104 protein-coding genes (2 of these 104 cut by a window edge) are annotated in these 114,652 nt (G+C 64.4%); 46 read left to right on the top strand and 58 right to left on the bottom strand.

What is annotated here, in order from left to right:
• Positions 1-153, top strand: partial view of a hypothetical protein gene (locus tag ABE093_RS10970; RefSeq protein ID WP_430760933.1) — the 3' portion only. Its footprint begins 477 nt before the window's first position; the window shows 153 of its 630 coding nt (coding positions 478-630); the start codon falls outside the window, past its left edge; it ends in the stop codon at positions 151-153.
• 116 nt (positions 154-269) lie between these two features.
• Positions 270-887 (top strand): hypothetical protein, encoded by a 618-nt coding sequence (locus ABE093_RS10965; protein WP_430760932.1) that lies wholly within the window; start codon positions 270-272, stop codon positions 885-887.
• Between the two features lie 49 nt (positions 888-936).
• Here the strand turns inward: ABE093_RS10965 and ABE093_RS10960 are convergent, their stop codons facing one another.
• The 11 genes from ABE093_RS10960 to ABE093_RS10910 all read right to left on the bottom strand — a co-directional run bounded on the left by ABE093_RS10960 (position 937) and on the right by ABE093_RS10910 (position 12,538).
• Positions 937-1,584, bottom strand: a complete 648-nt coding sequence (locus ABE093_RS10960; RefSeq protein ID WP_430760931.1) for an NADAR family protein — start codon at positions 1,582-1,584, stop codon at positions 937-939.
• Entirely contained in the window at positions 1,571-2,545 is a 975-nt protein-coding gene (locus ABE093_RS10955) for a phosphoribosyltransferase-like protein (protein WP_430760930.1), read from the bottom strand. The genes ABE093_RS10960 and ABE093_RS10955 overlap by 14 nt, the downstream gene beginning before the upstream one ends.
• A gap of 168 nt (positions 2,546-2,713) precedes the next feature.
• A complete protein-coding gene (locus ABE093_RS10950; RefSeq protein WP_430760929.1) occupies positions 2,714-3,655 on the bottom strand; it encodes a hypothetical protein in 942 nt (313 codons plus the stop codon).
• 24 nt (positions 3,656-3,679) lie between these two features.
• Positions 3,680-4,588, bottom strand: coding sequence for a hypothetical protein (locus ABE093_RS10945; RefSeq protein ID WP_430760928.1), 909 nt, complete (start codon positions 4,586-4,588; stop codon positions 3,680-3,682).
• 244 nt (positions 4,589-4,832) lie between these two features.
• Entirely contained in the window at positions 4,833-5,882 is a 1,050-nt protein-coding gene (locus ABE093_RS10940; RefSeq protein WP_430760927.1) for a DUF4062 domain-containing protein, read from the bottom strand.
• Positions 5,883-5,956: 74 nt separating this feature from the next.
• On the bottom strand, positions 5,957-6,469 hold the full coding sequence (locus tag ABE093_RS10935; RefSeq protein WP_430760926.1) for a hypothetical protein: 513 nt from the start codon (positions 6,467-6,469) through the stop codon (positions 5,957-5,959).
• Positions 6,454-6,801: a hypothetical protein gene (locus ABE093_RS10930; RefSeq protein WP_430760925.1), complete on the bottom strand. Its 348-nt coding sequence runs from the start codon at positions 6,799-6,801 to the stop codon at positions 6,454-6,456. The genes ABE093_RS10935 and ABE093_RS10930 overlap by 16 nt, the downstream gene beginning before the upstream one ends.
• Positions 6,802-7,100: 299 nt before the next feature.
• Positions 7,101-7,991 carry a hypothetical protein gene (locus ABE093_RS10925; RefSeq protein ID WP_430760924.1) on the bottom strand — a complete coding sequence of 297 codons (891 nt, stop codon included), beginning with the start codon at positions 7,989-7,991 and terminating at the stop codon, positions 7,101-7,103.
• A complete protein-coding gene (locus ABE093_RS10920) occupies positions 7,973-8,794 on the bottom strand; it encodes a hypothetical protein (RefSeq protein ID WP_430760923.1) in 822 nt (273 codons plus the stop codon). Before ABE093_RS10920 ends, ABE093_RS10925 begins: the two co-directional genes overlap by 19 nt.
• A 113-nt stretch (positions 8,795-8,907) precedes the next feature.
• Positions 8,908-12,273 (bottom strand): ankyrin repeat domain-containing protein, encoded by a 3,366-nt coding sequence (locus tag ABE093_RS10915; RefSeq protein ID WP_430760922.1) that lies wholly within the window; start codon positions 12,271-12,273, stop codon positions 8,908-8,910.
• Positions 12,266-12,538, bottom strand: a complete 273-nt coding sequence (locus ABE093_RS10910) for a YcgL domain-containing protein (RefSeq protein ID WP_430760921.1) — start codon at positions 12,536-12,538, stop codon at positions 12,266-12,268. Before ABE093_RS10910 ends, ABE093_RS10915 begins: the two co-directional genes overlap by 8 nt.
• 115 nt (positions 12,539-12,653) lie before the next feature.
• On the opposite strand from ABE093_RS10910, the gene ABE093_RS10905 reads away from it, so the two are divergent.
• Genes ABE093_RS10905 through hemF form a run of 3 tightly spaced genes read left to right on the top strand, consistent with a single transcriptional unit; the run spans position 12,654 to position 16,807 of the window.
• On the top strand, positions 12,654-14,273 hold the full coding sequence (locus ABE093_RS10905) for a phosphoethanolamine transferase (protein WP_430760920.1): 1,620 nt from the start codon (positions 12,654-12,656) through the stop codon (positions 14,271-14,273).
• A gap of 58 nt (positions 14,274-14,331) precedes the next feature.
• The gene (locus ABE093_RS10900) at positions 14,332-15,858 is read left to right on the top strand and encodes a hypothetical protein (RefSeq protein WP_430760919.1); all 1,527 of its coding nucleotides are present in this window, start codon (positions 14,332-14,334) and stop codon (positions 15,856-15,858) included.
• A 7-nt stretch (positions 15,859-15,865) separates the two neighbouring features.
• Complete coding sequence (gene hemF / locus ABE093_RS10895; protein WP_430760918.1) at positions 15,866-16,807, top strand: oxygen-dependent coproporphyrinogen oxidase; 942 nt, start codon at positions 15,866-15,868, stop codon at positions 16,805-16,807.
• Positions 16,808-16,811: 4 nt separating this feature from the next.
• Here the strand turns inward: hemF and ABE093_RS10890 are convergent, their stop codons facing one another.
• The 3 genes from ABE093_RS10890 to uvrD all read right to left on the bottom strand — a co-directional run bounded on the left by ABE093_RS10890 (position 16,812) and on the right by uvrD (position 22,968).
• On the bottom strand, positions 16,812-17,381 hold the full coding sequence (locus tag ABE093_RS10890; protein WP_430760917.1) for a DUF421 domain-containing protein: 570 nt from the start codon (positions 17,379-17,381) through the stop codon (positions 16,812-16,814).
• 341 nt (positions 17,382-17,722) lie between these two features.
• On the bottom strand, positions 17,723-20,482 hold the full coding sequence (gene polA, locus ABE093_RS10885; RefSeq protein ID WP_430760916.1) for a DNA polymerase I: 2,760 nt from the start codon (positions 20,480-20,482) through the stop codon (positions 17,723-17,725).
• A 311-nt stretch (positions 20,483-20,793) separates the two neighbouring features.
• On the bottom strand, positions 20,794-22,968 hold the full coding sequence (gene uvrD, locus ABE093_RS10880; protein WP_430760915.1) for a DNA helicase II: 2,175 nt from the start codon (positions 22,966-22,968) through the stop codon (positions 20,794-20,796).
• A 65-nt stretch (positions 22,969-23,033) separates the two neighbouring features.
• Here uvrD and ABE093_RS10875 point away from each other — a divergent pair, with 65 nt between their 5' ends.
• The gene (locus ABE093_RS10875) at positions 23,034-23,723 is read left to right on the top strand and encodes a glutathione binding-like protein (RefSeq protein WP_430760914.1); all 690 of its coding nucleotides are present in this window, start codon (positions 23,034-23,036) and stop codon (positions 23,721-23,723) included.
• A 45-nt stretch (positions 23,724-23,768) separates the two neighbouring features.
• Here the strand turns inward: ABE093_RS10875 and ABE093_RS10870 are convergent, their stop codons facing one another.
• Together ABE093_RS10870 and ABE093_RS10865 are read right to left on the bottom strand one after the other, a co-directional pair.
• Positions 23,769-26,096, bottom strand: a complete 2,328-nt coding sequence (locus ABE093_RS10870; RefSeq protein ID WP_430760913.1) for a DPP IV N-terminal domain-containing protein — start codon at positions 26,094-26,096, stop codon at positions 23,769-23,771.
• Between the two features lie 145 nt (positions 26,097-26,241).
• Positions 26,242-26,658: a hypothetical protein gene (locus ABE093_RS10865; RefSeq protein ID WP_430760912.1), complete on the bottom strand. Its 417-nt coding sequence runs from the start codon at positions 26,656-26,658 to the stop codon at positions 26,242-26,244.
• Between the two features lie 220 nt (positions 26,659-26,878).
• Between ABE093_RS10865 and ABE093_RS10860 the strand changes: the two genes are divergently transcribed.
• The 4 genes from ABE093_RS10860 to ABE093_RS10845 are packed head-to-tail and all read left to right on the top strand — an operon-like array spanning position 26,879 to position 31,233.
• Positions 26,879-28,060 carry a beta-ketoacyl-[acyl-carrier-protein] synthase family protein gene (locus ABE093_RS10860; protein ID WP_430760992.1) on the top strand — a complete coding sequence of 394 codons (1,182 nt, stop codon included), beginning with the start codon at positions 26,879-26,881 and terminating at the stop codon, positions 28,058-28,060.
• Entirely contained in the window at positions 28,057-28,842 is a 786-nt protein-coding gene (locus ABE093_RS10855; protein WP_430760911.1) for a beta-ketoacyl synthase chain length factor, read from the top strand. The genes ABE093_RS10860 and ABE093_RS10855 overlap by 4 nt, the downstream gene beginning before the upstream one ends.
• Positions 28,835-29,623 (top strand): glycosyltransferase family 2 protein, encoded by a 789-nt coding sequence (locus ABE093_RS10850; protein ID WP_430760910.1) that lies wholly within the window; start codon positions 28,835-28,837, stop codon positions 29,621-29,623. Before ABE093_RS10855 ends, ABE093_RS10850 begins: the two co-directional genes overlap by 8 nt.
• Positions 29,620-31,233: an NAD(P)/FAD-dependent oxidoreductase gene (locus ABE093_RS10845; protein WP_430760909.1), complete on the top strand. Its 1,614-nt coding sequence runs from the start codon at positions 29,620-29,622 to the stop codon at positions 31,231-31,233. The genes ABE093_RS10850 and ABE093_RS10845 overlap by 4 nt, the downstream gene beginning before the upstream one ends.
• 4 nt (positions 31,234-31,237) lie before the next feature.
• Here the strand turns inward: ABE093_RS10845 and ABE093_RS10840 are convergent, their stop codons facing one another.
• The 10 genes from ABE093_RS10840 to ABE093_RS10795 form a co-directional block, all read right to left on the bottom strand.
• The gene (locus tag ABE093_RS10840; RefSeq protein WP_430760908.1) at positions 31,238-31,858 is read right to left on the bottom strand and encodes a hypothetical protein; all 621 of its coding nucleotides are present in this window, start codon (positions 31,856-31,858) and stop codon (positions 31,238-31,240) included.
• 66 nt (positions 31,859-31,924) lie between these two features.
• Positions 31,925-32,659 (bottom strand): 3-oxoacyl-ACP reductase FabG, encoded by a 735-nt coding sequence (fabG, locus tag ABE093_RS10835; protein ID WP_430760907.1) that lies wholly within the window; start codon positions 32,657-32,659, stop codon positions 31,925-31,927.
• The gene (locus tag ABE093_RS10830; RefSeq protein ID WP_430760906.1) at positions 32,656-33,099 is read right to left on the bottom strand and encodes a phosphotransferase; all 444 of its coding nucleotides are present in this window, start codon (positions 33,097-33,099) and stop codon (positions 32,656-32,658) included. The genes fabG and ABE093_RS10830 overlap by 4 nt, the downstream gene beginning before the upstream one ends.
• On the bottom strand, positions 33,096-35,438 hold the full coding sequence (locus ABE093_RS10825; protein ID WP_430760905.1) for an MMPL family transporter: 2,343 nt from the start codon (positions 35,436-35,438) through the stop codon (positions 33,096-33,098). Before ABE093_RS10825 ends, ABE093_RS10830 begins: the two co-directional genes overlap by 4 nt.
• A gap of 12 nt (positions 35,439-35,450) precedes the next feature.
• Positions 35,451-36,098, bottom strand: a complete 648-nt coding sequence (locus ABE093_RS10820) for a LolA-related protein (RefSeq protein ID WP_430760904.1) — start codon at positions 36,096-36,098, stop codon at positions 35,451-35,453.
• Positions 36,031-37,014, bottom strand: coding sequence for an acyltransferase (locus tag ABE093_RS10815; protein WP_430760903.1), 984 nt, complete (start codon positions 37,012-37,014; stop codon positions 36,031-36,033). Before ABE093_RS10815 ends, ABE093_RS10820 begins: the two co-directional genes overlap by 68 nt.
• A gap of 13 nt (positions 37,015-37,027) precedes the next feature.
• Positions 37,028-37,309 (bottom strand): hypothetical protein, encoded by a 282-nt coding sequence (locus ABE093_RS10810; protein ID WP_430760902.1) that lies wholly within the window; start codon positions 37,307-37,309, stop codon positions 37,028-37,030.
• The gene (locus ABE093_RS10805) at positions 37,306-38,076 is read right to left on the bottom strand and encodes a lysophospholipid acyltransferase family protein (RefSeq protein ID WP_430760901.1); all 771 of its coding nucleotides are present in this window, start codon (positions 38,074-38,076) and stop codon (positions 37,306-37,308) included. Before ABE093_RS10805 ends, ABE093_RS10810 begins: the two co-directional genes overlap by 4 nt.
• A 78-nt stretch (positions 38,077-38,154) precedes the next feature.
• Positions 38,155-38,838, bottom strand: coding sequence for a hypothetical protein (locus tag ABE093_RS10800; RefSeq protein ID WP_430760900.1), 684 nt, complete (start codon positions 38,836-38,838; stop codon positions 38,155-38,157).
• Positions 38,839-38,848: 10 nt separating this feature from the next.
• Positions 38,849-39,121, bottom strand: a complete 273-nt coding sequence (locus ABE093_RS10795) for a phosphopantetheine-binding protein (protein ID WP_430760899.1) — start codon at positions 39,119-39,121, stop codon at positions 38,849-38,851.
• Between the two features lie 78 nt (positions 39,122-39,199).
• Between ABE093_RS10795 and ABE093_RS10790 the strand changes: the two genes are divergently transcribed.
• The 4 genes from ABE093_RS10790 to aroE are packed head-to-tail and all read left to right on the top strand — an operon-like array spanning position 39,200 to position 43,443.
• Positions 39,200-40,558: an NAD(P)/FAD-dependent oxidoreductase gene (locus ABE093_RS10790; RefSeq protein WP_430760898.1), complete on the top strand. Its 1,359-nt coding sequence runs from the start codon at positions 39,200-39,202 to the stop codon at positions 40,556-40,558.
• Positions 40,555-41,553 (top strand): pteridine-dependent deoxygenase, encoded by a 999-nt coding sequence (locus tag ABE093_RS10785; protein ID WP_430760897.1) that lies wholly within the window; start codon positions 40,555-40,557, stop codon positions 41,551-41,553. The genes ABE093_RS10790 and ABE093_RS10785 overlap by 4 nt, the downstream gene beginning before the upstream one ends.
• A gap of 55 nt (positions 41,554-41,608) precedes the next feature.
• Positions 41,609-42,601, top strand: a complete 993-nt coding sequence (gene hemB, locus ABE093_RS10780) for a porphobilinogen synthase (protein WP_430760896.1) — start codon at positions 41,609-41,611, stop codon at positions 42,599-42,601.
• Positions 42,602-42,606: 5 nt separating this feature from the next.
• Positions 42,607-43,443 (top strand): shikimate dehydrogenase, encoded by an 837-nt coding sequence (gene aroE, locus ABE093_RS10775; protein WP_430760895.1) that lies wholly within the window; start codon positions 42,607-42,609, stop codon positions 43,441-43,443.
• Here the strand turns inward: aroE and ABE093_RS10770 are convergent.
• From ABE093_RS10770 to ABE093_RS10725, 10 genes are all read right to left on the bottom strand, one after another.
• The gene (locus tag ABE093_RS10770; RefSeq protein WP_430760894.1) at positions 43,440-44,525 is read right to left on the bottom strand and encodes an alpha/beta fold hydrolase; all 1,086 of its coding nucleotides are present in this window, start codon (positions 44,523-44,525) and stop codon (positions 43,440-43,442) included. The genes aroE and ABE093_RS10770 overlap by 4 nt on opposite strands.
• A gap of 112 nt (positions 44,526-44,637) precedes the next feature.
• Entirely contained in the window at positions 44,638-46,002 is a 1,365-nt protein-coding gene (locus ABE093_RS10765) for a DUF58 domain-containing protein (protein WP_430760893.1), read from the bottom strand.
• On the bottom strand, positions 45,999-46,988 hold the full coding sequence (locus ABE093_RS10760; RefSeq protein WP_430760892.1) for an AAA family ATPase: 990 nt from the start codon (positions 46,986-46,988) through the stop codon (positions 45,999-46,001). The genes ABE093_RS10765 and ABE093_RS10760 overlap by 4 nt, the downstream gene beginning before the upstream one ends.
• Positions 46,985-48,133, bottom strand: a complete 1,149-nt coding sequence (locus tag ABE093_RS10755) for a DUF4350 domain-containing protein (protein ID WP_430760891.1) — start codon at positions 48,131-48,133, stop codon at positions 46,985-46,987. The genes ABE093_RS10760 and ABE093_RS10755 overlap by 4 nt, the downstream gene beginning before the upstream one ends.
• Positions 48,130-49,722, bottom strand: a complete 1,593-nt coding sequence (locus ABE093_RS10750) for a DUF4129 domain-containing protein (protein ID WP_430760890.1) — start codon at positions 49,720-49,722, stop codon at positions 48,130-48,132. The genes ABE093_RS10755 and ABE093_RS10750 overlap by 4 nt, the downstream gene beginning before the upstream one ends.
• Complete coding sequence (locus tag ABE093_RS10745; protein ID WP_430760991.1) at positions 49,712-50,713, bottom strand: stage II sporulation protein M; 1,002 nt, start codon at positions 50,711-50,713, stop codon at positions 49,712-49,714. The genes ABE093_RS10750 and ABE093_RS10745 overlap by 11 nt, the downstream gene beginning before the upstream one ends.
• Positions 50,714-50,739: 26 nt before the next feature.
• Positions 50,740-51,429 (bottom strand): RDD family protein, encoded by a 690-nt coding sequence (locus tag ABE093_RS10740; RefSeq protein ID WP_430760889.1) that lies wholly within the window; start codon positions 51,427-51,429, stop codon positions 50,740-50,742.
• Positions 51,430-51,478: 49 nt separating this feature from the next.
• On the bottom strand, positions 51,479-52,030 hold the full coding sequence (locus ABE093_RS10735; protein ID WP_430760888.1) for a gamma carbonic anhydrase family protein: 552 nt from the start codon (positions 52,028-52,030) through the stop codon (positions 51,479-51,481).
• Entirely contained in the window at positions 52,027-53,046 is a 1,020-nt protein-coding gene (gene ltaE, locus ABE093_RS10730) for a low-specificity L-threonine aldolase (RefSeq protein ID WP_430760887.1), read from the bottom strand. The genes ABE093_RS10735 and ltaE overlap by 4 nt, the downstream gene beginning before the upstream one ends.
• Before the next feature lie 50 nt (positions 53,047-53,096).
• Positions 53,097-53,834 (bottom strand): DNA-formamidopyrimidine glycosylase family protein, encoded by a 738-nt coding sequence (locus ABE093_RS10725; protein ID WP_430760886.1) that lies wholly within the window; start codon positions 53,832-53,834, stop codon positions 53,097-53,099.
• 87 nt (positions 53,835-53,921) lie between these two features.
• Here ABE093_RS10725 and xth point away from each other — a divergent pair, with 87 nt between their 5' ends.
• A complete protein-coding gene (xth, locus tag ABE093_RS10720; RefSeq protein WP_430760885.1) occupies positions 53,922-54,695 on the top strand; it encodes an exodeoxyribonuclease III in 774 nt (257 codons plus the stop codon).
• Here the strand turns inward: xth and ABE093_RS10715 are convergent, their stop codons facing one another.
• Positions 54,696-54,971: a GlsB/YeaQ/YmgE family stress response membrane protein gene (locus tag ABE093_RS10715; protein ID WP_430760884.1), complete on the bottom strand. Its 276-nt coding sequence runs from the start codon at positions 54,969-54,971 to the stop codon at positions 54,696-54,698.
• Positions 54,972-55,087: 116 nt separating this feature from the next.
• A complete protein-coding gene (locus ABE093_RS10710; protein ID WP_430760883.1) occupies positions 55,088-56,458 on the bottom strand; it encodes an AMP-binding protein in 1,371 nt (456 codons plus the stop codon).
• Between the two features lie 23 nt (positions 56,459-56,481).
• Here ABE093_RS10710 and ABE093_RS10705 point away from each other — a divergent pair, with 23 nt between their 5' ends.
• From ABE093_RS10705 to ABE093_RS10645, 13 genes are all read left to right on the top strand, one after another.
• Positions 56,482-57,051, top strand: coding sequence for a 4'-phosphopantetheinyl transferase family protein (locus ABE093_RS10705; RefSeq protein WP_430760882.1), 570 nt, complete (start codon positions 56,482-56,484; stop codon positions 57,049-57,051).
• A gap of 7 nt (positions 57,052-57,058) precedes the next feature.
• Positions 57,059-57,697: a 16S rRNA (guanine(527)-N(7))-methyltransferase RsmG gene (rsmG, locus tag ABE093_RS10700; RefSeq protein WP_430760881.1), complete on the top strand. Its 639-nt coding sequence runs from the start codon at positions 57,059-57,061 to the stop codon at positions 57,695-57,697.
• Positions 57,698-57,729: 32 nt separating this feature from the next.
• Positions 57,730-58,521: a ParA family protein gene (locus tag ABE093_RS10695; RefSeq protein ID WP_430760880.1), complete on the top strand. Its 792-nt coding sequence runs from the start codon at positions 57,730-57,732 to the stop codon at positions 58,519-58,521.
• Positions 58,518-59,429: a ParB/RepB/Spo0J family partition protein gene (locus tag ABE093_RS10690; RefSeq protein WP_430760879.1), complete on the top strand. Its 912-nt coding sequence runs from the start codon at positions 58,518-58,520 to the stop codon at positions 59,427-59,429. The genes ABE093_RS10695 and ABE093_RS10690 overlap by 4 nt, the downstream gene beginning before the upstream one ends.
• The gene (locus ABE093_RS10685) at positions 59,426-60,151 is read left to right on the top strand and encodes a glycosyltransferase family 2 protein (protein ID WP_430760878.1); all 726 of its coding nucleotides are present in this window, start codon (positions 59,426-59,428) and stop codon (positions 60,149-60,151) included. The genes ABE093_RS10690 and ABE093_RS10685 overlap by 4 nt, the downstream gene beginning before the upstream one ends.
• Before the next feature lie 71 nt (positions 60,152-60,222).
• A complete protein-coding gene (locus ABE093_RS10680; protein ID WP_430760990.1) occupies positions 60,223-60,546 on the top strand; it encodes a lipid-A-disaccharide synthase N-terminal domain-containing protein in 324 nt (107 codons plus the stop codon).
• A gap of 50 nt (positions 60,547-60,596) precedes the next feature.
• Entirely contained in the window at positions 60,597-62,366 is a 1,770-nt protein-coding gene (locus ABE093_RS10675) for a DUF885 domain-containing protein (RefSeq protein WP_430760877.1), read from the top strand.
• A gap of 42 nt (positions 62,367-62,408) precedes the next feature.
• Positions 62,409-62,948, top strand: coding sequence for a DUF1190 domain-containing protein (locus ABE093_RS10670; protein WP_430760876.1), 540 nt, complete (start codon positions 62,409-62,411; stop codon positions 62,946-62,948).
• Positions 62,949-62,951: 3 nt separating this feature from the next.
• A complete protein-coding gene (locus ABE093_RS10665; protein WP_430760875.1) occupies positions 62,952-64,106 on the top strand; it encodes a glutathionylspermidine synthase family protein in 1,155 nt (384 codons plus the stop codon).
• 201 nt (positions 64,107-64,307) lie between these two features.
• Positions 64,308-64,544, top strand: coding sequence for a 50S ribosomal protein L28 (gene rpmB / locus ABE093_RS10660; RefSeq protein WP_430760874.1), 237 nt, complete (start codon positions 64,308-64,310; stop codon positions 64,542-64,544).
• 14 nt (positions 64,545-64,558) lie between these two features.
• Positions 64,559-64,723: a 50S ribosomal protein L33 gene (gene rpmG, locus ABE093_RS10655; RefSeq protein ID WP_057659899.1), complete on the top strand. Its 165-nt coding sequence runs from the start codon at positions 64,559-64,561 to the stop codon at positions 64,721-64,723.
• A gap of 181 nt (positions 64,724-64,904) precedes the next feature.
• Positions 64,905-65,474, top strand: coding sequence for an XAC2610-related protein (locus ABE093_RS10650; RefSeq protein WP_430760873.1), 570 nt, complete (start codon positions 64,905-64,907; stop codon positions 65,472-65,474).
• Positions 65,471-66,661 carry a hypothetical protein gene (locus ABE093_RS10645; RefSeq protein WP_430760872.1) on the top strand — a complete coding sequence of 397 codons (1,191 nt, stop codon included), beginning with the start codon at positions 65,471-65,473 and terminating at the stop codon, positions 66,659-66,661. The genes ABE093_RS10650 and ABE093_RS10645 overlap by 4 nt, the downstream gene beginning before the upstream one ends.
• A gap of 213 nt (positions 66,662-66,874) precedes the next feature.
• Here ABE093_RS10645 and ABE093_RS10640 read toward each other — a convergent pair whose 3' ends face one another.
• The 6 genes from ABE093_RS10640 to ABE093_RS10615 all read right to left on the bottom strand — a co-directional run bounded on the left by ABE093_RS10640 (position 66,875) and on the right by ABE093_RS10615 (position 75,118).
• Complete coding sequence (locus ABE093_RS10640) at positions 66,875-69,976, bottom strand: type I restriction endonuclease subunit R (RefSeq protein WP_430760871.1); 3,102 nt, start codon at positions 69,974-69,976, stop codon at positions 66,875-66,877.
• On the bottom strand, positions 69,969-71,165 hold the full coding sequence (locus tag ABE093_RS10635) for an AAA family ATPase (protein WP_430760870.1): 1,197 nt from the start codon (positions 71,163-71,165) through the stop codon (positions 69,969-69,971). The genes ABE093_RS10640 and ABE093_RS10635 overlap by 8 nt, the downstream gene beginning before the upstream one ends.
• Position 71,166: 1 nt before the next feature.
• Complete coding sequence (locus tag ABE093_RS10630; protein ID WP_430760869.1) at positions 71,167-72,387, bottom strand: restriction endonuclease subunit S; 1,221 nt, start codon at positions 72,385-72,387, stop codon at positions 71,167-71,169.
• Complete coding sequence (locus tag ABE093_RS10625) at positions 72,384-73,940, bottom strand: type I restriction-modification system subunit M (RefSeq protein ID WP_430760868.1); 1,557 nt, start codon at positions 73,938-73,940, stop codon at positions 72,384-72,386. The genes ABE093_RS10630 and ABE093_RS10625 overlap by 4 nt, the downstream gene beginning before the upstream one ends.
• Positions 73,941-74,280: 340 nt before the next feature.
• Positions 74,281-74,778, bottom strand: a complete 498-nt coding sequence (locus tag ABE093_RS10620) for an SRPBCC family protein (RefSeq protein WP_430760867.1) — start codon at positions 74,776-74,778, stop codon at positions 74,281-74,283.
• Positions 74,756-75,118 carry an ArsR/SmtB family transcription factor gene (locus ABE093_RS10615; protein ID WP_430760866.1) on the bottom strand — a complete coding sequence of 121 codons (363 nt, stop codon included), beginning with the start codon at positions 75,116-75,118 and terminating at the stop codon, positions 74,756-74,758. Before ABE093_RS10615 ends, ABE093_RS10620 begins: the two co-directional genes overlap by 23 nt.
• 122 nt (positions 75,119-75,240) lie before the next feature.
• Here ABE093_RS10615 and ABE093_RS10610 point away from each other — a divergent pair, with 122 nt between their 5' ends.
• Positions 75,241-78,693 (top strand): hybrid sensor histidine kinase/response regulator, encoded by a 3,453-nt coding sequence (locus ABE093_RS10610; RefSeq protein WP_430760865.1) that lies wholly within the window; start codon positions 75,241-75,243, stop codon positions 78,691-78,693.
• Here the strand turns inward: ABE093_RS10610 and ABE093_RS10605 are convergent.
• The 4 genes from ABE093_RS10605 to acs all read right to left on the bottom strand — a co-directional run bounded on the left by ABE093_RS10605 (position 78,690) and on the right by acs (position 84,115).
• Positions 78,690-80,408: an ATP-grasp domain-containing protein gene (locus ABE093_RS10605; RefSeq protein WP_430760864.1), complete on the bottom strand. Its 1,719-nt coding sequence runs from the start codon at positions 80,406-80,408 to the stop codon at positions 78,690-78,692. The genes ABE093_RS10610 and ABE093_RS10605 overlap by 4 nt on opposite strands.
• 8 nt (positions 80,409-80,416) lie before the next feature.
• On the bottom strand, positions 80,417-81,355 hold the full coding sequence (locus ABE093_RS10600; RefSeq protein ID WP_430760863.1) for a polysaccharide deacetylase family protein: 939 nt from the start codon (positions 81,353-81,355) through the stop codon (positions 80,417-80,419).
• 128 nt (positions 81,356-81,483) lie between these two features.
• Positions 81,484-82,152, bottom strand: a complete 669-nt coding sequence (locus ABE093_RS10595) for a response regulator (protein WP_430760862.1) — start codon at positions 82,150-82,152, stop codon at positions 81,484-81,486.
• A gap of 7 nt (positions 82,153-82,159) precedes the next feature.
• On the bottom strand, positions 82,160-84,115 hold the full coding sequence (gene acs / locus ABE093_RS10590) for an acetate--CoA ligase (protein ID WP_430760861.1): 1,956 nt from the start codon (positions 84,113-84,115) through the stop codon (positions 82,160-82,162).
• A gap of 196 nt (positions 84,116-84,311) precedes the next feature.
• Here acs and ABE093_RS10585 point away from each other — a divergent pair, with 196 nt between their 5' ends.
• From ABE093_RS10585 to ABE093_RS10570, 4 genes are all read left to right on the top strand, one after another.
• Entirely contained in the window at positions 84,312-85,769 is a 1,458-nt protein-coding gene (locus ABE093_RS10585) for a DcaP family trimeric outer membrane transporter (protein WP_430760860.1), read from the top strand.
• Between the two features lie 47 nt (positions 85,770-85,816).
• Positions 85,817-86,131, top strand: a complete 315-nt coding sequence (locus ABE093_RS10580; protein ID WP_430760859.1) for a DUF485 domain-containing protein — start codon at positions 85,817-85,819, stop codon at positions 86,129-86,131.
• Between the two features lie 14 nt (positions 86,132-86,145).
• Positions 86,146-87,861 carry a cation acetate symporter gene (locus tag ABE093_RS10575; protein ID WP_430760989.1) on the top strand — a complete coding sequence of 572 codons (1,716 nt, stop codon included), beginning with the start codon at positions 86,146-86,148 and terminating at the stop codon, positions 87,859-87,861.
• A gap of 177 nt (positions 87,862-88,038) precedes the next feature.
• On the top strand, positions 88,039-90,147 hold the full coding sequence (locus ABE093_RS10570; RefSeq protein WP_430760858.1) for a M13 family metallopeptidase: 2,109 nt from the start codon (positions 88,039-88,041) through the stop codon (positions 90,145-90,147).
• A gap of 76 nt (positions 90,148-90,223) precedes the next feature.
• Here the strand turns inward: ABE093_RS10570 and ABE093_RS10565 are convergent, their stop codons facing one another.
• From ABE093_RS10565 to ABE093_RS10540, 6 genes are all read right to left on the bottom strand, one after another.
• The gene (locus ABE093_RS10565; protein WP_430760857.1) at positions 90,224-91,678 is read right to left on the bottom strand and encodes a M16 family metallopeptidase; all 1,455 of its coding nucleotides are present in this window, start codon (positions 91,676-91,678) and stop codon (positions 90,224-90,226) included.
• Positions 91,675-93,027: a M16 family metallopeptidase gene (locus tag ABE093_RS10560; RefSeq protein WP_430760856.1), complete on the bottom strand. Its 1,353-nt coding sequence runs from the start codon at positions 93,025-93,027 to the stop codon at positions 91,675-91,677. The genes ABE093_RS10565 and ABE093_RS10560 overlap by 4 nt, the downstream gene beginning before the upstream one ends.
• Positions 93,028-93,097: 70 nt before the next feature.
• A complete protein-coding gene (locus ABE093_RS10555; RefSeq protein ID WP_430760855.1) occupies positions 93,098-94,003 on the bottom strand; it encodes an alpha/beta hydrolase in 906 nt (301 codons plus the stop codon).
• 59 nt (positions 94,004-94,062) lie between these two features.
• Entirely contained in the window at positions 94,063-94,398 is a 336-nt protein-coding gene (locus ABE093_RS10550) for a hypothetical protein (protein ID WP_430760854.1), read from the bottom strand.
• On the bottom strand, positions 94,395-95,603 hold the full coding sequence (locus ABE093_RS10545; RefSeq protein WP_430760853.1) for a DesA family fatty acid desaturase: 1,209 nt from the start codon (positions 95,601-95,603) through the stop codon (positions 94,395-94,397). Before ABE093_RS10545 ends, ABE093_RS10550 begins: the two co-directional genes overlap by 4 nt.
• Before the next feature lie 78 nt (positions 95,604-95,681).
• The gene (locus ABE093_RS10540) at positions 95,682-96,254 is read right to left on the bottom strand and encodes a TlpA disulfide reductase family protein (protein ID WP_430760852.1); all 573 of its coding nucleotides are present in this window, start codon (positions 96,252-96,254) and stop codon (positions 95,682-95,684) included.
• 59 nt (positions 96,255-96,313) lie between these two features.
• On the opposite strand from ABE093_RS10540, the gene mutM reads away from it, so the two are divergent.
• The 3 genes from mutM to ABE093_RS10525 all read left to right on the top strand — a co-directional run bounded on the left by mutM (position 96,314) and on the right by ABE093_RS10525 (position 100,628).
• Positions 96,314-97,126, top strand: coding sequence for a bifunctional DNA-formamidopyrimidine glycosylase/DNA-(apurinic or apyrimidinic site) lyase (gene mutM, locus ABE093_RS10535; protein ID WP_430760851.1), 813 nt, complete (start codon positions 96,314-96,316; stop codon positions 97,124-97,126).
• A gap of 62 nt (positions 97,127-97,188) precedes the next feature.
• On the top strand, positions 97,189-97,767 hold the full coding sequence (locus ABE093_RS10530; RefSeq protein ID WP_430760850.1) for an ECF-type sigma factor: 579 nt from the start codon (positions 97,189-97,191) through the stop codon (positions 97,765-97,767).
• Between the two features lie 5 nt (positions 97,768-97,772).
• The gene (locus ABE093_RS10525) at positions 97,773-100,628 is read left to right on the top strand and encodes a protein kinase domain-containing protein (RefSeq protein WP_430760849.1); all 2,856 of its coding nucleotides are present in this window, start codon (positions 97,773-97,775) and stop codon (positions 100,626-100,628) included.
• Here ABE093_RS10525 and ABE093_RS10520 read toward each other — a convergent pair.
• A complete protein-coding gene (locus tag ABE093_RS10520) occupies positions 100,595-101,227 on the bottom strand; it encodes a thymidine kinase (protein ID WP_430760848.1) in 633 nt (210 codons plus the stop codon). The genes ABE093_RS10525 and ABE093_RS10520 overlap by 34 nt on opposite strands.
• 85 nt (positions 101,228-101,312) lie before the next feature.
• On the opposite strand from ABE093_RS10520, the gene ABE093_RS10515 reads away from it, so the two are divergent.
• The 4 genes from ABE093_RS10515 (at position 101,313) to ABE093_RS10500 (ending at position 108,310) form a co-directional block, all read left to right on the top strand.
• Positions 101,313-103,292, top strand: coding sequence for a UvrD-helicase domain-containing protein (locus ABE093_RS10515; protein WP_430760847.1), 1,980 nt, complete (start codon positions 101,313-101,315; stop codon positions 103,290-103,292).
• A gap of 67 nt (positions 103,293-103,359) precedes the next feature.
• On the top strand, positions 103,360-104,262 hold the full coding sequence (locus ABE093_RS10510) for a hypothetical protein (protein ID WP_430760846.1): 903 nt from the start codon (positions 103,360-103,362) through the stop codon (positions 104,260-104,262).
• A gap of 9 nt (positions 104,263-104,271) precedes the next feature.
• Positions 104,272-106,908 (top strand): glycerol-3-phosphate 1-O-acyltransferase PlsB, encoded by a 2,637-nt coding sequence (gene plsB / locus ABE093_RS10505; RefSeq protein WP_430760845.1) that lies wholly within the window; start codon positions 104,272-104,274, stop codon positions 106,906-106,908.
• A gap of 289 nt (positions 106,909-107,197) precedes the next feature.
• Complete coding sequence (locus ABE093_RS10500) at positions 107,198-108,310, top strand: helix-turn-helix transcriptional regulator (protein ID WP_430760844.1); 1,113 nt, start codon at positions 107,198-107,200, stop codon at positions 108,308-108,310.
• Between the two features lie 13 nt (positions 108,311-108,323).
• On the opposite strand, the gene ABE093_RS10495 is transcribed toward ABE093_RS10500, so the two are convergent.
• Positions 108,324-108,527: a YdcH family protein gene (locus ABE093_RS10495; RefSeq protein WP_430760843.1), complete on the bottom strand. Its 204-nt coding sequence runs from the start codon at positions 108,525-108,527 to the stop codon at positions 108,324-108,326.
• Between the two features lie 52 nt (positions 108,528-108,579).
• Between ABE093_RS10495 and ttcA the strand changes: the two genes are divergently transcribed.
• The 3 genes from ttcA to ABE093_RS10480 all read left to right on the top strand — a co-directional run bounded on the left by ttcA (position 108,580) and on the right by ABE093_RS10480 (position 111,239).
• Positions 108,580-109,509 carry a tRNA 2-thiocytidine(32) synthetase TtcA gene (ttcA, locus tag ABE093_RS10490; RefSeq protein WP_430760842.1) on the top strand — a complete coding sequence of 310 codons (930 nt, stop codon included), beginning with the start codon at positions 108,580-108,582 and terminating at the stop codon, positions 109,507-109,509.
• 69 nt (positions 109,510-109,578) lie between these two features.
• Complete coding sequence (locus ABE093_RS10485; protein ID WP_430760841.1) at positions 109,579-110,493, top strand: recombination-associated protein RdgC; 915 nt, start codon at positions 109,579-109,581, stop codon at positions 110,491-110,493.
• On the top strand, positions 110,493-111,239 hold the full coding sequence (locus ABE093_RS10480) for a M48 family metallopeptidase (protein ID WP_430760840.1): 747 nt from the start codon (positions 110,493-110,495) through the stop codon (positions 111,237-111,239). Before ABE093_RS10485 ends, ABE093_RS10480 begins: the two co-directional genes overlap by 1 nt.
• Here ABE093_RS10480 and ABE093_RS10475 read toward each other — a convergent pair.
• Entirely contained in the window at positions 111,236-112,096 is an 861-nt protein-coding gene (locus ABE093_RS10475; protein WP_430760839.1) for an alpha/beta fold hydrolase, read from the bottom strand. The two genes, ABE093_RS10480 and ABE093_RS10475, sit on opposite strands and share 4 nt — an antisense overlap.
• Positions 112,093-113,055, bottom strand: coding sequence for a ferrochelatase (gene hemH, locus ABE093_RS10470; protein WP_430760988.1), 963 nt, complete (start codon positions 113,053-113,055; stop codon positions 112,093-112,095). Before hemH ends, ABE093_RS10475 begins: the two co-directional genes overlap by 4 nt.
• Before the next feature lie 99 nt (positions 113,056-113,154).
• On the opposite strand from hemH, the gene ABE093_RS10465 reads away from it, so the two are divergent.
• The 3 genes in view from ABE093_RS10465 to tatB are tightly spaced (at most 49 nt apart) and all read left to right on the top strand, a layout consistent with a single transcriptional unit that may run on beyond the window.
• Positions 113,155-114,111 (top strand): lipid-binding SYLF domain-containing protein, encoded by a 957-nt coding sequence (locus ABE093_RS10465; RefSeq protein ID WP_430760838.1) that lies wholly within the window; start codon positions 113,155-113,157, stop codon positions 114,109-114,111.
• Between the two features lie 49 nt (positions 114,112-114,160).
• Positions 114,161-114,397 (top strand): twin-arginine translocase TatA/TatE family subunit, encoded by a 237-nt coding sequence (gene tatA / locus ABE093_RS10460; RefSeq protein ID WP_430760837.1) that lies wholly within the window; start codon positions 114,161-114,163, stop codon positions 114,395-114,397.
• 27 nt (positions 114,398-114,424) lie between these two features.
• Positions 114,425-114,652 carry the 5' portion of a Sec-independent protein translocase protein TatB gene (gene tatB, locus ABE093_RS10455; protein ID WP_430760836.1) on the top strand. 81 nt of this gene lie beyond the right edge of the window, so only the first 228 of its 309 coding nucleotides appear in the window; the start codon lies at positions 114,425-114,427; its stop codon lies beyond the right edge, outside the window.

The following is a 114,652-nucleotide window of genomic DNA, read 5'->3' as shown; positions in this document are numbered from 1 at the left end:
AGCCCGGAGACACTGCAACCAATTTTTGATGCATTCCCACCAGCATTTGATCATTTGAAAGATCTTGATCTTTACGAGTGGAATCGACGCACAGAGGATGGCTGCATGGAATTTATAACTACTCAATGGCGGCCAGAGTACAAACTCGGATGACGTTACCCCGTTTAGGTTGATGACATTTCCGTGCAGTCTCCTTGGCATCGGATGTCCCTACCGATTATTCCGTCGCCACGTGACACATCTCAACCAGCTCGCTTTCCAAGATCATCATGAAGACTATCTCCCAAGCAGTCCGTGACATAGAAGAACGCACTGGCGTTCCCGAAGGATTTTTTGACAATTTAAAATCCGAGGACGACTGGTCATTCATTATAAAATCACACGCTCTTATTGAGGCATCTTGCTCTCAATTGTTAACTGAAAAATTTGAGAATCGCGAACTTCTTGATGTCTTTTCCAGGCTAGAACTTGGCGACAAGCAATCAGGGAAGATTGCATTCATCAAATCTTTGGAGCTTTTAGAATCCCCCGAGAGACGATTTATTTCCAGCCTGTCTGAACTTCGAAATATGCTTGTTCATAATGTTCGATTTACTAATTTTGATATTTCTACTTACGTCCATGGATTAGATAAGCAACAAAAGAAGTCTTTTGTGCAAAATTTTGGCTACGCTTATCTTCCAGAAAAAGAGGACGAAGACTATGAGTCTGACTTTCAAACCATTATCAAGAAGCCAAAAGAGACCATCTGGAAAGGGCTCAAGCTTGTCCTTGCAATCTTAAGCCTTCAAATAGAATCCATTGAGCTTAAGCGGCAGATGGACCAACATTTACGCGGCGTTGGTCGCATTGCTAAAAGGCCAGTCCTCATAGCTACAAAAGCTTAATCTGGATGGCGATCTTTTACGTAATCCCTAGATTTTCTCTAGGGTTTGATTAGCAAAGTTTAGGTTGACTGTTTTGTATCAAATTGACAGTTTGTGTAACAGTTTCAATTTTGCGCCCAAGCAATAAAAAATTTTCGATGTCTGCAGGACGTACTTCATTTATTTGAGCAATGTCTCGCCTCAGGTCTTCCCTCAGCTCCATCAGCAGTCGACCCAACACATTGCGCCCAACGAGCTCCCCATCATCATTTTCCAAAGCACCCCAGAAATCATCCTTTCGGGATAGTTCCACTATTTGTTTTTGGTTACTGGACAATAATAAAGTGCAGAAACTATCTTGATTCTGGCAGGCTTTAACTCTCAAACACCAGCGCATCACATTGACTCGTACGCGAATCCAATCCTCTCTGGACTCAGAGCGCCAGTCTTCGCTGACCCTTTTCGCGTACATAGGGGTTGGCTGTTGAATAATTTCCCGTTGAACTTGGGGGAGATGGGGAAATCGACATGCTTGATATAGGGCTTCAGAAGATGGGATGAATATTCCGTTTACGGACAATGGATACCCCGAAGCCATGTTTGATAGCCCACCAAACGCCTCTTTTGTTTTGTAAAAGACAATCGAATCATCTCTAGAGTAAGCTCGTAGCTGACTCAATTTCGCCTTTTTGTCTTGCCCGTTATCAAGCGAAGTCATCAAAGATATTTTCCAGTGACCAGTAAGTTCTACGCTTCAAAAGTGGATACCAGTTTAGAGCAGGCGTAGTCATGCCTCCATTGCCCCACCACAGCGCGAGCGGAGCATTATTTGGGCAATTCCTATAGGTCACGATTAAGGTACCAAAGCCTGCCCCAAAGGAACCGAAGCCTAGTGGACGAAAATAATTCTTCTCTTCTGCCATGCCTGCCTTTATCTTTGCTCCCGCAATAAAGAACTCAGTTTCGAGAATTTCTCGTCCATCTTCAGACGAGAATGGCCAACAGGCCGACCCTGCAACACGAAATTCCATCGGGTATCTAGTGACCGCAAGAGCGGCAACATAAGCCTGTACTTCTGACGAGTCGGGAGCGACCACGGGCCAAAGAACGTTTGAATTATTTTTATAGGCTTTGCGATTTTCAACTTTCGCAGAGCGCCAGTATTTGATTGTGATGTTCTTTCCAGTCTCACCAATAATTGCCAGGAGCTTATCCCTCGACCAGTAATAGCCGCTCATGTGAAACGCGATAACAATGATATGAAGCGTAGCAGTAGCTGGCGCACACTCTCGTATCCATACGCTCAGGTCAGTAATAGCTCGTGACCCAGAGAAAATGACATCATCAAGATAGATGTAGTCCCCTGTCATTGAGCCGCACTGAGACGCATCTATACCATATCGTTGCTCAAGGCTTGCCCTGAGTAGACCAACCATTTCTTGCTGGCTTCGCCCATTCCGTTGTACCTGCAAGACATTCGCAGCACCCCAATACTGCGAAGGATTGGAGCCCGATAATTCCTGATTAACCAACAGGCCATCCAAGAAACGAATTACCGCTTCCTTAGTTATAAATGTCTGCCCGATGACATGGGCGAATTCCCTTAAGAATGGAAGTTGATTCTCGGGCGTGAACTGACTTAGCCATCGATCGACATGCTGCGGAGTTGGGGCATCCATTTCGCCTTGCCGATATGTACCAATTGCATTTGCTACCTGGAGTAGCAGGTCATCCCTCTCCGTCATTCCCCGCCCCCGTACCTGATGACTGCTGGCCAATATGCGCTATTGGCATTGTCGATTGCGAATTGGGATTTCCCCGTTTGCATACCATGATGGCCGGGAAGACTACGGTGCCGCGCTGCCCTTGTCGGAGACCAGCTTGATCTTGCTGTCGATCATTGGCATGACGACGCTTCCCGCGACGTCGGATACGCCAATCCAGCGATCCGGATTGCGGACCAGCCATGAAGCGACGTTGCGTCTGCTGCGTTGCTCGAGGCGCCAAACGCCTTCGTTGTTCAACATCGCACCCTGTATGTGAAATTCGATCGGGAACGCGATCGCAAAATGGTCATCGTCACCCAACTTGGCACCGGAGCCCGGGGAAAACTTGACGCCCCGTACGAACTTCAGCGCCACCTCTTCGAGCTGTTTCCTCGCATCGTCCAGCGTCTTGCCATCACCACGGACGTTGTAGAGCGTGGATTGCGCGACCACGGCATCGGCAACCGTGCCGTTCGGGTTGACGTACAGGTGGGTCATCACCGAACCACTCACGCCAGCCTGCACCAATGCGGTCGGGTACACAGGCGATCTCGGCTGCGACACGAGACAGCCTGTGTTTTCGCATTTGAGCTTGCCATCCTTGCCCAGGTCCGCGGCTCTCTGCATCACGTCCTGCATAGATGACGTAGAAATTTCATTGAAACGCGCGTTGTCCACGGAAATCACATAGTTGTCGGCATCCTTGGCGCGCGCGCCAAGCGTCATCTGGAATTTGCCCCTCAAAACAATCGGGACTCCATCCTTGACGAACGGCTGGAATTTCCATCCAGCAATGGTTTTGTCGACGAATTCCGCGATTTTCGGATCCACCTGGGTTTCGATGCGATGCGACTTCACCAGACCATCGGATCCAATCATGATTTCACCACGCACACGCATGGTCATCACGGTTTCAGCCGATGCCTGCACGACTGTCGTGTTGTTGCGATCCTCCGCCTGCACCTTCATTACCGGGCACGCCATGACCGCCAACACGAATGCAGCAAAGATGCCTCGCTTCATCATCCCCTCCTTCTCCAACCCGGCCTAGGGCGCTTTCGCCGAATCGGACGCAAGCTTGTACGGACTATCTGCCATGGCGATGAATCCGCCACCTGATGTATCGGAAACCCCGACCCAGCGATCCGGATCATTGACCAGCCAGGACGCCAAGTTCGCCTTGCCGCGCTGTTCGAGACGCCAGACACCATCATTGTCCAGGTTCATGCCCTCGATCAGGAATTCGACGGGCAAGGCGCCGACCAGGTGATTGTCGCCAACCAGCGGACTTCCCGTGCCGGGCGTGAAACGGATCTGTTTCGCGTACCTGAGCACGCTCTTTTCGAGCAATTTCCGCGCATCGTCCAGGACTTTGTCGCCCCCGCGGATGTTGTACAGCGCGGACTGCCCGACCACCGCGTCGGCAACCGAGCCATCCGGGTTGAGGTAGAGATGCACGATCACTCCGCCACCCACGCCCGCCATCATCAACCCCACCGGATAACCGGGGCGCCGCGGTTCGAAGACCATGCATTCGGTGACACATTTCCGTGAGTTCTTCGCCTCGTCCTCTTTCTGCCGCTCTTCGCGGGTCATGAAACGCTTGTCCGCGAAGTGCCGGCTGTCCAGCGTCAACTCGTAGTTTTCGCTGCCCTTGGCGCGCGCAGCCAGCGTCATCAGGAAATAGGTCCTGGCATTGACCGCAACGCCATCCTGGCGATAGGGCTGGAACTTCCACTTGCCGATCACCTCATCGACGTATGCGGCGATCTTTGGATCGAGCTTCGTGGCGATGTGATGTTCCTTGACCACTCCGTCCGTGCCGAAGGTGAGGTCGCCACGCACCTGCATGGTCATCACCGATTCGGTGAGGCCACGATCGTTCGTCACCAGCGCCGGTTCTTTTGCCTGGGTCATCGCGACCGGACACGCCAGCAAGGCCAATGAGAGTGCCACCAATATCGATCGCTTCGTCATCTCGTCCCCCTCTCGTGACGGGGCGATCGTAGCATTGCTGGCGCCCGCATGAGCTGTCTTCGGCTTGAACAGGCAGCCAGACTCGTGGCCACCCTTTGCGAGCTCATTTTCTTCCGATGCCTAGCACCCGAGTTAAGCCGCCCTGATATGCGGCGACGGACAGCTGCAAACTACCAAAAGCCGTGGGCCGACGCCTCGAAGTAGGGTCGGCTTGAACGAATAGTTAGGCGTCGCTTTCGTTCGTAACGGGCAGCTCTTCGAGCTTGCCTAAGCTCTCAAGCTTGTTAAGACGTCTGCGGCGCATTTCAGCTAAAAGCTCTGCGCCGAATGTGGTTAGAGACCAATACTCGTTGTTGTCGGCAACTGGCTTTCGCCGCTTCGATGGCTCCACACATTCGAGTGCAGCAAGATCGGCTAGCAAGCTTCGAAGTTGGTTGCGTGGTGTTGGCCAATTTGCACGCAATTCAGTGAACTGCACGCCATTGATATGCGTGGCGATGTTTTGAGCGATGTTTGTAAGCGAAAACTCCACTTGCAACTCTGGCGCAAGCAATTCGAACAATTGATACAGTGTTACTTTCTTGCCTAACTCCCACCCGGGCCCACCTTTTTTCCAATAGCTAGTTTGCACATTATTTGTGCGCATAGTTGCAACGACATCTGCTATTCGAGCCGCAACGCCTTCCACTGCTTCGAACGTCTCTAGACGGGATCGCAGTTCAGCATTCTCAGAGCTAAGTCGAACTATTTCCTTCGCCGCAGCTGTATCCTGCACTTGCGATGCTCTGACCCATCCTTCTCGAGGGTATGCGTTGAAGGCTTTCATTAGTGCAATGGAGCATCGACCATAAAGATCTTCGCCGTTCTTCCAAAAACTCACAGGCTTTAGCTTTACCTTATCTTTGAACGACTTGAGGCGACGGATGGCTGCCTCATCTGTGTCGGAGCGCTCTCTAGGCCATGGAGCGCCGTCGTCAAGAATGAATCCGAGAGTAGGGACCTGTTGAGAAATAGCGTAGTCGTATTCTTTCTCGGTGTAGCTCAACCCAGTTGAATCACATGTTCCGTAGCAATGTGCAGCGACTACGATGTAATAGTCCGACTGGTCAATTTGTTTTTTTATGATGTTCCATTGTTCTTCATCAGCAGCGCTGAACATTTCCATCCCCACAGGGATGTGCCCCATCTCAAGAATAGCCTTGATTACGAGATCGCGTTCATCGTGGAGGTCGCGAAACGTTGAGCTAACAAATACTTGGTATTTCGAAGACATGACTGTTCCGATTTATTGAGTGACGCCTAACACCTGAGTTAAGCCGTGCTACGAAGCGACGTAGGTTTGAACGATTAGTTAGCCCGCACCAAATGAATCAATGCGGAAATCGCAAATAAATTAAGGCCAATGACAATTCCGCCAGCAGGATTTGAGTTGAAGTGAAGATCAAACCCAGCTCCTGCGTTTAATGCGAACCCTATCGATCCACCGCCATTGAGGTTCATTCGAAGTAGCGGCGCCATTTGGATGCCAGTAAACCATTGAAAAGTGACTGGGGTGGTTAGAACCATTGGAATTTGTGAGGCATAGAGAACTGGAGCCCATTTGCGGCCGATTGAAGTGTTTTTCCACCGCTGCTGCCCGATATATGCAGAAAAAGAAAAGGCAGCGATAAACAAAAGAAGGAACAATAGATTGGCTAATCCAGCGTCTCGCCTCACATAGAGATTCCAGCAGGAGATAAGCACCCCGAAAATGCCACCGAGAAAAAGGGCTGCTGAATAGATCTTTGTGAGCATCGGCATTGAGTATTTGTCGCCTGTTCGCAATTCTTCAACAAGATGTGCGGCTAACCCCGCGGCCATCCCTTCGCAAGCTCTTCATTCCTCGATGGAGCTTTGATCTCCCAGCTTGGAATACAAAGCCACAACAGTATTCCCCCAAGAATCGTCCCGATCGGGAAAAGGATGAGTTCGACCGCGGCTAATCCGATCGTGAACATCTTTCCGAGAATGCGTCCGGTTTCACAAACTCCGCCGATTACGATGTGCAAAATCGGAACGACCGAAAAATAGGCAATCGTACGCAAGGCTTCCCCTGCATCACGCTGCACAAGGAAAGCGATAACAACGGAAACAATGAGCCAAACGGCTGCGATCAAGTAGTGGGCCTTGGCAAGCTTCTGGTTGGCAAGCATAAAGTTTCTCCCTCGAAACAACTTCGGCTTCAAATGATTGAAGCCCACCAATCAATACTTGGAATCTCTCCAATTGACGCTGGTGACCATGCAAAGAGCTGAATGAAGCACCTCTTCTTTGTCTCGATAATGAACCCCATAGAGTCGCCCTCCTTTCGAAGAACCATCCTTTGGAAACGGCGGCACCTCTGACGCGATCAAGATCAAAGCTATACGCAACCACCCGACTTCCGATCACCAAGGTAACGTTATCAAAGCGACAACTGCGAACAAGCCAATATCATGCGCTCAACTCAAATTTACTGCACCATTTGCCCGGACTGGCGCCCGAAGGTTCCTTGTGGCATCGGCCTCGGATCGTAATTCGCTGCATACGTGGGATTTGCAGCCCTTGCTTTCTGAATCGCATCCAGCGCCTTGGTGAGAACCGACGGCGGAATTCCGTCACTGCTGCCCGCAGCACTTCCTTTCATGGGGTAGAGATCGTAGAGCATTTGCCCTGCGCGATAATCGCCCATCAGGTAGTTTTGCATGAGATAGGACGCCGCAGTCTGGCGCTTGGCTTCATCTTGGCTCCAGACCTGATGCGCAGCCATGTCTGCTGAATCCGGCATGGAAGCATTGGCCGGAGTGATGCCCTGGGATTCATAACGCGCCAGCAGGTAACGCGCCGGAATCGAATTGTCCTTGTTCACGAGATTGCGTAACGCCGAAGCAGCCGTGTTGCCCTGCCCGCTGTCGATCAGCTTTTCGGCCAGATACAGTAGCGCCGACCGATCCCCTTGCTTGGATCGGCTTCTCAATTCGTCCTCGGACATCGTCGACAAACGATTGCGTTCGCTATTACTGAGGAAACCCTTGCGACTGAGCCAGTCAGCTTCGGCGGGCGTCAGGGCGACGCCATACAGCTCCGCCGGTTGCCCGATGACATGTCCATCTTGTGTTGTAGTCACGGTGGTATTTTTTTGCCTCGGCAACTCCCCGAATTCCTGCCTCCACTTGCCGCCCAGGGAAGAAGCATCCGCATCAGAGGCATTTGTCATGGCCTCTTTGTTGCCAGCGCCTTGTGGCGCTTCAGATACAGTCGGGCTCGGTTGTTTCGCACAGCCGAAAAGCATGGTCATGGCCGCAAATACCAGAAGCGCCAACACTGCAGTGTTTCTCGCGTTTTTCATGTCGAACTTCCACACGCCAACATGACATCGGTGCGCAATGCGACACAGAAAGACTCACGCAACAGCAATTGCTGATGCACTTTCAGAGAGTTGGTTGAGTTTTGATAGTTTACGGACCAGCCCGGCGAGAAAGGCCCAGCATTTGTACCGAGACTTACGCTTCCGCTGCCATCTGTTTTCTTATTAATTGCACCGGTCATCTTGTCGATGATGCCTTGCTTGGTAGCCTGATCAATGGCAGCTGTCACTTCTGACGCCATTACATTGACCGCGCCGACACAATCGAAGAATGGTGCGTTGTATGCGCCATTGGCGCCCTGCATCACGCAAGCATCCGCCAAGCCGTTGAGCAGAAATGGACCATAATCTGAAGGGTCGCCTCCCGTTTGATTCATTTTATTTTCGTAGGCAAGTAGCGTGGAAATGAACTTGTCCGACGCTGGCCCGTAAACAAGACTGTCTTTCGACCATGTAAGCGCCCTGTTCAAGCCGCTCCCCGGATCGTAGGTGCTTGGGTTGTAGTTCAGAGGATTGCTTTCCGATCCGCCCAGGGAACATCCGCTTTGCTTGAAGGCTTGTTTCGCTGCCGGACAATCCGAATCAGAACCGTCGCCGCTCCCGATCGAAGCAACGGCAGGCGGTGGGGTGGGTTTGGACATGAGCTGGGCAAACGCATCGAATTGTTGCGGAGTCAGGTTGTTGTTCACTGCTCGCGGCCCGGTCACCACAATCGGCGGAAATTCCTGAGTCTGCGCGGAAACACTCGGTGAAACCGCGCACGCAAAAACCAAGCACAGAAGTGCTTTCGCAAAATTCATAACTCCCCTCCAGGATTTATTTATATAGCCGCACTTTTATGAAAGTGCGTCGCAATTTTCGCTTTCAGTTTTTGATTTTGTCAACCTGTCAGATCTGCCAAAATCTGAATTCTTCAGCGATCCTGCGGCCGCAGCATGCGCGCCATCGTCAGGTCATGCCCGCTTGCTGTCGGCGCCGCTTCTGCAAGTTCGGCAGCAACGTCGACGAAGCCGCGCATCAATGCGATATCGCGCGGCGTGCGGTTGAGGCGATCGCGTTGTCCCAGCGGCGCACCGCTGTCGCGCAGGCGTCGCGCCACCGACATCAGCCCGTGCAGCGCGGCGATGTGCAGCGGACCGAAACCACGCGGATCCTGGGCATCGAGTTGCACGTCTTCGTCGAGCATGCGATCGAGCCCGGCAAGGATCACTGCTTCGTCGCAACCGGTTCCCGGCTCGGCGCGCGCGCCGAGCAAGAGCAGCAACGGCGTGACGCCGGCTTCCGCGCGCGCGTTGGCGTCGGCACCGGCGAGGAGCAAGGTATCGAACAGCGTGACCAGTCGCGTGCGATCGCGCGCGGTGAAGCCATAAAGCGCAGCGCAGTGGATCGGCGACAGTCCCTGCGGATCGGCGGCAGCGACATCGGCGCCGGCGCGCAGCAACCGCGTGACCATTTCCGGCAGTCCAAGCGCGGACGCCAGCATCAAGACCGTCACCTCGCCCGGCAGGCGCTGGCCGAGATCGGCGCCGGCGGCGAGCAGGCGATCGACCACCACGGCGTGGCGCATGCTCACCGCCGCCGACAACGGCGTGGCGCCGGTGCTGGCGCTGAGCCCGACATCCGCGCCATGCGCGACCAGTTGCTCGACTGCATCGACATGACCACCACCGGCGGCACGCAACAACGCGCTGCAACCCTGTGCATCGAGCGCGTCGACCGCGAACCCGAGTTCGAGCAGGCGCCGCACGGCATCGCCATCGCCGGTGATTGCCGCGGCCGGCAAATCGCCAGCGCGCAAGGCGCGACCGGGCAGCGGCCAGCCACGCCAGTCGAGCCAGTCGGCAAGATCCTTGCGGCCATTGGCGAGCGCGACACCGAGCGCGGTCTGGCCATCGGGCGCGCGTGCATCGGGCTTTGCACCGACGGCGACCAGCGCGCGCACCGCGTTGGCATCGCCGCAGGCGGTGGCGACATGCAGCGCGCTCAGGCCTGATCCGTCGATTGCGCAAGGATCGACGCCACCGTCGAGCAGGCGTTGCGTCAGGCGCGGCCAATGCAGGCGGATGGCGTGGTGCAGCGGCGGATCGCCGGCACTGTCGCTGCCGAAGGGATCGGCGCCGCGTTCCAGCAGTTGCAGGGCGAAGGCTTCGTCGTGCTCGGACGGATGGGCGCGACGGGCCTGCAGGTGATTGGCGAACACGCCGGCACCGGCGGGACTGGCGCCGCGTCGCCACAACAGGTCGAGCGCCTGCGCGGCATTGGCGTCGCCGGGCGCGAGGCGCAGCAGTTGTCCGAGCAGGCTGTGGCCTTCGCGGCTGGCGTCGGGATCGGCGCCGCGCGCGAGCAGCCACGGCACCAGTTGCGGCGACGACGGCGCGAGCTCGGCGAGCATGCGGGTGAATTCGCTGCGTTCCAGCAGCGGCGCGAAACGTTCGAGCGTGGCGGTGTCGCCATCGCGCAATGCATCGCTGACGACCGCATAAGGCGGCCGGCTCGGCGCGGCGTCGTCTGCCACGACATCGCCACCGGCAACCGGCGGCGGAACGAAAGCAGGATCGAGCGCCTGCACCACCGACCAGCGGCCCAGTGCCTTGGCGCGCGCAAGCGCATCGACGCCGGCATCGTCCATCACGTCGGCGCGCGCACCCGCGGCCTGCAATACGGCGATGACATCGGCACCGGCGACTTCGCCTTCCACGGCGTGGCGCAAGGCATCGTGGCCATCGGCATTGCGCGCGGCGACATCGGCCTTCGATTCCAGCAAGGCATCGATCACGTCGCGGTGTCCGCCCTGCGCCGCCAGCATCAACGGCGTCGTTTGCGTGCCATCGCGAACATCGACGCCGGCGCCGCTGTCGAGCAAGGTCTGGACGATGGCGGAATGTCCCGCCTGCGCCGCCAGGTGCAGCGCGCTGCGTCCTTCGCCGTCGATCGCGTCCGCCACCTGCGCGCGATTGCGCAGCAGCAGCTGCACGCCGGCCGGATCGTCGTCATCGGAAGTCGCGGCGGCCAGCAACGGCGCCAGTGCTTTCGCCGGCGCAACGCTGGCGCCGCGCTCCAGCAGGAATTTGGCCAATCGCCAGTTGCCGGCGGCGCAGGCCATCGCCAGCGGGGTCTGGCCGTTGTCGTTGGCGACATCGATCGGCGCCTGGGCGTCGAGCAGCAAGGCGGCGACGCCGGGATCGGTGCTGCGCGCGGCGTGGTGCAGCGGCGTGTTGCCCTGCGGATCGGTGGCGCGGACATCGGCGCCATTGGCGAGCAGCATCGCCACCGCATCGGGACGGCCATGCCAGCTGTCGCGGGTCGCCGCCAGCAACGGGGTGATGCCGCTGGCGTCGGCATCCAGCGAAACGCCGTGGGCGATCAGCGTGCGCAACAGGCGCAGGTCCGGCAGCACCGCGGCGAGGATCGGCAGGCGGCGCTGGTCGCGATCGTCCGCGGCCGGCAGCGCATCGGCGCGCGCGCCGGCATCGAGCAGCGCCAGCGCGCGTTCGACGCGACCGCTGCGGGCAGCGGCGTGGAGTTCGCGATCGAGTTCGTCATTGCCGGTGGTCGCGGGAAGATCGACCACGGCGTCGGCCGCGGCTTCATCATCCAGATGCAATTCCGGCAAGGCATCGAGGCTGACTGGTTCAGCATTGCGGGCAGGCGCAGGCGCCGGCATCGCCTTCACCTCTTTCGCCACCTGCTGGATGCGCGCCGAGAAGCGCAACACCGGCAGCAGTAATGCCAACAACACCGCCATCGCCCAGCGCAGCGATCCGCTGATCACGCCCGGCCACGCCAGCACCAGGACCAACGCGACCACGCAGGCCACCGCGACCGCGGGACGCAAGCCATTCCAAGCCCAGCGCCGCGCCGGGTCGCGTTCGCCCAGGGCATGGTGGAAGGCGAAGCGGGCGTCGCCGGCATCGCTGGTCCACAGCGGCCAGACCCGCCACGCCAGGATCAAGCCGATCGCCGCGGCCAGCCCGAGGCCGAGCGCAGCCGGCAACGAACCGGACGCCATCAATGCATGCAAAGGCCATGCCGCAAGCGCCGCGCCAACCACCACGGCGGCGGCCCAGACCAGGACGTGGCTGGCGATGACCCGCGGGGCACGATCTGCCGGATTGCCGCGCAAAGGCCAGGCGCTGGCCAGCAGGCCACTGCCGACGGCGCCGCCGATCGCGGCGATCCAGCCGCCGAATCCGGTCGCGAGCAGGGCCAGTACCCCGGTGGCAGCCGCCACCCAAGGCATCGCGGATTGGCCTGTCACAGCCAGGCGCTGGTCAGGCATCCGTCCCCCAGTCCGAGGTCATGGGATCGAGCGGCAAATCCTGCGGCATCTGCAGGTGAAAACCGCGGCTGGCCAGGTTCGCCATCACCTCTTCGGGGTTTTCACGCGCCAGTTTGCGCTCGGGCTTCAGTTCGGTTTCCAGCACGAATTGCAGGGGACCGAGTTGCGTACGCAACGCCTCCGGCAGCTGGGCGCCCTCGTCGCGCGCGGCGAGGAAGACATAGGTATCGACCTTGCGGGTGCTCTTGTAGACGTAGGCGCGCATGCAACTCTTCCGGAATCCCGGGAATTGTGGGGGAAGCGTCGTCACAAGGGAACCGCCGATTCAGATTTGCTTGCGTTAGCCTAGGCGATCTTCACGCTCCGGAATCGACCTCGCCATGATGCGCGGACCCTTGATGCGCGCGAACACCGTGTTGCTGCTGTGCACGGCATGGCTGCTGGCGTTCGCCAATTTCAGCGCGTGGAAACTGCTGGCGGGACTCGATCCCGGCGGCCTGCCGCACTGGCTGTTCCTGCTCTGCCTGGGCGTGCTGCTGGCGATGACCATCCTCGTCCTGCTGCTGCCGCTGTCGTTCAAGTGGGCGATCAAGCCGTGGCTGGTGATCGTGCTGCTGTGCGCCGCCGCCGCCGCATTCTTCATGGACGATTTCGGCGCCGTGGTCGATCGCCATACCCTGCGCAGCGTGTTCGAGACCAACGCGCGCGAGGCCGGCGAATGGGTGTCGTGGCGGATGGCCTGGAAGATCGGCGCGGCCGGCGTGTTGCCGGCGCTGCTGGTGCTGTGGACGCGAATCGACTGGCAGCCGTTCCCGCGCGAGTTGTGGTCGCGCGCGAAACTGGCGCTGGTCGTGATCGTCGCGAGCGCCGTGGCGATCGGCATCGGCGGACGCGGCGTGGCATCCAGCCTGCGCAACCAGCGCGAACTCGGCCATGTCATCAATCCGATGGCGATCGCCAGCGGCCTCTACGCCTATGTCGACAATGCACGCCCGCAGGCGCCGATCGTGGTGCAGCCGCTGGGCCGCGACGCCACGCGCGCTGCAGCACCGGCAGGCGCGAAACCACAGGTGCTGGTGTTCATCGCCGGCGAATCGGTGCGCGCCGCCAGCTGGGGACTGTCCGGCTATGCGCGCCAGACCACGCCGCAACTGGCGCGGCTGCCGGTCACGAACTTCGCCGACATGCGTTCCTGTGGCACCGATACCGCGGTCTCGTTGCCGTGCATGTTCTCCAACCTTGGGCGCAAGGATTTCAGCGAACGCGCGGCCCTGGCGCGCGAAAACGCGCTGGACGTGCTGGCCCACGCAGGCGTCGATGTCGCCTGGTTCGACAACAACACCGGCGACAAGGGCATCGCCAAGCGCGTGCACGAGACCGAGTTGCAGAACTCGACCGATCCGCAATGGTGCGGCGCGCGCAACTGTTTCGACGGCATCCTCGTCGATGCCCTGAAGAAGACGCTGGCCGAGACCCATGGCGATCGCGTGATCGTGCTGCATGTGAAGGGCAGCCACGGCCCTGCCTATTACCAGCGCTATCCGGCGGAATTCGAGCAATTCAAGCCGGTCTGCCGCAGTAACCAGCTGCAGACCTGCACGCCGGAGCAGATCCGCAACGCCTACGACAACAGCGTGCTCTACACCGATTCGATCATCGCCTCGGTGATCGCCACGCTCCGGGACGACCACGCCATCGACGGCGCGGTGCTGTTCGTCTCCGACCATGGCGAATCGCTGGGCGAAAACGGTCTCTACCTGCACGGCGCGCCCTATGCCTTCGCGCCCGACGTGCAGACGCGCATCCCGATGACGCTGTGGCTGTCCGACGGCTTCCGCCAACGCAACGGCATCGATGCCGCCTGCGTGACGCGCCAGGCCGCCCAGCCGTGGAGCCACGACAACATCTTCGACTTCCTGCTCGGGATGATGCAGGTGCGCAGCAGCGTCCAGCGTCCGCAGCTCGATCCGTTGCACGCCTGCCGCGCGCAATCGCGATAGACCTCGCGTCACCCTGCATGGCAAGCTTTGCCCCCTGAATCACAAGGGGAGGCCATTCGTGTCGAAGTGGAAACTGCTGTCACTCGGAGTGTTCGCGCTGTTCGCCATGCAACCGCTGCACGCGCAATCCGTTCAATGCGGAACCTATGCGAGCACCGCCAATGACGGCACGCCGGTCCTGACCATCGATTCGGCGACAACAGGCACCCTCGATTACGGCGACAAGATGCCGCATCCGCTCCTGCTCGAAGCCGGGACCGCCAAGCTGGCGATCTTCGACATCGAAAACGGGGTGGCGATTCCCTACGCCGTCGCCGGCAACGAACTGAAGCCCGACGGCACCATGCTCGACGGCTACCGCCTGCGCCAGGCCCAGGCCTGCCGCCCGGCGCCGCCGCGTCCGGCCAAGGCCTGCAGCAACGATGTCCAGGCCTGCAGCGAACGCGTCAGTGCCAGCGACGATCCCGCAGAACTGCGCGCGATCTGCAACGAAGGCCTGCCGTTCGCCTGCAAGGCCTATATCGATGTCCTGCGCCGCAGCGGCAATCGTCCCGCCATTCCACCGGAACCCGAGGTCTGCAAGCACGAATCGCCACAATTCAATGCGAATGCCTGCAAGGCCGAAGCCGACAAGGCGATGGCACAGGTATTGTCGAAACAGTTCAGTGCCGTGTTCGCGGCGAAATCCGCGCTTGACGACACAGCACTGGACGGCCTGCCCGCGCTGTGCCGCGACCATCCCCAGCGCGTCACCTGCAACGCGGTCGCGGATGAGCTGTGGTCGGGCGGTCGCCTGCTGGCCGCGCGCGATGCGCTGGCGATCGCCTGCCGGAACGGCAACGATGCCGACGCCTGCAAGCACGCCGATGCGCTGTCGTCGTTGACGGCGTCGAATGCAACGCTGCGCCTGGCCCAGGCCGTTCCCTGCGGCGGCTATACATCCGCGAACAACAGCATGTTCTCCGAATTCAACTTCGGCGATGCCGGCCTGGTCGATCTGGGCGGCATGGGTTCGATGCGCGCGCGACTGGTGGACGGACGCATCCATGTCCGCCACGACAAGGGCGGCGACTTCGTGTTCGCCGTGCTCGCCGACGGCCGTCTTGCCGGTCTCGACGAATGGACGCGCTACGCCGTGCTCGCGCCCGCGGGCGGACCGGCACAGTGCACGCCAGCGCGCACCTTCCGCGAAGTGCCGCTGGCGATGGATTGCCCGGCATTTTCCGCGGAAGCCGCGAAATCCTGCTGCGACGAGGGCAAGTTGCAGGGCTGCAACACGCTCGGCAACACCAGCGCGCTGGGCGGCAACTGGACAGGCGCCCTGCCCCATTACCGCAAGGTGTGCGCCGCCGGCGTCCGCGAAGGATGCGAGAATCTCGCGCAGGCGGCGATACAGGGCAACCTGCCGCAGGGCCGCGCCGACCTCGAAACGCTGTGCAAGGCCGACGCGCGCCATGTCGCCTGCGACGTCCTGGAAACCACCAATTGGGCGATGATGGGATTCGCGCAGGCGATGGAACAGGCGGCGCAGGATGCGACGGACAAGCCACGCGTCGCGCCGAAAAAGAAGAAAGGCAAACACTGATCCGACGATGACCGCGCTTCCGACCTCCTCCTTCGACACCGTCCGCGACTGGCTGGCCGGGCTTCAGGACCGCATCTGCGCGGCGATCGAACAGGCCGATGGCGGCGCCCGCTTCGTTGAGGACGCATGGACGCGCGAAGGCAGCGGCGCCCTGCTCGGCGGCGGCGGCCGCACCCGCATCCTCCGCGACGGCGCGGTGTTCGAGCAGGCCGGCATCGGTTTCTCCGACGTATCGGGCACGCAGCTGCCGCCCGCGGCGACCGCGGCGCGACCGGAACTGGTCGGCGCGCAATGGCGAGCCTGCGGGGTGTCGCTGGTCTTCCACCCGCGCAACCCCTATCTCCCCACCACCCACGCCAATGTCCGCCATTTCCGCGCCGAAAAAGACGGCGAGACGGTGGGTTGGTGGTTCGGGGGCGGTTTCGACCTCACCCCGTTCTACCCTTTCGACGAAGACGTGCTGCACTGGCATCGCACCGCGCGCGCGCTGTGCGAACCCTTCGGCGGCGAGGCGCGTTACGACGCCCACAAGCGCTGGTGCGACGACTACTTCCTGCTCAAGCATCGCGGCGAGACCCGCGGCGTCGGCGGCCTGTTCTTCGACGACCTCCAGGACGATTTCGAACGCGACTACGCCTACATGCGGGCGGTCGGCGACGGCTTCCTCGACGCCTACCTGCCGCTCATCGAGCGCCGTCGCGACACGCTGCATGGCGAACGCGAGCGCCAGTTCCAGCTCTACCGACGCGGCCGCTATGTCGAATTCAACCTGGTCTTCGATCGCGGCACCCACTTCGGGCTGCAATCGGGCGGGCGCACCGAATCGATCCTGATGAGCCTGCCGCCGCTGGTGCGCTGGGAATACGGCTACGTGCCGGAAGCCGGCAGCACCGAGGCCCGCCTGGCCGACTACCTGCGTCCGCGCGACTGGCTGAAAGAACTCACCTGAGCCATCAATTGCTCTGGGGACTGCCGGGACGGCGGCGCCGACGTCGGTGGGAACGCGGCGGCAACTGCCCGTCATAGAAATCCGCCCTGGCATCGCCACCGTTCTGGCGCTGGATCACGCTGATGCTGCCGTTGGTCTCGAGCAGCGCCAGCGCGACATCGTCCGGATTCGAAACGTTGTTCAGGCGCAGCGCCTCGATGTAATCGTCGTGGCTGACCAGCTCGCGGCGCAGGACGTCATCGAACACCTGGCCATTGCGCGCCAGCACCACCGGGACGCCCTCGACCAGTTGGTCGAAGCCCCTGCTGCGCGACGTGAAAAAGGCGACCGCGAAATTCAGCGCAATCAGGCAGGACGCCAGCAGGAAGGCCCCGGTGATCGAGTTGTCTCCTCCATTCAGTCCGTTCTGCACCGCGTTGCCGATCAGGATCAGCAGGACCAGGTCGAAGGGCGTGAACTGGCCGACGGCGCGCTTGCCGGACACGCGCACCAGCACGATCACCATCAGGTAGATCACCAGCGCGCGCAGCGGGAAGTGCCACCAGGGCGCGGAGAGGTGGAACAGGTCGCTCATGCGGATGGCTCGCGGCGTCGGATCGGTTGCGCCGAGTGTGCCATCGCCGGGGGGCGGGAATGAAACCCCGGCAAGGAGGGGACCGCGTCGCCCAATAAAAAACCCCGCCGGAGGGGGACCGGCGGGGCGGGTTTCAGGCATCGCTTGGGGAGAGCGTGCCTGAGCAGGAATCACTCCAGGGGAGGGAGTTATCCAAGACAGACGTTGCATCTGTCACGTGTAGTTAAACACCGAACTTGTCTACGAGTCGTAAATCAAACCGTAAAAAAACGTAAATCCGGATTGGGTTCAGCACGTGTTTATAAGCAAGGTTCGGTGGCGTTCACTTTCGCATGACGCACTCAATGCGCCTGTTCCCAGTTCGCGCCCACGCCGCTGTCGACCACCAGCGGCACGCGAAGGTCGGCCGCCGCCGCCATGTGCCGGCCCGCTTCCTCGCGCAGGGTGGCCGCGAAGGCGTCGTCGCACTCGAACACCAGTTCGTCGTGCACCTGCATGATCATCAGCGCCTTGTCGTTTTGCGGCTGCAGCCACGAATCGATCGCCACCATCGCGCGCTTGATGATGTCGGCGGCGGTGCCCTGCATCGGCGCATTGATCGCGGCGCGTTCCGCCCCGGCCCGCTGCGCCTGGTTGCGGCTGTCGATGTAGGGGAGATAGAGGCGTCGCCCGAACACGGTTTCGACGTAGCCCTGCTCGCGCGCCTGGGCACGGGTACGTTCCATGTAGTCGCGCACGCCCGGGTAGCGGCTGAAGTAGAGCGCGATGTAATCCTGCGCCTCGCCGCGCGGCACCCCGAGCTGGCGGGCCAGCCCGAAGGCGCCCATGCCGTACATCAGGCCGAAATTGATCGCCTTGGCTGCGCGACGCTCGTTGCTGCTGACCTCCGCCAGCGGCTTGCCGAAGACCTCGGCGGCGGTGGCGCGATGGATGTCCTCGCCCGAGGCGAAGGCGCGCAGCAGCGCCGGATCCTCCGACAGGTGCGCCATGATGCGCAGCTCGATCTGCGAGTAGTCGCAGGCGACGATGCAGCGGCCCTTGGGCGCGACGAAGGCCTGGCGGATGCGCCGGCCTTCCTCGGTGCGGATCGGGATGTTCTGCAGGTTGGGATCGTTGGACGACAGGCGCCCGGTGGCCGCGCCCGCCTGGTTGTAGTTGGTGTGCACGCGCCCGGTCTGCGGATTGATCATCTCCGGCAGCTTCTCGGTATAGGTGCTGCGCAACTTGGCGAACCCGCGGTAATTGAGGATGACGCGCGGCAATTCGTGCTGGTCGGCGATCGCTTCCAGCGCCTCCTCGTTGGTCGATGGCGCCCCGCTCGGCGTCTTCACCAGCGCCGGCAGCTTGAGCTCATCGAACAGCAGGGCACCCAGCTGTTTCGGCGAATCGAGGTTGATCGCCCGCCCGGCGAGTTCGGTGGCGCGCTGCTGCGCTTCCAGCATCCGCCGCGACAGTTCCGCCGATTGCGCGCGCAGTTCGGCGGCATCGATCAGGACGCCATTGCGCTCGACCCGCGCCAGCACCGGCACCAGCGGCAGTTCGATGTCGCGATAAACGCTTTCGAGCCCGGGTGCGGCGGCGAGCTTGGGCGCCAGCACCTCGTGCAGGCGCAGGGTGACGTCGGCATCCTCGGCGGCGTAGTCGGTCGCGACATCGAGCGCGACCTGGCTGAAGGAGATCTGCTTGGCGCCCTTCCCCGTCACGTCCTCGTAGTGGATGGTCTCCATCCCGAGCAGGCGCTTGGCCTGGGTGTCCATGTCATGGCGCTGGCCGGAATCGAGCACGAAGCTTTCCAGCAAGGTGTCGCCCAGCGGCGGCGACACGTCCAGCCCATGGCGATGGAGGATGTGGAGGTCGAACTTGCCGTTCTGCGCGACCTTGAGCTTGGTCGGGTCGGCGAATGCCGATTTCAGCGCGGCGACCACGGCATCGAGTGGCAATTGCGCGACATCGGCGGCGTCATGGCCAAGCGGGATGTAGCAGGCCTTGCCGGACTGCGTGCTCAGCGAGATGCCGACCATGCGCGCCTGCATCGGGTCGAGACCGTCGGTTTCGGTATCGAAGGCGAACATCGACGTGGCCTTGAGCGCATCGACCCAGGCCTGCAACTGTTTGGCGTCGGTCACGCACTCGTATTCACCGGGACGCGACAACTGCGGATCGATGTCTCCCGCGACGACCGGTGCCGCCACGAAGCCACGCAATCCGGTCGGGGCCTTGGGGATGGACGCGCCGGACGACTCCGGGACGTTCGCACCATCAAGTTCCTTCAACGCCTGGTTGAAACCGTAGCGCGCATAGAGCGCGCGCAAGGTCTCGACGTCGCGGTCGCGCAGGGCGAGATCGCCATACGCCTCGTGCAGCGGCACGTCGGTGCGAATGGTTGCGAGCTGGTAGTTCAGCGGCAGGCGCGGCAAGGTCGCACGCAGCGACTCGCCGATCTTGCCGCCGACCTTGTCGGCATTGGCGATCACGCCTTCCAGCGAACCGTATTCGCCCAGCCATTTGGCCGCGGTCTTCGGCCCGCACTTGGGAACGCCGGGAATGTTGTCGACCGCATCGCCCATCAGCGACAGGTAATCGATGATCTGCGCCGGGGTGACGCCGAACTTGGCGACCACCGCTTCGTCGGAATCGAGCTTGCTGCCGCTCATGGTGTTGACCAGCCCGACGTGCGGACGCACCAACTGCGCCATGTCCTTGTCGCTGGTCGAGACCGTGACCTCGACGCCATCCCTTGCCGCCTGCAATGCCAGGGTGCCGATCACATCGTCGGCTTCGACGCCCGATTCGCGGATGATCGGCAGGCCCAGCGCCTGCACGATCGCCATCAGCGGTTCGATCTGCGCACGCAGGTCATCGGGCATCGGCGGGCGATTGGCCTTGTACTGCGGATCGAGGTCGTCGCGGAAGGTCGGCCCCGACGCATCCATCACGAAGGCGATGTAGTCCGGCTTGTCCTTGAGGTGCGCGCGCAGCATGTTGACCACGCCGAACAGCGCGCCGGTCGGCTCGCCCTGGGCGTTGCTCAGCGGCGGCAGCGCGTGGAAGGCGCGGAAGAGATAGGACGAACCGTCGATCAGGACCAGGCGTTTGCTCATGGGGGGATTTTCGCACGCGCTGGCTTCGCGGGTGACCAGCTCCGGCGCGCGGGACGCCGTGAATACGTCCATGTAGGCTCGTGCGCGTCATCCATGACGCGCAACGCCCGCGCTCCGGACTGGCACACCCGCGGCCGCGCGCGTGTTGGGGGTTCTGAGAAAGAGCGAAAAGCTCCCACCGGCGGCGCCTATGCGGTTCGTTCGTATGGCGGACCATACGAGGCATGGATGCCGAGTCGAGCCTACATGGACGTATTCACGGCGTGTCGGTCATACGGATAACCGCATAGGCGGACAGCCGGGCGATGCTTTTAAGCCGGCGAAAGATTCGCGAACGCCAGCACCAACCACTTGCTGCCGGCATCGTCGAAATTCACCTGAACGCGCGCATGCGCGCCGTTGCCTTCGATGTCGGTGACGGTGCCGCTGCCGAACGTCGGGTGGCGGACCTGCGCACCCAGCGCGATGCCCGGCGCCGCAATCGGGGCGTGGCCGAAATCGCGGCGCGGTGTCGGGGCATAGGCGCGCGACACCTTGACCTTCGGCCGCACCTCGTTGACCAGCGACGACGGAATCTCGCGCAGGAAGCGCGACGGAATCCCGTACATGTCCTGGCCGTGCAGGCGGCGCGCCTCGGCATAGGTCAGCACCAGTTGTTGGCGCGCGCGGGTGATGCCGACATAGGCGAGACGGCGTTCTTCCTCCAGCCGTCCGCTTTCCTCCGACGAACGCGCGTTCGGGAACAGTCCTTCTTCCATCCCGGCAAGGAACACCAGCGGGAACTCCAGGCCCTTGGCGCTGTGCAGCGTCATCAGCTGCACGCCGTCGTCGCCCGCCTGCGCCTGGCCCTCGCCCGCTTCGAGCGCGGCATAGGCGAGGAAGGCGACCAGTTCGCTCAGCTGCGCCGTTTCCTCGTCGTCGCCGCGGACGAAGCGCGACGCCACGCTGACCAGTTCGTCGAGGTTGTCGGTGCGCGAATCGAGACTGCCGCGCGATTCCTTCTCGTAATACGCACGCAGGCCGCTGCGCGCCAGCATGTGGTCGATCTTGTCCTGCAGCGGCAGGTCGGCGGTTTCATCCTGCAATTGATCGATCAGCTGCAGGAAGGCCGCCAGCGCATTGCGTGCTCGCGCCGCGAGATCGCCCGCATGCACCAGCTCGCGCGCGGCGTCCCACAACGTCATGCCGGCGCCACGCGCCATCCGCCGCACTTCGTCCAGCGTGCGTTCGCCGATGCCGCGCGCCGGCGTGTTGACCGCGCGTTCGAAAGCCGCGTCGTCCGCGCGCGAAGCGATCAGGCGCAGATAAGCCAGGCTATCCTTGATTTCGGCGCGCTCGAAGAAGCGCATGCCACCGTAGACGCGGTACGGCAGTTGTTCGGCCAGCAACGCTTCTTCGAACGCACGCGATTGCGCATTGCTGCGATAGAGGATCGCGGTATCGCCGTAACTGCCGCCATCGCGCACCCAGGCGCGGATGCGCTCGATCACGTAACGCGCTTCATCGATCTCGTTGTAGGCCGCGTAGAGATCGATCGGCTCGCCCTCGCCGCTGTCGGTCCACAGCTGCTTGCCGAGGCGTTCCGGATTGTGGGCGATCACCGCATTCGCGGCGCTGAGGATGTTGGCGGTCGAACGGTAGTTCTGCTCGAGGCGGATGGTCTGCGCGCCGGCGAAATCCTGCAGGAACCGCTGCACGTTCTCGACCTTCGCGCCGCGCCAGCCATAGATCGCCTGGTCATCGTCGCCGACCACGAAGACATGGCCGGTTTCACCGGCCAGCAGGCGCACGAAGCCGTACTGGATGGCGTTGGTGTCCTGGAATTCGTCGATCAGCAATTCGCGGAAACGCTGGCGGTAATGCGCGAGCAGCGCCGGGTTGTCGCGCAGCAGTTCATGCGCGCGCAGCAGGATCTCGGCGAAATCGACCAGGCCGGCGTTGTCGCAGCGCTCCTGGTAGAGCGCGTAGCTCTTCTGCATCACCTGCGACCATTCGTCGCGATCGGGCTGGATATGCTGCGGGCGGCGACCTTCGTCCTTCTGCGCGTTGATCCACCACGCGATCTGCTTGGGCGGGAAACGCGCTTCGTCCAGCTCCAGTTGCTGCACCACCCGCTTCACCAGCCGCAGCTGGTCGTCGCTGTCGAGGATCTGGAAGCCTTCCGGCAATTTCGCGTCCTGCCAGTGCAGGCGCAGCAGCCGGTGCGCAAGCCCGTGGAAGGTGCCGATCCACATCCCGCGCGCGCCGTTGCGCAACTGCGCTTCGGTGCGCGCGCGCATCTCGCCCGCCGCCTTGTTGGTGAAGGTGACCGCGAAGATGCCGTACGCAGGCACGCCATGCACTTCGTTCAACCACGCGATGCGATGGGTGAGCACGCGGGTCTTGCCGGAACCCGCGCCGGCCAGCACCAGATAGTGTCCGGGCGGCGCAGTCACGGCCTCGCGCTGGGCCGGATTCAGCCCGTCGAGCAAATGGGAAACATCCATGACGACATTTTAAGCGCTGGCCCTGCATCATGGCCGAATCACCCGAAGAATCCCCCGGAGCCTCCATGATCGACCTGCACTACTGGCCCACGCCCAACGGCCACAAGATCACCCTGTTCCTCGAAGAGGCCGGCCTCGAATACCGCATCGTCCCGGTCGATATCGGCAAGGGCGCGCAATTCGAGCCCGATTACCTGCGCATCTCGCCCAACAACAAGATGCCGGCGATCGTCGATCACGCCCCCGCCGATGGCGGCACACCCATCAGCGTGTTCGAGTCGGGGGCGATTCTGATCTATCTCGCCAACAAGACCGGCCGCTTCTTCGCCAGCGACACGCGCGGCAAGGTCCACGTCAACGAATGGCTGATGTGGCAGATGGCCGGGCTCGGGCCGATGACCGGCCAGTACGGACACTTCCACGTCTACGCACCGGAGCAGATCGATTACGCCCGCGATCGCTACCGCAACGAAGTGCTGCGCCTGCTCGGCGTGCTCGACAAGCAGCTGCGTGGCCGCGCCTTCATCACCGGCGACGACTACACCATCGCCGACATGGCCTGCTATCCGTGGATCAATCCCTACACGAAGGCGCCGCTTGACCTGTCGGCGTTCCCGGACCTGCAGCGCTGGCATGCGGCGATCGCCGCGCGTCCGGCGACGCAACGCGCCTATGCGCTGACCACGAAGGTCAATCCCGATGCCGGCAAGCCGCTGAGCGACGAGGAGAAGAAGGTCTTGTTCGGACAGCGCTGAGCGCAAACCGCACGCGCGCGGCAACGGATGCCGCGCGCGCCGTGATCACTTCACCGGCTTGAGGTCGTATTCCTTCGGCGGTTCCGCGCCCAGCAGGTTCTTCACGAAGAAGTCCCAGCGGCGACGCATCACGTAGTAGCTGTCGACGCCGTAGCCGTGGCGGGCGTGCGGCAGCAGCAACAGGTCGAAGTCCTTGTTCGCCTTCATCAGCGCATCGACCACCTGCAGCGTGGACTGCGGCGGCACGTTGTCGTCCATCAGGCCGTGGACCAGCATCAGCTTGCCCTTGAGGTTCTTCGCGTATGCCGCGTTGTCCTGGCCGGTGTAATTGGTAGTGCCGTCGGCCTTCTTCTCGAGCAGGCCGTGGTAGCGCTCGGCCCAGTCGTCTTCATAGGTCAGGTTGTCGTGGTTGCCGCTTTCCGACCAGCCCGCCTTGTACACGTCCGGGTAGCGGAACATCGCCGCCGCGGTGGCATTGCCACCGCCGGAATGGCCCCAGATGCCGGCGCGGGTGGCATCGATCCACGAATACTTCGCAGCAAGCTGCTTCAGCGCACCGACCTGGTCCGGCAGCGTGTTGTCGGCCATGTTGCCGTACCACGCATCCTGGAAGGACTTGCTGCGCAGCGGGGTGCCCATGCCATCAACCGCGATCACGATGAAACCGAGCTCGGCCAGCGCCTGGTTGTCGCCCTGCGCGGACATGAAGCTGCGCGTGCGGATCGAACCGACCTGCGGACCCGGATAGATGTAGGTGACGATCGGGTACTTCTTGCTCGCATCGAAATTCGACGGCTTGAACATCTGGCCGTAGAGATCGGTCTTGCCGTCGCGCGCCTTCACGGTGAAGGATTCCGGCGCGACCCAGCCCGCGGCCTTGAGGCGGCTGAGATCGGCGCGCGCGAGCTCGCTCACCTGCTTGCCGTTGCCATCACGCAGCACGGCGACCGGCGCGGTGGAAATGGTCGAGTACACGTCGACGAAATACTTGTCGTCGGCCGACGCCGTGATCGTGTGGTTGGCGTTTTCCGGCGTCAGCAGGGTGACATCGCCGCCATCCATGCCGACCTTGTAGTAATGGACGAAATAGGGATCGTTACCGGCTTCGCGACCGACGCCGCGGATCCACAAGGTGCGCGAGGCGGCATCGATGTGGCCGATCTGGGTGACATTCCAGTCGCCGCTGGTGATCTGGCGCTTGAGCTTGCCGGTGGCGAGGTCATGCAGGTAGAGATGGCCCCAATCGGATTTCTGGCTGAACCAGATGAACTCATTGCTTTCCGGCAGGTAACGCCAGTTGACCGAGGCCAGCGCCGGCGCGCTCTGGTATTGGGTGGCGACGGTTTCCTTGTAGACGTCGCGCACCTTGCCGGTGGCGGCGTCGGCCACGCGCAGGGTCGCCGACTTGTGGCCGCGATCGGTACTGACGAAGGCCAGGCTCGCGCCGTCCTTCGCCCACTGCACGTCTTCCCAGCCACCGTCGCAAACCACGTCATCGGCGCAGGTCGAGCGATGCTGGTCCGCTGGCATCTGCAGGCGCACGGTCTTGGGCGCGACGCCCGAGACATCGACGATGACACGCTCGATCATCGTCACGTCCTTGTCGCCGGCGAACGGATACTTCCACTGCTGCACCTTGGGCGAGCCGACATTGGTATCCACCAAGGTCATCGTCCGCGTCTTGCGCTGGTCCTGCTGGAAGGTGGCGATCTTCTTCGAATCCGGCGACCACGCCACGACCGCTTCGTCGGTGTGCTTCCAGCCGGCGTTGTCGGTGGCGTAACCGTAATCGGGCTTGCCGTCGGTGGTCAGCTGGGTTTCCTTGCCGGTGGCGGTGTCGCGCAGCCACAGGTTCCAGTTGCGGATGAAGGCTTCGCGCTTGCCGTCGGGCGATGCCACGCCGGGCTCGTCGCCGGGCTCGTCGCCGGACTTCGCCGCGGCCGCCGCCGTGCAGCCCTTGTCATCGCAGCGATAGCTGCTGCCGCGCACGTCCACCACCATGGTCGCGCCATCGCGCTTGATCCCCGAGACCGGCAGCATGTCCACCTTCACCGGTGCGCCCTTGCCGGCGCGCGCCTGGTTCATGGCATCGGCCAGTGCCTGCGCATTGAAGGCCGCCACGGATTTGCCGGTGGCCGGATCCAGGCGCAGGAAGCGGGTCTTGCCAGCCGTGCTTTCGCGGTAGACCACGCTGCCGTCATCCAGCCAGCCGACGACATTCACCATGCCGTCCACCAGCGGACCGGTGCGGTCGCCGAGGGTTTTCGCCGCGCGGTCGTAATCGGCAGTGGAGAGTTGCGCGGGAGTTTGCGCCTGGGTCATCGGGGCGACCAGGCAGACGGCCAGAAGGGCCAGGCGGGAGTGGGCACGCATCGGGGTTCCGGGAAGCAGAGGTATCCCTTCGATGCTACCCGTCGCCGCGCCGCGCCGACACATGACTTATGACCTATCCCGTTCGGGATTGCCCATGAAAAAAGCGGGCCGGAGCCCGCTTTGGATTGCAGCCGGTTCGACAGGCTCAGTCGCCGGACATCGCCGCCACGCTGAAGTTGGCCTTGATGTCGCTGGCGAGGAATTGCATCCAGCCCAGGTAGTTCGGGTGGATTTCCTCGGTCCCGTTGCTGTTCTTCTTGTAGTCGAGATTGGTGCTGTCGACGTAGGCGAGCTTGACCTGGCCGTCGCCGTAACCGACCTTGATCTTGGCGACATGGTCGCGCAGATGCAGGGTGCTGTTGATGACGCCCGGGGATTCGGAATCGATTTCCCAGCCGCGCTGCAGCAATGCCCGCTTGACCTCCTTCACGGTCGCCTTGTCGCTCAGCTTGACCGGAATGGCGATCGGCGGCGGATTGGTCAGCGGAGCATGACGCGCTGCTACATTTCCCGAAAACGCGATCGCAGCCAACCCCGCCAACAGGGCAATTTTCAACTTCATGGTGTTCCCCCAAAGTAATGATTGAACGCCTCCCCCCGGAGGCGATGCGATCTTACCGTTGCGCCGTGACGATTGCGCCATGCCGCGACCTGAACCGTGACGCCAGTCGGCCCGCACTGCAACATGACCGGTTCAAGGCGGCTTCATGGGGTGCCCGGTCTATAATTTCCGGTCATTCCCAGCCCGATCCTTCGTGACCGATTCCCGAACCGCCCAGCGCATGCCTCCGGTGGCGATCCGCGCCCATACCGCCACCACCGCGCTTGGCCGCGGGCGGCAGGCGCAGGCCGACGCCCTCCGCGCGGGTCGCAGCGGTCTCCGCCAGAACGATTTCAGCCACGCGCCGCTGGCCTGCTGGATCGGCCGGGTCGCCGGCGTCGAGGACGATGCATTGCCCGAGGCGCTGTCTGGCTGGGAGTGCCGCAACAACCGCCTCGCCTGGATCGCACTCCAGCAGGATGGGGTGATGGACGCGCTGGATGCGGCGATCAAACGCCATGGCGCGGAACGCGTCGCGCTCGTGGTCGGCACTTCGACCTCGAGCATCGGCGCCAGCGAAGAGGCTTACGAACGCCTGGTCGACGGTGCGTTCCCGCCCGACCTCGCCCGCCCGATCATCCATACCCCGCATTCGCTCGGCGATTTCCTGCAGCACGCCACCGGCCTGCGCGGTCCGTGCATCACCGTCGCCACCGCCTGCTCGTCGAGCGCCAAGGTGTTCGCGCAGGCAGCGCGCCTGATCCAGGCCGGCGTGGTCGATGCCGCGCTGGTCGGCGGCGTCGATACCCTGTGCGGCAGCGTGCTGTTCGGCTTCAACTCGCTGGGACTGGTGTCGGCGCAACCGTGTCGTCCCTTCGATGCCGGTCGCGACGGCATTTCCCTGGGCGAGGCCGGTGGCTTCGCGGTGCTGGAACGCATCGATGGCGATGCATCCGGCGGACTGCAGTTGCTCGGTTACGGCGAATCCAGCGACGCCTACCACATGTCGACGCCGCACCCGGAAGGCCTGGGCGCGCAACTGGCGATGCGCGATGCACTGGCACGCGCCGGACTCGACGCCGCCGACATCGACCACCTCAACCTGCACGGCACCGCCACCCCGGCGAACGATCGTGTCGAGGCGATCGCGATCTCCGCGCTGTTCCCCGACAGCCTGCACGCAGCGAGCACCAAGGGCTTCACCGGGCACACGCTGGGCGCGGCCGGCATCGTCGAATCGGTCTTCGCATTGATCGCGCTGGAAGACGGCACCCTGCCCGCCACCCTCGGCAGCACCACGCCCGATCCCGCCTGCGGCGCGCAGATCCGCTTTGCCGCGGATGTCCGTCCGGTCCGCCACGCCATGAACAATTCGTTCGGCTTCGGCGGCAACAACTGCTCGCTGGTGTTCGGTCGCGCATGAGCACCTTGAACGCTACGATCGAAGGCATCGGCTTCTGGACGCGCGGGATTCCGGACTGGAATGCCGCGCGACATTTCGTCGCCAGCGGCGAATTGCCCGCCGAAGCGCCCGCCAAGCCCTCGCCGCAGCTGCTGCCCGCCAACGAACGCCGGCGCGCACCCGAATCGGTGGCGGTGGCGCTGGAAGTCGCACAGGCCGCATGCAGCGATGCCGGGCGCGATCCGAAAACGCTGGCTTCGATCTTCGCAAGCACCGATGGCGACCTGCCGATCACCGACTACATCTGCGCCACCCTGCGCGATGCGCCGGACGCGTTGTCGCCGACCAAGTTCCACAATTCCGTGCACAACGCCGCCGCCGGCTACTGGACCATCGGCCAGGGCTGCATGGCGCCATCCACCGCATTGAGCGCGTTCGCCTGCACCTTCTCGCAAGGGCTGCTCGAAGCGATGGTGAATCTCGCCTGTGGCGAACCCGCCATCCTGCTCGCCGCCTACGACACCGGCGCGACCGGTCCGTTGTCCTCGGTTTCGACCGGAACCGGATTGCTTGGCGGCGCGCTGGTGCTGGCGCCTGCCGACGGCAAGGGACCGCAGCTGTCCGCGACTTTGATCGATGGCAATGGCGATGCCAACGACGGCGCGCTGGCGCGCCACGCTGCCGGAAACCGCATGGCAAGAATGCTGCCGTTGTTCGACCTGCTCGCCACTGGCAAGGATGGCCAGATACAACTCGACGCCGGCGCCGGACGCGCACTGCGCCTGGAAATCCGTCATGGTTGATCAAATCGAAATCGAGCGCGTCCAACTTGATCGCGGCAATGTCGCCGTGGTGATTCCGGCACTGAACGAACGCCTGCGCATCCGCGAAGTGGTGAGCGAAGCATTGCAATACATCGATCATGTGATCGTGATCGACGACGGTTCCGATGACGGCACCTCCGATTGCGTGCGCGATCTCCCCGTCACGCTGTTGCGCCACCCGCAGCGCATGGGCAAGGGCCAATCGCTGCGCGACGGCTTCGCCGAGGCCGCGCGCATGGGCATGCAGGCGGTGGCGACGATGGACGGCGATGGCCAGCACAAGGCTTCCGACCTGCCGCGCCTGATCGCCGCAGCCAATCGCCATCCCGGTGCGCTGGTGGTCGGCGCCCGCCTGAAGAAGCGTGCATCGCAGCCGTGGTACCGCCGCATCGGCAACGACTTCGGCGACTGGGGCATCAGCTGGGGTTGCGGCTATCGCGTGGTCGACACGCAAAGCGGCCAGCGCCTGTACCCGCGCGCGGTGTTCACCCTGCCCGACGTTCCCGGCGAAGGTTTCGTGTTCGAAGCGCAGATGTTGATGTCGGCCTCGCGCCAGGCCGGCGCCCGCGTGGTCGCGGTCCCGGTGGAAGCGCGCTACGCCAATGCCGAGCAGGAATTCCGCAAGAGTCATTTCCGCCTGTTCCGCGATCTCTACAACATCACCTCGCACACGGTGGGCTTCATCCTGGGGCGCGGCGACGTGATCCGCGAATACCGCATCACCCGCGCCCATCCCCCGGTGATCGACCAGGACGCATGAACAACAAAGTCGACGTCGTCATCCTCGGTGGTGGCCTCGCCGGCCTGAGCCTCGCGATCCAGCTCAAGCGCATGGATCCGGCATTGCACATCGTGGCGATCGAACGCCAGCAGCATCCGGTGCGCGAGGCGGCATTCAAGGTCGGCGAATCGACGGTGGAAATCGCCGCGCATTATTTCGGCCATGTCCTCGGCCTGCGCGAACACCTCGATGGCGAGCAGATCCGCAAGTTCGGTTTCCGTTTCTTCTTCTCCGACGGCGTCGAGGCTATCGATCGTTGCAGCGAACTCGGCGTCAGCAAGCTGCTGCCGATGACCTCCTGGCAACTCGATCGCGGTCGCTTCGAGAACTTCCTCGGCGAACGCGCGCGCGAACTCGGCGTGGTCTTCCTCGACGGCGCCACGGTCAAGCACGTCGATCCCGCCAGCGACGACGGCCTGCACGCGGTGGAATTCGAACGCGAAAGCGTCGCCACGCGACTGGAAGCGCGCTGGCTGATCGACGCCGCGGGACGCGCCAGCCTGCTCAAGCGCAAATTCGGCCTCGCCGAAGACAATCCGCACGACGTCAATGCCGCATGGTGGCGCGTCGACGGCATCGTCGATCCCAACCTGTGGTCGCGCGACAACGACTGGCTGCTGCGTTGCACGCCGCCGGATCGCTGGCGTTCCACCAACCACCTGTGCGGCCCTGGCTACTGGGCGTGGATGATTCCGCTCGCCTCCGGCACGCACTCGATCGGCATCGTCGCCGACGGCGGCTTGCATCCGCTCGAGGGCATCAAGACCCACGCGCTGGCGATGGCGTGGCTACGCGAACACCAGCCCGCGCTGGCGAAGTTGCTGGACGATCCGCGCCACGGCGTGCTGGACTTCCGCTTCCTGCGCCATTTCTCTCACGGCTGCAAACAGGTGTTCTCGGGCGATCGCTGGGCGATCACCGGCGAGGCCGGGCTGTTCCTCGACCCGTTCTATTCGCCGGGCAGCGACTTCATCGCCATCGGCAACACCTACATCTGTGACCTGATCCAGCGCGACCGCGCCGGACAACCGTTCGCGCCTTATGCCGGCATCTACCAGCAACTGATCGATTCCTTCTTCGCCAACACCATGACGCTCTACCGCGACCAGTACGCGCTGTTCGGCGATGCGCGGGTGATGCCGCTCAAGGTGATCTGGGACTATACCTATTACTGGTCGTTGCTCGCGCCACTGTTCACCGGCGGGCGCATCGCCGACATCGCGATGCTCGGCAAGTTGCGGCCCGCGCTCGATCGCGCCACCAGCCTCAACATCGCCATCCAGGCGCTGCTGCGCGCATGGAACGCGCGCAACGATACGTCGTCACCGCCGCAGGATGGACGGCTGCTCGATCAGTACCTGATTCCGTGGTTCCACGAGCTCAATCGCGCGCTCACCGATCCGCCGCAGGACGACGCCACGTTCCGGCAACGCATCACCGCCAATGTCACCCTGATGGAGCGGCTGGCGCTGCAGTTGCTGGCCGAAGCGCGCAAGGATCATCCCGGCATCGATGACGCCGGGCTGTCCTCGTTGCTGACCGATGTGGCGCCCGGGGAACCGTTGCTGCAGGCGCCGTGGGTGGCGTGACGCCTCAGGGCGCAGTGCCGTCTTCGGCGTGCAGGTACAGCTCGGCGCGATCGTTCGGCGCCATGACATTCCACTTCTTCAAGTAGTCCGCCTTCTTCTCTTCGATGTCGGCCTTGCTCTCGGCGTACCACGCCTGGGCGGTCGGGTCCTGTTCGATCCAGCCCGAGTTCTTCACCCAGTCCTTGAAATCCGGGCTTTCGAGGTTGTACTTGTCCGCGGATTTCGCATGGATCGGCAGCAGCGAGAAACGCGCCTTCCACATGCCGGGACGCGCGCGCACCACTGCGTAATAGACCTTGCCGGCTTCAAGGTCGGCATCCATGAAGTCGGCGTTCTCGCCGATCACCATGAAGCGATGCTTGCCCGGTTCGGCCTGGTAGGCGATCTTGTCGTGGCCACCGAGGATGCCGATGAATTCGGTGCCGGTGTCCGGCGCATCGTAGACCGACGACATGATCGCGGCGCCGTACGACGAAGGCCTGGCAATGACCAGCAGCGCCTTGCCCGGCGCGGGCTTCGGATCCTGGTCCTTCGCCGGCTGCATGTGTTTGGCGGCGAACGCCGGCAACGCCATCCCGGCGACGAGCAACAGCACGCCCGCGCGCGCAAGCATTTTCTTCATCATGTATTTCCCCTGGTTGATGCTGTCCCCGACAGCTTCGGCAACGTTAGCCGAATCGATCGATGGCGGCTAGCCCATTCCGCCATTGACGCCGATCACCTGGCCGTTGATGTAGCCCGCGACATCGCTGCACAGGAAGGCGACCAGTGCCGCGACTTCTTGCGGCTTTCCGGCACGTCCTGCCGGCACCATCGCCTTGAGTTGTTCGACGGGGAACAATTCGTCGGTCATGCGTCCGGCGATCACGCCCGGCGCGACCGCATTGGCGGTGATGCCGCGACTGGCCATTTCGCGCGCCAGCGATTTCACCGCGCCATGCAGGCCGGCCTTCGCCGCGGCGTAATTGGCTTGCCCGCGATTGCCGAGCACGCCAGCCACCGACGAGATGCAAACGACACGCCCCCAGCGCGTGCGCGCCATCGGCAACAGCAGGGGCTGCGTGACATTGAAGAATCCGTTGAGCGAGACGTCGACCACGCGCGACCATTGCACCTGCGACATCCCCGCCATCGGCGCGTCGTCATGGATGCCGGCATTGTTGACGACGACCTGGATCGGCCCGCTCGCGAGCAATCCCTCGATCGCGGCACGCGCCGCGTCGGCATCGCTGACGTCGAACGCGACCGCCTGCGCACTGCCACCCGCGGCGATGATCCCGTCGACCAGTGCCTGCGCTTTCGCCAGCCCGCTGTTGGCATGCACGATCACATGCAGCCCCTGCGCGGCCAATGCCGTGCAGATCGCACCCCCGATATCGCCGCTGCCGCCGGTCACCAGCGCGCGTTTCATCGCCTTGTCGTTCATCCGGCCTCTCCCAGCATCACCGCGGCGCGTCCTTCGGCGATCACTTCGCCCGCATGCAGGATACGGAATCCGTACTGCTGGCTGGTATCGCTGTCCATCAGCAATTCGGCTTCACCGACCAGTTCGCCGGCGAGATCGTCGATGCGGGCGACATGCAGCTGGACGCCACGCAGCGCCACCAGCACGCCCGCCTTGACCGCACCGCCACGGGCACGGCCAAGCAGGCCGCCATGCACCGCCATCGCCTGTGCGCCGTATTCGCACAAGTGAATCGCCTTGAGCCTGCCATCCGAACGCAAGGGATGGTCGCTTGCACGATGGCCATCGCTGGCGACGCGCACATGCCGGTCATCGTGATCGAGCAGGCGCTGCCACAGGCACATCGTGCCCTTGTGCGGCACCAGCGATTCGATGTCGATCGATTCCGGCGACGCGCTCATGCCTCGTCGCCTCCAACGTGCGGGGCCATGAGGATCGACAGGCAGAAATGGAACAGCACGCCGAGCGCGACGGTTAGCCCGATCGCACGCAACACCGGGATGCTGCTTAGCGCCAGCATGCCGAACACCAGCAACGCCGAGAGCACGCAGACGATGGTGGCGTGCAGGGTGCGCCGCTGTTCGGCGGGATCGCCGGTTTCGCGTTCGAAGAACAGCGCGTAATGCAGTCCGAGTCCGGCAGCGAGGATCAGCGCGACCAGGTGGAACAGCGAGATCTCGATGCCGGCGACGCGTTCCACCGCCAGCACCAGGAACGTCGCCAGCGTCATCGGCGCCAGCACGTGCCAGGCGCGACGCGGGCTGCGCAACGCAAACGTGATGGTCGCGATCAACAACAACGTCGCCACCAGCAAGGCCTGGAGGATGCGCGTGCGATAACCGACCAGCAGGCTTTCGGCGGAGTCCTTGAGGTCGAGCAGTTGCACCGCACCGCCACTATCCGTCGCCAGGCGCTGCACGGCGGCGGGATCGTGGACGCCATTGAGCGTGACCAGTCCGAGCACCTTGCCGTCGCGATTGCGCAGCATCGCGCCAAGGCGTTCGCCCAGCGGATTGCCGGCGAAACGTTGCGCATCGAGCAAGGGCAGCGCGCGCGCGGTTTCGACATCGTCGACGAAGGGCGAGAAGCTGTCGGGCTTGAACGGCAGGTCGCGCTGCGCCTGCGCCAATGCCGCCTGCAACGTGGCGCGATCGGGCAGTGCCTGCTGGCGCGCGCGTTGGATTTCCATGCTCGGCAGGTAGCGCGACGGCAGTTCGGCACCATCCAGGGCCTTCGCCTGTTGCAGCGCCTCGACCTGCGGCTCCAACCGTTCGGAGAGTTTCAGCACGCCATCGCTGTCGGCCGCCTGCAACACCAGCAGATAGCGCACGTCGGGCGCGCCGAGCGCGGCGCGCAGATGGGCATCGCGTTGCAGCAGGTCGTGCGGCAGCGGCGTCAGCGCCGAGAGATCGTTCTGCCAGAATTTTCCGGGCGCCAGCGCGATCATCGCCACCGTTGCGATCGCGACCAGCCACGGCAACCAGCGCGGACGCGGCAGGGTGTCGGCGAGATGGCGCGCACGCACCAGCCATGGCATCGATTCGACATCGCGCACCCGCACCGGCAGCAACCACGGCAACAGATAGCGCGTGCTGAACCCCGCCACCAGCAGTCCAGTGATGGTGAAGACCGCGAGCTGCTGGAGGCCGCCGACACCCGACGCATAGAAAGCTAAGTAAGCAATACAGGCCGACGCGATCGCAGTGAGCAGCAGCGGCCACAGCCCGCGCACACTGGCGAGCGCGTCTTCGCCGGCGCGGCGATGGCTCAGCACGCGGATCGGATATTCCTGGGCGACGCCGAGCAGGGTGAACCCGAATGCCAGGGTGATGCCGTGCACCTGCGGGAACCACAGGGTCAGCGCGACGATGCCGGCGAGTGCGCCGCTGACCACCGGCAAGCCGGCCAGCAACAACGAACCGACGCTGCGATACGCCAGCAACAGCAGCAGGATGAACCCGATCGACGACACGAAGCCGATGCGATCGGCCTGCGATTTCGTCTGCTTGCTCATGATGACGCTGAAGTAGCCGGGGCCACTCAGCGTCAACTTCGCGTCCTTGCCGCCAGGCAATGCCCGCAACGCGCTTTCGATGCCGGCGATCGCCTGTTCCTGCGCGGCGGGATCGAAACCCGGCGCGCGGGTCTGCACCAGCAGCAAGGCCCCGTCACCCGGCGCGACCCAGACGCCATCGACCACGGGCGGCATGTTCGGCGGCGTCCATCGCTCGGCGAGCTTGAGCATCTCCAGCGTCGGATCGCGCGGCAGCAAGGGTTCCAGCATGCCTGCCGCCGGCGAGCCGAGATCGGCGACGCGCTGCTGCAACTGGTCGGCGAGGAAGGGGGCATCGAACTTCTGCGTGTCCAGCGTCGGCGACAGCAGATAGCGATACGGCAGGAGTTTGGAATCGAGCGCGCCGGCATCGAAGCTGCCGTTCACCACCTGGCTGTAGCGCGGGTCGCTCTTGAGCTTCGCCGTCAGTCCCTTGCTCAGTTCCGCGAGGTCTTCATCCGGCTTGCCCGAGATCGCGACCAGCAACAGGCGCGAACCCGGACCTTCGCCGAGCTCGTCCAGCACCAGCCGTTGCATTGGCGTCTGGCCCTTGGGCATGAACTCGCGCAGATCGCCGCTGGGATGCAGCTGGCGTGCGACCATCCAGCCCAACACGGCCAATACCGCCAACCACGCGAGCGCCAACGCGACACGCTGGCGAATGGACAGGGTTCGACTCGGCGACATGCGTGGAATCTATCAGCGCGCCGCTTCGCCGTGGCAAATCGCCTGCAACGCAGCGTCACTGGTCGCATTGCCGGCCGATGCGGCCGCCGACGCCAGCAGCGTGCGTTGCACCTCGCCGCCCTTGCCCATGCGCGTCTCGATGCAGCGCAATTCGGAGCCGCGCCCGAACAGGGTGATGTCCTGCACCTGCTTGGCCAATGCAGCGTCCTTCGGCGTCAGTACCATTGTCCACTTCTCGCGCACGCCCTTGGTGTCGAGCGCGAATGCCGACTGCAACTGCTGGCGGTCGCCACGCAGCAGCGCACCGAAACTCGTCTGCAGGGTGGCCAGCTGCGGCGCGCGCGACAGCGCGAAGGTCCGGGTCGAACTGCCGCGCTGGATGCTGGCCTTGCCATCGTGGATGGTGGTGGTTTCCTGATAGGGCGCGCGCACTTCGCGCACCAGCGTGTCGGCATCGGGATGGCGATATTCGCCGGACACCCGCAACGGGTTCTTCAGCAGCGCGGAACTGCGCACCTCGACGAACGCCGTGCGCGTCGGGCCGGCATGCGCGAGTTTCGACAGGATCCAGTCGCTGTCGATGGCCGGGGCGTTACCCGCGATCGCCGGCGTCGCCGCCAGCGCGAGCAGCAGCAGTGCGGCGCTGGACCGCGGCGTCATCGAACGTGTGGCCTTCATCGTCATGCCAGAAGTCATAGAAGTTGAACCAGTTGTAGGGTGCCTGATGCACGTAATGTTCCAGCCGCGTGGCGTAACGCTGGATGAGCGCGGACAGCGCCTCGGCGCGGGCCTGGCGCGGGATGTCGATCCGTTCACTGAACAGTTCGAACGACAGGTCGTAGTGGTTGCCGCCGCGATACAACCCGAAACCGAGTGCCACCGGCACCTTGAGCGCGGAGGCGATCAGCCACGGCGAGGTCGGGAAGCGCGCGGTGCCGCCGAGGAACTGCGCCGGCAGCCACGGCTCGCCGGGACGCACGCGATCCACCAGCAGCGAGACCAGCGCGCCTTCGGACAGGGCGTGCTGGATATCCATCACGATCGACGGACCATCCTGCGAAGCATCGATGATGTTGGCGGCGAGTTGCGGGTTGAGCGCGTCCAGCAACTGCGTCATCGCCGGGCTCTGTTTCTTGTCGAGCACGATCTTGATGGTGTAGTCGGGTCGCCGCGTCGCCAGCACGCGCAGTACTTCGAAACTGCCGTGGTGCGAACCGAACAGCAGCACGCCGCGCTTCTGGTCGAGGGCCGCATGCAATGCGTCGAGGCCATCGACGCGGACGTCGAAGCGGTCGATCGGGCCGCCGAGCAGGAACACGCGATCGAGGATCGTCGATGCGAAGGTGTGGACATGGCGCGCGCCATCCCACCAGTTGGTCTTGCGGCCCAGCGCACGCTGCAGGTAGTCCTGCGACGAGCGCCGCTCGGGGCCGCGCTTGACCAGGAAATAGGCGGTAATCGGGAACAGCAGCAGGCGGGCGACGCGCCGGCCGGCACGACGCGCGATGGTGCGGATCAGCCACAAGGCGAACATGCCGCCGCCTTCGGGACGATCGGTCCAGGTCTCGCTGCTCATGCAAGCATGACGGTCATGCCGATGCGATATCGCCGCTGGCGATCAATGCATGGCCGCGCTGGACGCGGAATTTCCAGCCGCGCGATGCCGGTTCGATGGCAATCTCGGCGTCCTGCTCCGGCAGCAGCGGTTGCACGAACTTCACCTGGGCGAGCCTGATCGGTGCGGCGATCGCACCGTGTTCGCGTTCGATCGCCTGCTGCACGTGGTCAAGGATCACCACGCCCGGCACGATGGGTTTCCCCGGGAAATGCCCGGGCAACGCCGGGTGGTCGGCGGCGATGCGGAACTTCATACCCGGCCGCCGTTCTCGAGCAGCATCAATACCTGCGCATGCGCAGCCTGCGCCAGTGCGTTGCGATCGCGAATGCCGCCCTCGCCCGTCGTCGCGATCGGCGTGCCGAAGCGCACCTTGATCGGCCCCGGGTTCACTTCGAAACCGTCGCTCGGCAATACCTGGCGCGCGCCATCGAGCGATACCGGGAGCACCTCGACCCCGGCGCGAATCGCCGCCTCGAACGGACCGGCCTTGAATTCGCCGACCACGCCATCGCGGCTGCGCGTGCCTTCCGGGAATACGCACAGCTGCCAGCCTTCGGACATCATCTTCGCCGCCGCCTTCAGCATCGCCGGCGCGGCACGCGGATTGTCGCGGTCGATGAACAGCATGCCGGTCGACTTCGCGTACCAGCCGACGAAAGGCATTCGCGTCATCTCCTGCTTGAGGAGGAAACGCAGCGGCACCGGCACCGCCATGAACAGGCTGCAGATATCGATCACCGACTGGTGGTTGCTGACGATCAGGTGCGGCCGCGTCCAGTCGATCCGGTCGGCGCCCTGCACGTCGAGCTTCGCGCCGGCACCGGTCATCAGGCCGGGCGCCCACATCTTCGACGCCATCCGCAACGGACCACGCGGGCTGCCGGTCAGCTTGAGCAACGCCATCGCCACCAGGATGCCGCCCGCGGTCCACACCAGGGTGAACGCAAACTGCAACAGGTTCCAGGCTTTGCGCCACAAAGGCCGGCGCACGGCGATGCGCGCGGTTTTGACCGTTTCCATTTCCACGAACTGTCCGTCCATCCCCGTCGGATCAGCAAAATTGGCGGACTAGGATACCGTCCCGGACGGTTCCATTCCTCAATGGAAGATCCCGGCCCATTTTTCCCGGGGAATCCGCGCCAGCTTGCGCAGATAGTCCAGTGGCCCGTCATAGCGGCCGGGGAAGCGCCGCTGGCGGTAGACGAATTCGCCGATCAGGGTGGCCGCGACCGGCACGTAGATGCCCCAGGTATCGACCGTGGCGGCAACTTCCGGGCTCAGCGGCCACGGCGGGGCAATACCGAGGCGCTCCAGCACGCCGCCCGGCGTCGTCAACAGCGCGAGTCCGAGATTGAGCAGCGACAGCCCACCCAGCACGACGGCCCACAGCCAGGTCACGCGGGTGGCATACGCGCGGATGTCGGCCGGAAGCGCCGGCGCCGGCTGTCCTTCGATCAACGCCACCATCCGCACTACCAGCGGCACCTGCCCGCGTGCCAGCGTGCGCGCGAACAGCGAACAGGCCAGCGCCAGGAACAGGCTCGGCATCAGCAGCAGTATCGGCATCGCATAAGAAGATCCCGCCAACGCCCAGGCGGCGGCGATCCAGGCCAGCGCGGCCAGCCACGCGCGTGGTCGCAACGACAACAGGCCGCGGATGAAGACGATGATGGCGAGCAGGCCCAATGCCAGCGCCGCCAGGCGCGGGCTGTCGACGCGCAAGGCGCGATGGGCGACCACGAAATAGGCCAGCAAGGCGACGATCCGCAACAACGCCGCCATGGCCGTGCGATCAGGCAGCGGCGCGATGCTGCTGGACGTAATCCGACAGCGCGCGCAACGAAGCGAAGATCTTGCGATTGTCTTCGTTGTCGGAACGCAGCTGCAGGCCGTACTTCTTCGAGATGGCCAGCGACAATTCCAGCGCGTCGATCGAATCCAGGCCGAGCCCGGTGTTGAACAGCGGCGCCTCGGGATCGATGCCGGCCGGATCGACGTCTTCCAGGTTCAGGCTTTCGACCAGCAGTTCGGCGAGCTCGCGTTCAGCAGCGGTTTGATCGGACATGCGTTCCACCCATTGGATTCAGTATTGCGACAGCCCAAGTTCCGGGACGTCGCCTGCAGACGCTATTATGCATCGCGTATGGAATCTTCCGAAATCAGGCCAGAGCGCCACGACGACTCCGGCAACACCACCACTGTCGCGCCCATCACCTGCGACGTTCTCGTCATCGGCGGCGGTCCCGCCGGCAGTACCGCCTCGACCCTGCTCGCCCGCAACGGCTGGCGGGTGGTAATGCTGGAGAAGGCGGAGCATCCGCGCTTCCACATCGGCGAATCGCTGCTGCCGCAGAACATGCCGATCCTGGAACGACTCGGCGTCCACGATGTCGTACGCGATTGCAGCACGCTCAAGCACGGCGCCGATTTTCCCAACGACAACGGCAGCTACGAAGTCTTCGATTTCGGCAAGAGCCTGCGCCCGCAGGCGGGGTATGCCTTCCAGGTCCGGCGTTCCGATTTCGACAAGATCCTGTGGGACAACGCGATCACCGCCGGCGTCGATGCCCGCGACAACACGAAGGTCGATCGCGTCGAGTTCGGCGACGACGATGCCATCATCGTGCATGCCGAAGGCCAGGAGTTCCGGCCGCGCTATCTGCTCGACGCCAGCGGCCGCGACACCTTCCTCGGCGGCAAGCTCGGGCTCAAGCGCAAAAACGATCGCCATGCCTCGGCGGCGATCTTCAGCCATTTTCGCAACGTGCAGCGCCGCGAAGGCCGCGATGCCGGAAACATCAGCATCTATCGCCATGCCAACGGCTGGATCTGGGTGATCCCGCTGGCCGATGGCGTCACCAGCGTCGGCGCGGTGTGCTTCCCCGAGTACCTGAAGCAGCGCCGTGGCGATCAGGAGGCCTTCCTGATGCAGACGCTGATGTCCGTGCCCGATCTCGACGAACGTATGCGCGATGCCGAACGCGTCGCGCCCGTGCACGTCACCGGCAACTACGCCTACGAATGCAGCGAAATGCACGGCCGCCACTGGAGCCTGCTGGGCGATGCCTACGCCTTCGTCGATCCGATGTTTTCGTCCGGCGTGTACCTGGCGATGAAATCGGCCGAAGGCTGCGCCGGCATGGTCGACGACATCCTGCGCGCGCCGGCGCACGAAGCATCCTTGCAACGCCGCTTCCAGCGCCGCTTCGATAGCGGCCTCGACGAGTTCAAGTGGTTCATCTACCGCTTCACCTCGCCGACGATGAAGCATCTGTTCGCCAATCCCCGTGACTTCCTCGGCGTCGAGCGCGCCATCGTCTCGATGCTCAGTGGCGATGTGTTCGATGCGAAACCGGTGCTGCGCCGCCTGCGCATCTTCCGGGTGATCTACGCGATCACAGCGCTCGGCATGTCCGGCCGCGCCTTCGCCGCCTGGCGCAATCGTCGCCGCCAGCTCGGGGTGGAAGTGCGCGAAGAAACCCTGCAAAGGGATGCGCAATGAGTCGTGTCCTGCACGATACGGTGCGCCCCCCGCGCCTGCAGGTCGATTACGTTCCGGCCGACACGCTGGATGCCGAACTCGCGCGCGACGACACCCTCGCGGTGATCGGTTTCGCCGGGCATCCGGCCACGCATGCCGATCCGCGCTACCTGCGCGTGCCACTGCAGCCGCAGGTCGCGGCGCCACTGGAAGTCTGGCGCAGCGGCCAGGGCGTGCGCCATGGCCGCGACGGCAACATCGCCTGGGCCAGCGACGGCGCGCTGACCTTCGGCGCGATCGAAATCGAGGAAGGCGAAGGCGGGTTGGTGCAGGCCTCGGAGGACGCCTATCGGCAGTTGATCGATTTCGTCCGCGACAGCGATACGCCATACCTGCTGCGGGTCTGGAACTATCTCGACTCGATCACCGTCGGCGACGGCGACATCGAGCGCTATCGCCAGTTCTGCGTCGGCCGCGCCCACGGGCTCGGCAATTTCGACGCGCAGCTGCTGCCGGCGGCGACCGCGATCGGTCGCTGCGATACCGCGCATGTGCTGCAGGTGTACTGGCTATCCGGCGCCGTTGCGGGAACGCCGGTGGAGAATCCGCGCCAGGTCAGCGCCTACCACTACCCGCGCCAGTACGGTCCGCAGGCCCCGAGTTTCGCCCGCGCCATGCTCCCGCCCGCGGGCAGCGACATGCCGTTGCTGTTGTCGGGCACCGCGGCGGTGGTCGGCCACGCGTCGCAACACGCCAGCGACCTGGTCGCGCAGATCCACGAAACCTTCCGCAACTTCGATGCGCTGATCGAGGCCGCGCGCGCCAAGCGTCCCGACCTGCCGGAGAAATTCGGCGGCGGCGCGCGCCTCAAGGTCTATGTGCGCGATGCCGACGACCTTGAGCTGGTCGACCAGACGCTGCGTGGCGTACTCGGTCCGGAGGTCCGCTACATCGTGCTGCACGCGGCCATCTGCCGCCGCGAACTGGCGATCGAGATCGACGGCGTTCACGTTTGAAAGCTGTGACAGTGGGCCCAGAGTCCCATTCACATTGCAGCGGTAGAATGCCGGGATGAGCTATCCCTACATTCGTCCGCGACGGATGCGCCGCGATGATTTCTCACGCCGCCTGATGCGCGAGACGGTGCTGACGAACAATGACCTGATCCTGCCCGTATTCGTTCACGAGGAGAAAGGTCGCGCACCCGTGCCATCGATGCCCGGCGTCGAGCGCGTGTCGATCGACGAACTGTTGAAGGTGGGCGAACAGGCACTGGAACTGGGCGTGCCGGTACTCGACCTGTTCGGCGTCCCGGATCCCGCGGCGAAAACCGCCGACGGCGCGATTGCATGGGATGAGCACGGCATCGTGCCGCGCGCTATCCGTGCGTTGAAGTCGCGCTTCCCCGAACTCGGCGTGATGACCGACCAGGCGCTCGATCCGTACACCACGCACGGCCAGGACGGCCTGATCGACGACACCGGTTACATCCTCAACGACGAAACCATCGACGCGCTGGTGAAGCAGTCACTGGTCCATGCCGCCGCCGGCGCCGACATTCTTTCGCCCAGCGACATGATGGACGGTCGCATCGGCGCGATCCGCGCCGCGCTGGAAAAGGCCGGTTTCATCCATACCCGCATCATGGCCTACAGCGCCAAGTACGCCAGCGCGTTCTACGGTCCATTCCGCAACGCCGTGGGCAGCGCGGGCGCGCTCGGCAAGGGCAACAAGTACGCCTATCAGATGGATCCCGCCAACTCCGATGAAGCGCTGCACGAAGTCGCGCTCGATCTGGAGGAAGGCGCCGACATGGTGATGGTGAAGCCGGGCCTGCCCTACCTCGATATCGTGCGGCGCGTGAAGGACACCTTCCATCGCCCGACATACGTGTACCAGGTGAGTGGCGAGTACGCGATGATCAAGGCGGCCGCGGCCAATGGCTGGCTCGACGAAAAAATGGTGGCGATGGAATCGCTGCTGGCGTTCAAGCGCGCCGGCGCCGATGGCGTCCTCACCTATTACGCCCTGGACGCCGCACGCTGGCTGCGCGAAGGCCGCTGAAGAACATGACACTGCCGCATTACGCCGTCCTCGGCGCCCCCGTCGCGCACTCGCTGTCACCGCGCATCCATGCCGAATTCGCGCGCCAGTGCGGCATCGACCTGTTGTACGTGGCGATCGATACCGCCGCCGACGGCTTCGACGCGACGCTGGAACGCTTCCAGCGTGCCGGTGGCATCGGCGCCAATGTCACCGCACCGGACAAGATCGCCGCCGCCGCCGCCGCGCAAAGCCTGAGCCCGCGCGCGCGTCGCGCCGGTGCGGTCAACACGCTGGCGTGGCGCGACAGCCATTGGTACGGCGACATCACCGACGGCAGCGGATTGGTGCGCGACCTGCGCGAACGCCGCGAAGTCGACCTGTTCCGCAAGCGCGTGCTGATGCTGGGCGCCGGTGGCGCCGCGCGCGCCGTCGCGCCGGCATTGATGGATGCCGACGTCGCGCAGCTCGTCGTCGCCAATCGCACCCGCGCCAATGCCTGGGACCTGATCGACCAGTTGCACGACAGCGATCGCGCCATCGCCTGCACCCTCGACGAACTACCGGGCATGGGCAGTTTCGATCTGGTGTTGAGCGCGGTGCCCCCCGACGAAGAAGGTGCAATCCCCGACTACCCGCCATCGATCCTCGGCGAAGAAACGACCGCCATCGATCTCAATTACGGCGCGCGCGCCCTGCCCTTCCTCGCCTGGGCCAAGAGCCATGGCTGCACGCGCACCAGCGACGGCCTCGGCATGTTGGTGGAACAGGCCGCCGACAGTTTCGAGCTGTGGCATGGCGTGCGCCCGCAGACTGAAGCGGTGTACACGCAGTTGCGCATGGGAAGTTCGCTGGCGGGTTAAGGAACATCCCCCGCGCGCTCGGCGATCGGCCGCGCGACTTTCACCAGCGACACCAGCGTCTTGCCCGGCTCCTCGTTCATCACCTCGTGCGCGGAGTTTTCGAACCAGACCAACTGCTTCGACGGCGCCTGCACGCGCCCGAACCACTCGGCCGCGACCGATGACGACACATTGATGTCGTGGCGACCAAGGAACAGGATGACCGGGCAATCGAGCCTGCGGACATCGTTGAAGTCGGCGGTGAGGACGTTGGACAGCAACGCCTTCATCGAGAACGCATTGGCATCCCACACCTTCGCCAGGTCGTCGTCGCTGTATTCCGGCGCGAGCTGGATGGCGGCGGCTTCGGCGCCGCCACCGTCGCGGCCATAAACCATTCCGCCGTAGTGGTTGAGCCATTTGCGCTGCTTCATCAGGCTGGCCATCGGCACGGGCGATTTGCCCTGCGCATAGGGCGCCACCGATTCGAGATCGCGGATCGCTTCGGCATTGTGGTCCTTGCGCGCCTGCTCCAGCGTCCACGCCCAACCGCGACGTTCGCTTTCCGGCGCATCGATCATCTGGCCCATGCCGATGTAGGCATGCAGCCATTGCGGCTTTCGGCGCGCGAGCTCCATGCCGAGATAGCTACCCCAGGAATGGCCGAGCACGAAAATCTTGTCCTTGCCCAGCTCATGGCGCAGCCACGCCACCATTTCTTCGGTGTCGGCGATCATGCGTTCGCGGGTCATCGTCGGCGCGACCTTCGCCGGATCGTTGCCGGCATAGGTCTTGCCGGCGCCGCGTTGGTCCCACTGCACGACGGTGAAGTATTCCTCCCAGCCACGCTGGAAATACCAGCTGCTCGGCATCGACACCCAGCCGGGTCCGCCATGCAGCATCAGCAGCACGGGATTGCGCGGATTGCTGCCGCGGATGCTCACCCACTGGTCGATGCCGCCGATGCGCACTTTCTGCAGGCGCTCGATGCCGCCGGGCACGACCACGCGGCGCATATCGGCGATGACGGCGGTCGCTTCGGCGCGATTGTGCGGTCCGGGCGTCTCCTGCGCCGCCAACGGCAGCGAGGCCAGCAGCAACATGGCGAAAACCAGCCATTGTCTTGCGCGTCGCGGGAAAGCCATGTTCCGCACCATCGAACGGGAGACGACGATTCTGTGTGCGCCCTTCCTCGCCGCACATGTGCCAATCGTCTTACAGCACCCCTTCCCGCTTGGCACGCAGGTAGCGTTCCACCAGTGCGCCCGGCAATTCCTCGCAGGTCACGTCGAGCACGGTGACGCGCTGGCGACGCAAGGCATCGTGCACGGTGGCACGTTGTTGCAGATAGCGGGCGGCGGCACCGGCGCGGAGCGCATCTTCCAGTTCATGGACCTCGCCGTTTGCCGCCACGTCCAGTGATTGCTCGCGCAGGCTGGCGACGATCACCAGGTGGCGCGATTGCAGCATGCGGATCGCGGCCAGCATGTCGTCGCTGTCCTCGTCGCGCAGGTTGGTGACCCAGATCAACAAGCCGCGGCGACGCTGGCGCCGCGACAGTTCGGTCGCCGCGGCGAGGAAGTCGGTGGCGACGGGTTGAGGTTGCAGGTTGTAGGTTTGCGCGAGCAACGTATCGATCGCGCCCATGCCGCGCTGCGGCGCCACCCAGCGGCGCTCGCCGCCACTGGCGAACAGGCCGACGGCATCACCCTGTCGCAAGGCGAGATACGACACCACCAGCGCAGCATCAAGGGTGCGGTCGAAATGCGACAACTCGCCATCGCGCGCCAGCATGCGGCGACCGGTATCGACGCAGAGGATGACCTGCTGGTTCTTCTCGTCCTGGTACTCGCGCGAGATCAGCTTGCCGACGCGCGAACTGGCCTTCCAGTCGATCTGGCGCAGGCTGTCGCCCTCGCGGTATTCGCGCATCTGGTGGAAATCGGTGCCCTCGCCGCGACGACGCTTGATATGCACGCCAACCATGCGCGACGCCTGCTCGGCGCCCAGCAATGCGAGATGGGTCAGCGGCGCGAAATTGGGGAACACGCGGACATTGCGCGTCTCGCCGGCCAGTCGCCCCTGTCGCCATAGCCGCAGCGGCGAACTCAATATCAATTGCACGCGCCCGAAACTCGCATTGCCGCGCTCGGACGGACGCAGGCGATAGTCGAAACGGACGATGCGATCGCGCGGCAAGGTCATCCGCCGCGGCAAGCCTTCGGCGAACCATGTCCCGGGATGGAGATCGTGCACGGCGACACGCACGCGACGCGAGGCGCGCAACTCCAGCGACACATCGCGCTCCACGCCCAGCGGCAAGACCTCGGGCAGTTGCCGCCGCGCCGCCGGTGTCGGCAGCAAGCGCAGCAACAACAGGTCGAGCAATGCCAGTGCCGCGATTCCTGCGCCTGCGATCCACCACCATGCCTGCGGCACCCACCACAGGCTGGCCGCGAGCCCGAACAGCGCCCACGCCGCGATGACCGCCACCAGCCACGGCGAAGGCCGCGGCCAATCGCGCGCGGGCCGCGGATCGTCCACCGCAATCACTTCGTCGCTGGCGACGACTGCACTCATTGACGCGGCGCTTCCACTCGCGCCAACAGCGCGTGCAGCACGGCATCGACATCCTGGCCTTCGATCTGCAATTCCGGCGCCAGCGCGATGCGATGACGCAAAGCCGGCTTCGCCACTTCGCGGATGTCGTCGGGGGTGACGAAATCGCGACCCGAGAGCACCGCCTGCGCACGCGCCGCACGCACCAGCGCCAGGCTGCCGCGCGGACCGGCGCCGAGCGCGATGCCCGGCCACTTGCGTGTCGCGGCAACGATGCGCACGGCGTAATCGACCACGGCATCGTCGAGCTGGACCAGCGCCGTGCCCAGCTGCAGGCCGACGATCTGTTCCGGCGAACTCACGCGCTGCACCTGGGCGAGATCGAAATCGGAAGCGACGCGGCCGCTGCTGATCTCCGCGACCATGCGCTTCTCGTCGGCCAGCGAGGGATAGTCGATCAGGATCTTGACGAGGAAACGGTCGAGCTGCGCTTCCGGCAGCGGATAGGTGCCTTCCTGCTCCACCGGGTTCTGCGTGGCCAGTGTCATGAACGGCGGCGCCAGCGGATAGCTGCGTCCCTCGATGGTGACCTGTCGTTCCTGCATCACTTCCAGCAAGGCCGACTGCGTCTTGGCCGGCGCGCGATTCACTTCGTCGGCGAGCAGCAGGTGGGTGAAAACCGGGCCGCGGCGGATCATGAAGCTGGTCGTCTTGGGATCGTAGAAGGCGTGACCGCTGACGTCGCTCGGCATCAGGTCGGGCGTGAACTGCACGCGCGCGAAGTTGCAGCCCAGCGCCTGCGACAACGCCCGCACCAGCAGGGTCTTGCCGAGGCCGGGCACGCCTTCGATCAAGGCGTGGCCGCCGGCGATCAGCGTCAGGAGGATCTGGTCGAGCACCTGTGGCTGGCCGATGAAGGCTTTCGACACCTGTTCGCGGATGGCGGCGACTTGCGCGACCAGCGCATCGCCGGTGATGGGAGTCTGCTGGGGAGTTGCGTCGGTCATAGCTGTTTTCCGAGATCGATCAGGAGGGCGATGCGTTCACGCAGGGCGTGGGCATCGCCGGTGGGCGGAGCTTGCAATGCACGTTGGACGATGGCGACGGAGACGCCGGTGGTTGCGGCGATCATTTCCGCCTGCAACGCATCGGGCTGGGTGGCGGCAATGGGATCGCGCCGACGCAATTTCGCGATGAAGCGCGCGCGAACCGCCTGGTACAGCAGGTCGCCGCGGCGGAAGCGCCACAGCAATTCGCCGGAAGCGGTGACGTGTTCGATCAGCGAGCGGCGCTGGCGCACATGCCCCGGCAATAGCGGCCCGATGCGTTGCGTGCGCCACCACAACCATGCGACCAGCGCCAGCAATGCCGGCGCCCACGCCATCCAGCCCTTGCGCCCAATCACCATCCACAAGGACGGCAGGCCGGGTTCGTAGATGAGATGGAAGCTGCCGTGGCCATCGTTGGGCGCGAGCAGTTGCGCGGTGAGCCACGCGCTCACCGGCGATTCGACGGCATTGCGCTGGACCAGTTGCAGCGACGACAACACGTCGACCGAACCCTTGCCGTGGGCGATGCGTGCCATCACCCAGCCACCGGCGGGATCGCGCAGCCCGAAGACCGGCGCGCCCTGCGACAGATCGAAGCGCTGGTCGTAGCAGAACAGGCTTTCCGCTTTCGCCACGCCGGGCGCACTGAAACGCAGGCAGTCGTCGATGTCGTCGTCATCGCCGCGCTTGCGCCGTTGCACGCGGAGGATCTCGGTGAGCGTCGGTTCGCTGCCGTCGCGATTGAGGTCGGCATCGCCCTGCGGCAGGGCCACCACCAGATGCCCGCCGCCCTCGACCCAATCGAGCAGGTCATAGGTTTCGTCGGCCTGCAGGCCAAGCGTGTCCTGCAACATCACCACGGTGTCGCGTTCGCCCAGCGGCGTCAGTTCGAGTTGCAGGCGACGGCGCGATTGCGCGCTGCGCCCGCTCGCGCGCAAGGCTTTTTGCAGGGGATAGAGACGATTCCACGTCGCCTCGCCGCGCACTGGCATATCGACCCATTCGCTGACGCGATGCATGCCGTGGAACCACCACGCCACCAGGGCCGCCACCAGCAGGATGCCGGCGACGATCAACGCGATGCCGCGATTGCGCGCACTCATCGCGACCACCCGAAACTGTTCGCCAATCCCGATACCAGGCCGTCGAATTCGGCGTCTTCCGGCAGGCGATGCGCGTACGCGGCGTACTGCCAGGCGCGCACCAGCGCGTGGAAGCGCGTGCGGTCCTCTTCACCCGACAACTGCTGGGACGCGCGCAGGCATTCGGCTTCGGTCGCGCCGGGCACCAGCAACACCTGCGTGTGCGCGACCATCGATTCGACGCCGGCGCGATAGAGCAAGGCCATCGCCTGGCGACGCTGGCCCGACGCCCACAACTTGCGCACCGCGGTCGCGATGTCGTCGGGCAAGGCTTCGGGCACTTCGACGTCTTCGATCGCGATGTCGCTGGCGCGGCGACGCGATGGGCCGCCACTGCTCCACTGCGGCCACGCACGCACCAGCCACCACAGCAGCAAGCCGACGATCGCGGCAACGATCGCCCACGCGACCACCTGCCCGATCGAGCCCAGTCCGCGCGCGAATGCGCCCAGCCATTGCGGCAGGTTCCAGTCGCGCGTCTGTTGCGGGGTCGGTTTGCGGATCGGCTCCCAGCGCGTGATCTGCTTGCGCGGATGCAGCTCGGGATCGTCCTTCAGTTTCACAAGGGCATCGCGCAGGGATTGCTGCTGCGACTGCAACGGTCCCGTCGCCGGTTCCAGCGGCTGCGCCGGTGCCAGTTTCTGCTGTCCGCCACCGGCGGTTCCGTGCACCGCGCTTTGCGGATTCGCGGGCTGGCCATGCACCGTGTTTTGCGGATTGGCCTGCGCATGGGCCATCCGCGGCGCGAATGCGATGCATGCGATCACGATTGCCGCAGTCCCCGCCAGTCGCTGCAGGCGCGCGCGCATCCGCCGCAAGGCGATCTCCACGTCCCAGGCTTCCAGCTCGGTGCGGCGATTGAGATACAGCCCGAATCCGGCGCCGACATAGAACGGCTCGACCAGGGTCGTCGCCAACCACGCCAGCGCGTTGTAGGCGAGCGCCATGCCCGGCGTGAATCCGGCCTGGAGGTTCTGCATCGCGCCAGCCCAGGTCTGCGGCAGGAATTCCGGCGGCACGAACATCCCCACCAGCAGGATCGGCGCCAGCATCAACGCCACTTCGAAGTTCACGCACACCAGCGTCAACGCCGCCGCATGGCCGCTGGCGCGCGCACCGATCACGCGCCGGCGTTCGCGCCGCTGTCCCGCATCGCCGCCTTCCAGCAGATCCACCGGGAGATAGAGCGAACGCGCCGGACTCAGGCGACGCCAGACGAGATAGTCGAGCATCGGTCGTGGCAGGCCCCACTTCAATTGCGCGCGCAAGGTGCTCCGCATATCGGGCACGTCGCCGAAGACCGCGCGCGACAGCACGTACAGGACGACGCGATCGAACAGTGGCTTCAGCCACCACATCGCCATCAACGCCCACCACGCGTGGTCGAAGATCCAGCCGAGCGCGTTCACGACGGCGAACACCGGCAAGGTCAGCGCCAGCCATGGCTTCCATATCGCACCGGCATTGCGCCGGGTCAGCGCCGTTCCGAGCTCCATCGCTTCCCACGCCGAACGCGGGCGCAGCACCACGGCGATGCGTTCAATCTGCACGCGTCGTGCCTCCACGCCCGCCCAGCAGCAGCCACGCCAGCACCAGCGACCACAACATCGCACCGACCGCGAACTTCACCGCCGGCGGGATCGCCCCGTTCGACGACCAGAACGCCTCGATCAGCGCTGCGAGGATGAGCATCGCGAAAAAGCCCATGCTCAACCGCGCGCCATCGAGCCCGGCGGCGATCAAGGCATCGATGCGACGCCGGCGCCCCGGCGCGACCAGCGCCATGCCGATGCGCAGGCCGGCACCGCCGGAGATCACGACTGCGGTCAGTTCTGGCGCCGAATGACCGACCACGAACGGCCAGAACGTCGAGCCCGAACCGATCTGCTGCAGGTGCCCCGCGACCGTTCCACCGATTACGCCATTGAGGATCAGCGTGACCACCGTGCCGATCGCGAACAGGATGCCGGTGGCGAAGGCGCGGAATCCGATGCTGACGTTGTTCCAGATGTAGTAGCCGAACATCCCGACATTGGTGCTGGCTTCGCGCATTTCGTAATGGCCGTGGTCGGCCGGGTTGTACATCCGCTCCATCTGCGCGACCTGCGCCGGGTCCATCAGCGTGTAGACCATGTCCGGCCGTTCCAGCGACAGCACGTAGCACACCACCAGCGGCACCACGAACAGCAACAGCGACGCCAGCATGTAGCCGCGATGCGCGCGCACCAGCCGCGGGAATCCGTTGAGGACGAAATCGGCCACCGGCCGGAAGCGCGCGGCAGGCGCACGATAGAGCACGTTGTGGCCGCGCTGCATCAGGTCCTGCAGGCGATTGGTCACCGACGGGCTGTAACCGCGACGTCGCGCCAGCGCCAGGTGCTGGCAGATGCGGCGATAGCGCAAGGGCACGTCTTCGTCGCGCAGGCCCGTCCACGGCCGGCCCGACCACCGCGCCTGCGGCAATTCGCCGCGTTGCTGCAGCCAATCCTCGAACTCGCGCCATTCGTCCTGGTAACGCGCGACAAATCGTTCCTGGCGCAGCGTGCCGCCACCGTTCACTGCACTCATCAGCGCCCCAATAGCCAGTTGGCGATGCCAGCCAGGCGCACCACGCCCATCGGCCCGCGTTCGCCGGTCAGCGGCTGGGCGATGTCTGCGAGTTCCTGCTGGCGTTCCGCGCTCAATTTCGGCAGGCGTTCGGCGAACGCGATCACCGCTTCCTGTTCGCCCGGCTGCATCGGCCACAACGGCGTGGCGGCGCCCTGCACGGTGAGATCGGCGATGGCATGGGTCGGCGCGACATGGATCACCAGCGTCGACGCGGCGAGATCGCCCAATCGTCGATTCCACGGATCGATCAGGCACGACAGCAGGCCGAAGGCGTAGAACAGCGGCAAGCCGTCGGCGACGCGCAGCAGGTTGCGGGTGATCGACGCCATCCATCCCACCGGCGCGCCGTCGGCCGCGACCACTTTCAGGCCCAGCGTGCGCTTGCCCGGCGTCTGTCCATGCCACAGCACCTCGAACAGGATCGGATAGCCCCAGGTGACCACGAACAGCAGCACCAGCCACACGCCCATGCCGGTTGCGCCAAGCACGCCGAGGACAATGCCGGTCACCATCACGCAGCCGAGGCGAATCGCGGCATCGAGCAACCACGCCAGCGCGCGCGGCACCGGCCCCGCCGCCGGCAGGCGCAGCGCCACGCCTTCGGGCGTGTGGATTTCCCGTACGGTATCGAGCATCGACTGTCCCATCCCCGAGCCAGTGTGCCGCAATGTCAGGCCAGTTGCATGACTATGGCGATCAACGCGCGCGCGGCTGGCCGGTCAGGTATTCATCCTTCAACTTGACGTAGTGGCCGGCCGAGTAGAACAGCGCCTCGATCTCCGCGTCCGACAGCTTGCGCACGAACTTCGCCGGACTGCCCAGCCACATCTCGCCCGGCCCCATCACCTTGCCCGGCGCCAGCAATGCACCCGCGCCGAGGAAGCCGTGCTTCTGGATCACCGCGCCATCGAGCACGCACGAACCCATGCCGATCAGGCAGGCGTCCTCGACCTTGCAGGCATGGACAATCGCCTTGTGGCCGATGGTGACGTCGCTGCCGATCACGGTGGCGAATCCGCCGAGCTTGGCGTGCGGGCCATCGTGACTGACGTGGATCACCGTGCCGTCCTGGACGTTGGTGCGATCGCCGATGCGGATGAAGTTGACGTCGCCGCGCACCACCGCCAACGGCCACACCGACACGTCGTCGCCCAGCACCACGTCGCCGATCACGCGCGCGGACTCGTCGATGAAGACGCGCTCGCCGAGTTTCGGCATCTGGTCGAGATAGGGGCGAACGGTGTTCATGCAGTGGCTCCGAATGTGCGCAGTGTGTCGATGGTGCGATCGATCCCGGCATCGTCGATGTCGCGATGGACCACCATGCGGATGCTCGGCGTGTAGCCGATCGACATGCGGATGCCGGCGGCGGCGAGCGCCTGCTTCAGGGCATCGAGGCGCGCGACCGGGACGTCGATGAAGACCATGTTGGTGTGCTGCGCGTTCACCGCGAGTCCCGGCAGGTCGCGCAGGCCGTCGGCAAGACGCTTGGCGCGGGCATGGTCGTCAGCCAGCTGCGCGACGTGGTGATCGAGTGCATGCAGGCCCGCCGCAGCGAGGACACCGGCCTGGCGCAAGCCGCCACCGACCATCTTGCGCCAGCGCCGCGCCCCGTCGATCAGTTCGCGCGATCCCAGCAGCACCGATCCCGCCGGCGCACCCAGGCCCTTCGACAGACAGACCGATACGCTGTCGAACGGCGCGACCAGTTGCTTCGGCGCGACGCAGCCCGCGACCGCGGCATTGAACAGGCGCGCGCCGTCGAGGTGCAGTTTCAAGCCATGGCGATCGCATAGCGCGCGCATCGCCGCCGGATAGTCCTGCGGCAAGGTCCGGCCCATCCAGGTGTTCTCGAGGCAGACCAGTTTGGTCCGCGCGAAATGCGGATCGATCGGCTTGATCGCACGTTCCACGTCGGCCAGCGGCAGGCTGCCGTCCGCGGCCTGTGGAATCGGCTGTGGCTGCACCGAGCCCAGCACCGCCGCACCGCCGCCTTCGTACTTATAGGTATGCGCGTCCATCCCGACGATGTATTCGTCCCCACGCTGGCAATGCGCCAGCATCCCGACCAGGTTGGCCTGCGTTCCGGTCGGGCACCACAGTCCCGCTTCGAAGCCGAGATCGGCGGCCAGGCGTTCCTGCAGCGCATTCACCGTGGGATCTTCACCGTAGACGTCGTCGCCGACCTCCGCGCGCGCCATTGCGTCGCGCATGGCGGGCGTGGGCTGGGTGACGGTGTCGCTGCGCAGGTCGATGATGTCCATGGCGACATGATGCCAGTTTGAGGCTGGCTGGCTTGATACGGACCACGACCTCAGCCGTACAACCGCTGGCAGGTATCGCACCAGAAGGCGCGTCGCTGGCGTTTTCCCAGATGCTTGCGATAGGTGAGGCGCGTGCCGTCGCGCGGACAGACCGTCTTGGCATGTACCTGCCAGTGCTGGCGCAACACGTGATCGCGCTTCCAGTCGAGAAAGTCGAAACTGTAGACGCGCGCCTGCTCGACCATTTCGGCGAGCTTGCGTGGCGGCAACGCCCCGACACGGCTTTCCGGATGCACCCGGATGCGATGCAGGACCTCGTTCTTGATGATGTTGCCGACACCTGAAAACACGGCCTGGTCCAGCAGGGCATCGGCGACCAGGACTTCCGGCTGGCGCCGCAGCTTTGCGCGCGCCGCCTTGGCATCCCAGTGCGGGTTCATTACATCGGCGCTCCAGTCGTAATGCGCTTCGACGCTGCCTTCGAAAATCTGCACCGAGCATGCGTAAAACGCCAGGAAGTCGCCGCGACTGAATTGCAAGCGCAAACGCGGCGCCCGCTCCGATGCCTCGTTGATCCGCCAGCTGCCGAAGAGCCCGAAATGGATACGCACCCAGAACGTTCCGAAATCGAGCAGGAAGTGTTTGCCCCAACTGCGGACCTCTTTCAGTACGCGATTGCGCAGCCTCACGATCGGCTGCTTGCTGTTCCCCTCCACTTCCAGCACGCGGCGGCCGACGTATTGCTGTGCAGCCTCCCGCAACAGCACGATGGAAGGACCTTCAGGCATGCCCCATTGTCGCCAGCGTTGGTGAGGCGAATGTGCATGCCGTGACGTACCATGGCTTTCATACCGGCGCACAGGCCAGGATCCCGCATGAAAATCGCCAGCTGGAACGTCAATTCCCTCAACGTGCGCCTGCCGCACCTGCAGCGCTGGTTGCAGGACTTCAAGCCCGACGTGGTCGGCCTGCAGGAAACCAAGCTCGAGGACGCACGCTTCCCGCATGAAGCGCTGGCGAGCGACGGGTATGGCTGCGTGTTCTCCGGGCAGAAGACCTACAACGGCGTTGCCCTGCTTTCACGCGCGCATGAAATCGCCGACGTGCAGCGCGGCGTCCCCGGACTCGACGATCCGCAGCAGCGCGCGATCGCCGCGACCATCAATGGCGTGCGCATTGTCGATCTCTATGTCGTCAACGGCGAAGCGGTCGGCAGCGAGAAATTCGAATACAAGATGCGCTGGCTCACCGCCGTGCACGCATGGCTGAAGGACGAGCTGACGCGTCATCCCAATTTGGTGGTCATGGGCGATTTCAACATCGCGCCCGCCGACCTCGACGTCCACGATCCCAAGCGCTGGAAGGACAAGATCCTGTGTTCGGTACCGGAACGCGACATGCTGGCGTCGCTGGAATCGCTCGGACTGCATGACAGCCTGCGCCTGCTCCATCCCGACGCAGAAAAGCAGTTCAGCTGGTGGGATTACCGGCTCGCGGCGTTCCAGCGCGGCTGGGGCCTGCGCATCGACCTGTTGCTGGTGTCGGATGCATTAAAGGACAAGGTGAACGCGGCCGGCATCGATGTCGAACCGCGCACCTGGGAACGACCCAGCGACCATACGCCAGCCTGGGTCGAACTCAACGTCTGATCAGCGGGTGCGGCCACGCGTCAACAGATTGACGATCGCGGAGAGCACCACCGCGCCGATCAACGACCACAGCAGGCTGCCCATGTCGAACTGACCGCTCGCGGCATTGCCGCCATGGCCGGTGATCATGCCGCCGAGCCAGCCACCGAGCAGCGAACCGACGATACCGACGATGATGTTCATCACGATGCCCTGCTGGGCGTCGCGACGCATGATGATGCTGGCCAACCAGCCAATGATGCCGCCGACAACGAGATAGATGATCCAACCAAGCATGGCCCGTTTCTCCAATAGGGGTAATGTGCGACGCAACCTTGCGTGCCCGCCCAGTGTTGGGGATCGCTCGTGACGGATTTGTTCAGCGCGGCTGAATGCGCTGAATTCGGTGCGATTCAGCGCGATGAACGCGCCTTTGCATCGCGTTCGACGATGGCGTCGACCTCGGCGCGCGGAAGCTTTCCGGTTTCGTTGCGCGGCAAGGCATCGACGCGGAGGATGCGTCGCGGCAGGAAGACCGGATCGCTGGAGCGGCGCAGCACGGCAAGGATGTCTTCGTCGCCCACGCCGTTCTCCGCGGCAACGATCGCGATCAGGCGCCGCACCCCCTGGGCATCCGGCGCAGCCTGCACCATCACGCCGTCGCGCACGCCGGGCACCTGCTGCAATCGCCGGGTGAGATCGGCCAGCGACGCCCGCTTGCCGGCGATTTCCAAGAGATCGGCGCTGCGGCCACGCAACGCGAAGCGGCGGCCATCGAGTTCGACCAGGTCGGCGAGCAGCACTGGCTGCGGCAGCGATTCGCGCAGCACCAGCGTGCCTTCCGCCTGCGGCTGCAGCTCCACGCCCGGCAGCAAGGTCCAATCGCTTTCGCGCGCGGTGCGCCGGCGCGCGATCACGCAGGTTTCGGTGGAACCGAACATCTCGCGCACTTCGCAGCCGTAACGGGTTTCCGCCGCTGCCGCCAGTTCCTGCGGCAACGGTGCGGTCGCGGTCACGATCACCTTCAACTCCGGCAATTCGACCCCGGATTCCACCAGCGCGCGCAAATGCAATGGCGTGGTCACCAGCAGGCGCGGCGAAGGCACCTGCGCCAGGGCGGCGGCGATGTCCTGCGGGAAGAACGGACGCCCGGCATGCACCGCGGCGGGCCCGACCAGCGGCAACAGCACCGACAGCTCCATGCCGTACATGTGCTGCGGCGGCACGGTCGCGACGACGCTGAATTGTTCGTCGCGGTCGAGCAAGCCGTCGAGCGCGGCGACGTTCTGCGCGGTGCTGATGCGGAATCCGGCGAATGTCTTCGGATAGGCCATCGGCGCGCCGGTGCTGCCCGAGGTGAAGCCGATGACGAACACCGATTCCGGATCGATCAACGGTTCGTCGCCATCGATGCCCGTCAGCGCGGGATCGACATGCACGTCGACCGAGCCATTGGCGGCGGCATCGCCCATCCGGTAACTGCCGGGATGGCGCGACTGCACTTCCGCCACCACGTCTTCCGCGCGCGAGGGCGGCAGCAGCGTGACCTGGCCACGGCTGGCGGCGGCGCATAGCCCGATGATGAAGGCATCGCGGCGTTCGCACAGGTTGATGACGTGGGTCGCCTGCGGGAGTACCGCTGCGACCGCGCGCACGCGCGCCAGGAATTCGCCGCGCGACAGCGGCATGCCATCGGGCGCGAACAGCACCGGCTGCTCGCGCGATCCATCCAATAACGGACGCCTCTCGGCCCCCGCCTGCGGTTGTCGGTCTTCGTTCCCCATGGCGCTTACTTTACGCTGCACACATGACTATCGCCCTGCCCGAGACCGTCTGGATACCGCGCGACCACGATCGCCGCGCCGAGGCGCAGGTGCGCGAGTGGCTGGCGGCGCGCACCGGCATCGCCGCGGCGGACCTGCCACTGGTCCGCGATGCGCAGGACCGTCCGCATCTGCTCGGCACCCTGCACGATCACGACATCAACTGGACGCACAGCGGCGATGGGTTGCTGCTGGCCTTCGGATCCGAGGTGATGCTGGGCGTCGACCTGGAATTTCCGCATGGCCGGCGCAGGGTGGCGCAGATCGCCCACCGCTATTTCACCACCCAGGAACAGAAGTGGCTGGAGTCGCAGGCCGATGCCGCCATGCGCGATCGCGCCTTCCATCGCCTGTGGTGCGCCAAGGAAGCCGTACTGAAAGCGCATGGCCGCGGCCTGAGCTTCGGGCTCGATCGCCTGCAGTTCGTGGAGGCCGATGGCGTGCTGCAGCTTGATCGCGCCGACCCCGAACTGGGCGATGCATCGCTGTGGCATCTGCGCGAATGGAGCCCGGCCCCGGGCTATCTGGCCGCGCTGGCGTGGCGGCCGCGATAATGACGCCATGACGTTGCCCCCAGAAATCGCCGTGCTGCGCCCGACGCTGGAAAGCGGACTCACCGAACTCGCGCTCGATCCGGCGTTGTCGGCGCCGCTGCTCGACTACCTCGCCCTGCTGGCGCGCTGGAACCGCACCTACAACCTCACCGCAGTGCGCGATCCCGCCAAGATGGTCACCCTGCACCTGCTCGATTCGCTGGCGATGCATGGCGCGCTGCAGCCTGGTGCACTGGCCGACCTCGGCACCGGTCCCGGCCTGCCCGGCATTCCGCTCGCATTGGCCCGTCCCGACGTCCAGGTCACCCTGGTCGAGAGCAACGGCAAGAAGGCACGCTTTCTGCGCGAGGCGGTGCGCAGCCTCGGCATCGCCAACGCCCGCGTGCTGGAAAGCCGCGCCGAAGCGGTGGCCGAACCCGGCGTCTATCGCCAGATCACCGCCCGCGCCCTGGCCACGCTGGCCGGCATCCTGGAAGTCGGCGGCCATCTGCTGGCGCCCGATGGCGTCCTCTTGGCGATGAAATCCGGCACCACCGACGAGGAAGGCCGCGAACTGCCGGCCGGCTGGGCGATCCGTGACGTCCATCCGCTGCGCGTCCCCGGCCTCGACGCCCGTCGCGAACTGGTCGTCGTGGGCCGGGCATAATGTCCGGTCGAACCAGTTAAGCCCAGCAGCCAATGGCCCGCATCATTGCAGTCGCCAACCAGAAAGGCGGAGTCGGCAAGACGACCACCGCCGTCAACCTCGCCGCGGCGCTCGCGCAGATGCCGCAGCGCGTGCTCCTGGTCGATCTCGATGCCCAAGGCAACGCGACCATGGGCAGCGGCATCGACAAGCGCGGCATCGAGGCCTCGACCTGCGACGTGCTGCTGGAAGAGATGCGGGCCGAAGAGGCCATCGTGAAGAGCGAGGAAGGCTACGACCTGATGCCGGGCAACACCGACCTGACGGCGGCCGAGCTCGAACTGATGGACGAACAGGGCCGCGAGCAGCGCCTCAAGCGCGCGCTCGACAGCGTCCGCGACCGCTACGACTACATCATCATCGATTGCCCGCCGGCGCTGTCGCTGCTCACGCTCAACGCGCTGACCGCCGCCGACGGCGTGCTGGTGCCGATGCAATGCGAGTACTACGCGCTGGAAGGCCTGAGTTCGCTGATCGAAACCATCAACGCGCTCAAGGCCAAGCTCAACCCGGCGCTGCAGATCGAAGGCATCGTGCGCACCATGTACGACGTCCGCAACAACCTCGGCAACGCCGTCTCGGCCGATCTGGTCGCACATTTCGGCGACGTCATCCTCAACACCGTGGTGCCGCGCAACGTGCGCCTGGCCGAAGCGCCCAGCCACGGCCAGAGCATCCTCCGCTACGACCGCGCCTCGCGCGGCGGCATCGCCTATCTCGGTCTGGCCGGCGAAATCGTCCGTCGCGACCACGCCCGCAAGACACGCATCAAGGAAACCGCATGAGCGCCGCAAAGACGCCAGCCAAGAAGCGCGGGCTCGGCCGCGGACTCACCGCCCTGCTCGGCAACACCGACGCGCCCGTTGCAAAAGTCGATGTCGAACAGCCGCAGCCGGGCGATCGCCTCGACCACCTGCCCGTCGGCCAGTTGCAGACCGGCAAGTACCAGCCGCGCCAGCAGATGCGCGAGGAAGCGCTGGACGAACTGGCCAACTCGATCCGTGCCCAGGGCGTGATCCAGCCGATCGTCGTCCGCGCCATCGCCAAGGACAAATACGAAATCGTCGCCGGCGAACGCCGCTGGCGTGCCTCGCAACGCGCCGGGCTCGACGTGGTGCCGGTGGTGATCCGCGAACTCGACGATCGCACCGCGATCGCGATGGCGCTGATCGAGAACATCCAGCGCGAAGATCTCAATCCTCTGGAAGAAGCGCAGGCGCTGCAACGCCTGATCGACGAATTCGACCTGACGCACGCCCTCGCCGCGGAAGCGGTCGGCCGTTCGCGCGCCAGCGTCTCCAACCTGCTGCGCCTGCTCGACCTGCCGCCGGCGATCCGCGCCTTGCTGGAATCGCGCCAATTGGAAATGGGCCACGCCCGTGCACTGCTCACGCTGTCGCCGGAACTGGCGTCGCGGCTGGCGTCGGAAGCCGCGCAGCACGGCTGGTCGGTGCGCGAAGTCGAACACAAGGCCCAGCAATACACCGCCGGCAAGCTGCCTTCCGACGGCCCCAAGCGCGGCGCGAAGGCCGCGCTGGCCGATGCCAATGTCGCCGCGCTGGAGCGCGAACTGTCCGACTCGTTGGGCAGCCGGGTGACGGTCAAGCAGTCGGCCAAGGGTCGCGGCAAACTGATGATCGAATACGGCAGCCTCGACGCGCTCGACGGCATCCTGGAGCGACTGCGCAAATGAGCGAACAACCGCAACTCTCGGTCGTCGTGCCCGTCTACAACGAGCAGGACAACGTCGAACCGTTGATCCGCGAGATCCTCGCGGCCCTGCGCGGGAAAATCCCGTTCGAGATCGTCTACGTCGACGACCAGTCCAAGGACGGCACGCTGGCGGTGCTACAGCGACTCAAGGCCGAAGTGCCGGAACTGCGGGTGGTGCGCCATCTCGCCAACGCCGGCCAAAGCACCGCGGTGCGCAATGGCGTCAAGGCCGCGCGCGCACCGTGGATCGCCACGCTCGACGGCGATGCCCAGAACGATCCCGCCGACATCCCGAAGCTGCTCGCCGAACGCGACAAGGCCGACAGCGACACCCGGATGTTCGCCGGCTGGCGCGTCAATCGCCAGGACACCGGCAGCAAGCGCTGGGCATCGAAGTGGGCCAATGCGATCCGTTCGCGGATGCTGCGCGATTCGACGCCGGATACCGGCTGCGGCATCAAGCTGTTTGATCGCGACGCCTTCCTCGACCTGCCCTATTTCGACCACATGCACCGCTACCTGCCCGCGCTGATGCAACGCGCCGGCTGGAAGACCATCAGCGTGCCGGTGAACCATCGCCATCGCGCCAGCGGTTCGTCCAAGTACACCAACTTCGGCCGCGCCATGGTCGGCGTGCGCGATCTCCGCGGCGTGTCCTGGCTGATCGACCGCAGCCGTCGTACCCGCACCGAGGAAATCTGATGTCTTCGATGCTGTTGTTGCAGGCCACCCAGGCCGTTGCCGACGCCGTGCAGTCCGCGCCCAAGGGCGTGATGGATACGCCGATCAAGTGGCTGGAGTGGACCGGCATCCACATGAGTCCGTGGAAGATCATCGGCATCGTCGGCACCCTGATGTTCGGCGGCCGCTGGCTGGTGCAGTTCATCGCCAGCAAGCGCCACGGCAAACCGGTGATCCCACGCCTGTTCTGGTACATGAGCATCATCGGCAGCCTGATGACGCTCAGTTATTTCGTATTCGGCAAGAACGACGCCGTCGGCATCCTCGGCAACCTGTTCCCGGCGTTCACCGCGACCTACAGCCTCTACCTCGACATCCGCCACCGCGGCTGGAAGCGCGATCGCAATACGCATTGATGCGGCGCTGACGGTGTAGGATCCGGCGATTGCACCTGCCGGATCCGCCCGTGAAACATCTCCTGCTTGCCCTGTTGCTGGCGCCTGCCTTCGCGAACGCGCAATCGACGACGGCCAATGACGCCGATGCCCGCTTCAAGGCGATCTGGCAGCGCGAAGGCGAATGGCGCAAGCACCTGGACAGCAGCGACCTCGACGAGGACAGCGTCAGCGACAACATGTCGGCGCACCTGCCCGATGTTTCGCCGCAGGCGCAAGCCCAGCGACTCGCCTACTGGGACGACGTGCTGAAACAGCTGGCGACGATCGATCCGCAGCAACTCTCTCCCACCGAGCGCGTCAACTATCTCGTCTACAAGCCGCAGATCGAGCACTACGCGGCGGAAGAGCGTTTCCGCGACTACGAGATGCCGTTCAACGCAGACAGCCAGTTCTGGTCGGGACTCGGCTTCCTGACGCGCAAACCCCTGCGCAATGCCCAGGACGTGCGCAACTACATCGGCCTGCTGCGCGATGTGCCGCACTACTTCGACCAGCAGATCGACAACATGCGTGCAGGACTGGCGCGCGGGTTCAGCGTGCCGCGCGCCACCCTGGATGGCCGCGACCAGTCGATCGCGATGGTGGCCGACCTCAAGGATCCCGAACAGTCGAATTTCTACGATCCGCTGAAGAAGCTGCCCTCGACGATTTCCGCCGGTGAACAGGCGCAGCTGCGCGCCGATGCCAAGGCCGCGATCCGCGATGCGGTGATTCCCGCGTTTGGCAAGCTGCTGGTGTTCTTCCGCAGCGAATACCTGCCGAAGGCGCGCACCACGCTGGCCGCCGAAGCGATGCCCGACGGCCAGGCCTGGTATCGCGAACAGATCCGCAAATACACCACGCTCGACCTGTCGCCGGACGAGATCCACGCGATCGGGCTGAAGGAAGTCGCGTCGATTCGCGCCGAGATGGACGCGATCATCAAGGAAGTCGGCTTCAAGGCACCGCCCGGACAAGACACTTACAAGGCCTTCCTGCATTTCCTGCGCAGCGATCCGCGGTTCTACGCGAAGACGCCGCAGGAACTGCTGAACGACGCCGCGTGGATTTCCAAGCGCGTCGACGGTGAAATCGGCAAGGTGATCGGCAAGCTGCCGCGCGGACGCTTCACCATCGTGCCGGTGCCCGCCGACATCGCGCCGTTCTGGACCGCCGGTCGCGGCGGCGTCGGCACCTACTGGCTCAACACCTACGACCTGCCATCGCGCCCGCTCTACAACCTGCCGGCACTCACGCTGCACGAATCGTCGCCCGGGCATTCGCTTCAGGGCGCGCTGGTGCAGGAGATGGGCGAAGTGCCCGAGTTCCGCAAGGAATACATCTCGGCCTACGGCGAAGGCTGGGGCTTGTATTCGGAATACCTCGGCAAGGAGATGGGGATCTACCAGACGCCGTACGAGGATTTCGGACGCCTGACCTATGCCATGTGGCGCGCCTGCCGGCTGGTGATCGATACCGGCGTGCACCACAAGGGCTGGACGCGCGACCAGGCGCTGGCCTACCTGCGCGACAACACCGCCTTGTCCGAGCACGAGATCACCACCGAAGTCGATCGCTACATCTCGTGGCCGGGCCAGGCGCTGAGCTACAAGCTCGGCGAACTGACGATCCGTCGCCTGCGCGGCGAAGCCGAAGCCGCGCTCGGGCCGAAGTTCGACGTCCGCGAATTCCACGACACGGTGCTGGCGCAGGGTTCGGTGCCGATGCCGGTGCTGGAGCTGCAGGTGCGCGACTGGATCGCCAAGGTGAAAGCGCGTCCGATCAAGCGCGGAAAATGACGGATCAGGCATCATTGGCATCGGGATGAGGGAAACGCACCGATGAAACGTTCAACGCATATCCGCCTGACGCTGATGACGGCGACATTGCCGCTGGCGCTGGCCAGCTGCAGCGACAGCGCGCCGACCGGCGCGATCGCGCAATCGATCGACGAATGCGTGCAGGCCAAGGCCGGCACCTACCAGGAATGCTCCGCCGCCTACGGGCAGGCGCTGGCCAAGCACGACGCCACCGCGCCGAAGTTCGAGGACAAGAGCGACTGCGACGCCCAGTTCGGCAACTGCACCGCGCGCACCGACGAACGCGGCCATTCCAGCTTCATGCCGCCGATGAGCGGCTTCCTGATCGGCTATCTCGCCAGTTCGGCAATGAATGGCCGGAGCGGATTCGCGGGCGGCTCGCCGCTCTACCGCGATCGCAACAGCGGCGACTTCTTCAAGGCCGATGGCGAATCGGCGGGCACGCGCAGCGGCTTCGTCAGCGGCGAAGCGGGACGCGCGGCATCGGTCGCGCGCGGCACCACGGTGGCACGTGGCGGCTTTGGCGGCACCGGATCCGCGCACGCCTCGTTCGGCAGCTGAGCGATGCAACGCCTCGATGCGAAAGAGCGTGCCGACTGGCGCGCGCAGGCGGAGCGCGACGGCTTCACTTTCCACACCATCGATGGCGAACCGTATTGGGACGAATCGGCGTACTACGCCTTCACCCTGCACGAAATCGAAGACGACATCGAAGCGCCGACCAACGAGCTGCACGAGATGGCGATCGCGCTGGTCGACGAGGTCGTGCGTTCGGCCGAACTGCTGGCGAAACTCGGCATCGCGCCCGCCTACTGGGACTGGATCAAGCGCTCCTGGGAACGCCGCGACCCGCATCTCTACGGACGCATGGATTTCGCCTATGACGGCAGCGGCCCGGCAAAACTGTTCGAACTGAATTACGACACGCCGACCAGCCTGTTCGAGGCCGGCTACTTCCAGTGGACGTGGCTGGAAGACCTCAAGCGCGTGCGCCAGCTCCCCGGCGACGCCGACCAGTTCAATCGCATCCAGGAAGCTCTGCAGGAACGCTTCGCCGCCATCGCCGCGCAAAAGCTGGTGCACTTCGCATCCTTCCCCGACGCGCCGGAAGACGAAGCGACCGTGCTCTACCTGCGCGATTGCGCCGAACAGGCGGGCGTTTCCACCGAAGGCATCGCCGTCGACGACATCGGCGTCACCGGCGACGGCTGCTTCACCGATCTCGACGACCGCATCATCGACACCCTGTTCAAGCTCTATCCGCTCGAGGACATGTTCCGCGACAGTTTCGGCGCCAACCTGCTGGGCGATACCATGCGCCTGATCGAACCGCCGTGGAAGGCGGTGCTGAGCAACAAGGGCGTGCTGCCGCTGCTGTGGGAGCGCCATCGCGGCCATCCCAACCTGCTGGAATCGCGCTTCGCCGAACGCGGCGAACGGGTCGAGACCGGCTGGGTGCGCAAGCCGCTGTTCTCGCGCGAAGGCGCCAACATCACCCTGGCGCTGGGCGCCGGCAACCGCATCGATACCGACGGCCCCTACGATTCCGGGCTGGCCATCCTCCAGGCCGCCCGCCCGCTGACGGCCTTCGGCGGGCGCTATCCGCTGGTCGGCAGCTGGGTGGTCGGCGACGAGGCGGTGGGCATTGGCATCCGCGAGGACAGCACCCTGGTCACCGGCAACGGCGCCCGCTTCCTGCCCCACGCGATCCTGGGCTGAGGCCCACTCGGCACCCCGGGCTTGCCCCTGGGCCCGGTTTCCCGCATAATTTCCGGCTCGCTGCGTCCGGACTCCGGGCTTGCGGTCCCGGCAACACGATCCCGGCCGCCTGCAGCACCCCCGCATCGTGTGGCGAAGCAATTCGCCGGGGCCGCCACCTTCCGGGCTACGGAGGGCAACACCGACACCATGAGGTGCGCAATGTCACGAGTCTGCCAAGTCACCGGCAAGCGTACGACGACGGGTAACAACGTCTCGCACGCGATGAACAAAACCCGCCGCCGTTTCCTCCCCAACCTGCACGAGCGCCGCTTCTGGGTCGCTTCGGAAAACCGTTGGGTGAAGCTGCGTCTTTCCACCAAGGCCCTGCGCACCATCGACAAGAACGGCATCGACGCCGTGCTCGCCGAAATGCGCGCACGCGGCGAAAAGGTCTGAGGAGTTAAAACACCATGGCAACCAAGCGCGACAAGATCCGCCTGATCTCCTCGGCCAACACCGGCCACTTCTACACCACCGACAAGAACAAGAAGAACACGCCCGGCAAGATGGAGATCAAGAAGTACGATCCCGTCGTCCGCAAGCACGTGATCTACAAGGAAGGCAAGATCAAGTAAGCCTTCCGCTTGTTGATGCGATACGAGAAACCCCGCTGCGAAGCGGGGTTTTCTTTTTGGGCGATACAAATCTGGAATCACGACTTCGGCCGAGAAATGCGTGACCTTCCTATTTGTCGGAGTGCTGCACCGTTAAGAAAAGCCGATTGCATTTTTGAGAAGCCCGTCATACTTTTTCGACATGAAGATCTTTCTCGCGCTTGTCCTGTTCTTGTCCCTTCCGGGCTGCCAACAAGCTTCCTCTGCCGCACCCGGTGGCCCAGAGGCTTCGGCCGCATTGAAACCGGGAGGACAGCCAGCAAATGTCCCCGAAGCCGCCAAGGCGATTTCCACCCCTTCGCCATGGAAGCTGTCAGTGACGCCTGGGCAGGATCAAACCTATCTGATCCATGTTGCAGATGCCCAGGGCAAAGAGATCCAGGTCATCGAGGACGTTCTCGCACCAAACGGCACGCCTGAAACAGGCTGGGTCAAACTCGTTGACATCAATGGCGACGGCCTGCCCGACATGATTGCACTGGGCCCAAGCATCGGAGCCAGCGCACTATCGTCCAATGCCATCTACCTGTTTGATCCCGCCACAAGGAAATTTGTGGAAAGCGACGATTTCGATCATGACGCCGAGGTGCGTATCGAACCAAAGGGATGCATCGTCCGCACCTACAGGAATAACGACAACATGAGTTACTCAAATGATCGTTATTGCTGGCTTGGTGGAAAGTGGGCTGCAAAGGGAAGTCAAGCACAATGACCCAGCCCTTCGATCAACAGCGTTACGAAGCATTGCGGCTGCAACTTGTTGATCGCAACGAGGCCAATGTCCAGAACATGTACCTGGACGTGCTTGGAATTCCAACGGCCGGCCTCGGCGTCGCCATGACAGCACGCCAGAGCGATCGATCCTGGGAATTGAATTCCCAGCACATCAACGCGCTTGGAGATGTTCTGAATCTGAGCATGCAACAGCGACAGCAGTTGAACGGTTTGTTGGATCGACAGCTTGCCGTCCAGAATCGTCATGTCGATGAGCGGCACAACACGCTTCGGGATTTCCTCGATTCGGACTTCGGTCGAGAGTCGTCTTCGGTGTTGGGCCCGATGATAAACACCCGCCACAACAGTCCCAGCGGCGTTTCATATTCCTGGGATGTATTGACCAGTCCACAAAGCCCGATGCAGTTGAACCTGACGCATCAGCAATCTCTCGATCTCTTCAATCGAGTTGCGCCGGAATTCGAGACTCGTGTCAACGCTGCCCTGCACAAGGCGAAATGCCCTCAGGAAGCTCTGTCCGAAGAACAACGCGCAGCCGTTTATTCCATGGTTTATCAAGGCGCCAGCGGAAAGGCAGTCCATTCTGCCCAGGCGATTGGCGACTATTGGCGGGGATCGATCACCGAAGACCAGCTCAAGGCGCGTTTGCAACACACCGTCCACGACCCCGCGTTTCCGGAACGCTCTCGCAATGAGCTTGAGTATCTGGACCATATTCGCCAGCGGCCAGAGTTGCAGCAGGCGCAACCAGGACAAGATTCCAGTCGAGCTGGACATGTCTATCAGGCAGGTACAGATATCTCCGCAGATGCCGTCGTTGCGGCTCTCGAGCCCAAGGATCGTTCGATCTATGACCGTATCCGGAGCGACGCGCCTCATGGCGTTTCGGATGATGTGGCGCTCCAGGCTACAGCCGATCTGAAGCAAGCGGGACTCACCAATGCCCAGAGCATTGAGAAGATCGCACTTCACAACGGGGCTCTTTTCATTACGAGCAACCATACTGCCGGCTATGCGCATAGCAAAACAATGGTTGAAGGGCACCAGCACGATGCCGCCGAGGCTGCGCAACAGATTGAGCAAGTCAATCAGCAACAACAGCAGCAAAATCTGGCTTTCCAGCAACAACAGCAAAGCCAGAGTCAGACCATGTCAATGTCGTAGCGAGAAAGTTGGCGAGAACAGAGCTTTAGTGCATAACGACCAATTTGGCACCTGCGCAAACTGATTGCACTTAGTCTGATTGGCGTGAGGACAGTGGCGGAAATCGGCCAAGAGCAGACTCTTGATTGAATCCCTACGCCACCTCGAATCCATTCTTTCGCGGTAGCAGCCGGGGTTGGGTTTACGCTCAAGCGGACTTTCCGCATCTACAAGTTAGATCTGGCCACCAATGCCTTTGAACTTTTCAACAAAGGCCGTGATTCTCTGGAATACGCTTTGTTTCTTGTTTAGGTACTGCGGGTTTAGCGGGCTCATCTTCGGCAGAATGGCATTGAGCTCGGTGCCGTTTTCGCTGGCAAATTCCCGCTTGAGGGAGTTGGCAATGTAGCGCCGGGCCGCCTCGGCATTCAGGCCTTCGGCGGTGATCAGCTCCTGCGCCTCGCGCTGCTGTTCCGCCTGCGCGAAGGTGAAGAAGGCCTCGATCACGTTGGCCTTGTTGCCAATCCCATCAAGATCGGTCTGGTTGATGAAATCCACCAGCAGGCTCTCCTTGGCGCGGTTACCCAAGCTAGCGCGGATCACCCGACGCACTTCGTCCACCAGATCGGCCTTGCTCCGGACCTTCTTGTTGTGCTCGAAGATCAGCTCCAGGATGTAATCGAGGTTGATCTCCTGTGACTTGAGCAGGTCGACCTCAAAGACCACATCATCCCAGTCGATGGTGGATTGTTCCTTCTCGGCGGCAGCTTGTTCCCGGCGCAGCCAGTCGCGAATGTCGTTATAGGTCGAACGGTAGTCCTGGATCTTCCGCTCCGCTGGCAGCTTGATCGCCTGCAGCGCAGCCAGATCCTCGTCATTCAAATAATGCATGGCCTTGAAGGCTTCGACCGCCGCCGAGTCACTCAGGTCAACGTCTTGCAAGGCTTTTAGGCTGGCAAATTCATCGTAGTTCTGCAGCACATTCTCCACGCGCAGGTATTCGCCAAACAGCTTGGCAAAGGCCTTCTTGTCCGCTTCCTTTTCAATGGCGACGGGGTCGGGGAAACGCTGCTCCAGCTCCCGCACCACTTCCATGAAGCCACGCCGCGCCTCGCCGGTCACCACATCGGTGAAGCCTTCCATGTACTCCTTGTAGCTCTTCTCCAGCACCACGTTTTTGGTGTTCTTGTCGCCGAACAGGGTGATGGCGTCGATGGTTGCCTGTTCCAGATCGCGGAAGGTGACGACGTTGCCGAAGGTCTTGGTGGCGTCAAAAATGCGGTTGGTGCGCGAATACGCCTGGATCAAGCCGTGGTAGCGCAGGTTCTTGTCCACGAACAAAGTGTTGAGCGTGGGCGCATCAAACCCGGTCAGGAACATGCCCACCACGATCAGAAGGTCGACCTCCTTGGCCTTCACCTGCTTCGCCAAGTCGCGGTAGTAGTTCTGGAAGCCGTTGCTGTCAACGCTGAAATTGGTCTTGAACAGCGCGTTGTAGTCGGCAATAGCCGCGCTCAGGAACTCCTTGGCGCTGCTGTTCATGGCCGACACATCGAAGCTTTCGTCCTGAATCTCGCCGATGGCGTCCTGCTCCTCGTTGGCGGCGAACGAGAAAATAGTCGCCACCCTCAACGGCCTATCGCTTTCCTTCTGTAGGGTCTTGAACGCCTCGTAATACAGCTTTGCAGCGTCAACGCTGCTCACCGCGAACATGGCATTGAAGCCCTTGCCTCCGGCCTGCAAGCGGTGGGTTTTCTGGCGGAAGTGCTTCAGGATGTACTGCGTAATCTCGCGGATGCGGTCGGGGTGCAGTAGGGCCTGCTTGTTCTCGGCTGCGCTGAGCTTCTTCTCGTCCTGCTCGCTTTCGATAGCCTTGAACTGCGGGCGCACATCGTTGTAGTCGACCTTGAACTTGAGCACCTTCTCGTCACGGATGGCATCGGTGATCACGTAGGAGTGCAGTTCACGGCCGAACACGCTCGCGGTGGTGTCGGCGCCCAGCGCGTTCTGCGGGAAGATTGGGGTGCCAGTGAAGCCGAACTGATAGAACTTCTTGAATTTCTTCTTCAGGTTCCTCTGTGCCTCGCCAAACTGGCTGCGATGGCACTCGTCGAAAATGAAGACGACCGGCTTCTGGTAGATGGGCAGGTCGCCCTCGCTCTTCATCAAGTTGTTGAGCTTCTGAATGGTGGTGACAACGATCTTGTTGTCGTCCTTGTCCAGGTTGCGCTTGAGGCCGGCGGTGCTGTCCGAGCCGTTCACACTGTCCGGCGAGAAGCGTTGGTATTCCTTCATGGTCTGGTAGTCCAGATCCTTGCGGTCCACCACGAAGAACACCTTGTCGATGAAGTCCAGCTCGGTGGCCAGTCGCGCTGCCTTGAAGCTGGTCAGGGTCTTGCCGCTGCCCGTGGTGTGCCAGATATAGCCGCCGCCTTCCGGTTTGCTCCAGCTCTTGGCTTCATGGGCGCTTTTGATCTTCCACAAGATGCGTTCGGTGGCGGCGATCTGGTAGGGCCGCATCACCAGCAGGGTGTTGCTGACGTCGAACACCGAGTAATGCAGTAGAACGTTGAGCAGGGTGTGTTTTTGGAAGAAGGTCGCGGTGAAGTCCTTCAAGTCCTTGATCAGGCCGTTGTCCGCTTTGGCCCAGTTCATGGTGAAGTCGAAGCTGTTCTTGTCACGCTTCGTCGTATTGGCGAAATAGCGGGTGTCTGTGCCGTTGGAGATCACGAACAGCTGAAGGTACTTGTACAGCGACTGTTCGCTGTTGAAGCTTTCCTTGCTGTAGCGGTGGAGCTGGTTGAAGGCCTCACGGATCGCCACGCCACGCTTTTTCAGTTCCACCTGGACCAGCGGCAGGCCGTTGACCAGCACCGTCACATCGTAGCGGTTGGCGTGGCTGCCGGTCTGCTCGAACTGCTTGATCACCTGCACCTTGTTGCGAGCGATGCTCTTCTTGTCCAACAGGTAGATGTTCTGGATGTGTCCGTCATCGAACACGAAGTCGTGGATGTAGTCGTCGTGAATCTTGCGGGTCTTCTCGACGATGCCGTCGCTCGGCTTGTCCAGGTAGGTCTCTACGAAGCGCAGCCACTCGCCGTCTGAGAACTGCACCGCGTTGAGCGCCTGCAGCTGCACGCGCACATTGGCGAGCAGAGCCTCCGGGGTGTTCAGACCGGTCAGGAACTCATAGCCCTGGGCGACCAGGTCCTGGATGAACTCGCGCTCAAGGGAGTCCTCGCTCTGGTAGCTCTCCGCGACCTTCCATTCGCGGGTGTACTTGTCCAGGACGATGAAGTGGTTGGATTCGGCAATGGGCGTCAGGTAATCAGCCATTCGGAACGTCCTGGTGCTGGAGGTAGCCGTAGGTGTTGATCAGGTGATCAAGCAGGAATTTAACCGTCTGCTTTTCCGGCGGTGTGGGCTCGGTGACCGACTCGCTGGAGAGGGTGCTATGGCTGGTGTACTGGATGACGCGGTTGAAATAGGTCTGTCGGTCATCGGGTAGAAGTTCCGACCACTGCTGATATCCGAGGAAGCTGGCGGTCTTCTCGTACAGGTTGCGCAGCAGGGTGAAGTGGTAGCGCTCGACCTGGTCGGCCGCGATGGCCTGCTCGAGAGCCTTCCTTAGATGCAGGTGGTAGGAGAAGCTCCGGTTGGAGTCACCGTATTTGACATTGAGGTGGAAGGTGCCGTCCTCGAGGCGCTCCAGAAGGTAACAACCCTCCTTCTTGCCATTAGCACTCAGGCCAAGTTCGTTGTGGAGCACGTTGTAGAACAGAGGGCTGTGGGTGGTGATGACAAACTTGAGGCTGCGGGACTCGCTGCTCTTGATCAGTCCCGCGAGATTGACAGCCAGTTCGATCAGATGATTGTCGTCCAGCGAGCTGACCGGGTCGTCGATGAACACATATCCCAACTGATCGAACTCGTCGGTTTCTCGGTCGCCGGGTTCTGGCACGTTCAGAATGCCAATCACCTGCTCAAGCAGCGTGTAGAAGATGCTCCAGATAAAGCTGCTCTCTTCACCCTTGGAGATCTTGAGGTTTCCGATGTGCTCGTCATCACCGCGCTCAAGAGAAAAGGTGACCTCCGAGAAGGCTTTAGCAACAACTTCCCCTGTACTGTCGTCCTTGCGCTCTTCGTTGAACCGCGGGGTCAGCTTGTCGCTGGTATAGCGCTGAAACGTCGTGATGATGTTCTGGTCCTGGCCTTGATCCTTCAGTACCCAATCCGTGAAGGAGTTTGACTGGATCCGCAGCTTCGGCTCGGCGTCCAGCTCTAGGTCGTTATCCCAATAGAACAGGTCTTCGGTAAGGGCGTTGTAGTAGAGGATCTTGTGGCGCGACAGCTCCGATTGATCCGCCGCGTCGCCGCCATTGCCATCGGTCTTAGGTGCAATCAGCTGCTTGAACTCTCGGGAAAGGCGTGTCTTCCCCGAGCCGTTAAAGGCATAGATCAGCTGCACCTTCTTGTCGGTGTCTTTCAGCTGCTGGGCGATCTCGGTCAGTGTCTTCTTGCCCATGTCAGCCCGCCATTTCGTCCGGCTTGGGGAAGCTCAGCAGCCGGTCGCGGTAGTAGGCGTGCTGCTGCTGGCGCAGCGAGATCTCACGGGGCAGGACTTCGCTGATCGAATGGGTCAGCGTGTCAAGCTTGTCAAGGATGGCGACGATGCGGGCTTGTTCGGCGCGCGACGGGACGGGGATGCGTACCGCTTCCATTTCGCTCTTTCTAATCGATGGCACGGCACCGGAATCATTCGCCACCGAGCTCAGGTCGATCGTTTGCATCCAATAAAAGAGGAAGCGTTCGATAATCTCCTTCCCTGGAATTACGCCCATGACGTTGTTGTCGTATGCGGATGGCATTGAGAGGAGGCGCTTCTTGTTTGTCGCGACGGCTGCGCCAATTTTGGGAAATATTACAGTTCCTACGGGTGCCGGTTTTACCCCAAGGTTCTTGATCGCCTCTGCATCAACGTAGTTATTCGCCTTGTGCATCGTTGTTTCATTCCCAACGATGTTCATGTCACTGACCTTGTAAAAGGGATATTGACCTTCGTTGTGGCCTTGATAGGCATTGGGGAAGCCCCATCCGCTGCGAACCTCCGCAATCTTCCCCAACGTCTGCCACTCCACTTCCCCGTCTTCAAACCGCAGCAACTGGTCGCGATAGTGCTGGTATTGCTTTTTGCGGGCGGTCAGCTCGGCGGTCAGCTCGGCGGTCAGCTCGGCGGTCAGCTCGGTGAAGACGTCCAGGGTGCGGACGATTTCGGCCTGGATGGCCAGCGATTTTTGAGGATTGTCTGGGCAGGGGATGGGAAGGGGGATTTTTATCATCTCTCCTTTCGTCAACTTCGCTCTATCCTTGTTTGGCAAGAACGGAATGAAATCAACGATGCGCAAATAGTGGTACAGAAACTTGGTGTTCAGTCCCTTTTTGCCGCGCACAACGTGCACATGATTATTTGCCCAGAATTTTCCAGTTGCGTATTGAATTGAGTAGTTTTCTAGACTGGCCGAGCCATCCTCTGCGATCAGTACATAATCGCCGTCATGTGTGTAGCCATCGACGTAATCTTGGATGTTGTTCGCGCCGTAATAGGGAGTTTCTCCGGCGGCTCGTAGCGAAGCTTTTACTGGCTTCCTTGCGGCATTCGCCACTTCAATAAATCGCTCATCGCCCAGTACTGTCCACTCCACCGCCAACCCATCCAGAAGCCCGTCCAGATAGTTCGTCCCGCTCATGCCTCCGACTCCGCGCCCTCGATCTCGGCGACGATGGCGTCGATCTCGCGGCGCAGCTGGTCGATGCGGGCGACGGTGGTCTTCAGCTCGACATTGAGCGCGGCGATGTCCACCACCTCGCGGGTGTCCTCGGCTTCGACATAGCTGGAGACCGACAGGTTGTAGTCGTTGCCGGCGATGCGCTCCAGTGGCACCAGGCGGGCGAAGTGGTCCACGTCGGCCTTGCTGTCGAACACGGTCATGATCTGCTCGATGTGCTTGTCCAGCAGCACGTTGTTGTTGGTTTCCTTCTTGAACAGGCCGCTAGCGTCGATGAACTGGGTGCGGGTGTCGGGCTTGTTCTTGGCCAGCACCAGGATGTTGACGGCGATGGTGGTGCCGTAGAACAGGTTGGGCGCCAGCGCGATCACCGCTTCCACGTAGTTGTTGTCGACCAGGTACTGCCGGATCTTCTGCTCGGCGCCGCCGCGGTAGAAGATGCCGGGGAAGCAGACAATGGCGGCGCGACCCTTGCTGGAGAGGTAGGAAAGCGCGTGCAACACGAAGGCGAAGTCGGCCTTGGACTTGGGCGCCAGCACGCCGGCCGGAGCGAAGCGGTCGTCGTTGATCAGGGTGGGGTCGTCGCTGCCGATCCACTTCACCGAATAGGGTGGGTTGGAGACGATGGCGTCGAAGGGCTTGTCGCCTCCGAAGTGCGGGTCGATCAGGGTGTTGCCCAGCTGAATGTTGAACTTGTCGTAGTTGATGTTGTGCAAGAACATGTTCATCCGCGCCAGGTTGTAGGTGGTGTGGTTGATCTCCTGGCCGAAGAACCCGTCTTCGATGACATGGGCGTCAAAATGCTTCTTGGCCTGCAGCAGCAGCGAGCCGGAGCCGCAGGCGGGGTCGTAGATCTTGTTGACGCTGGTCTGCTTGTGCATGGCCAGCCGGGCGATCAGCCTGGACACATGCTGCGGGGTGAAGAACTCGCCGCCGGACTTGCCGGCATTGGCGGCGTAGTTGGAAATGAGGAACTCGTAGGCATCGCCGAACAGGTCGATATGGGCGGCGTCGAAGTGGCCGAAGTCCAGCCCGGCCACGCCTTTGAGCACGGCAGCCAGGCGGGCGTTCTTGTCCTTGACGGTATTGCCCAGGCGGTTGCTGGTGGTGTCGAAGTCGGCGAACAGGCCCTTGATGTCGTGCTCGGAGGGGTAGCCGTTGGCGGAGGCTTCGATGGCGCCAAAGATGGCAGCGAGGTCGGTGTTTAGCTTCTCGTTGCTATGCGCCTTGGCGGCTACATTGGCGAACAGCTGGCTGGGGTAGATGAAGTAGCCCTTGGTCTTGATGGCGTCATCTTTAATCTCAGGGGTGATGACGCTATCGGGCAGCTCGGCGTAGCGGATGCTGTCATCGCCGGCTTCGATATAGCTGGCGAAGTTCTCGCTGATAAAGCGGTAAAACAGGGTGCCTAGCACGTACTGCTTGAAATCCCAGCCGTCCACGGCGCCGCGCACGTCATTGGCGATGGCCCAGATCTGGCGTTGCAGGGCGGCGCGTTGTTGGGTGCTGGTCATCTGTGTTCCTGCTAAAGTAATAATTGGCCCGATATCAGGCCCGACCCGTGAATTCTGGCCGGAAAGGTTGCTAAGTGCACCCCCGGACAGGCTGGATCTATGCCGATGGCGATTGCCGCCCTCCACAGAGACCGATCCACTCCCTCGGGGGTGTGCGGGACACCACAGTACAAAGATATTCAAGGTTTGGCTCCAAGTCAGCCCCAGATCCGAAAGCTCGCGGAGACCGACCGGAACCAGATCCTTAATGTAGACCCGCTTGTGCCATTGAAGACACCTAACGTCCGCTTTGGGTCGAAAGCAGCCGCAATCGTCCCCAGCCCCTCCAACTTCACTATCACTACCCACTCGCAAGCAACGCATCCAACTGCGCGAACTGTTCGGGCAGGCCTTCCGCGGATCCCGCAAGCGCTTCTTCCAACGCTTCCTTCGTCGGATAAAGCTCGTGGTAGGTCACCAGCGTCTTGCCGGCATTTTCCTCAAACGTCACCGTGGTCACGGCCCCCTGGTCGCTTTCGTCGTTGGACCAGACGATGCGCCTGTTCGGCGTGACTTCCTTGTACGTCCCGAAGAACGCCATCGGCTGGTCGAAGGCCGGATGGCTGAACACGAAGCGATAGCTACCGCCAGTACGGACATCCATTTCGCACGAGACCAGCTTCATTCCCACCGATTTTGGAACCCACCAGCACTGGAACAACTCGGGTTTGCTCCACGCCTCGAAAACAATATGCACGGGAGCATCAAACGTTCGCGTGACCATGAACTCGAGATCGGACATGCGTTCCACCACGGTGCGGCGGGCGGCGTCTTGACTACTTGCGCTTGCGTTGGGCATTTGCCTTCTCCTTGCGTTTCAATTGGTCGACGATCGTGTCCAGCGCGTCGAAGCGCGCATCCCACAGCTGGCGATGGCGCTCGATCCACGCCGCCTCTTCCTCCATCCGGCGTGGCCCAAGCTTGCAGGTTCGTACGCGTCCGACCTTCTCCGTGGCCACAAGCCCCGCCTGCTCCAGGACGTTGATGTGTTTTTTCATGCCGGTGAGGGTCATGTGGAACCGCTCGGCGAGGTCGGTGATGGAAGCGTCCGAACCAGCGAGTTGCTCCAGCACGCCGCGTCGGGTGACATCGGAAAGCGCGGCGAACGTCGTGTCGAGGCGGGCTTGATACTGAACCATATGGTTCACTGTAATCCGACTGTGGAGGATGTGCAAGCGGGTGGTCCAAGGGTGTAACGCACCAAGATTTGCCCACCAATCCCGAGACCCGCACACTCGCCATAACTGGATCGGGAAACCCCATGCTGCCTGGCTGGATGCTCCTGCTGGCGTCAATCGGCTACGCCGCCCTGCTCTTCGGCGTGGCCTGGCTGGGCGATCGTCATCCGGTCTATCCGCGGCTGCGCTGGCTACGCCCGATCGTCTACAGCCTGGCGCTGGCGGTGTACTGCTCGTCGTGGACCTTCTACGGCGCGGTCGGCACCGCCGCGCGCCAAGGCATCGGCTACCTGCCGATCTATCTCGGTCCGCTGCTGGTGCTGGTGTTCGGCTGGCGTATCATCGAACGGATGGCGCTGATCGCGCAGTCGCAGAACACCGTCTCGATCTCCGACTTCCTGTCCGCGCGCTACGGGCGTTCGCAGCAACTCGCGGCGCTGGTGACGGTGATCGCGCTGATCGCCGCGGTCCCCTACTTCGCCCTGCAGTTCAAGGCGGTGGCGATCAGTCTCGACGTACTGCGCGGCAGCGGTTCGTCGATCACCCTGTTCGGCGATCCCGCGTTGTATATCGCCGCGCTGATGGCGCTGTTCGCGATCCTGTTCGGTACCCGCGAAGTCGACGCCACCGAACATCGTCCGGGCATGATGCTGGCGATCGCGCTGGAATCGCTGGTCAAGATCGTCGCGCTGATCGCCATCGGCGTCTTCGCCATCGGCTGGCTCGGCCGGCGCGACACTTCCGTCATCGATGCCACTCGCGCATTGGTGGAGAGTTCGCCACCGATCGGCTTCGTCGGACAGACGCTGCTCGCGTTCGCCGCGATCCTCTGCCTGCCGCGTCAGTTCCATGTCGCCGTGGTCGAATGCGGCGACGTCGCCGACATCCGTCGCGCGCGCTGGCTGTTCGGCGCCTATCTCGTGGTGATCTGTTTGATGGTGTTGCCGATCGCCGCCGCCGGCGTCAGCGCGTTCGGGCGCGACGGCAAGGCGCTGGCCGACAGTTTCGTGCTGGCGCTGCCGCTGGCCGGCCACAACAATGCATTGGCGATGCTGGCCTATGTCGGCGGGTTCTCCGCGGCCACCGGCATGGTGATCGTCGCCAGCGTGGCGTTGGCGACGATGGTGAGCAACGACATCGTGATGCCGCTGCTGCTGCGTTCGCGCCGCGTCGATCATTCCGGCGCCGATGTCGCCTCGACCGTGTTGTGGATTCGTCGCGCCGCGATCGTGATGCTGGCGGCGATGGCCTGGGGCTATTACCGCTTCAGCGCCAGCGAAACCGCGCTCTCCGCCTACGGACTGATGGCCTTCGCGGCGGTGGCGCAATTCGCACCGGCGCTGATCGGCGGCCTGTACTGGCGCGGCGCCAGCCGGCGCGGCGCCGAACTCGGCCTGCTGCTGGGCTTCGGCATCTGGACCTACACCTTGCTGCTGCCGGCACTGGCGAATTCGGGATGGTTCGGCGATGCCTGGATCGACACCGGCCCGTTCGGGATCGGCTGGCTGCGCCCGCACCAGTTGTTCGGTGTCTCCGGTTGGGATCCGCTGACCCACGGCACCATCTGGTCGCTGCTGCTCAACACCGGCGGTTTGCTGCTGGGTTCGATGCGCTGGCGTCCGAACCTCGACGAACGCCTGCGCGCCTCGCCCTTCCTCGACCCCTACGCCGAACGCACGCTCGCTGCCGGCGAGTGGTCGGGCAACATCCAGATCGCCGACCTGCTGACGCTGTGCGCGCGCGTGCTGGGCGAACGCACCGCACAACGCGCCTTCGAGGAACAGGCCCGCACCAGCGGCCACGTGCTGCAGCCAGGCGCACGCGCGGGACGCCAGTGGATCCAGTTCAGCGAACGTCTGCTCGCCGCGGCGATCGGCGCGGCATCGGCGCGACTGATGCTGACCAGCGCGCTGCGCGGTTCCGGCATGGAAGTGGCGGAAGTGGTCGCGGTGCTCGACGAGGCCGGGCAGGAATTGCGCTTCAACCGCGAGATTCTTTCCAACACGCTGGAGAACATCGACCAGGGCGTGAGCGTGGTCGATCGCAACATGCGCCTGGTGGCATGGAATCGCCGCTACCAGGAACTGTTCGGCTATCCCGACGGCATGCTCTACGTCGGCCGCCCGGTCGCCGACCTGATTCGCCACAACATCGAGCGCGGCGAAATCGGCGAGATCAGCGGCGGCGATATCGAGCAGCAGATCGAAAAACGCATCGGCCACATGCGCGCGGGCTCGCCGCACGTCACCGTGCGCATCAGCGGCGACGGCCGGGTGATCGAACTGCATGGACAGTCCCTGCCGCGTGGCGGCTACGTCACCAGCTACAGCGACATCAGCGAACACGTCCGTGCGCAACGCGAATTGCGCGAGATCAACGAGACGCTGGAACAGCGTGTCGACGAACGCACCCGCGAGGCCGAAGCGGCGCAGGAATCGCGTTCGCGCTTCCTTACCGCGGTCAGCCACGACGTGCTGCAGCCATTGAACGCCGCGCGCCTGTTCGCTTCGGCATTGCGCGAAAGCGCCGATCCGGTCGAACAGCACCATCTCGCCGAGCGCGTCGACGTGTCCTTGCGTGCTGCCGAGGAACTCTTGGACGGCCTGCTCGATGTCTCGCGCCTCGACGCCGGCGCACTGACGCCGGTGCTGCAGGACGTCGATACCGCGCAACTGCTGCAGGAACTCGCCGCGCAATACGCGCCAATGGCCGCCGGGCGCGGCATCGACATCCGCGTGCACGCGCCGCGATTGTTCGTACGCAGCGATCGCCGACTGTTGCGCCGGGTGCTGCAGAACTTCCTCGCCAACGCCTTGCGCTACACCCCGCACGGACGCATCGTGCTGGCGGCGCGCGCACGCGGGTCGCAAGTCGAATTGCAGGTCTGGGACACCGGCCCCGGCATTCCCGAACACCACATGCGCCAGATCTACGATGAGTTCCATCGCTACGAGCAGGCCTTCGATTGGGACGGGCGCGGCATGGGCCTCGGCCTGTCGATCTGCCAACGCATCGCCAAGCTGCTCGGACACGCGCTCGATGCCCGTTCCGCCATCGGACGCGGCAGCATGTTCTCGATTCGCGCGCCGCGCGTCGCGATCGACGCCTCGGTTTCGACGCTGGCACCCACGACGCTGGCCACCGTCGATCCATCGCTGGCCGGATTGCGCGTGCTCTGCGTCGACAACGATCCCGATATCCTCGCCGGCATGCGTGCACTGCTGGGACGCTGGCAGGTCGAGGTGCTGTGCGCGGCCACCATCGACGAAGCACTGGCGCAGGCGGACCAGTCGCCGGACGTGTTGCTGGTCGACTACCACCTGCACGACCGCATGGATGGGCTCGACGCCTTGGGCGCATTGCAGGCGCACTGCCCCGATGCCCGTGGCGCACTACTCACCGCCGATGGTAGCGACGCGCTGAAGCAGCGCGCGCAGGGACGCGGCGTGCAGGTGCTGACCAAACCGGTGAAACCCGCTTCGCTGCGCGCGTTTCTTGCCGCACGCCGCGCCATGAGCGCATCCGAAGCCGGTTAACGCAGCGCCTTCGCAAGACCCGAAATCGCGCGCGACATGTCGCGCATGACCGCGCCGGTTTTCTCGGGCGACAGGGTATAGGGATCCATCAGTTCGACCGGACCGTTGCGATCGAACAGGCCCAGCAATGTCGTCCTGTCCAGCGCCTCGGGGAAATCCGCCTGCATCTTCTCGAGATGGGAGACATCCATGACCACGATGCAGTCGGCGTCCGCCACCATGCGCCCGGTGACCTCCCGCGACGACCAATCCGCCAGGTCGACGGCATGCACGCGCGCCGCCCGCACGACATGTTCCGGGCTCGCACGGCCACTGCGCGGATGGAATCCGGCGCTGGTGATGTCCAGTGCCGGCAGGGTTTGCTGCGCCAACCGTTCCGCGAACGGGCTGCGGCAGATGTTGCCGTAACACAGGAACAACAGGTTCCGGATCGGTCGCAGGTGTTCGCCATGCGCGCCGAAACGCGCCTCGTGCGCCTTGATGATCCGATGGCGCAGGGATCGCCTGTGCAACATCCCTGCAGGGCGTGCATACAACCCGCGCGCAACGCTTTTCAGTTCGGCTATGGCGACCGCAGGATCGCCAACACGCCAGCCATCGTAGATTTCGCGTCCGCTGAAGACCCGCAACCACCCGGCAAGCATGGCCGGCAACGATTGCGTGAGCAGCAATGGATCGGCGCGGTCCGCACGCAGGTTGGACATCGTCCAACGGACGTCTTCACCGATGTTGCGCGCGTAAACGTTCTCCTTCCAGCGCGTCACCACCCGCCCCGGTGTTCCTCGCGCGAGGTCGTGGAGGATCGCAGGCACATCGACACCGGCGGCAATCGTCAGCGGCAACGACCCCCATAGCCGCGGATTGATTTCCATCAGATGGATCGCACCGTCGTCGGCGCGACGCCATTCGACCATCGCCACGCCCTGCCATTGCAATGCATCGAGCAGCCGCTTCGATAGTTCCAGCAAATGCGCATCCGGTTTCGCCGCGCGCCGCAGGGTGCTGCCACCGCCGGTCAGCGGCAGCTCGTGTAAACGCTCATGAACGAATTCTGCGACGACCTCACCATTCGCGTACACCAGCTCGACACCGACACCGCGCCCGGGCACCCACCGTTGTTCCTGCACGTCGGTATGCGGCAACCATTTCTTCAGCAATGCGCTGCGCATCGATGCGTCACGCACCACGACCGGCGCCAGCGTGACCAGCCGTCCATCGACCTGCACCTTGCTGCTGGCCGACTTCAGGACACAGGGGAAACCCGAGGATTCGTGATCCCCGGGCGATGTGCCCCGCGCCAGCAGGCGCGATCCCGGCACCGGCAAGCCAATGCGTTCGGCCAGCGCACGCGTGCGTTCCTTGGACAAGGCGATGTCGAGCGCTTCGTCGGAAGGCAACAGCGCCAGCTTGCGCAGCGGATCTTCCGGTGACAAGGCCCGCAGCCACAGCAACGAAGCCTCCGTCGTCGGCACGATCAATACGAAGCGATGTTCCGCGTGCAGACCACGCATCCATGCATGCGCATCGGCGACGGCTTCCGCCGCAGGCTGCGGGTGAATCCGCGTGCACCAGCGCGAATGCGCAGTCAGGCTGCCCGCCGCGCGCATGCCGACATGCGACGGCACGCCGCGACGCCCCAGCGACTGCACGGTGGCAAGGCCGGCCCTGCTGTCGGCATCGAGGACGAGCACTGCACCGGGCGAAATCGAAGACATGGCCGCAGTCAGGCTTCCGGGCGATGCATGCGCCACGCGAACAGCGCGACGTTGTCGGCAACCGGGAACCGCGGGAGATCGTGCAGGTCTTGGCCATCGCCGACGAATCCGCTCTCGGTCGTCACCGCCGCCCGGTAGATCTTCGCCGTGGTTTCACGCACACGCCGATCCTGCGAACCGTTCGGGTAGCAGAAGAGATCGACCGGCTTGCCGAGGAATCGCTCGAGGGCATCGCGGCTACCGCGCAGTTCGTTCTCAAGTTCCACCTGGTCCAGCGTGGTGAGGATCGGATGGCTGGAGGTATGGGAACCAACGGTAAACAGATCGCTGTCCAGCGTCCGCAACTGTTCCCAACTCACCGGATCGAAGCGCGCATGTTGCTGCGGCGTCGGCACGAATCCCGGCGTGCGCGCGCGGATCAACGCTTCCACTTGCCGGCGCGCCGCCAGCGGCAGCGTCTTCATCCACTCCACCCACGGTTCGATGGCAGCACTTGGCGCTCCGGTATCCACCGCCAATGCCTGGCGTTGCGCATCGTCGAGCAACTGCAGGCGCACGCGCGCTTCGTGATTCCACAGCCAGCGGCGTTCGGACATCAGGCCGGGGCAGACGAAGAAGGTCGCCGGCAGGCCGAGGCGCGACAACACCGGCGCGACCACTTCGGCATGACAGCGCAAACCGTCGTCGAAGGTCAATGCGACTTCCTGTGCAGCGGGTGCTCCGGTGTTCACGCCGGCGATCAGCTCGCCCAGCGGCACCACGCGGAAATTGCGCGCGAGCCATTCCATCTGCGCGACGAAGGCAGCGACTTCGAGTTCGCCCGGCCCGACGCCATGCAGCATCACGATCCGGCGCACCGGCATCCGCCGCGCCACGCGGCGCGAGAGGCCGGCGACAAGCGCCGCCGACTGGACCAGTTTGACCACGAGGGATTTCAGCGATTCCATGCGCTCAGGCCTATGCCGGGAACTGTCCTTGTTGCCCACCTGCCGGCGCCATCGTGGCCCCGGGATGCGCCTATCCTACGCCATCCTGTTGCAGGCGTATGGCAGGCCCATTCAGGCGCTTGCCCGGATCAGTCGAGGTCTTCGGGCGGCGCCTGCACGGCGTCGGGATCGACCGCGAGCTTGCCGGCGATCAGGATCGCCTGGGTGCGATTGCGCGCGCCGAGCTTGCGCATGATCGCGCTCATGTGCGCCTTGATCGTGGCTTCCGAAACGCCGAGCTCGTAGCCGATCTGCTTGTTGAGGAGGCCCGTGCCCAGCATCTGCAGCACCCGGAACTGTTGCGGCGTCAGCTCGCGCACGCGCGCGGCGACGGCATGCTCCTCGTCGCTGGTCGGTACCGCCGCCAGCGCGGCTTCCGGTACCCAGCGTTCGCCATCCAGCACCTGTTGCAACGCATGGGCCAGTGTCGCCGCGTCGGAGGACTTGGGGATGAAACCGACGGCGCCGTGATCGAGCGCGCGCCGCATCACCGCCGGTTCCTCGCGCGCAGACACCATCACCACCGGCAATTGCGGATGACTGGCGCGCAGGTGCACCAGCGCCGAAAACCCGTGCACGCCCGGCATGTTGAGATCCAGCAGCAACAGGTCGGCATCGGGATGCGCATCCACCAGCGCGTACAAGGCGCTGGCATTCTCGGCTTCGTTGATCTTCGCCTGCGGCAACAGGCGCGCGACCACCCCGCGCAACGCTTCGCGGAACAGCGGGTGGTCGTCCGCGATCAGCAGTGTCGACACGCCCTGCTCACTTCACCTTGCGCTCTTCCACCAACGAGGCCACCACCGTGGGATCGGCCAGCGTGCTGGTATCGCCCAGTTGATCCGGCGCGTTCTCGGCGATCTTGCGCAGGATGCGGCGCATGATCTTGCCGCTGCGCGTCTTCGGCAGGCCCGGCGCCCATTGCAGGTGGTCGATCGTCGCGATCGGCCCGATCTCCTTGCGCACGTGCACGTTCAATTCCTTCTGCAGGTCGTCGCTGCCTTCCTCGCCCTGCTTCAGGGTGACGTAGGCGTAGATGCCCTGGCCCTTGATGTCGTGCGGGAACCCGACCACTGCCGCTTCGGCGACCTTGGGGTGGCTCACCAATGCCGATTCCACTTCCGCGGTGCCGATGCGATGGCCGCTGACGTTGATGACGTCATCGACGCGGCCGGTGATCCAGTAGTAGCCGTCCTCATCGCGACGGCAGCCGTCGCCGGTGAAATACATGCCGGGATAGGCCTTGAAATAGGTGTCGATGAAACGCTGGTGATCACCGTAGACCGTGCGCATCTGGCCCGGCCATGAATCGAGCAACACCAGGTTGCCTTCGGTCGAGCGTTCGAGAATCGCGCCATTGGCATCGACCAGTGCGGGCTTCACGCCCGGCATCGGCAAGGTCGCCGAACCCGGCTTCATGTCGACCGCGCCGGGAATCGGCGAGATTAGGATGCCGCCGGTTTCGGTCTGCCACCAGGTATCGACGATTGGGCAGCGACTGTCGCCAACGGTCTCGTAATACCAGCGCCACGCTTCCGGATTGATCGGCTCGCCGACGCTGCCGAGCAGGCGCAATGATTGCCGCGATGTCTTCTTTACCGGCGCGTCGCCTTCGCGCATCAGCGCGCGGATCGCGGTCGGCGCGGTATAGAAGATCGACACCTTGTGCTTGTCGATCACCTGCCAGAAGCGCGAGGCATCGGGCCAGCTCGGGATGCCTTCGAACACCAACGCGGTCGCGCCGTTGGCCAGCGGTCCGTAGACGATGTAGCTGTGGCCGGTGACCCAGCCGACGTCGGCGGTGCACCAGTAGACGTCGTCTTCCTTGAGGTCGAACACCTTCTCGTGGGTGTAGCTGACGTAGGTCAGGTAGCCGCCGGTGGTGTGGAGCACGCCCTTGGGCTTGCCGGTCGAACCCGAGGTGTAGAGGATGAACAGCGGATCCTCGGCGTTCATGCGCTCCGGTTCGCAGGTCTCGGGCTGGCCATCGACGACGGCGTCGAACCAGCGATCGCGCGGCATCTGCATGTCGACAGCGCCACCGGTATGGCGCAGCACCAGCACGGTCTCCACCGAATTGGTGCCCGGCAGCTTCAACGCGGCATCGACATTGGCCTTCAACGCGACCGCCTTGCCGCCGCGACGGCCTTCGTCGGCGGTGATGACGAGCTTGCTGCCGCAATCGGCGATGCGATCGGCGATCGAATTCGGCGCGAAGCCACCGAACACCACCATGTGCACGGCGCCGATGCGCGCGCAGGCGAGGATCGCGACCACCGCATCGGGAATCATCGGCAGGTAGATGGTGACGCGGTCGCCCTTCTTCACCCCGAGGTTGCGCAGCGCATTGGCGAGCTTGCAGACGCGTGCGTGCAGCTGGCGATAAGTGATGGTTTCGGAAGGCGTCGCGGGATCGTCCGGTTCGAACACGATCGCCGGCTTGTCGCCGCGGGTGGCGAGGTGGCGGTCGAGGCAGCTGACGCTGGCGTTGAGTTCGCCGTCCTCGTACCACTTGATGCGGAAATCGTCGGCGTGGAAGTTGACGTTGCGGATCTTGGTCGGCTTGCGGAACCACTCGATGCGATCCGCGACCTTGGCCCAGAACGCGTCGGGATCGGCCATCGATGCGGCGTAGTCGCGTTCGGCATCGGCCTTGGCGGTGCCGGCCGCGGCCGTGAAGTCTGGACTGGCCTTGTAGATGTCGGCGGCGTGATCGGTCATGGCGTTCTCCCGGTGGAACGTGTTCGTTGAAGAAGAGAGTGTGCCGCATCCGTGCTACCGCGATGCAACATCGTGCTTAGACCTTCGTCGTAGTCGCCCTTTCTTTCGACCAAAGGCGAATAGCCAGCCCCCGATGCGCGGCGCAGGCTGCGGTTGCCGTGGTCCCGCACGGATCTCTCTTCATGGGAAAACCGAGATGAAACGACCCAGTCTCCGCACTCCGCTGGCGCTTGCGATCACGCTCGCGCTGACCGCCGCCAATCCCGCACTCGCCGCCACCAAGAAGGAAAAGGAACTGGAAGCGCGCGTCGCCCAACTCGAAGCCCAAGTGAAGGCACTGGTGAACGCGCAGCAACAGCAACAGGCGCAGCTCGACACCACCAAGGCCGAGGCCGCCGATGCCCACGCCCAGGTCGCCGACACCAAGACCGAACTCGACAAGATCAAGGCGACGCAACCGGCGCCGCTGCCGGCCGGCAAGCAGCCGATCCAGGCGACTGCGATCAATACCGGCGCCAATCCCGGCACCACGTTCTCCTATGGCGGCTTCGTCAAGCTCGACGCAATGGCGACCAAGACCAGCGACGGCAAAATCGACGACGGCAGCGCCGGGCGCATCTTCTATCTCCCCAGCCAGATCCCGGTCAGCGCCCCGCCCGCCAACGGCGGCAATGCCTATACCGACATCTCCGCGCAGCTGTCGCGCTTCTGGCTGAGCGCCGACACCGTGACCCAGCGCGGCGACAAGCTCAAGGGCTATGTCGAGATGGATTTCTACGGCGGCGGCAGCAATGCGCTGAACGGCAACGAGACGTCGACCAATACCTACGGTGTCACCTTGCGCCAAGCCTACGTGCAATGGAATAACTGGCTGGCCGGCCAGACCTGGAGCAACTTCCAGGACGTGGCCGCGCTGCCTGACGCGGTCGATTTCGTCGGCCCCACCGATGGCACCATCTTCGTGCGCCAGGCACAGATCCGTTACGCCAAGGGCAACTGGTCGTTCTCCGCCGAAAATCCGCAGACCACCATCGGCAGCGTCGCCACCGGCGCGCGCCTCGCCAATTCCGGCGCCAACGTGATGCCCGATCTCACCGCGCGCTACACCACCAAGGGGAATTGGGGCCACTTCTCGGTGGCGTTGCTGGCGCGCCAGTTCGAATACCAGAACAAGCTCGCCAACGGCAGCTACCAGTCGGCCAAGACCGCCACCGGCGGCGCGGTCAGCGTCGCCGGCAATTTCAACATCGGCAAGAACGACGACCTGCGCTACATGGTCAATGCCGGCAGCGGCATCAGTCGCTACATGGCCTTCGGCCTCGGCAGCGATACCGTGCTCGACGCCAACGGCGGCCTGCACGCGCTCGACGGCTACGGCGGCTTCGTGTCCTGGCGCCACGCCTTCTCGCCGAAACTGCGCGGCAACCTGATGTATTCGATGGCGATGTTCGACAACGACCGCAGCCTGCCCGGCTGGGGCATCAACAGCTGGGGCGTCACCGAGCGCGCCCGTTCGATCCATGCCAACCTGATCTACAGTCCGATTCCCAAGCTCGATCTCGGCGCCGAGATCACCTACGGCAAGCGCGATCTCGAAGACAACCGTTCCGGCGATCTCAAGCGCGTGCAGGCGACGGTGAAGTACAGCTTCTGATCGCAGCAGTGCAGTCCCACCAATCACGACAACAAGGAACCCGCACGATGAACGCCACCGGTGATCCACGGATCGATCGCATCGCCGCCAGCCCGATCTACAAGGAGCTGAAGCACAAGCGCAACACCTTGGGATGGACGCTCACCCTCCTGATGCTGGTCGCCTACTTCGGCTACATCGGACTGATCGCCTTCGACAAATCCTTCCTCGCGCAGCCGATCGGCGACGGTGTCAGCACCATCGGTATCCCGATCGCGATCGGACTGATGGTCTTCACCATCGCGCTCACCGGGTTCTACGTGCGGCGCGCCAACAGCGAATTCGACCGCCTCGCCGCACAGGTGCTGGAGGACAATCCATGAATCGCCTCCTACGCATGCGCTTCGCTACGTTCGCGACGCTGGCGCTGGTCTCCGGCAACGTCCTCGCCGCCGGTGGCGACATCGGCCAGACCACCAAGCAGCCGACCAACTGGATGGCGATCGGCATGTTCGTGGTCTTCGTCGCGCTGACGCTGTGGATCACCAAATGGGCGGCGCGTCGCACGCGCTCCGCCGCCGATTTCTACACCGCGGGCGGCGGCATCACCGGCTTCCAGAACGGCCTCGCCATCGCCGGCGACTACATGTCGGCAGCCTCCTTCCTCGGCATCACCGCCGCGGTGATGAAGGACGGCTACGACGGACTGATCTACGCGATCGGCTTCCTGGTCGGCTGGCCCATCCTCACCTTCCTGATGGCGGAGCGCCTGCGCAACCTCGGCAAGTACACCTTCGCCGACGTCGCCGGCTATCGCTTCCAGCAAAAGCCCATTCGCATGTTCGCCGCCGCCGGCACGCTGGTGACGGTGCTGTTCTACCTGATCGCGCAAATGGTCGGCGCCGGCGCATTGATCAAGCTGCTGTTCGGCCTCGACTACTGGGTCGCGGTGGTGCTGGTCGGCGCGCTGATGATGATCTATGTGCTGTTCGGCGGCATGACCGCGACCACCTGGGTGCAGATCATCAAGGCCTGCATGTTGTTGTGCGGCGTCACCTTCATGGCGCTGATGATCATGGCGCACTTCGGTTTCAGCTTCGAACGCCTGTTCGCCGCCGCCGTCGACGTCAAGACGCAGGTCGCCGCGAACGCGGGCAAGACGCCGGAAGAGGCGCGCAAGGCGGGGCTGGCAATCATGGGCCCTGGCGGATTCGTGAAGGATCCGATCTCGGCGATCTCGTTCGGCATGGCGCTGATGTTCGGCACCGCGGGCCTGCCGCACATCCTGATGCGCTTCTTCACGGTTCCCGATGCCAAGCAGGCCCGCAAGTCGGTGCTGTGGGCAACGACATGGATCGGCTACTTCTACATCCTGATCTTCATCATCGGCTTCGGCGCGATCGCGCTGGTGCTGACCAATCCGGAGTTCTCCGATGTCGCCAAGGGCGTGATCAAGGGTGGCGCCGGCGCCACCAACATGGCGGCGGTGCTGGTCGGCAACGCGGTCGGCGGCAACGTTTTCATGGGCTTCATCTCCGCGGTGGCGTTCGCCACGATCCTCGCGGTGGTGGCGGGCCTGACGCTGTCGGGTGCCTCGGCGGTCTCGCACGATCTCTATGCCACGATGATCAAGCAGGGCAATCCGGCGCCGGGTTCGGAGTTGAAAGTGTCGCGCATCACCACCGTGATCCTCGGTATTGTCGCGGTGCTGCTCGGCATCACCTTCGAGAAGCAGAACGTCGCCTTCATGGTGTCGCTGGCCTTCGCGATCGCGGCATCGGCCAACTTCCCGGTGCTGATCCTCTCGCTCCTGTGGAAGAACTGCACCACGCGTGGCGCGGTGATCGGCGGATCGCTCGGCCTCATCACGTCCTTGGTGCTGACGCTGCTGTCGCCGTCGGTGTGGGAAGCCACGCTCGGCCACGCCAAGGGCTCGGCGCCGTTCCCCTACACCTCGCCGGCACTGTTCTCGATGACGATCGCCTTCGTCGGCATCTGGCTGTTCTCGATCACGGACAAGAGCGCGAATGCCCGCCGCGAACGCGCCGACTACGAGGCGCAGGAAGTTCGCGCGGAAACCGGACTGGGCGCTTCCGGGGCATCCGGGCACTGATTCACCGCTTCGGGCGACGCGATCATCGCGCGCCCGCCGCCCGTCTCCCTCGGGCATTGCAGGCGCCGGCGCAAGCCGGCGTCTTTTTTGCGTGGGTGTCGCAGTGACTTCCTGCACATGCCTCGAAGGCTGGACGGCGCACACTCGCAGGGCTTTGTACCCTTCCATGGTGACTACATGAATACGCAACCCCTTCGCCGCACTGTCCTTGCGCTCGCCGTGCTCGGCGCCCTTGCCGCCTGCAAGCCCAATGCCTCCGCACCTGCAGCCGATGCCAACGCGCCCGCCAAGGCCGCGGCGCCCGCCGCACCCGCCATCGGCATCGACCTCGCCGGCATCGACAAGACGGTGAAGCCCGGCGACGACTTCGACAGTTACGCCAACGGCGCCTGGGCGAAGACGGCGGAGATCCCCGCCGATCGTTCCGCCACCGGCGTCGGCCTCGATGTCTTCAACAAGGCCGAACAGCGCGAGAAGGAACTGATCCAGGGCATCGCCGCAGCCAAGCCGGCCGCCGGCAGCGACGAGGCGCGCATCGCCAACGCCTACAACGCCTTCATGGATACCGCCGGCATCGAACAACGCGGACTCGCGCCGCTGAAGCCGCAACTCGCCGCCATCGACGGCATCAAGGACAAGGCCGCGCTCTCGCAATACCTCGGCGCCGGCCTGCGCGCCGATGTCGATCCGCTCAACGCCACCAACTATCACACCGACAACCTCTTCGGCCTGTTCGTCTCGCAGGGCCTGACCGATCCGTCGAAGAACATCGGCTACCTGTTGCAGGGCGGCCTCGGCCTGCCTGATCGCGACTACTACCTGTCGAACGACAAGGCGATGGCCGACATCCGCGGCAAGTATGAAACCTACATCGGCGCATTGCTGAAGCAGGCCGGCATCGCCGATGCGGACGCCAAGGCCAAGCAGGTCATGGCGCTGGAAATGCAGATCGCCAAGGCCCACGCGCCGCTCGCCGACAGCGAGAACACCCACAAGGCCAACAACCTGTGGGCGACCGCCGACTTCGCCAAGAAGGCGCCGGGCCTCGATTGGAATGCCTATTTCAAGGCCGCCGGCCTCGATGGCCAGCAAGCGATCGACGCATGGCAGCCTGACGCGATCACCAAGCTCGCTGCACTGGTCGGCAGCCAGCCGATCGATGCCTGGAAAGCGTGGCTGACCTTCCACACCATCGATCGCAGCACCGCCTTCCTGCCCAAGGCCATAGACGATCTCGCCTTCGCCTTCCACGGCACCGCGCTCAACGGCATCCCGCAGCAGCGCGATCGCTGGAAGCGCGGCATCGCGGTGACCGACGGCATGCTCGGCGACGCCATCGGCAAGCGCTACGCGGAGAAATATTTCCCGGCGTCGTCGAAGGAACAGATCACCCAGCTCGTCAACAACCTGCTCGCGGTGTTCCCGGAGCGCATCGACAAGCTCGACTGGATGAGCGCCGATACCAAGGCCAAGGCAAAGGCCAAGGTCGCGACGATCAAGGTCGGCGTCGGCTATCCCGACACCTGGCGCGACTATTCGCAGCTGGAGATCAAGGCCGACGATCCGCTGGGCAATGCCGAGCGCGCCGGACTCGCCGAGTACAAGCACCAGCTCGCCAAGCTCGGCAAGGCGCCCGATCGCGGCGAGTGGTGGATGACGCCGCAGACGGTGAACGCGGTGAACCTGCCGCTGCAGAACGCGCTGAACTTCCCGGCCGCGATCCTCGAAGCGCCGTTCTTCGATCCCAAGGCCGATGCCGCAGCCAATTACGGTTCGATCGGCTCGGTGATCGGTCACGAGATCAGCCACAGCTTCGACAACCTGGGTGCCGATTTCGATGCCGAAGGCCGCATGGCCAACTGGTGGACGCCGGCCGATGCCGCGCACTTCAAGGACGCCGGCAAGAAACTCGCCGCGCAGTACGACACCTACGAAGCGCTGCCGGGCCTGCACGTGAAGGGTGAGCAGACGCTGGGCGAGAACATCGCCGATCTCGCGGGTCTTGCCGTCGCCTATGACGCCTACCACAAGTCGCTCAATGGCAAGGAAGCGCCGGTGATCGATGGGCTGACCGGAGACCAGCGCTTCTTCCTCGCCTTCGCCCAGGGCTGGCGCACCAAGATGCGCGATGCCGCGCTGCGCAATCGCATCGCCACCGATGTCCACGCACCGGCGCAGTTCCGCATCTATACCGTGCGCAACATCGATGCGTGGTACGGGACGTTCAACGTCGTCGCCGGCCAGAAGATGTATCTCGACCCGAAGGATCGCGTGCGGGTCTGGTGATCCGCAGCGCAGCGACACTGCAACGCAAAACGGGCGCCGCGAGGCGCCCGTTCTGTTTCAGCCGATCAAATGGAAATCACTTGCCGCGAAGGTCGCCACTGTCCAGGTCGACCTTGTCGAGCGGAATCGTCACCGCCTCGGGATGCGCCTTGCGCAGCGCATCGCCGAACAGGCTGGCGTCGCCCACGACAACGGTTGCCGAGTGCGCTGGATCGATGTTGGCCCTGGCATAGGCCTGGACCTGCGCCGGCGTCACCGCCTGCACGCGATCGACATAGCGACCGACTTCGGCGAGATCGATGCCATAGACCGCGAGCGAACCGACGGTACCGGCGAGTCCCTGCGTGGTCTGCAGGCCGCGGCCGTATTCGCCGACCAGGGTCGCCTTGCGCGCGGCCAGTTCGTCCGCCGCCACCGGCGTGGTGCCGAGACGCGCGGCTTCGCCACGCATCAGGTCGACCACCTGCGGCGCCGACGGGTTCTTGGTCTGCGCGCCTGCGCTCCACAGTCCCGAGCTGCGGCGCGGATCGAAACGGCTCGACGCGCCATAGGACAGTCCGCGCTTGATGCGAATTTCCTGGTTCAGGCGCGCCGAATACGATCCGCCGAGCACCGCATTGGCGACTTCGCCGGTGAAGTACCCGGGATCGGCGCGATCGGGTGCGGGACTCGCCAGCGCGACGCCGGCCTGGCCAGCGCCGTGCTGGTCAATCACCAGCAGCATCGGCAGTTTGGTCGTGGCGCGACCCGCCGGCGCGTTCGCCATCGCCTGCGCGGGCTTGGCCCAGTTCGCGAACGCGGCCTGCGCCAGTTGCAAGGCCTGTTGCGGCGTGATGTCGCCGGCCAGCACCAGGATGGTGTTGTCGGGGCGATAGACCTGCGCGTGCATCGCGACGACATCGTCGCGGGTGATGCGCGCCAGCGATGCCGGCGTGCCCGTGCGCGAATGCCCGTAGGCGCCATCACCAAATACCAGTCGCGCACCCGCGAGGCTGGCCATCGAGCTCGGGCGGCTCAGCTTCTGGCGCAGGTCATCGAGCGCCTGCGCCCGCGCGCGGTCGATTTCGTCCTGCGCCAGCGTCGGCTTCTCCACCACGTCGGCGAGCAGCGACAACGCCGCCGGCAATTTCGGTGTCGTCACCGTCATGCCGATGCCGCCCATGTCCCAGCCCGCGCTGCCGCCCAGCGAACCGCCGAGCGCATCGGCGGCTTCGGCGAGGTCGCTGGCGCTGCGTCCGGCCGCGCCCTTGGTGAGCAGGGTCGCGGTGAGATCGGCGAGTCCGGCCTTGTCCGCGGGATCCATCTCTCCACCACGACGCAACAGCAATTGCGCGGTGACCAATGGCAGGCCCGGGCGCGCGACGGAAATCACTTCCATGCCGTTCGGCAGCACCTGGCGCACCGGCGTCGGGATCTGCAACTTCGGTGACGGACCCGGCGCTGGCGGGGTCGACGGAAAATCGGCCGCATTCACGGCAGCCGTCGCCGCCAACAACGCGCAGGCGAGCGCGGAAATCTTCAGGACAGTCATGGCGTGGCTCCCTTGCCCGCGGCCTTCGCCGGCTGGTAATCGATGGTGACGCGATGGGCGTCGAGGACGTAGCGCTTCAGCACGCGTTGCACGTCGGCGGTGGTCACGGTCTGCAACGCGGCGAGATCGCTGTTCGCACGCGCGGCATCGCCTTCCTGCAGCACCGCGCTGCCGAGCGCGAAGGCCTTGCCTTCCGCGGTCTGGCGCTGGATCAACTCGCTGGTCAGCAATTGCGTCTTGACCTTGTCGAGTTCTGCCGCGGGAATCGGTTCGTTGGCGAGCTTGTGCACTTCATCCAGCAGCATCTTCTCGGCTTCGGCGGTCTGGTGGCCGCTGGCCATCACCGCGACCAGGTTGAACAGTCCCGGACCCACGCGCGAATCGACCTGGGCATCGGCGCTCTGCGCGATCTGCGAGCGATACACCAGCGACTGGTTGAGGCGCGAGGATTCACCGTGCGACAGCAACGCGGCGGCAACCTGCAACGGCACGATGTCGGCATCGGCAGCCGGCGGAATCAGCCAGGTCATCGCCACCGCGGGCAGCGGCGCGGTTTCGCTGGTCAGGGTCTGGCGCGTGTCGGCGGTGCGTGCCGGTTCGACTGCGGTGACCTTGGGAATCGCGGCGGCGGGCTTGGCAATCCCGCTGAAATACTCGTTGACCCAACCGTCGAGCTGCTGCTGGTTGAAGTCGCCAGCGACGATCAGCGTCACATTGTCGGGACGATAGAACGTGTCGTGGAAGGCAACGACATCGGCCAGCGTCGCCGCCTGCAATTCCTCGATGTTGCCGATGGTCGGGCGCTTGTACGGATGCACCTTGTAGGACGCCGGATCGAGCGCGTTGTAGAGGCGGCCATAGGGATTGGCGAGCACGCTCTGACGATACTCTTCCTGAACCACCGCGCGTTCCGACTTGAAGTTGGCGTCGTCGACCTTGAGGTTGGACAGGCGTTCCGCTTCCGCCCACAGCAGGCGCTGCAGGTGGTTGGAGGGCACCATCTCGTAGTAATTGGTGATATCGCTGCCGGTGCTGGCGTTGTTGTAGCCGCCGACGTCCTCGGTCATGCGGTCCATCTGTTCCGGCTTCATGTTCTTGGTGCTCTTGAACATGATGTGTTCGAACAGGTGCGCGAAACCGGAGCGGTTCTGCGGATCGTCCTTCGAACCGACGTGGTACCACATCTGCACGGTCACGGTCGGGCTGGAATGATCCTCGACCGACAACACCTGCAGGCCGTTGGGCAGGGTGCGTTGCTGGTACTGGATCGGTGGAACGTTCAGGGTTTGCGCCACCAGTGCCGTCGGCAGCAGGCAGGCAAGCAGGGTGAGACGGGTTCGCAGGCGCATTGGAGTCCCGGAGGGTTCGGAGTCGTCCCCGAACCTAATCCGCCCGCGCGACGAAGTCCACTGCCGGAAGTCAGCGCAACGGCAACCCATCGAGGAAGGCATCGACCGCATCGGTATAGGCGCCGGGCTGGCCGAGGTCGGCATTGATCTGCTCGTGCGTGCGCGCCTGCGGCAAGACTTGCGCACGGACGTGGAGGCGTTGCGCCGCGTCGGCGAATGCATGGGCGGCAGGACAGGATTCGCGTCGCTGGCTGGAACAGACCAGCAGCATCGGCGGCGCCTTGGCGGTCAACTGCTGCAACGGCGACAACGCGCGCCAGTTGGCGGGATCGCGACCGAAGGCATCGTCGTACAGCGGCAGGTGGCGACCCTGCATGATCGTCGGCACGTCGAGCGCCGCCGAATCCAGCGATACCGTCGCCCGCCACGGCTGCGCGTTCGGCGCCAGCGAGGGATCGGCCGACAGCAACGCGACCAGATGCGCACCGGCCGAATGCCCCATCAGCACCAGGTTCGCGGGATCAGCGCCCCACTCGCGCGCATGGCGCTGCACATAGGCCAGTGCGGTGGCGACATCCTTCGCCTGCTGCGCGACATCGGCCTGCGGCAGCATCCGGTAATCGATCGACACGAAGACATCGCCACGCGCGGCCCAATGCGCGAGCTTGTTGTCGACGACGTGGCCCATCGCCTTGTCGCCGATGCGCCAGCCGCCGCCATGCACCATCACGATGATCCGCCCACTGGCGTGGGCGGGCAGATAGACATCGAGGCGTTGCGCCGGATCGCTGCCATAGGCGAGATCGGGCAGTCGGCGCACGCCTGCGGGCAGCGCGACATGCTGCCGGGCGGCGATGCTCGCCTGCATGCGCTGGCCGATGCGATCGCGGATGCCGCCACTTTGCGCGGCGACTGCGACAGCCGCACTCGACAGGATCAACGCGGCGGCAATGGGAAGTGGACGAAACATACGCATCGCACGATCTCCAGGACGGCGGTCATCCGGGGAACGCGCCGGGCATGCCCGAGTTGACTTCAGCGCGGCGGCGACGCCAGCTCTTTCGCGTCCAGCGTCCCGTCGTGGTTGCGATCGAGCTTGCGGAACTGGTCGGCGAGCTGGGCGCGATATGCCTCGCGGGTGATGGTCTTGCCGCGACCGCCCGGCTGTTCGTCCGGCGTCAGCACGCCGTCATGGTTGCGATCCATCCGGTCGAAGGCGAAGCACAGCCAGTCCTGGTATTCGGACAGCTGCACCTTGCCGTCGTGGTTGGCATCCATCAGGCGCAGGTAGTCATTCGTATTGTGGACCTGCGCCAGCGCGGACAGCGGCAGCAATGCCGCCACCGTCCACACCATGCAACGTTCGATCACGCCGGCAGCGCTGGCGTCGAACCCCGCAGCGCGTAACCGCGCAGGCGTTCGGCGAAGGCCTGCAACGAACGACTGCCGCTGGCTTCGGCTTCGCTGCACCACGCCTGCAGGCGCGCCAGCGTTTCCGCCGCGCTCTGTCCGCGCGCTTCCAGCACCGCGGAGAGTTGCGCGCGCTTTTCGATGAGCGTGCGGATGCGCGGCGATTCTGCCACCCACTGCTCCAGCTGCGCGCGTGCATCCGGCGTCAGCCAACGGCCTTCGTCGGCCAAACCGTGGCGCAGCTTGCGCGGCAACAGGCGGCGCAGCTTGGTGCCGCGGGCGGCGGCTTCTTCTTGCAACGCCGGCTTGACCACGTGGCGATGGAAATCGGTCATCGCCTGGAAACGATGCGCGAGCAGCGCCTTCAGCGTGTCCATGTCGGGCACGCGGATGTTCGGGCGGATATTGAGCGTCGGCGCGACGCGCAGCACTTTCGCCAGGCGCACCGACTGGAACATGCGGATCGCCGCCCAGCCGATGTCGAATTCCCATTTACGCAGCGCGAACTTGGCCGAGCTCGGGAAAGCGTGGTGGTTGTTGTGCAGTTCTTCGCCGCCGATCCACACGCCCCATGGCGACAGGTTTGTCGCGGTGTCGCTGGTGTGGAAATTGCGATAGCCCCACCAGTGGCCGAGGCCGTTGACGACGCCGGCGGCCCAGAACGGAATCCACGCCATCTGCAGCGCCCACACCGCCACGCCCTTGGCGCCGAACAGGAACGCCAGCACGAACAGCAGGATCACCACGCCGCTGGTCGGCCAGCGTGTATAGAGAACGCGTTCGATCCAGTCATCCGGGCAGCCCTTGCCGTACTGGTCGATCGACGCGCGATCCGCGCGCGCTTCGCGATAGAGCTCGACGCCGTTCCAGAACACCTTGCCGATGCCCTTGAACATCGGGCTGTGCGGATCTTCCTCGGTCTCGCACTTGGCGTGGTGCTTGCGGTGGATCGCCGCCCATTCGCGCGCGATCATCGCCGTCGTCAACCACGACCAGAAACGGAAGACGTGGGCGATGGCGGGATGGAAATCCACGCCGCGGTGCGCCAGCGAACGATGCAGGTAGAGCGTCACCGAGAAGATGGTGAGCTGGGTGGCGAGCAACAGGTACAGGGCGATGGCGCCCCAGCCGGCTCCGATGAAGCCGCTGGCAATGAAATCGAGCATCGAGGGAAAAGCGCAGGGGGATGGATCCCCAATGGTGAGGCTTCCGTGCCTCGCCGTCACCACCGTACGCGGGCGTATTCAGCCCGCCGACGGCGTGGCGGCCTTGGCAGCCTCCTGGCGCTTCAGCTCGGCATCGATGATCTGGTTGATCTCCGTGGTGATCGCGTCCATCGAACCTTCCCCGTAGCCGGCGTGGTGCGCGACCACCCTGCCCTGCAAATCGATGATCCACAGGTTCGGGAAGTTCTGCACGCCATAGGCGTCGGCGATCGTGCCGTCGCGATCGCGCACCAGCGCCATGGTGTAGTCGGACATTTGGCGCATCATCGCCCCGTATTCGCGCAATTCGTCCTTCCAATTAATGGCAATGATTTTCAGGAACTTGTCGCCGGCGCGCTTTTGCAGTGCTTCCAGATTCGGCAACTCCTGACGGCAAGGGCCGCACCACGATGCCCAGAACGTGATGACCACGATCTTGTTGCCGCGATAGGCGGCCAGGTCGATCACGTTGTCCTTGCGATCCTTGCCGAGCACCGTGGTTGTTGGCATATCGCCGACCGCCGGCACTTTGACCGTTTCCTTTGCCGACGCCGGTACTGTCAGGCCCAAGGCCAAACCCAGCCCCAACAGACCGACCCATGCATTGCGCATACTTGTTCCCCGACTTCCCCCGTGAAGTTCTCGAAGTGTACTGAATCCGATGGCCGGCCATGCCTGAACTGCCCGAAGTCGAAACCACCCGTCGCGGCCTGTTGCCGCATGTGGCCGGGCGCCATGTGCGCAGGGTGGTGCTGCGGCGGCCCGACCTGCGCCTGCCGATTCCGGCGGAACTGCCGAAGCTGCTGCGTGGCGAGGAAATCCATGGCATCACCCGTCGCGCCAAATACCTGCTGATGGACAGCGATCGCGGCAGCGCGCTGTGGCACCTCGGCATGTCGGGCAGCCTGCGCGTGCTGCCCGCCGACACGCCGCTGCGCGCGCACGACCATGTCGATGTCGAACTCGACTCCGGGCACGTCCTGCGCTTCAACGATCCGCGCCGCTTCGGTCTGCTGCTGTGGCAGCCGGCGGGGACCGTGCATCCGTTGCTGCAATCGCTGGGGCCGGAACCCTTGTCCGACGATTTCGATGGCGATCACCTGTTCCGTCTCAGCCGCGGTCGCAGTGCGCCGGTGAAGGCCTTCCTGATGGACCAGGGGGTGGTGGTCGGCGTCGGCAACATCTATGCCGCCGAAGCCTTGTTCGCCGCCGGCATCGCGCCGACGCGCGAGGCGGGCAAGGTGTCGCTCGACCGCTATCGCAAGCTGGCCGCTGCGGTGCGCGCGATTCTTGCCCATGCGATCGAGCGCGGCGGCACGACGCTGCGCGACTTCATCAGCCCCGACGGCCTGCCCGGTTATTTCGAGCAGGAGTTGCAGGTCTATGGTCGCGGCGGCGAACCGTGCGGGGTGTGCGGTCGCAAGTTGCGCGAAGCGCGGATCGGCCAGCGCGCCAGCGTGTGGTGTTCGCACTGCCAGAAGTAGCCGTCGGCGCGGTTCATCCCGCCCCGCTATGCTGGACATCTGCCCCCTGCGCACCCATCCGAATGCCCGATCCCAACGCCCACGACGGCATCACCCGCTGGCTGGATGAAGCCCGGGGCGGCGATCGCGCGGCGCTCGATCGCGTGTTGCAGGCGCTCTACGCGGAACTGCACGCGATGGCGCAGCGGCAGTTGCGGCAGCCCGCGGACGATGAAACGCTCGATCCCACCGCACTGGTCCACGAGGCCTACATCAAACTGGTCGGGCAACAGGCCGATTTCGCCGACCGCGCCGGCTTCTTCGCCTATGCCGCTTCGGCCATGCGCAGCGTGGTGGTCGATCACGCCCGCAGCCGCCTCGCGCTGAAACGCGGTGGCGGCGATGCCGTGCAGCGCATCGCCGAACTGCCGCAGATCGCCGACGACGGCTTGCGCCTCGACGAGGATCTGCTCTCGCTCGATGCCGCGCTGACGCAGCTCGCCGCGCTCGACGAACATCTCGCCCAGGTGGTCGAACTACGCTACTTCGCCGGGCTGTCTGAAACGCAAATCGCCGAACTCACCGATCGTTCCGAACGCAGCGTGCGCCGCGACTGGCAGAAGGCACGGATGTTCCTGCTCGACGCGCTACAGGGCCGCTGACGTCCATGACGATGGACCGCACGCGCTGGCAACGCATTTCCGCCGAGCTTGACGCGCTGCTGGAGCTCGACCCTGCCGCGCGCGCACAACGGCTCGATGCATTGCGCGCGGAAGATCCCGCGTTCGCCGACGAGATCGAACGCCTGCTTGCCCACGAAGAGACGCGCGACCATCGCATCGACACGCCCTTGGTCACGGCACCGCCGGGGCCGCGCGAAGGCGAGCGCGTCGGGCCCTATCGCCTTGAAGCCTTGCTGGGCGAAGGCGGCATGGGACAGGTCTGGCAGGCCGAGCGCGCCGACGGCATGTATGCGCGTCGCGTTGCATTGAAACTGTTGCGCCCGGGCCTCGCCGATCCGACCCTGCGCCTGCGCTTCAGCCGCGAACGCGACATCCTCGCGCGACTGGCACACCCGCATATCGCGCGACTGCTCGATGCCGGGATCAGCGAGAACGGTCAGCCCTATCTCGCGCTGGAATTCGTCGAAGGCCACGGCATCCTCGCCTATGCGCGCGAGCAGGCGCTCGACACCCGCCAGCGCATCGCCCTGTTTCGCCAGGTCTGCGACGCCGTCAGCCACGCCCACGCCAACCTGATCGTCCATCGCGACCTCAAGCCGTCCAACATCCTGGTCAGCGCCGACGGCGAAGTGCACCTGCTCGATTTCGGTATCGCCAAGCTGCTCGACGATCCCCAGGAGCCGATCGAACACACGCGCACCGGCCTGCGCCCGTTCACCCTGCACTACGCCGCGCCGGAACAGGTGCGCGGCGAACCGGTCAGCACCAAGACCGACGTGTATTCGCTGGGCGTGGTGCTGTACGAACTGTTGACCGGGCAGAAACCCTACCGGCTCAAGCGCGAATCGAGCGCGCAATGGGAGGACGCCATCCTCGCCGCCGAACCGCAGCGTCCATCGCTCTCGGTCGTGCGCGACGACGAAGGCGGCAGCTTCGCGCAACGACGACGCACCGCACGCGAACTTTCCGGCGATCTCGACAACATCGTCATGAAGGCGCTGTCGAAAAGCCCCGAGCAACGCTATTCCTCGGCGGAAGCGCTGTCCAGCGACCTCGAACGCTATCTCGATGGCCTGCCGGTACTGGCGCGCGGCCAGAGCTTTTTCTATCGCACCCGCAAATTCGTCCGTCGCCAGCTGTGGCCGATCGTCACCGGACTCGGCATCACCGCATTGCTCCTGATATTCCTCGGCGTCGCGCTGTGGCAGCGCCAGGAAGCCATCCGCGAAACCGCGCGTGCGGCGGCGCTGCAGGCATTCACCGTCGGCCTGTTCGAGAATGCCGATGCCGCGCAGAAGGGCAAGCCGGTCGACGTCGCAACGCTGCTCGATGCCGCGGAAGCGCGCGGCGAGCGCGAACTCGGCCTGCAGCCGCGTGCGCATGCCGAATTGCTGGGCACCATCGCGCGCATTCGTCTCGCGATGGGGCAATATCCGCGCGCCGCCGATGTCCTCGAACGCCAGCGCAAGCTGGTCGACAAGCTTCCCGACGCCCCCGCCAGCCTGCGCCTGGAGTCGGCCAGCCAGCGTGGTCGCGTGCAACGCCTGCTCGGCGATCCCGACGCCTGTCGTCGCACGCTCGAGCCGCTGCTCGGGCTTGCCTCGACGCAGCAGACGCAGTTGCCGGCGCACGTCGCCGAATTCGATTCACAGTTGGCGCGCTGCCGACGCGGCATCGGCGATCGCGACGGCGCGCAGCGGCTGTTCGAACAATCGCTGGCCTTGCGCAAAAGCGCCTTGGGCGACGACATCGGCGTGGTCGAGAACCTGACCGATCTCGCCGCGCTGTCGGTGGATGCCGGCAACTATCCCGATGCGCTTGCGCGCTTCCAGGGCGCCTTGGCGCAATTGCATAAGATCGCCGGCAATCGTCATCCGCTCGGCATCGACATCCTGCGCAGCATCGGCACCACCCAGCGCGCGATGGGCGACGTCGACGATGCCGCGCGCAGCATCGGCCAGGCGCTCGAGCTGTCGGAATCGTTGCAGGGTCCGGAACACCCGGTCACGCTCGCCCTGCGCGAGGCCGCGGCGCAGTCGGCCGAAGACCTGTCGCAATGGAACGAAGCGCAATCGCAGTGGCAGCAGCTCAACACCAGTCTGCAACGTTCGTCGAATGTGTCCGTCGATCTCGCCGACAGCTGGCTCGGCCTCGGACGCGATGCCTATGAACTCGGCGAGCTCGAACGTGCGCGCACATCGCTGCAACGCGCCATCCGCCTGTCCGCAAACCTGCATCGCGGCGACATCCAGTTCGCCGCGCTGTTGCTGGAGGCACGCCTCTACGCGGAACGCGGCGATGTCGCCGGCGCGCGACGCCTGATCGATGCCGCGCAGAAACTGCTGGACGAGGGCATGCCCCGAGGCGGCGATGCACAGTTGTCGCTGGCCGCGGTCGCCGGACATGTCGAACTGGCGGCGAACACGCCGCAGGATGCCGTCACGCTGCTGCAGCCGCTGGTCGCGCATGCCAGCCCGAAACCGTCGGAAGCACAGGCCTTGCTGATCTCGGCACAGGCGCGCATGGCCAAGGACCCTGCCGAGATCGATCGCCTGCGCGACCAGCTCGATGTCGCCGGCAAGGTTGCCGACGCGCCCGCCACGCGCGTGTTGTCCTTGCGCTTCCGCCTCTACGCCGCCGATGCGCAATGCCGCGGCAATCCCGCGCTCGGCAAACAGCGCTACGACGCGCTGATGCCGGCGATCGGTTCGGCGCAGCCCGAAGGTGGCGCGTTATCGCGCGAAGCGGTGGCGTTGCGCGACGAATGCGAACATCGCCAGCCGCCCGCGCCGTCGAGTCGCCGCGGTCAGTCCTCGCGCGCGAACGGCAGCGGGCACTGAGCGGGATCGATCCGCCCTTCCCCGCGCATGATCTTCTTGAACTCGGCGCGGCTCACCGAGACGTAGCGATCGTTGCCGCCGATTTCCACCTGCGGGCCGTCCTGCACCGCGCGCCCGGCATTGTCGACGCGCACGGTCATCGTCGCCTTGGCGCCGCTGTGGCAGATCGTCTTGATTTCCTGCATCTCATCGGCCCAGGCGAGCAAAGCCGCACTGCCTTCGAACAATTCGCCGCGGAAATCGGTGCGCAGGCCGTAGCACAGCACCGGCACCCGCAATTCGTCGACGACATCGCTCAACTGCCACGCCTGCGCGCGCGACAGGAATTGCGCTTCGTCCACCAGCACGCAGTTGAGCTTGCCGTGGTCCGCGATGTCCTCGCGCACGCGTCGCAGCAGGTCGTCGTCGTGCCCGAACGGAACCGCGGCATCGCTCAGGCCGATCCGCGACGACACCACGCCGCGCCCGGCGCGATCGTCCAGCGCGGGCGTGAGGATCATCACCCGCATGCCGCGTTCGCGATAATTGTGCGCGGACTGCAGCAGCGTGGTGGTCTTGCCCGCGTTCATCGCGGAATAGTAGAAGTACAGCTTGGCCATTGCCGCCATGATACCGGCGCGGCCCGCTTCGATGAGACCCCGCTTCAATGAGACAATAGGCGGCCGTTTCGTTTCCATGCCGCCCATGCAAGGTCTCAACCCGCCACAACGCCAGGCCGTCCTCCACAGCGAGGGCCCGTTGCTGGTGCTGGCCGGTGCGGGCAGCGGCAAGACCCGGGTGATCGTCGAGAAGATCGCCCACCTGGTCGACAGCGGGCGCTATCCGGCGCGACGCATCGCCGCCATCACCTTCACCAACAAGTCCGCGCGCGAAATGCGCGAACGCGTGGCCAAGCGCCTGAAGGGCGATCGTGGCGAAGGCCTGACCATCTGCACCTTCCACGCACTGGGCTTGCGGATTCTGCAGATCGAGCACGCGCGCGTCGGCCTGAAGCGCGGGTTTTCGGTGTTCGATGCCGATGACGCCAGCGCCCAGGTCAAGGACCTGATGCCCGGCGCCAAACCCGACGCGGTGCAGGCGATGCAATCGCTGATCTCTCGCGCCAAGAACGCCGGGCTGTCGCCGGAACAGGCGCTGGAATCGGCGCGCAGCACCCGCGAGCGCGAAGCGGCGGCGCTCTATGCGCGCTACCAGGCGCGACTGACCTCGTTCAACGCGGTCGATTTCGACGACCTGATCCGCATTCCCGTGCAATTGCTGGAAACCGACGAAGACGCGCGCATGGGCTGGCGCGAACGCATCGGCTACCTGCTGGTGGACGAATGCCAGGACAGCAACGACGCGCAATACCGCCTGCTCAAGGCCATCGCCGGCGAGGCCGGGCAATTCACCTGCGTGGGCGACGACGACCAGAGCATCTACGCCTGGCGCGGCGCCAATCCGGAAAACCTCGACCTGATGGGTCGCGATTACCCGACGCTTGAAATCATCAAGCTCGAACAGAACTACCGCTGCAGCAATCGCGTGTTGCGCACCGCCAACAAGCTGATCGCCAACAATCCGCACGCGCACCTGAAGACGCTGTGGAGCGATTCCGCCGACGGCGAACGCATTCGCGTGTGGGAGTGCCGCGACTCCGGCCACGAAGCCGAGAAGGTCGCCGCCGAGATCCGCTTCACTGCGCAGAAGCATGGCGCGCCGTGGAGTGATTTCTGCATCCTCTTCCGCGGCAACCACCAGTCGCGCGCACTGGAAAAGGCGATGCAGCTGCTGCGCATCCCCTATCACCTCAGCGGCGGCACCGCCTTCCTCGAACGCGCCGAAGTGAAGGATGCGCTGTCGTGGTTGCGCGTGCTGGTGAACCCGGAAGACGACAGCGCCTTCCTGCGCGCAGTGCAATCGCCCAAGCGCGAAGTCGGCGCGGCGACGCTGGCGCGCCTTGCCGAACTGGCGCAGCACGCCGGGATTCCGCTGGCGCGCGCCGCCGATTCCAACGCCATCCTGCAGCAACTGCCGGCACGCGCCTCGTCGGCGCTCCACGGCTTCATCGAGATCGTGCAGCGCCTGCGCGCGGAAGCGGCATCGCTGTCGCCCGCCGACCTCGTACGCAGCCTCAATGAGAAATCCGGTTTGCTGGATGCCTTGAAGGCGCAATGCCGTACCGAACAGCTGTTCACCATCCGCCGCGGCAACCTCGACGAACTCGCGGAATGGTTCGAAGGCGCGAAAGGAAGCGGCCTCGCCGATCTCGGTGCCCAGCTCGCGCTGATCACCCGCAATGATCGCGACGACGGCGGCAACCAGGTGCGGCTGATGTCGCTGCACGCGGCCAAGGGCCTCGAATTCCGTTACGTCTTCATCGTCGGCATGGAAGACGGCACCCTGCCGCACGAAGCCAGCATCGACGAAGGCCGGCTGGAAGAGGAACGCCGCCTGCTCTACGTCGGCATCACCCGCGCCAAGGAACAGCTGTGGCTGTCGCATGCGCGCGAAGCGAGCAAATGGGGCAAGCGCGTCACGCTGGCGCCGTCGCGTTTCATTGACGAATTGCCGGCAGGCGAATTGCAGCGCGATGGCGCCGATCCGGAAGCCGATGCCGAGCGCAAGCAGGAGCGTGCCCGTAGCGCAATGGCCGACCTGCGCGCGATGCTCAACGGCGGCTGACATCGGCGGCGATTGATCTGCGGTTAGACTCGGCATTCGACCGCATCGACCATCGCTTGGGGCAGAGATGACGCGAACCGGGATCGCAGGACTTGCCCTGTGCGGCGCACTGCTGCTGGCCGCTTGCCAGCGCACGCCGTCCTCCGCGCCGGCCGCGAACGCATCCTGCGTGCAGGCGGACACGCCGGAAGCCGCGGTGACGCTGGTGGTCGATGCCCTGCGCAACGACGCGCTGGAAACGATTCCCTGTCGCGCGGTACCGCCGGCGATGCAGGACAAATTGGAACTCGCCTGGCGCGAGGATCGTTCGCGCTGGCCGATCGCGGAACTGCCGCTGTCGTCGAAATTGCCGGCGGTGCTGGTCGCGCTCAACGGCCCTGCCGCCGAAACGAAATTGCGCCTCGCGTTCGACCATCAGTTCGCCGGCCAGACCACCGAACTGCAAAGCGCCGCACGCGGGCTCGGTCTGTTCGCGGTGCGCTACATCCAGAAGGAAAGTACTTACCAGCCGGACCAGCGCGCGCACTACGCCAACCTGATCGTCGCACTCAGCGACTGGAGCAGCCACGCGCCGCTGGGCGACCGCACGCTCGGCCACCAGGCCGTCACCTTGCTGGTGGCGGGCGCGAACGCATCGTCCATCCATGACGATGCCGGTTTGCACAACGCCGGCATGCGCGGCGCGCTGCGCGGACTCACCCCGCTCTATCGCAATGCCAAGCAGGCCCTGGCGCCCTATGGGCTGTCGCTGGACGAGATCCTGTCCAGCGTCGAGGCCAGGCTGCAGGACCGCAACGGCGACCACGCCCGCGTCCATGTCCATTACCTGGTGCACGGCGAGCCGGTGGACAGCGACATCGCCGTCGAGCGCCGCGGCGGCCACTGGTACCTCAGCGGCATGCTTGCCGATGCGGAGCAGGCACTGGCTACGTCGGCCACGCCAGCCGCCCCTCCGACCCCGGGCCGCTAGAATGCCCCGATGCCGGATCAGAACTCCCTCCCATTCCCGGACTCCACGCCCAGCCCGCCGCCCGCCGCTCCCGCGGATCCGGGCCCGCAGCCGCCCGTCGAGCCCAGCCCCCGCCGTCCCCGTGAGCCCGCCGGCAAGCGGCCACTGTGGGCGCGCCTGCTGGGCGGAATCCTCAATCCCTGGCTGCAGCTGCGCCTGGAGCCACCGGACGCCGCCGATCACCTCGACGGCCACGCCATTTGCTATGTCCTCGAGGACTACGGCCTCACCAACGCCCTGATCCTCGAGCGCGCCTGCCGCGAGGCCGGCCTGCCCTCGCCGATGCAGCCGCTGGCCGGCGATCCGCTGGGCCGCAAGCGCGCCTACGTCGCGCTGTCGCGCCGCCACGCCACCACGCTGAAGCAGCTCGGTCTCGGCCACGGCCCGGAACAGCGCACGCACTCGGGTTCGCTGGCGCGCCTGCTGCAAGCCCATCGCGACAACGACTGGCTCGACGTGCAGCTGGTGCCGGTGTCGATCTTCATCGGTCGCGCGCCGGACAAGCAGAGCGGCTGGTTCTCGGTGCTGTTCTCGGAAAACTGGGCGCTCGTCGGTCGTTTCCGCCGCCTGCTGTCGGTGCTGCTCAACGGCCGCGACACCGTGGTGCGCTTCGCCCCGCCGATTTCGTTGCGCGAGATCGTCGACGAAGGCCTGCCGCCGGAACGCACGGTGCGCAAACTCTCGCGCGTCCTGCGCACGCATTTCCACCGCATCCGCGCCGCGGTGATCGGGCCGGATCTTTCCACCCGCCGATTGCTGATCGACAAGGTGCTGGCCGCGCCGGAAGTACAGGCCGCGATCGCCGATACCGCACGCCGCGACGGCAGCAGCACCGGCGAAGCGTGGAAGAAGGCGCATGCCTTCGCCTGGGAACTCGCCGCCGACTATTCGCATCCGGTGGTGCGTTCGGCCAGCTTCCTGCTGCAACCGATCTGGAACCGCATCTATCGCGGCATCCTCGTCCACCACCTCGATGCCTTCAAGGCCGTCGCGCCCGGCAACGAAGTGATCTATGTGCCGAGCCACCGCAGCCACATGGATTACCTGCTGCTGAGCTACCTGCTCTACACCGAAGGCGTGGTGCCGCCGCATATCGTCGCCGGCATCAACCTCAACATGCCGGTGATCGGCACCTTGCTGCGCAAGGGCGGCGCGTTCTTCATCCGCCGCAGCATCCGCGGCAGCGCGCTGTATTCGGTGGTGCTGAGCGAGTACGTGGCACAACTGGTCGCCGGCGGTTATTCGATCGAATACTTCATCGAAGGTGGGCGTTCGCGCACGGGCCGACTGTTGCAACCCAAGGGCGGCATGATCTCGATGACGGTGCGCGCCTACCTGCGCCAACCCGCGCGCCCGGTGCTGTTCCAGCCGATCTACATCGGCTACGAGAAGCTGATGGAAGGCAACAGCTACATCGACGAACTCTCGGGCAAGCCCAAGCAGAAGGAATCGATCTGGCAGTTGCTGATGGGCATCCCCAAGGTGCTGCGCTCCAACTACGGCCAGGTCGTCGTGAACTACGGCGAGCCGATCCGCCTCGACGAAATGCTGGCCGAACACGCCCACGACTGGGACGGCAAGCCGTTGAACGAAGACGATCGCCCGCAATGGCTGTCGGACACCGTCGACGCGCTGGCGACGCGCATCCAGGTCAACGTCAATCGCGCCGCCGACGTCAACCCGATCAACCTGCTGGCGATGGCGCTGCTGTCGACGCCCAAGCATTCGATGAGCGAGTCCGACCTCATCGACCAGATCGCGCTGTCGCAGACGCTGTTGAAGGAACTGCCCTACTCGGATCTCGTCACGGTGACGCCGCACACGCCGGAACAGATCATCGCGCACGGTGAGGAAATCAACGTGCTCGAGCGCATCCGCCATCCGCTGGGCGACGTGCTCAAGGTCGAGGACGCCGACAAGGCGATCCTGCTGACCTATTTCCGCAACAACGTGCTGCACCTGTTCACCGCGCTGGCCTGGGTCGCGACCTGCTTCCAGCAGAACCGCCGCCTCGCCCGCACCTCGGTGGTGAACCTCGGTCGTCGCGTCTATCCCTTCCTGCAGGCGGAACTGTTCCTGCCATGGAGCGAGGACGAGTTCGCGGAACGCCTGGATCGCACCATCGATCTCTTCGTGCGCGAGGGGTTGCTGGCGGAAACACAGGAGAACGATGCCAGCGTGCTGACCCGCGGCCTCGGCGAAACCGACGAAGTCTTCCGCCTGCGCGCGCTCGGCCATCCGCTGCGGCAGGCGTTCGAACGCTATTACATCGCCATCTCGGTGCTGGCCAAGAACGGTCCGGGCACGCTCTCGGCCGGCGAGCTGGAGAGCCTGTGCCATCTCGCCGCACAACGGCTGTCACTGCTCTACGCGCCGGCGGCGCCGGAGTTCTTCGACAAGTCGCTGTTCCGCGGCTTCATCCAGAAGCTTCGCGCGCTGCGCCTGGTCTGGGCCGACAGCAACGGCAAGCTGGAATTCGACGAACGCCTCGATGCCTGGGCGCGCGACGCCAAGACCATCCTCGGCCGCGAACTGCGCCACACCATCGAACGGATCAGCCCGGACGCGGTGGAAACGGCGAAACCGGCGGCAGCGGCGTCCGAATAAACGGACGTCCCATGCGCCTGCGAAACTGCGGGCGCACGCACGAAATCGGATCCAAAAACAAGACGACGCCGGCGGTTGACCCCTCCCTTGGTCGCCGCGCGGCGTCTAGCGAATCCGGCGCGGCGAACCCTTGCCAAGCGCATCGTCGCCCTCCCTGGTCGACGTTTAGCAGCCCCCTGTCCCTCTGAGCCTCCGTATCGCACCACACACGATCGCATTTCGTGGCAGCATAGGCGACTTGGGAACACCAGTTGACATGGACTTCAACACTCAAGTAAGGACACACACAGTGATCACTGCACTGGATTGCCTTTATGGCAGCCTGCTGGATGCGGGCCTATTCGATTCCTTCCTCAAGCAATTCGCCCGGGTCGCCGACGCCGATTCCGTGGCGGTATTCGACTTCGACCTCTCGCGCCCCGATGCCATGCGCTTCACCAGCACGGCTGCCGACGAGGCCACCAATGCGCGCTTCATGGCGATCTTCCCCACGATCAACGACCGCCTGTGGTGGGAGCGTAGCGAACGCGACATGGCCCCCGGCGTGGTGATCAACGGCATCGACTACGCCAGCGCCAGCGAGATCAAGGCGACGCGTTACTACCGCGAGCTGCTGCAACCGCTGGATATCGTGCATTCGGCGGGCGTGTGCGGCGTCATGCGCCCGGACGCGCAATGCCTGCTCACCATCAACCGCAGCGAGCAACGCGGCCCGTTCGGCGCCGACAGCATCGCCGTGCTGCGCGCCTTCGCGCCGCACTGGGTGCGCTACAAGCAGCTGGAACAACGCATCGCCGCCAGTCATCGCGATCATCGCGGCCATCCCAGCCTTGCCGTATTCGAACTCGGCCCGACGTTCGACGTGCGACGGATGAACCCGCCGGCCGAACATTGCATCGCCTCGGGCTGGCTGCAGCGCGGCCCCGACGGCGCCTTGCGCATGCACGACGCACGCAGCCAGGCGCTATGGACCAGCTGCCAACGCCAGGCCATGTCGGCGGCCGCGCCGCCGCCTGCTGTTCCCGTCTATGGCCACCATGCCGAAGTCGTGGCCTACGCCGCCCTGCGCCCACAAGTGGATGGCAGCCTGACGCCGCGCCGCCTGCTGTTCGTGCGGCCGCTGCAACCGATCGGCGTCCACGCCGACCTCACCGCGACCTTGCGCGCATCCTGCGGACTGACGGCGTCGGAGGCCGCGTTCGCGGTCGCCCTGCGTCGCAGCGAAACGCTGGCGGATGCGGCGCAATCGCTCGGCATCACCGTCGGCACCGCGCGCCAGCGCCTGCAGGAAATCTTCGAGAAGATGGACCTGCATCGCCAGGCCGAGCTGTTCCAGGCGCTCGATTCCCTCGCCGAGCTCAACGACCACCTCTACCACCGGGCCGAACCGCAGCTGGCGTGAGGACCTGTGAACGCTAGGCCGGGGTGTCGGGAATCAGCATCGATTCCAGCTTGGCGATCCAGTCCTTGAGCATCAGCTTGCGCTTCTTGAGCCGGCGCAAGGCCAGGTCGTCCACCTCCGACGCTGCTTGCATGCGGGCGATCGCGAGATCGAGGTCGCGGTGCTCGATCCGCAATTCCGCCAGGCGGTGGGAGATGTCGGCGCTGTCGATGGGCATGGCGGGAGCTTAGCCGGTCGCCGTGGCGGCATCCAGCGCGCGGCCCGGTAAAATGGCCCCGATGAACAGCACGCTGAACGCGATTCCCTTGACCCTCGCCGAACCGTTGCCGGTTGCGCAACGCCACACCACGCCTGTCGAAAAGCGCGAAGCCGACAAGCTGGCCAAGCGCCTGCGCCACCAGGTCGGTCGCGCCATCGCCGATTTCGGGATGATCGAGGACGGCGACAAGGTGATGGTCTGCCTGTCCGGCGGCAAGGACAGCTACACCATGCTCGATGTCCTCCTGCAATTGCAGAAGAAGGCGCCGGTGTCGTTCTCGATCACTGCCGTCAACCTCGACCAGAAGCAGCCCGGGTTCCCCGAGCATGTGCTGCCGGACTACCTGCGCTCGATCGACGCCGATTTCCACATTATCGAGCAGGACACCTATTCCGTCGTCAGCCGGGTGATCCCGGAAGGCAAGACGATGTGTTCGCTGTGCTCGCGCCTGCGCCGTGGCGCGCTCTACACCTGGGCGGAACAACACGGATACACCAAGATCGCGCTTGGCCATCATCGCGACGACATGGTCAACACGTTCTTCCTCAACCTGTTCTTCCACGCCAAGCTCAGCGGCATGCCGCCGAAACTGCTCAGCGACGACGGCAAGCACGTGGTGATCCGCCCGCTCGCCTACGTGCGCGAAAGCGACATCGAGGCCTACGCCGAAGCGAAGCAGTTCCCGATCATTCCCTGCAATCTCTGCGGCAGCCAGGAAAACCTGCAGCGCAAGCAGGTCAAGAAGATGCTGGAACAGTGGGAGAAGGAATCGCCCGGACGCGTCGAAACCATGGCGCGTGCGCTCGGCGACATCCGCCCGTCGCAACTGGCCGATCCGAAACTGTTCGATTTCCTGTCGCTCGGCAAGCACGGCGACGGCGCATCACCCGATGCCCACGCATGGCTCTCGGGTGGTGAGACGCCAAACGACGACGATTGATCCCGTCGCCCCAAAGGCATCGCTTCGGCCTCCTGCCGACCTATCCCATTCTTTCCTCTTTGAGTCCCGATGTTCTTTCGCAATCTCACGCTGTTCCGCTTCCCCGCTTCCGTTTCCTTCGCCGACATCGACGAACGCCTGCGCGACACCGCACTCAAGCCGGTCGGCCCGCTCGAACTGTCGTCGCGCGGCTTCATCCCGCCGTTCGGCAATGCAGCGGAAGGCGACGACGTCGCCTACATGCACCAGATCGAACGCTCGATCTGGCTGGCCGTGGGCGGCGAGGACCGTTTGTTGCCGTCGGCGGTGGTCAACGACCAGCTGCAGAAGAAGATCGCCGAATTCGAGGCGCGCAACGGCCGCAAGCCGGGCGGCAAAATGCGCCGCCAGCTGAAGGACGAGCTCGTCACCGATCTGCTGCCGCGCGCCTTCGTGCGCCCGGTGCGCACCGACGCGCTGGTCGACCTCAAGCACCACGTCATCGCCATCGACACCTCGTCGAAGAAATCGGCGGAAGCCGTGGTTTCGCAGGTGCGCGAAGCGCTCGGCAGTTTCCCGGCGCTGCCGTTGAACGCCGAAGTCGCGACCGGCACGCTGCTCACCGGCTGGCTGGCCGGCGACGCCTTGCCCGCCGGCCTGTCGCTGGGCGAGGAATGCGAACTGCGCGATCCGGGTGATTCCGGCGCGGTGGTGAAGCTGCAGGGCATGGAGTTGTCGGGCGAGGAAATCGAGACGCACCTCGAATCCGGCAAGCAGGTGACGCGCCTGGCGCTGCGGCTGGACGACCATGTCAGCTTCGTGCTCGGCGACGACCTGGTGATCCGCAAGTTCAAGCTGCTCGATGGTGCGGTGGAACAACTGGAGTCGAGCGACCGCGACGACATCCGCGCCGAACTCGACGCCCGCTTCGCATTGATGGCCGCCGAATTCGACCGCCTGTTCGCCGTGCTGGAACCGGTCCTCAAGTTGAGCAAGGCGGGATAGTGGCGGACGCGGATCTTCACGATCTGCCCGACATCGCGCTGCGCCTCGGCGACGGGCGCACGCTGCAACTGCCCTGCAAGCGCCATCCGCGCGCGCGCCGCATCAAGCTGTCGGTGGACGAGCGCGGCCCACGCCTGACATTGCCGATGCGCGCCAGCCTGCGCACGGCCGAGCGCTTCGCGCAGGACCACGTGGCGTGGCTGGAAGCGCAAATCGCCAATCTGGCCGTCGACGCGCCGGAACCGCTGCGCGCCGGCGTCACCACGACCTTGCCGCTGCGCGGCGAATGGTTGCCGGTGCGCTGGGTCGCCGGACGCGTCAATCGCGTGACGTTGGTGGATGGCGAATTGCTGTTCGAGCAGCGCGGACAGTCCGACAGCGCCGTGCGCCGCGCGTTGCGCGATTTCTACGAGGCGCAGGCGCGCGCCGATATCGCGACGTGGCTGCCGAAATACGTGGGCGCGCTGCCGCGCCAGCCGTCACGCATCGTGCTGCGCAAGATGAGTTCGCAATGGGGATCGCTGGCGCCGTCGGGCGTCGTATCGCTGGACCTCTCGCTGGTGCTGGCGCGGCCATCGGCCTTCGAATACGTGCTGGTGCACGAGCTCTGCCATCTGATCCGCGCCGATCACTCCCCGTCGTTCTGGCGCGAGGTACAGGCGCGTTGTCCACACTGGCGACGCGAACGCACCTACTTCCACGCGGAAGGCCGCACGCTCAAGGCGTGCATGCGGGCGATCACCTAGGTCCGCGCCAGAAACGGCCCGATCCATTCCGCGACCGGCTGCGGCGTTTCCATGTGCAGGTGATGCGTGCCCGGCATCGTCAGCAATTCGCCACGCGGCAAGGCATCGACATAGCGACGGCGCACATCGGCGGGCAGATAGGGCTGCGCCGGATCGGCGAAGACCACCCGCGTCGGGCACTCGATGCCGGCGCACACCGTCACCACCTGCGCATCGACCGGCCGCAGCCACGTCGGCACCATCAGGCGCGGATCGCTGCTCCACTGCCAGCCGCCGGCAACTTCGCGCACGCCGCGCTCGACGATCAATCGCGCCACCGGCTCGCTCATCATGTTGGCGCGCATCCGTGCCTGGATCGCCACGTCCAGCTCCGGGAACACCCGCAGCGACTTGGCGTCGATCGCGCGCATCGATGCCACCGACTCGCGCATCCGCAGCGCGGTGTTTTCGGCCGCATCGGCCAGGCCGCCCAGCGCCTCGATGCAGACCAGGCGTTCGACGCGTTGCGGGCACGCGGTCGCGACCAGGCTGGCGATGCCCGCCCCCATCGAATGACCCAGCAGGGTGAAACGCTCCCACCCCAGCGCATCGGCGATGTCGAGGACGTGATGCACCGCCATCTCGAAGGTATAGATCGCGCCCGGCGCCTGGTGCACGCTGTGGCCATGTCCCGGCAGATCGACCGCAACCAGTTCGATCCCGGACAGATGCTCCGCCATCGGAACGAAACTCGCAGCATTGTCGAGCCAGCCATGCAACGCCAGCACGCGCGGCGCGTTGTCCGTCGCCGCGGATCGCAATGCCGTGATCCTGCCCAGCGGAATGTCGATGGACGTTTCGTTCAACTCGAGACTCATGCAGCGGACTCCGCGATTGCCGCCATCGCCTCTGCATGCGTGGCGCCGTCATTGAGGCAGGGGATGTAGCGCAGAGAGCGACCGCCCGCCGCCACGAATGCTTCGGCGTTGAGCATGGCGATCTCTTCCAGTGTTTCCAGGCAGTCCACCGCGAATCCCGGGCAGGCGACGTCGATGTCCTGCACGCCGTCGCGCGCGAGCTGCTGCAATGTCGGCAAGGTGTAGGGCTGCAGCCAGCGCTCGCGCCCGAACCGCGACTGGTAGGTCAGCAGGATGTCGTCGCGGGGGATGCCCAGCGCCGCGGCGATCGCCTGCGTGCTCGCCTCGCACTGCGCGGCATAGGGATCGCCGTTGCGCACCAGTCGTTCCGGGATGCCGTGGAACGAGAACAGCAGTTTCTGCGCGCGACCATGGCGCGCCCAGTGTTCGCGGATCGTTGCCGCCATCGCAGCCACCCAATGCGGATCGCGATGGTAGTCGTGCACGGTCTTGAACGCGACTTGCGGATGTTTCGTGCGCGATCGCGCCACGACGTCCTCCACCGATGCGGTCGTCGTCGTCGAATATTGCGGATACAGCGGCAGCACCACGACCTCGGCCACGCCATCGGCCACCAGCGCATCGATCGTTTTCGCCAATGCCGGCTCGCCGTAGCGCATCGCCATCGCCACCCGCCACTCCGGCAAGACTGCCTGCATGCCATTCGCCAAACGCCGCGTATACGCCGCCAGCGGCGACCCTGCGTCCGTCCAGATCGCCGCGTACTTGCGCGCCACCACCGGACTGCGCCGCGGCAGGATCACCCAGTTGAGCAGCGGCCACCACAGCAGGCGCGGAATCTGCACCACGCGCGGATCGAGCAGGAATTCGGCGAGATAGCTGCGCACGGCCTCTGCCGTGGGCGCGCTCGGCGTGCCCAGATTGACCAGCACCAGGGCGCGCGGGGACGGGTTCTGCATCTGCATAGCTTAATCGCCCCTGCCCCGCGGACCGTCGCGGGTTGCGGCTGCGCGCGATCGCGGCCTAGCATCGGTCATCCCCTGTGTCTCCGAATGCCCATGTCCCGATTCACTCCAGGCACGATGTTTGCGCGTCTCGCCCTGCTGCTGTCGCTGTTCGTCGTCCTTCCGGCCTCGGCTGCCGACGACCCGACCGATGCCCAGCGCACGCAGATGGCGCTGAAGGTCTTGCGCGACATCCAGGCCATGCCGGAATCCGCCATCCCCGATCGCCTGTTCGACGAGGCACAGGGCATCCTGGTGGTGCCGGACACGCTCAAGATCGGTTTCGTGTTCGGCGGGCGTCGTGGCCACGGCCTGCTGTCGGTCCGCAATCCCGACGGCACCTGGTCGAATCCCGTCTATGTGCGCCTGACCGGCGGCAGCGTCGGTTTCCAGATCGGCGTGTCGAAGTCCGACGTGGTGATGGTGTTCCGCACGCGCCAGGGCCTCAACGACATCACCTCGGGCAAGTTGACCCTGGGCGCGGGCGCCAGCGTGGCGACCGGTCCGGTTGGACGCGATGCTTCCGCCGGCACCGACCAGCAGTTCAAGGCCGATATCTGGTCGTGGTCGCGCGCGCGCGGCCTGTACGCCGGCGTGGCCTTCGACGGCGCGGTGATCGCCATCGACGATGAGGCCAACCAGCGCATGTACGGTCCCGGCTCGACGCCGCGGATGATCTTCGAACACCGCACGGCGAACCGTCCGCCGAACGTGATCGTCGATTTCCGCGACGCGCTGGAGGAAGCCGGCGCCACCGCCCACAACCGCCGCCTGGTGCAGCGTGAAAAGGGCGCCGACATCGATCGCGCGGTCGAAGCCGCCGAGCGCGGCGCGCCGGCAGCGACCACGCCTGCACCTGCGGCGACCGCCACCGAATCCACGAACGCGCCTGCCGCCACGCCTGAACAGGCCGGCAGTCAACCCGAGCAGGAGTCTGGCGTTACCACGGAAGCGCTGCCCGCCGCAGCGCCGCCAGCCACCCCGGCGAAGAAGAAAACCGGCAAGCCCTGAGGCGCTGCGGTATCCTCTTCACCTGCATTGAACCGTTGGAAGTGCTGTCATGTTCGAGCTCAGCTTCGGCAAATTGTTGATCCTGCTGGTCATCATCCTGCTGGTGTTCGGCACCAAGCGCCTGACCAGCGGCGCCCGCGACATCGGCAAGGCCGTCAACGAGTTCAAGAAAGGCATGCACGGGAACGAGGAAGAAAAGAAACCCGAGAGCCTGGGCGACGAATCGCAGCGCAACGGCGACACAACGCAATCGCAGCAGCGCCAGGACGACCAGGCGCCGCGCTGATCGCGCGCCGCGACCACAGGCCGTGCCATGTTCGAACTCGGCTTCGGCAAACTCCTGCTGATCGGCATCGTCGCACTCATCGTGCTCGGTCCCGAACGCCTGCCGAAAGCCGCCCGGCTTGCGGGGCTGTGGATCCGACGCGTGCGCGCCTACTGGTTCAACATGCGCGCCGAGCTGGAACGCGAACTCGCTGCGGAAGACATGCGCAAGCAACTGGACGGCGCGAAACAGGCCATGCAAGACGCCGGCACCGAA

This window comes from Solilutibacter silvestris (assembly GCF_050574925.1).
In the GTDB taxonomy this organism is placed as follows: Bacteria; Pseudomonadota; Gammaproteobacteria; order Xanthomonadales; family Xanthomonadaceae; genus Solilutibacter; species Solilutibacter silvestris_A.
Note: the sequence above shows the minus strand (reverse complement) of the source record. Positions and strands in the feature narration are given on the sequence as shown.

Excerpts from the sequence above, each read along its gene's own strand:
- ABE093_RS10965 (WP_430760932.1), top strand. The coding sequence starts at position 270 with ATGAAGACTATCTCCCAAGCAGTCCGTGACATAGAAGAACGCACTGGC.
- ABE093_RS10960 (WP_430760931.1), bottom strand. The coding sequence starts at position 1,584 with ATGACTTCGCTTGATAACGGGCAAGACAAAAAGGCGAAATTGAGTCAG.
- ABE093_RS10955 (WP_430760930.1), bottom strand. The coding sequence starts at position 2,545 with ATGGATGCCCCAACTCCGCAGCATGTCGATCGATGGCTAAGTCAGTTC.
- ABE093_RS10950 (WP_430760929.1), bottom strand. The coding sequence starts at position 3,655 with ATGAAGCGAGGCATCTTTGCTGCATTCGTGTTGGCGGTCATGGCGTGC.
- ABE093_RS10940 (WP_430760927.1), bottom strand. The coding sequence starts at position 5,882 with ATGTCTTCGAAATACCAAGTATTTGTTAGCTCAACGTTTCGCGACCTC.
- ABE093_RS10935 (WP_430760926.1), bottom strand. The coding sequence starts at position 6,469 with ATGGCCGCGGGGTTAGCCGCACATCTTGTTGAAGAATTGCGAACAGGC.
- ABE093_RS10930 (WP_430760925.1), bottom strand. The coding sequence starts at position 6,801 with ATGCTTGCCAACCAGAAGCTTGCCAAGGCCCACTACTTGATCGCAGCC.
- ABE093_RS10920 (WP_430760923.1), bottom strand. The coding sequence starts at position 8,794 with ATGAATTTTGCGAAAGCACTTCTGTGCTTGGTTTTTGCGTGCGCGGTT.
- ABE093_RS10915 (WP_430760922.1), bottom strand. The coding sequence starts at position 12,273 with ATGCCTGACCAGCGCCTGGCTGTGACAGGCCAATCCGCGATGCCTTGG.
- ABE093_RS10910 (WP_430760921.1), bottom strand. The coding sequence starts at position 12,538 with ATGCGCGCCTACGTCTACAAGAGCACCCGCAAGGTCGATACCTATGTC.
- ABE093_RS10905 (WP_430760920.1), top strand. The coding sequence starts at position 12,654 with ATGATGCGCGGACCCTTGATGCGCGCGAACACCGTGTTGCTGCTGTGC.
- hemF (WP_430760918.1), top strand. The coding sequence starts at position 15,866 with ATGACCGCGCTTCCGACCTCCTCCTTCGACACCGTCCGCGACTGGCTG.
- ABE093_RS10890 (WP_430760917.1), bottom strand. The coding sequence starts at position 17,381 with ATGAGCGACCTGTTCCACCTCTCCGCGCCCTGGTGGCACTTCCCGCTG.
- polA (WP_430760916.1), bottom strand. The coding sequence starts at position 20,482 with ATGAGCAAACGCCTGGTCCTGATCGACGGTTCGTCCTATCTCTTCCGC.
- uvrD (WP_430760915.1), bottom strand. The coding sequence starts at position 22,968 with ATGGATGTTTCCCATTTGCTCGACGGGCTGAATCCGGCCCAGCGCGAG.
- ABE093_RS10875 (WP_430760914.1), top strand. The coding sequence starts at position 23,034 with ATGATCGACCTGCACTACTGGCCCACGCCCAACGGCCACAAGATCACC.
- ABE093_RS10870 (WP_430760913.1), bottom strand. The coding sequence starts at position 26,096 with ATGCGTGCCCACTCCCGCCTGGCCCTTCTGGCCGTCTGCCTGGTCGCC.
- ABE093_RS10865 (WP_430760912.1), bottom strand. The coding sequence starts at position 26,658 with ATGAAGTTGAAAATTGCCCTGTTGGCGGGGTTGGCTGCGATCGCGTTT.
- ABE093_RS10860 (WP_430760992.1), top strand. The coding sequence starts at position 26,879 with ATGCCTCCGGTGGCGATCCGCGCCCATACCGCCACCACCGCGCTTGGC.
- ABE093_RS10855 (WP_430760911.1), top strand. The coding sequence starts at position 28,057 with ATGAGCACCTTGAACGCTACGATCGAAGGCATCGGCTTCTGGACGCGC.
- ABE093_RS10850 (WP_430760910.1), top strand. The coding sequence starts at position 28,835 with ATGGTTGATCAAATCGAAATCGAGCGCGTCCAACTTGATCGCGGCAAT.
- ABE093_RS10845 (WP_430760909.1), top strand. The coding sequence starts at position 29,620 with ATGAACAACAAAGTCGACGTCGTCATCCTCGGTGGTGGCCTCGCCGGC.
- ABE093_RS10840 (WP_430760908.1), bottom strand. The coding sequence starts at position 31,858 with ATGATGAAGAAAATGCTTGCGCGCGCGGGCGTGCTGTTGCTCGTCGCC.
- fabG (WP_430760907.1), bottom strand. The coding sequence starts at position 32,659 with ATGAACGACAAGGCGATGAAACGCGCGCTGGTGACCGGCGGCAGCGGC.
- ABE093_RS10830 (WP_430760906.1), bottom strand. The coding sequence starts at position 33,099 with ATGAGCGCGTCGCCGGAATCGATCGACATCGAATCGCTGGTGCCGCAC.
- ABE093_RS10825 (WP_430760905.1), bottom strand. The coding sequence starts at position 35,438 with ATGTCGCCGAGTCGAACCCTGTCCATTCGCCAGCGTGTCGCGTTGGCG.
- ABE093_RS10820 (WP_430760904.1), bottom strand. The coding sequence starts at position 36,098 with ATGACGCCGCGGTCCAGCGCCGCACTGCTGCTGCTCGCGCTGGCGGCG.
- ABE093_RS10815 (WP_430760903.1), bottom strand. The coding sequence starts at position 37,014 with ATGAGCAGCGAGACCTGGACCGATCGTCCCGAAGGCGGCGGCATGTTC.
- ABE093_RS10810 (WP_430760902.1), bottom strand. The coding sequence starts at position 37,309 with ATGAAGTTCCGCATCGCCGCCGACCACCCGGCGTTGCCCGGGCATTTC.
- ABE093_RS10805 (WP_430760901.1), bottom strand. The coding sequence starts at position 38,076 with ATGGAAACGGTCAAAACCGCGCGCATCGCCGTGCGCCGGCCTTTGTGG.
- ABE093_RS10800 (WP_430760900.1), bottom strand. The coding sequence starts at position 38,838 with ATGGCGGCGTTGTTGCGGATCGTCGCCTTGCTGGCCTATTTCGTGGTC.
- ABE093_RS10795 (WP_430760899.1), bottom strand. The coding sequence starts at position 39,121 with ATGTCCGATCAAACCGCTGCTGAACGCGAGCTCGCCGAACTGCTGGTC.
- ABE093_RS10790 (WP_430760898.1), top strand. The coding sequence starts at position 39,200 with ATGGAATCTTCCGAAATCAGGCCAGAGCGCCACGACGACTCCGGCAAC.
- ABE093_RS10785 (WP_430760897.1), top strand. The coding sequence starts at position 40,555 with ATGAGTCGTGTCCTGCACGATACGGTGCGCCCCCCGCGCCTGCAGGTC.
- hemB (WP_430760896.1), top strand. The coding sequence starts at position 41,609 with ATGAGCTATCCCTACATTCGTCCGCGACGGATGCGCCGCGATGATTTC.
- aroE (WP_430760895.1), top strand. The coding sequence starts at position 42,607 with ATGACACTGCCGCATTACGCCGTCCTCGGCGCCCCCGTCGCGCACTCG.
- ABE093_RS10770 (WP_430760894.1), bottom strand. The coding sequence starts at position 44,525 with ATGTTGCTGCTGGCCTCGCTGCCGTTGGCGGCGCAGGAGACGCCCGGA.
- ABE093_RS10765 (WP_430760893.1), bottom strand. The coding sequence starts at position 46,002 with ATGAGTGCAGTCGTCGCCAGCGACGAAGTGATTGCGGTGGACGATCCG.
- ABE093_RS10760 (WP_430760892.1), bottom strand. The coding sequence starts at position 46,988 with ATGACCGACGCAACTCCCCAGCAGACTCCCATCACCGGCGATGCGCTG.
- ABE093_RS10755 (WP_430760891.1), bottom strand. The coding sequence starts at position 48,133 with ATGAGTGCGCGCAATCGCGGCATCGCGTTGATCGTCGCCGGCATCCTG.
- ABE093_RS10740 (WP_430760889.1), bottom strand. The coding sequence starts at position 51,429 with ATGGGACAGTCGATGCTCGATACCGTACGGGAAATCCACACGCCCGAA.
- ABE093_RS10735 (WP_430760888.1), bottom strand. The coding sequence starts at position 52,030 with ATGAACACCGTTCGCCCCTATCTCGACCAGATGCCGAAACTCGGCGAG.
- ltaE (WP_430760887.1), bottom strand. The coding sequence starts at position 53,046 with ATGGACATCATCGACCTGCGCAGCGACACCGTCACCCAGCCCACGCCC.
- ABE093_RS10725 (WP_430760886.1), bottom strand. The coding sequence starts at position 53,834 with ATGCCTGAAGGTCCTTCCATCGTGCTGTTGCGGGAGGCTGCACAGCAA.
- xth (WP_430760885.1), top strand. The coding sequence starts at position 53,922 with ATGAAAATCGCCAGCTGGAACGTCAATTCCCTCAACGTGCGCCTGCCG.
- ABE093_RS10715 (WP_430760884.1), bottom strand. The coding sequence starts at position 54,971 with ATGCTTGGTTGGATCATCTATCTCGTTGTCGGCGGCATCATTGGCTGG.
- ABE093_RS10710 (WP_430760883.1), bottom strand. The coding sequence starts at position 56,458 with ATGGGGAACGAAGACCGACAACCGCAGGCGGGGGCCGAGAGGCGTCCG.
- ABE093_RS10705 (WP_430760882.1), top strand. The coding sequence starts at position 56,482 with ATGACTATCGCCCTGCCCGAGACCGTCTGGATACCGCGCGACCACGAT.
- rsmG (WP_430760881.1), top strand. The coding sequence starts at position 57,059 with ATGACGTTGCCCCCAGAAATCGCCGTGCTGCGCCCGACGCTGGAAAGC.
- ABE093_RS10695 (WP_430760880.1), top strand. The coding sequence starts at position 57,730 with ATGGCCCGCATCATTGCAGTCGCCAACCAGAAAGGCGGAGTCGGCAAG.
- ABE093_RS10690 (WP_430760879.1), top strand. The coding sequence starts at position 58,518 with ATGAGCGCCGCAAAGACGCCAGCCAAGAAGCGCGGGCTCGGCCGCGGA.
- ABE093_RS10685 (WP_430760878.1), top strand. The coding sequence starts at position 59,426 with ATGAGCGAACAACCGCAACTCTCGGTCGTCGTGCCCGTCTACAACGAG.
- ABE093_RS10680 (WP_430760990.1), top strand. The coding sequence starts at position 60,223 with ATGGATACGCCGATCAAGTGGCTGGAGTGGACCGGCATCCACATGAGT.
- ABE093_RS10670 (WP_430760876.1), top strand. The coding sequence starts at position 62,409 with ATGAAACGTTCAACGCATATCCGCCTGACGCTGATGACGGCGACATTG.
- ABE093_RS10665 (WP_430760875.1), top strand. The coding sequence starts at position 62,952 with ATGCAACGCCTCGATGCGAAAGAGCGTGCCGACTGGCGCGCGCAGGCG.
- rpmB (WP_430760874.1), top strand. The coding sequence starts at position 64,308 with ATGTCACGAGTCTGCCAAGTCACCGGCAAGCGTACGACGACGGGTAAC.
- rpmG (WP_057659899.1), top strand. The coding sequence starts at position 64,559 with ATGGCAACCAAGCGCGACAAGATCCGCCTGATCTCCTCGGCCAACACC.
- ABE093_RS10650 (WP_430760873.1), top strand. The coding sequence starts at position 64,905 with ATGAAGATCTTTCTCGCGCTTGTCCTGTTCTTGTCCCTTCCGGGCTGC.
- ABE093_RS10645 (WP_430760872.1), top strand. The coding sequence starts at position 65,471 with ATGACCCAGCCCTTCGATCAACAGCGTTACGAAGCATTGCGGCTGCAA.
- ABE093_RS10640 (WP_430760871.1), bottom strand. The coding sequence starts at position 69,976 with ATGGCTGATTACCTGACGCCCATTGCCGAATCCAACCACTTCATCGTC.
- ABE093_RS10635 (WP_430760870.1), bottom strand. The coding sequence starts at position 71,165 with ATGGGCAAGAAGACACTGACCGAGATCGCCCAGCAGCTGAAAGACACC.
- ABE093_RS10630 (WP_430760869.1), bottom strand. The coding sequence starts at position 72,387 with ATGAGCGGGACGAACTATCTGGACGGGCTTCTGGATGGGTTGGCGGTG.
- ABE093_RS10625 (WP_430760868.1), bottom strand. The coding sequence starts at position 73,940 with ATGACCAGCACCCAACAACGCGCCGCCCTGCAACGCCAGATCTGGGCC.
- ABE093_RS10620 (WP_430760867.1), bottom strand. The coding sequence starts at position 74,778 with ATGCCCAACGCAAGCGCAAGTAGTCAAGACGCCGCCCGCCGCACCGTG.
- ABE093_RS10615 (WP_430760866.1), bottom strand. The coding sequence starts at position 75,118 with ATGGTTCAGTATCAAGCCCGCCTCGACACGACGTTCGCCGCGCTTTCC.
- ABE093_RS10610 (WP_430760865.1), top strand. The coding sequence starts at position 75,241 with ATGCTGCCTGGCTGGATGCTCCTGCTGGCGTCAATCGGCTACGCCGCC.
- ABE093_RS10605 (WP_430760864.1), bottom strand. The coding sequence starts at position 80,408 with ATGTCTTCGATTTCGCCCGGTGCAGTGCTCGTCCTCGATGCCGACAGC.
- ABE093_RS10600 (WP_430760863.1), bottom strand. The coding sequence starts at position 81,355 with ATGGAATCGCTGAAATCCCTCGTGGTCAAACTGGTCCAGTCGGCGGCG.
- acs (WP_430760861.1), bottom strand. The coding sequence starts at position 84,115 with ATGACCGATCACGCCGCCGACATCTACAAGGCCAGTCCAGACTTCACG.
- ABE093_RS10585 (WP_430760860.1), top strand. The coding sequence starts at position 84,312 with ATGAAACGACCCAGTCTCCGCACTCCGCTGGCGCTTGCGATCACGCTC.
- ABE093_RS10580 (WP_430760859.1), top strand. The coding sequence starts at position 85,817 with ATGAACGCCACCGGTGATCCACGGATCGATCGCATCGCCGCCAGCCCG.
- ABE093_RS10575 (WP_430760989.1), top strand. The coding sequence starts at position 86,146 with ATGCGCTTCGCTACGTTCGCGACGCTGGCGCTGGTCTCCGGCAACGTC.
- ABE093_RS10570 (WP_430760858.1), top strand. The coding sequence starts at position 88,039 with ATGAATACGCAACCCCTTCGCCGCACTGTCCTTGCGCTCGCCGTGCTC.
- ABE093_RS10565 (WP_430760857.1), bottom strand. The coding sequence starts at position 91,678 with ATGACTGTCCTGAAGATTTCCGCGCTCGCCTGCGCGTTGTTGGCGGCG.
- ABE093_RS10560 (WP_430760856.1), bottom strand. The coding sequence starts at position 93,027 with ATGCGCCTGCGAACCCGTCTCACCCTGCTTGCCTGCCTGCTGCCGACG.
- ABE093_RS10555 (WP_430760855.1), bottom strand. The coding sequence starts at position 94,003 with ATGCGTATGTTTCGTCCACTTCCCATTGCCGCCGCGTTGATCCTGTCG.
- ABE093_RS10545 (WP_430760853.1), bottom strand. The coding sequence starts at position 95,603 with ATGCTCGATTTCATTGCCAGCGGCTTCATCGGAGCCGGCTGGGGCGCC.
- ABE093_RS10540 (WP_430760852.1), bottom strand. The coding sequence starts at position 96,254 with ATGCGCAATGCATGGGTCGGTCTGTTGGGGCTGGGTTTGGCCTTGGGC.
- mutM (WP_430760851.1), top strand. The coding sequence starts at position 96,314 with ATGCCTGAACTGCCCGAAGTCGAAACCACCCGTCGCGGCCTGTTGCCG.
- ABE093_RS10530 (WP_430760850.1), top strand. The coding sequence starts at position 97,189 with ATGCCCGATCCCAACGCCCACGACGGCATCACCCGCTGGCTGGATGAA.
- ABE093_RS10525 (WP_430760849.1), top strand. The coding sequence starts at position 97,773 with ATGACGATGGACCGCACGCGCTGGCAACGCATTTCCGCCGAGCTTGAC.
- ABE093_RS10520 (WP_430760848.1), bottom strand. The coding sequence starts at position 101,227 with ATGGCCAAGCTGTACTTCTACTATTCCGCGATGAACGCGGGCAAGACC.
- ABE093_RS10515 (WP_430760847.1), top strand. The coding sequence starts at position 101,313 with ATGCAAGGTCTCAACCCGCCACAACGCCAGGCCGTCCTCCACAGCGAG.
- ABE093_RS10510 (WP_430760846.1), top strand. The coding sequence starts at position 103,360 with ATGACGCGAACCGGGATCGCAGGACTTGCCCTGTGCGGCGCACTGCTG.
- plsB (WP_430760845.1), top strand. The coding sequence starts at position 104,272 with ATGCCGGATCAGAACTCCCTCCCATTCCCGGACTCCACGCCCAGCCCG.
- ABE093_RS10495 (WP_430760843.1), bottom strand. The coding sequence starts at position 108,527 with ATGCCCATCGACAGCGCCGACATCTCCCACCGCCTGGCGGAATTGCGG.
- ttcA (WP_430760842.1), top strand. The coding sequence starts at position 108,580 with ATGGCCCCGATGAACAGCACGCTGAACGCGATTCCCTTGACCCTCGCC.
- ABE093_RS10485 (WP_430760841.1), top strand. The coding sequence starts at position 109,579 with ATGTTCTTTCGCAATCTCACGCTGTTCCGCTTCCCCGCTTCCGTTTCC.
- ABE093_RS10475 (WP_430760839.1), bottom strand. The coding sequence starts at position 112,096 with ATGAGTCTCGAGTTGAACGAAACGTCCATCGACATTCCGCTGGGCAGG.
- hemH (WP_430760988.1), bottom strand. The coding sequence starts at position 113,055 with ATGCAGAACCCGTCCCCGCGCGCCCTGGTGCTGGTCAATCTGGGCACG.
- ABE093_RS10465 (WP_430760838.1), top strand. The coding sequence starts at position 113,155 with ATGTCCCGATTCACTCCAGGCACGATGTTTGCGCGTCTCGCCCTGCTG.
- tatA (WP_430760837.1), top strand. The coding sequence starts at position 114,161 with ATGTTCGAGCTCAGCTTCGGCAAATTGTTGATCCTGCTGGTCATCATC.